Here is a 115,343-nt window from a genome sequence, read left to right as displayed (position 1 = left end):
AAAGATCCACCGTTCTGCCATCACGGTGAATCATTCCAAGCTGTGGGCGTTCAACACTGCCACTTACCACCATCTTGGCCTTATTACGAAACCCACTGATCAGGCTGCTGACTGGTGGCAGCCAGTACGTTGCTGACGTCTCCCGTAAAAGCTGCTGTAAATGTTGTTGTTTATCAGATAATTGTTGTGAATAGGACTTATTGAGCCACTGGCAGGAGTGACAATGCCCCGCGGTATACTGCGCACATTGCATTGTAAAAAACCATATCAAAGAATATTAGTGCAAGGTAAATGTCGATGTTTCCGTCGAAGCCAATGATTCCTCATCTTCTACTTCTACTTCCATCTCGCTTTCCATATCATTATTAATATAAAGGAAATTATTGCTGTGAATTTCAAAAATCACATTAGCAATCTGTTCCTCACTTTGCTGCAAGAAATGGGAAAACTGCGGGAAAGTCATACCAGCGGCGATAGGAAATGCCTGACAAACTATCAACTTCGGTAAGTTTTCGTCCTGAATATCAAGGAACGCTTTAGCAGTGAGGGAACTCGCATTAATCTGGCTCAAGTTTGCAACCAATGGAATTATCGCCGTTGGCCTGACTTCTGCCAGAGCAGAAAACAGCACTACGTCACCCAACAGATCAATCTTGGCATCAAACAGGCCATCAATGTTCTGCATATGAGGCAAATGCAAGACCGAATTTGAATCATTCTCAAAATAAGAAATTTTGAGGCGTTCAAGCCAGTTACGCAATGTTGCCAAATTTGGAACAACCATAGAATCCATCGAATCAACCTCATATGACCAAAAAGTTGTACATGCTACCTGAAGGAAACACCTTGCCAATAGCAGCACGATCAATAATTAACCTATTTTGTTTTTTCATCATCAGAACCAGTCTGATGATTTTTATTTACTTTCTTATGATCAATACCCAAAAAAGAAAGATTATAGACTGCACGCCAGATAATATGGATAGCTGCAGGTATCAAGCAACCTATACCCAATAAGATCATAGCAATGTGCGCTTCTGTCGTCATTAATAAAGGTGATAGAATTATGCTATCAGTTATCGACAAATACGCCAAAACCAACAAGCCGATTCCCAATACTTCTAATAAAATAACCAGCTTTGGCATATCTGACAACGAGCGCATCTCTTTTGTTGAGATTTTCTTCATGATTCTCTACCTTCTGAGCCTGACAAATTAGACTCTCCGCCTCTTATAGAGGGACTATCATACCTGAATCCCTTCTATCGGCAGGACAAATTAGAACAAAAGGCAATTCCTGCTTTTTTTTGCCGACGCTTACAGGCATAGTAACCTCAGATGACAATCTATGAAGTTCACGATTATTACCACTAAGGAGTTTGTATGTATACTGTCATTTTTGGTCGCCCAAGTTGCCCATATTGCGTTCGCGCCAAAGAATTGGCTGAAAAATTGAAAGCAGAGCGTGACGACTTTGATTACCGCTATATTGATATCTGGGCTGAAGGCATCACCAAAGACGACTTGTCAAAAACTGTGGGGAAACCCGTTGAAACCGTTCCTCAGATTTTCCTTGATGAGAAACATATCGGCGGCTTTACTGATTTTGAAGCTTACGCTAAAGAACATCTGAACCTGTACAAATAACCATAAAATTCACTATCCAGCCAGAAATGTCGATGCTTTCTTCTGGATAGTGGCAGGCTCATAATGTTGACTAAGATCCACATATCCACTGAATTGAAAAAAATCTGTAATTTTTTTCTCAACAATGAGAACTTTCATCCCATCACGCAGTCTGAATTAATGCCACTGCTTTTCTTTGATGTCCCCATATTGAGGAGCCCGATAGTTACCCACTTTGGTTAAAGACTATCGGGTTTTTTTATTTGTCATTGCGTTATCCACAGCACAGAGGGCATCGAAATCACCTTTTCTTGCTATCATCGGCATATTGTTTACTCACTTAACATCAACAATCGTTAAATAACATGGTGAATTAAAGCAAAAATCCTTTACTGAATCGCATTATAAAATTACTATTTTTAACAATGACTTGATAAAGCACGTTTATCATATTTGCGTCAATATCACGCTTGTGAGGCTTACTTTGCTAGAACAACTTAACCACAATGTGTTTACTTTTATCAATGCAACACCGGATTCATCACCAGCAATGATTTTACTGGCGATCTTTGTAGCAAAATATCTTGTGTTTATTTTCCCCATAACATTAGCTGTTTGCTGGCTTTGGGGAGAAGAAAAAGCCATCTCACATCAACGTATTGTTGTCAGTAAATCCTGTATTGCCTTTGCCTTTGCAATAGCCGGTTCAGATATCATCGGAACATTTGTTCCACACGCCCGGCCGTTTGTAGAAGGTTTTGGTTACAATTTTCTCTATCATGCCCCTACAGTCTCTTTTCCCAGTAACCACGGTACAGCAGTCTTTACCTTCGCGTTAGCATTTATCTTCTGGCATCATATCCGGTCAGGTTTATGCCTGATGGTCATCGCCTGCGCGATTGCATGGGCCAGAGTCTACGTAGGAGTTCATTGGCCAATAGATATGATTGGCGCATTTTTAGTCAGCCTGATGGGTTGTGCTTTTTCGCAAATATTCTGGTGCTTATATGGTGAATATTGGCACAGTAAACTCATTCGCCTTTACCAATTCTGCTGTGCATTTTTCATCCGGAAAGGATGGATGAAAAATTAACCCAACGGCAATATGCCGCTGAATATTTATGCTATAAATAAACTACTGTTGAATATTTGAGCTTTATTTTTGAAGCCTTAAATTCAGGTAAAATCTACCTTCAGCCTCATTATCACGGCTAGTTTAAGGCTTTATTTTACCTAAACTATTTATTAACATTTTATTTACAAAATACAGAGGAATTAATCGACAGCATAAAATGCTTCATTATATTTAACAATATATAGCGATAATATGATTACTGTTTCTTCATAAATCAAAATTTGACTGACAATTTTTTGCACTACGATTGTTTAAATCAAAAAATTTATTAATACATAATCAATAAAAGCAAAGATGTAAACACAGAGAGCAAATATTCACCATAAACTCAACGATTAAATATTTTCTTTTTATTTCAATAAGATAATATTAATCTGGGTTAATTTTATTATATTTAAAAATATCAAAATTTATATTTATAATACTATTTTAGACTAAAAAATATTTACACATTTAATATCATTAATATATGAATGCCAGTATGGTTTTGTGAATATAATACAAAAATTTAAAATTAAAATAATCAGGTTCACTTCCTTGACTTTTCTTTTTCATTTTATGTAATATTTAATTAACACTTTCATAAAACCTTATAACATATTAATTTTTAGATATAAACCTTGCAATTGCGAGAGTGATCACGGTACATTTCACTGAAAATAACTATATTTTCCCTATCAAAAGACTAGGACTAATTTTTTTGATTTCAATATCAAAAATAAAGTACAGCAGGATTTCAACTCTTCTGCTTTAGCTGACCACATTTTGGTCAGTTTATTAATGTAGTAACAAAAACGTTTAGATAGACGTCAGAACAATATCTAACAACTTATTATTCATATAAATAGAATCCAACTCGTGCATTTTATTAATGTGCGGGTTTAGCAATTTTTAAATTTTACTTTACTGCGTTATTTCGGAGATATTTATGGACACGTCTCAATCAGGTTCTATCGCAGCCTCTGCTGCTTCCGGCAAAAGCGATTATACTACCTGGCGTAAATCAGACACTGTATGGATGTTGGGGTTATATGGCACTGCCATTGGTGCTGGAGTTCTGTTTCTTCCCATAAACGCCGGTATTGGTGGTTTAATTCCACTCATCATCATGACACTACTTGCACTTCCGATGACATTTTTTGCTCACCGTGGAATGTGTCGTTTTGTCTTGTCTGGCAAAAAGAATGGCGAAGATATCACCGGCGTGGTAGAAGAGCATTTTGGTAAAGTCGCAGGTTTCCTGATCACGATCCTCTACTTCTTTGCAATTTATCCTATCTTACTGGTTTATAGTGTTGCACTGACCAACACCGTAGACAGCTTTATTACTCACCAGTTACATATGAACGCACCACCGCGCGCATTGCTGGCACTGGTACTGATCCTTGGTGTGATGAGCATTATTCGCTTCGGTGAGCACTTTATCGTCAAAGCAATGAGCGTACTGGTCTTCCCATTCGTCGCCGTTCTGATGCTGCTAGCGCTGTATTTGATCCCACACTGGAATACCACAATCTTCGATACCCTGTCACTGGAAAATGCCCTGTCTTCCACAAGCGGTCATGGTTTGCTGTTCACTCTGTGGCTGGCTATTCCTGTCATGGTTTTCTCTTTCAACCATTCTCCAATCATCTCTGCATTTGCCGTAGCAAAACGCGAAGAGTACGGTGAAAATGCGGAGAAAAAATGTTCGCGCATTCTGGGTTATGCTCACATCATGATGGTGATTACCGTCATGTTCTTTGTCTTCAGTTGCGTACTGAGTCTGTCACCGGCAAATCTGGCAGAAGCAAAAGCACAGAACATTACTATCCTGTCCTATCTGGCTAACCATTTTAATGCACCAACTATTGAATACATTGCTCCGCTCATTGCCTTCATTGCAATTACCAAATCGTTCCTCGGTCACTATCTGGGTGCTCGCGAAGGTTTCAACGGTATCGTAAACAAGGCTCTGAGCACACAAGGCAAAACTATTCAGCGTAAGTCGCTGAATCGTATCACTAGCCTCTTTATGTTAGTCAGCGCCTGGATCGTGGCTACTCTTAACCCGAGCATCCTAGACATCATCCAATCCCTAGGCGGGCCAATCATTGCCATGATTTTGTTCATCATGCCAATGTATGCTATTCACAAAGTGCCAGCCATGCGCAAATATGCTGGTAAACCAAGCAATGTCTTTGTGGTTGTGACAGGATTAATTGCTATTTCTGCGGCAGTTTACTCAGTGATGTAATCAAAGCTCAAGAGCTGCTTTCTGCAACAGCATCCCTATAAAAAATGCCGGCCGACTTCACGATTGACTGGCATTTTCCTATTTATCGGGAGCCTATACATCTTCAATATTTCCGGCTACGTCGTTTATCTCCCTACCCGAAAATTGAGTTAAACCAGCCGCTGACTGTCTTCACAATGAAATCCCAAATACGCCCAAAGAAACCACTTTCTTCTACAGCGTCTTTAACAACCAACGGACGTTGATCAATGACTTTATCATTCAGAGTAAAATTCACAGTACCCACAACTTGATTCTTCGCCAACGGCGCTTCAAGTGAAGTTTGGTTCAGCGTAAAACTGGCTTTCAAATTATTCGCTTGACCGCGCGGCACCGTCACTGCCGTATCTTTTTCTACACCTAACGCCACCTCTGAACGCGTACCGAACCATACTCTTTCCGTCACCAGCGTGTCACTGGTTTTAAGTGGAGTACTAATTTCATAAAAACGGAATCCCCATGACAGGATCTTTTCACTATCAGAGAAACGCATTCGATCACTAGGCGCTCCCAGTACAACTGAAATCAAACGCATTGGCCCTTCCGATGCAGAAGCAACAAGGTTATATCCTGCTCCGCTGGTGTGTCCGGTCTTTACACCATCCACATTCATATTCTGATTCCACAACAGGCGATTGCGGTTAGGTTGACGGATATTATTGAAAGTGAATTCTTTCTCTTTATTCAGCGCATATTCTTCTGGTACATCACGGATCATAGCCTGACTCAAGAGCGCCATATCACGAGCGGTGCTGTATTGCCCCACAGCATCCAAACCGTGAACAGTTTTGAAATGGGTATTTTCCAGCCCCAGCGTTTTTGAGTATTTATTCATCAAATCAACGAAAGCATCCTGGCTGCCTGCCACATAATCCGCAAGGGCAATACTGGCATCGTTGCCAGATTGGATCACAATGCCACGGTTCAAATCAATGACTTTGACCCGATCTCCCGGTTTCAAGAACATCAGAGATGACCCTTTAAGCGCCGGATTGCCGGTTGCCCAAGCATCTTTACCTACGGTTACCTGATCTTCTGTGGAAATCTTTCCCGACTTGATCGCCTGACCAACAACATAGCTGGTCATCACCTTTGTCAGACTCGCTGGATCGAGCCGCTCATCGGGATTATGGGATGCCAAAATTCTTCCACTGGCGTAATCCATCAATATATAGGCTTTCGCATCAATTTCAGGTGCTGCAGGTTCATCCATTGCGTATGCATTGACACCCGTCAGCCAAAAAACCCCCAAGCCAACAGTAAAAGCTTTGATTATCTGTACCTGCCGTCTTTTTTTCATCATAGCCCGCCCTTTTTGTCTACAACCAGAATATAAAAACTCTATTAATATAGGATGTTATGAGATAAGACTCCAATCCAATAACGTAAAGATTTTCTTGTTACCCAAATGAATTTATTGTCATATTATCGATGACTCAGAATAACCTGATATTAAGGAAAAAATAATGCTGACAATCTGGGGCCGTAAAAACTCATCAAACGTAAAAAAAGTCCTTTGGTGTCTGGAAGAATTAAATGTGCCATATCAACAAATTGATGTTGGTGGTAAGTTTGGCAAACTTAATACTCCAGAATACCTGCTCATGAATCCCAATGCCGTCATTCCCTGTTTGCAGGAAGATGATTTTATTTTATGGGAATCAAACGCGATTGTGCGCTATATTGCAGCAAAATTCGGCGAAAATAGTCTTTATCCTGCCAATCTTCAAGAAAGAGCCAGAATTGATCAATGGATGGATTGGGTCGGCTGCAATCTCTTCCCGCCAATCAAACAACTTATGATCAACATTGTCAGAATACCGGAAGATCAACGTGACCCGAAAGTGGTTGCCCAGACACTAAAAGAAATAGAAAAGCTGCTGAAAATTGTCGATGACGTACTAGATAAGCAAAAATACCTTTCCGGTGATCAGTTTGGCATGGCGGATATTGCCCTCGCTCCATTGGTCTATCCGTGGCTAAACGTCGAGGTAGAGCGTCCATCTCTGCCAAGCCTGGAACGCTGGTATCAATTACTGACTGAAAGACCAGCGTTTCAAAAAATCGTTATGATTGAAATAAGCTGATCATCAGCTCATTGGCATTCTGCCGGGATCTGGGAATTGATACTCAAACCCCAGTTCCCGACAGATACGGCTACCGTCAACAACTTTGCTCGCGGCTCCCTGAGCCTTTGACTGTAAAAACTCTGGCGGAGCCAAATCGAGCTGACGACTGGCCTGCGAATAAAATTCCTCTCTTTTCGGATGTTCTGGCGCACACAGATTATAGATATGCCCTCCTTTCTGCTGCTCAATAAGGAGCTTAATGGCAGAAATAACATCATCCTGATGAACTAAATTGACCACATTTTCCCCGCCCTCAACCGCTTTCCGCCCTGCGAGAAAACGCCCTGCATGGCGACCACTGCCGACCAAACCTGCCAAACGCACGATATCAACAGAAGTATGTGGCAGTCGATGTAACCAGTTTTCCAATTCAACTAACGCTTTGGCAGATCGCGTCTCAGGAAATAACGGAGCATCTTCATTCAGATGACCAACAGACGAGCCATAAACTGAGGTTGAGCTGGTGAAAATAATATAGGGAACCGAATGCGAAAGCGCAGTATCGACAACTAACTGCACCGCTTTGACATATCCTTCTCCACCCCCCACAACACCGCTAATCGGTAGCGTTAGCACCAGTACATCCACTGACATGAGCTGTTCAAGATCATCCGCTTCACAGATTATCTGGGGAGTCAGGTTTAATAAATGGCAATCTACACCACACATGCGTGCCGCTTCGACACCATCCGCTGTTGTTTTACTACCGACCACTTGCATACCATAGCCTTGCAAAATTTGCGCTAACGGCATTCCCAGCCAACCCAATCCGATGATGGAAACTTTTTTCACCATAACTCTCCCCAGGACCGATATGATTTTGATTCTTCAGGCTATCTGTATATTGCCTTAACGACAACACCAATTTTATTTTATAAAACAAATAATTATAACAATACAAACAGCTTCTTCGAAAAAAAAGTTGCTTTTCATACACAAAATCATATAGGTTAAACGGTAAGCAACCAATCCTTGTTCGCAAACATATATTGAAATATTGAAAAAAGTAGATAGAGAGCTCACATATTATGAACCGTATTCAATTTAACCATCACCACCACCATCATCCTGACTAGTCTTTCAGGCTGTTGTGTGCTGGAAGACATTTAGCAAGTCTTCCGGTGGCATGAGTACGATAAAAAACCCTCGGAAGATTTTCCGGGGGTTTTTTTATTGCCAATTTACACGATTTATATATTGAATATTGAGATAGGGTAAAACATAACATGCTAGATAAAACACGCTTACGGATAGCCATGCAGAAATCCGGCCGCCTCAGTGATGACTCCCGGGCATTACTGGCTCGCTGTGGCATCAAAATCAACTTGCAGCAACAACGCCTGATTGCATTTGCAGAAAATATGCCCATCGACATCCTGCGTGTCCGTGATGATGATATTCCAGGCCTTGTTATGGACGGTGTTGTCGATTTAGGCATTATCGGTGAAAACGTACTTGAGGAAGAATTATTAAACCGTCGGGCGCAAGGGGAAGATCCCCGTTATAACACATTGCGCCGCCTTGATTTTGGTGATTGCCGTCTTTCCCTTGCCGCTCCCTTTGACTACGACTATACCGGAGTGGAATGCCTGCAAAACTCCCGTATCGCCACGTCTTACCCACACTTACTGAAACGTTATTTGGATAAAAAAAGCGTCCGTTTCAAATCCTGCCTTCTCAACGGTTCAGTTGAAGTCGCTCCCCGTGCAGGATTAGCTGATGCTATCTGTGATTTGGTCTCAACGGGTGCCACACTGGAAGCCAACGGCCTGCGGGAAGTTGAAGTCATCTATCGCTCAAAAGCCTGCATGATCCAACGCGATGGTGAGATGCCAGAGGCTAAACAACAACTCATCGACAAGCTGATGATCCGCATCCAAGGCGTTATTCAGGCGCGTGAATCCAAATACATCATGCTACATGCTCCAAACGACAAACTGGAAGAGATTATCTCATTACTTCCGGGGGCTGAACGTCCTACCATTTTGCCACTGGCGGGGGCACAAAACCGCGTAGCCATGCATATGGTCAGCAGTGAAACCCTGTTCTGGGAAACGATGGAAAAGCTTAAGTTACTGGGCGCCAGTTCCATTTTGGTTTTACCGATTGAAAAAATGATGGAGTAATCTTAATGAGCACCCATTTTAAGACCATTATCCGCTGGCAGGAGTGCCCACCAGAACAGCAAAAAGCATTGCTGACACGCCCCGCTGTCGCCGCTTCAGAAGATATTTCTCGCACGGTAAAACAGATTCTGGAAACAGTCAAAACCAACGGCGATGAAGCATTGCGGGAATTCAGTCAGCGCTTCGACAAAACAACAATCGATGCTATCTCGCTTTCTACAAGTGAAATTAACGCAGCCGCCAGCCGCCTGACACCAGAACTCAAACAGGCTATGCAGCAGGCCATGAATAACATTCGCCTGTTCCATGAAGCCCAAAAACCTGCGGTGATTGAGGTTGAAACCCTGCCGGGTGTTCACTGCCAGCAAGTCACACGCCCAATCGATTCAGTGGGGTTATATATTCCCGGTGGTTCTGCGCCTTTGCCTTCCACTGTACTAATGCTGGGAATACCCGCTGGCATCGCAGAGTGCCGTAAGGTTATTCTGTGCTCCCCACCCCCCATTACCGATGAAATTCTCTATGCCGCACAGCTATGCGGGATTAACGAAATATTTCAGGTTGGCGGCGCACAAGCCATTGCAGCAATGGCATTTGGTACAGAATCCGTCCCTAAAGTGGACAAGATTTTTGGCCCGGGTAATGCATGGGTCACAGAGGCTAAACGGCAAGTGAGCCAGCGCTTCGACGGTGCAGCCATAGATATGCCAGCAGGTCCATCAGAAGTGCTGGTAATAGCAGACAGTGGAGCCAATCCCGCATTTACGGCAGCAGATCTGCTTTCACAAGCGGAACATGGCCCTGATTCTCAAGTCGTGCTGGTTACACCTGACGAAACTTTTGCCGAGCAAGTGATCCGTGAAATCGAAACACAGCTTATTGCCCTGCCACGCCAACAAATCGCGGTTCAGGCCCTGCAATCCAGCCGGATCATCGTCACTGACAATTTGGCCCAATGTGTAGCGATCAGCAATCAATACGGCCCTGAACACTTGATCATCCAAACTCGCCAGCCTGAGCAGCTTGTAGAGCAAATCACCAGCGCGGGTTCGATTTTCCTCGGAGACTGGTCGCCAGAATCCGCAGGAGACTACGCTTCGGGCACCAATCACGTCTTGCCGACCTATGGTTATACTTCAACCTATTCCAGCCTCGGTCTGGCAGATTTCCTGAAACGAATGACGGTTCAGCAACTGACACCGCAAGGATTGAGAAGCCTCGCCCCAACCATAGAAACACTGGCGCAGGCAGAACAACTCACCGCGCACAAAAATGCCGTCACATTACGCATAGCTGCCCTGAATCACTCAGATGTTGAATAACCAAGATAAGGAGCAATGATGAGTACTGTTTTTGATGTCAATTCACTGGCAAGAGAAAATGTCCGCCAGTTAGTTCCTTATATGTCTGCCCGCCGTCTGGGTGGCAATGGTAATATCTGGTTAAATGCCAATGAATATCCCATCGCCCCTGATTTTCAGTTCAGCGAAAAAACGCTCAACCGCTACCCCGAATGCCAGCCCGCCTCCGTAATCCAGCGCTATGCGGATTATGCTGGCCTGCAACCGGATCAAGTTCTTGTCAGCCGTGGCGCCGACGAATCCATTGAACTATTGATCCGCGTTTTCTGCGAGCCGGGAAAAGACGCCGTGCTGTTCTGCCCTCCCACTTACGGCATGTACAGCGTCAGTGCAGAAGCCTTTGGCGTAGAACAGAAAAAAATCCCCGCCCGTGTTGACTGGCAACCTGATATCCCAGCCATTGAGAATAATTTGGATCGCGTCAAACTACTCTATATTTGCAGCCCCAACAATCCCACTGGTAATCCAATTGCTCCTGCGGCGCTGCGCCAGATCCTTGAATTGGCCCGTAACCGTGCCATTGTTGCCATTGATGAAGCCTATATCGAATTCTGTCCGCAACATACTACCACCCGTTGGCTGCAAGACTACCCGCACTTGGTGATTTTGCGAACCCTCTCGAAAGCTTTTGCACTGGCAGGGCTACGCTGTGGATTTACGCTGGCTTCACCCGATATTATCGCGCTAATGTTAAAAGTGATTGCTCCTTATCCACTTGCCACGCCTGTAGCGGATATCGCTGCGCAGGCGCTGACAGAAGCAGGCATTAATATAATGAAAGATCGTGTAGAGGAAGTGGTTGAGAACCGAACTTATCTCCAGCAGGCATTGAATGAACTGGCATGGGTCGAAACAGTGTTTCCGAGCGAAACCAACTATATTTTAGTGAAATTTACCGATGCGGAAATCGTATTCAGGACATTATGGGAGCAAGGGATCATCTTGCGTGATCAGCGGAAACAAGCGGGATTGGATAATTGCCTGCGCATCACCATTGGTAGCCGAAATGAATGTGAACAGTTGGTCAGCGCTATCTCTACTCTTTGTAGCCAAGCTCAACCACTAAAGGAAACTGAAAATCCATGAGCCAGAAACTGCTTTTTATTGACCGCGATGGAACGTTGATCACCGAACCTCCGACCGATTACCAAGTCGATCGCCTTGATAAATTGGCCTTTGAAGCTGGCGTGATCCCTGCCCTGTTATCCCTGCAGAAAGCGGGTTACAAACTGGTCATGATCACCAATCAGGATGGATTGGGGACTGATAGCTTCCCCCAGACCGATTTTGAGCCACCACACGCACTGATGATGCAAGTTTTCACTTCGCAAGGCATTCAGTTTGAAGAAGTTCTGATCTGCCCGCACAAACTCGAAGATAATTGCAACTGCCGCAAACCCAAGCTCGGATTGGTGGAAAAATATCTAACAGAAGGCATGGTAGATACGAAAAACAGTTACGTTATCGGGGATCGGGAAACCGACTTACAATTGGCTGAAAACATGGGAATTAAAGGAATTCGCTATCAAGCTCAATCACTTGGTTGGTCAGCGATTTGTGAGCAACTGACCCGCAAAGATCGTCATGCCAACGTTGAACGTAAAACCAGAGAAACTGGCATCAATATCGATATCTGGCTGGATCGCGAAGGTAGAAGCGAAATCAATACTGGCGTGGGTTTCTTTGATCACATGCTGGATCAGATTGCCACTCACGGCGGTTTCCGCATGAATATACAGGTTAAGGGCGATCTCTGTATTGATGATCACCACACCGTTGAAGATACTGGATTGGCTTTAGGTGAAGCTCTGAAGCAGGCATTGGGCGATAAACGCGGCATTGCTCGTTTTGGCTTCACATTACCAATGGATGAATGTCTCGCCCGCTGTGCTCTGGATATTTCCGGTCGGCCACATCTCGAATACAAAGCAGAGTTTAAACATCAGCGTGTTGGCGATTTAAGTACTGAGATGATCGAACACTTTTTCCGTTCACTCTCTTATACGATGGGATGCACCTTACACCTGAAAACCAAAGGTAAGAATGATCACCATCGGGCAGAAAGCCTGTTCAAAGTCTTTGGTCGGACATTGCGGCAGGCCATTCGCGTAGAAGGCGATGTTCTGCCCAGTTCTAAGGGTGTGTTATAAGGGAATATTATGATGAAAGTTGTTATTTTGGATACAGGCTGTGCCAATCTTGCTTCTGTTACTTATGCCATCCGTCGATTGGGTTATGATCCCGTCGTCAGTCTGGATGCGGATATTGTGCGATCAGCCGATAAACTGTTTCTGCCGGGAGTAGGTACAGCAATGGCCGCAATGGATCAACTCCAGCAACGGAAACTGATCCCACTGATTAGTTCACTCACTCAACCCGTACTGGGTATTTGCCTCGGTATGCAGCTTCTGGCGACAATTAGTGAAGAAAGCAATAGTGAAAAAGACGATAACGTCTCCTTGCTGGCATTAATTGATACCCCCGTCAAAAAAATGGCAACCGCTGGCCTGCCATTACCCCACATGGGCTGGAATCAAGTAAAAGCACAGACCGGGCATCCCCTGTTTTGCCATATTGAAGACAATGCCCGTTTTTATTTTGTCCATAGTTACGCGCTGCCTGTTGGTGAATACACCATTGCCCAGACGGAGTATGGCAATTCCTTCAGCAGTGCCATTGCAAAAGACAATTTCTTTGGTGTGCAGTTTCACCCTGAACGCTCTGGCACAGCAGGCGCACAACTGCTGAAAAACTTTTTGGAGATGTAAGCGTATGATTATCGCCGCATTAGATTTAATTGATGGCAACGTGGTGCGTTTGCATCAGGGGGATTACGACCAGCAGCGGACTTATGGCAATTCACCTTTGTCCCACCTACAACAATATGAAAAAGAAGGCGCCAAGTTGCTGCATCTCGTGGATCTCAGCGGAGCGAAAGATCCTACCAAGCGCCAGATGATCTTGCTGCGTGAATTGCTGGCTGACGTTTCTGTTCCAGTGCAAGTGGGTGGTGGCATCCGTTCGGAAAACGATATCAAATCACTCCTTGAGGCCGGAGCTAGTCGGGTTGTAATTGGCTCAACCGCAATCACACAGCCGGAATTAGTCAAGCAATGGTTTCAGCGTTATGGTGCAGAGTCAATTGTACTGGCACTCGATATCCGCATCAGTACAGACGGAGCTAAACAAATCGCCATCAGTGGCTGGCAGGAAAACAGCAATGCCACTCTTGAACAGGTTATTGAGCAATATCTCCCCGTTGGGCTGAAACATGTTTTATGTACCGATATTTCCCGTGACGGCACACTAAATGGCTCTAATATCGCACTCTATCAGGAAATCAGTCAGCACTACCCACAGATTCAATTTCAGGCATCGGGCGGGATCGGCAACCTCGCTGATATTTCTCTCCTACCAACGACTGGCGTTGCGGGCGTTATCGTCGGACGGGCATTACTTGAAGGAAAATTCACACTAACGGAGGCTATCCAATGTTGGCAAAACGCATAATTCCTTGCCTTGATGTTCGTGATGGGCAAGTGGTCAAGGGAGTGCAATTCCGAAATCACGAAATCATCGGTGATATCGTTCCACTTGCACAGCGCTATGCCCAAGAGGGAGCTGATGAGCTCGTTTTTTACGACATCACCGCTTCTTCAGATGGCCGCGTGGTAGATAAAAGCTGGGTGGCGAAAGTCGCTGAAGTGATTGATATTCCATTCTGCGTCGCAGGCGGCATCAAAACTACCGAAGAAGCTGGCCAAATTTTATCATTCGGTGCCGATAAAATTTCAATTAACTCCCCTGCTCTGGCTGATCCTTCGTTAATCAGTCGTCTGGCCGATCGCTATGGCGTTCAATGTGTAGTAATCGGTATCGATACGTGGTTTGATGAAAATAGCAACAGCTATCGTGTCTATCAATTTACCGGTGATGAAAAACGCACAACTGCAACGCAATGGCAAACACTGGATTGGGTCAATGAAGTACAACAACGTGGCGCGGGTGAAATCGTCCTGAACATGATGAATCAGGATGGTGTCCGCAATGGCTATGATCTTACCCAACTGAAATTGGTTCGGGATATCTGCTCCGTACCTTTGGTGGCTTCCGGCGGTGCTGGTACGCCAGAACATTTTTTGGATGCATTTAAACTGGCTAACGTTGACGGTGCCTTGGCTGCCTCCGTCTTTCACAAACAGATCATCAATATTGGTGAACTCAAGCAATATCTTGCTACACAGGGTGTCGAGGTTAGAACATGTTAACAGCACAGCAAATCGAAAAACTGGATTGGAAAAAAGTGGATGATCTCATGCCCGTCATCGTCCAGCACGCTGTATCCGGTACGATGTTAATGATGGGTTACATGAATCAAGAGGCACTTAATGTCACACAGGAATCCGGTAAAATCACCTTTTTTTCCCGCACCAAACAGCGGTTATGGACAAAAGGCGAAAGTTCCGGCCACTTCCTGAATCTGGTTGATATCTACCCCGATTGTGACAACGATACCCTGCTCGCTCTCGTCAATCCGATTGGCCCAACCTGCCATACAGGAACCGAGAGCTGTTTTGCACCAGCGCAAACTGAATGGGGCTTCCTCTACCAACTCGAACAACTACTGGCAAGCCGGAAAAATGCCCCACCAGCTAGCTCTTATACTGCCCGTCTGTATGCCAGCGGCACAAAGCGGATTGCCCAAAAGGTCGGTGAGGAAGGCATAGAAACCGCACTGGCAGCCACAGTTAATGATCGAGAAGAACTGACCAGCGAAGCTGCTGATTTGATTTACCACCTGCTGGTTTTATTACAAGATCAAGATTTGGATCTTAGTTGTATTATCCGCCAATTGCAGAAAAGGCATACAGCCAAAGAATAAGTTGAACGCTGGGACGGCATAACCTCCCCGTTGTGCTTTTTTCAGCATTTTTCCGCTAGAGATTAGATGCATATAAATTCCTTAGATACCACCAATATCAAGCGGGGGTTGCGAGGGTTGCTTCTGCTGTTCATGCCACAGGCTGGTTAATCCCCGATGGCCGCATTCCAGCGCGATATCAAGAAACTGAACAGCATTTATGCCATCACGATCCAACATCATTTCGACTGCCAGTTGCATGTTAGTCCCCGTGATCACCTGCCATTGTGGGTACGTTAACGTTAATTGGGCGGCTTGGCGGAAAGGTGAACCGCCCAATAGATCGGTCAGAAAAACCAGACCCTCTCCCAGATCACAGTCTTTGCTAGCAGCTTCCAGTATTTGGTGCAATTCTTCTGTCGTCATTCCTTCAGGAAAATCAACAGCCATGCACTGAACTTGTTTGCCGATAATCTGTTCCACCGCTTGCAGCAGGCCGCTGGCAAATTTTCCGTGCCCTGTTATTACAATGCCTAACATGATGTCCTCTCCTTACAAAAATCCAACCCATTTACCGACAACGCCGAATACGACGGTAATACCGATTAGTTTCACGGGTGAGAAACCGCGTTTCATCAGCCAGTAAACCAGCAGCGTAAAGCAGAGAGGTAACAAGTTGGGCATCAACTTATCAAGTACGTCGGTTTGCAGTGCGACTTTTGCTTCACCGGCTTTCATGACCAAAGGTGTTGAGAGATGGACATAGGAAGCGACAAGCGCACCGATAACCGTCATCCCAACAATCGAAGCCGCATGGGAAATATTCTTTGTGTGCGTTTTGAGCAGGGTGATAGCTGTGATGCCTGCCAGGTAGCCGTAATGTGCCAGACCAAAACGGAGAGTAAAATGGACGAGGTTAAACATCAACAGAAACACAATCGGCCCGAAAATACTCCCTTGCAACGCCAGTGATGCTCCAATACCGGCACAGATAGGCAGTAAGGTCAGCCAGAACAGCGCATCGCCAATCCCACCCAGCGGCCCCATCAGGGCGACTTTGACCGCGCGGATGGTGGAGATTTTCTCCTTGCTGCGCTCCATTGCCAGCACCAGACCGGACAGGAAGGTCACATCGAACGGGTGAACGTTGATAAACTCCATGTGCATTTTCATGGAATTTGCCAGATCGCCGGGATTTTTATGGAGCTTGCGCAGCGCCGGGATTAGCGTATAAAGCCAGCCACCTGCCTGCATACGTTCATAGTTGAAAGAAGCCTGAAGCAACAGGGAACGCAGCGCCATGACATTAATATCGCGTGTTGTCAGATCCCCGCCCTGTGTCGTATCGACATAATCATCACTGTCAGCCGGGTTGGTGGCCAGTGCCTGTGCCATTGGCTTTTCGGTTTTTCCGGCCATTGTCTGATTAGATTCACTAAATGCCATCGTTCATCTCCTGTGTGTTTGACTGGGATGGTGGGCCTTGTGTATTGCCCTCATCGTTACGGGTACGGTTAAAGAAATCGATTAACGCAATAGCAAATGCGCCCAGGGCAACCGCGATAATCGGCATTTTAAGGAAAGTGACAGAAATAAAACCAAGGATGAAATAGGCAACATAGGTCTTTTTCATCATGATTTTCATCAACAGGGAGAAACCGATCGCAGGCATCATACCGCCCGCAACGGCAAGGCCATCAAGCAGCCATTGGGGGGCTTTCTTTACCATGAGACTGGCCGCATCCGCACCAAAATAGACAGGCAGAAAAGTCACTATAAAGTAGAAACAGAATAGGATGAGGATGCCGAAATAGTTGACCCATTCAACACCTCTCCAGTTAAGCTGTTTGACCATCTGATCGCACTTGTGCATCATCGGCGAGTAAATGGTAAACAGGAGTGTTATACAACCCTGTACAGCGATAGCGAAAGGAACGGCGATCCCAATCGCCACTTTGGGATCAGCCTGGGTGAGAATGGCAAAAGTCGTACCAATGATCCCACCGATAACGACATTGGGCGGTTGGGCACCCGCCAGTGGCACCATGCCCATCCAGATAAGCTCTAATGTGCCGCCCACCAGTAAACCTGTTTGAACATCGCCTAAGATCAGCCCCACCAAGGGGCCTACCACAACGGGGCGGTGGATATGTGTCAATCCATTGAACAGATCAACGCCGGCAATTCCGGCCAGCAGTGCGATCAAAAATGCATCAACAAGCATACTCATCTCCGTCAGTTCAGAAGATTAGCGATATTTTCACCTGCTTCATCCGGTACTCGGCAGACTTCACAGGAGATACCAAGTTTTTCCAGCGCACGGAATGCCTTGATATCGTTCTCATCAACGGAAACCGTTTTATGTACCTGTCTTTTTCCTTCTGAAAAATGCATATTGCCAACGTTCACAACGCGTATTGGTACACCGCCTTTCACTAAGGTCAGCACATCTTGCGGGGTTTTGCAGACAATAAATATTTTCTGTCGTTCGGCAGCCTGATGGATCACATCAATCGTTTTTTGCAGGGTGAAATAGCGTGTCTGAACACCATCAGAGACAACCATATCCATCAGTGACTGCTGAACAGGGTTATTTGCTGCTTCATCATTTGCCACAATAACGAGATTAGCGCCCAGAGAGTTGGCCCAAGTAATACCAACCTGCCCGTGGATCAACCGATTATCAATTCGAACCATTAAGATGTTTGGGGTAGACATTCTCGCTCCTGTTATTATTCACATTCAATGTAGGGGTAAATCTGAACGCCTTTCACGACGCGATTAACTTCGCCTGTCGGGCACGGGTTATCAGGAGGCAGGTTAAGTGACAGCGAGGTTTCAAAGCTCAGAATTTGGAAAAACAGTAAATAAGGAAAAAGAAGCCAAATATCAGGCAAGTTTGTATGGAGTTCTACCGAGCCAAGATGGGGCAGACTACTCAGGGCAATAATCTGTTTTGCCCGCCCATCGTGTTTGAGTTCATTGAGCAAATCGACATCATAGCGGCGGCAATAAACATCAGCAGAGAGCATAACAATCACTAAGGTATCATTGTCGATGATAAATTTCGGTCCATGACGCACCCCTAAGTTGGAATCATGACGTGTCACTACCCGGCCTGCCGTTAATTCCAGCATCTTCAATGCCCCCTCTTCAGCGATACCGGTAAAACAGGTTGATCCCAGCGCTATCATGCGCTTGAAGCCCTGTTTGATTGTTTGTCGGATCAATGATTGCCAGTCAGGTGCCTGTGTCTCACAGAGTGTCGCCATTATTTCCAGCGGCTGCTCTGCCGCATCAAAATTCCTATCGCCAAGCAGTAACAGAGTGGCCAGCGTCATGCAGCTAAAACTGGAGGTCATGGCAAAACTGCGGTCATGAGCCCCTTCTGGCATGATCAACGAACAAACGTGAGTTTTATTTTCTGCATAACGCGCCAGTGCCCCTTCTGGGTTACAGGTGAGTATCAAGTGATGGCAGTGTGTTAATTGCGAATCGGCCAGTTCGATGGCAGCGACACTCTCAGGACTGTTACCTGAACGGGCGTAGGAGACCAATAAAGTTGGCACATGCTTATCCAAGTATTTCCAGGGAGTCGGTACGATATCCGTTGAAGCCAATGCGCGCACATTTAGTCCGCCATGTTCGTGCAGCCAGGGTGCTACCGCTTTGCCAATAAACGCTGAAGATCCCGCGCCGCAAAGAATAATCTGCAAGTCCGGTTTTTCAAGCAGTTGTCGGAGAAACGGTTGCCAATAGGATTGGCGTAGCTTCAATTCTTGGTATAGCGTACGCCATAATCTGGGCTGATGCTGGATCTCTTCTGCCGTATAGCGCGCCTGATGCTCTTCCAGCCACGGGAACGAATAAGGGAAAAACGGGGTCATAACGCAGATCCTTCTGTCTTTGTTTCACAGGCAGCAGCATAGTGAATTAATACCGAACGGACTTTATCCATGACCCATTCTCTGGGGGTGTCAGAAGAAAGATGGCCTGCTTTGATGGCTTCAGCCTGTTCGGGCAAATACTGGTTTATCATGGAGAGTGGAACCGGCCGATGGTGCAGATTCGACAGTAATTTTTCAACACAGGTTTCTACTTCAGGATCTGCCCAGTAGTAGCGGATACGGTCACTCAGACTGTACTGGCGATCGATATATTGCTGATGTGCGCTGCCTTTGTAATAAGGGCTCCAGTACTGTGGCCGCTCATGCATCACCTGCTCAAGCGTTTCACTCAAATGGGCGGCTTCCAGCTCGCCATTCCATTCACGATCCAACCTATCGAGGGCAAACAATCCTTCTCGCAAGGCAAAAGTTAATGCAGGCCCCACTTTCAGGATGGCAAAATGATCACGGATCAGATTTTGATAGGTTTGCGGTGCCTGATAATCCATTGAGTGGGCTTCATAAACCATATAAGGTTGTGTTTCGATATACTGACTGAGCGCTTTGGCTTTTTCTGGCTGATAATGCTCAATCCGGTGATGATCGAACTCGACTCCCGGCTGTACGACCAATGCGATCACCCGTGACCAGACAGATTTCAACCGGGCATTTTCCCATTCTGCCTGATGGACCTTCAGCGTAGTTTCCGCCGCAACAGGGGAGGTGATCGGTACCTCTACCAGATCTTCTTTGGCACCCCCCGGTACGGGGACTTCAGTACCAATCACGTAGACAGGCGCTTCGCCGCCATTTTCCTGCCAGCTACGTTCAGCGACCGCACACAGTCGGGCTGCCCGTTTAGCTATTATTTCGTCAGTCAGCGGCGTGGGATCATCCGCACAAGACATGGAACAATCGAGATGGATTTTACGAAAACCGGCAGCCACGTAATCGTAGATAAGGGTTTCAGCAAGAACCATGGCTTCTTCAGCAGGGTGATCTTGCCAGACATTCGGTCCCAGATGATCACCCCCCAGCCATATTTTTTCTTTTGGAAAGCCCACAGAATCTGCGATTTTCCATACCTTTTTACGGAAATCGACAGGCTGCATCCCTGTATAGCCACCAAACTGATTGACTTGATTGGATGTAGCTTCAATCAATACGGCGGTTCCTCTCTCTTTGGCAAACCGGATGGCACTTTCCAATACCCAGGGGTGTGCCGAACAGACAGAGTAAACACCAACTGCCTCGCCGGATTTATGGCGATGGATAAGTTGTAATAGCGATTGCATAATGTCTCCAAGCTATTTGATACACCTTAAAAACATTGCGTCTTCAAGTTGCGGTAGGATAGGTGTTATTCATCGACAATAATGACATCGACACCAAACTCAGTCAGTGTCTTGCGATAAGATTCAGGAATACGGCTATCCGTAATAAGACGATGGATTTGCCGGGCTTCGCGGATCAGGCAAAAACTTTTACGGCCAAATTTACTGCCATCGGTGACAGCAATAATCTGATGTGCAACATCACACATCACGCGGTTGAGATGGGCTTCACCCTGATGAGGCGTCGTGATCCCGGCTTCCAGATCAAAACCATCAACGCCGAGAAACAGCGTATCAAACCGATAATGATAGAGTTGCTGCTCAGCGGCTTGACCGTACAATGAATAAGAGTTCTTGCGCACGTTGCCACCTAAAACCATCACGTCAACGTTATCGAAAGCAGCCAATTCGTAAGCAATGTTAAGTGCGTTAGTCATGACCACCAGATCTCGACGATCACGCAGTAAAGGCACTATTTCGGCAGTGGTAGAACCTGAATCAATAATGAGATAATCACCATCTTTCACAAATTCAGCCGCTTTTGCAGCAATATGCGTTTTAATATCCCTGTCCATCCGACCTTTCACCTGTAAAGGACGGTCAAAAGCGAACCGGTGATTCACCATCGCACCGCCATAGGAGCGCAGAACACAGCCTTTTTTTTCCAGGTAGCTAAGATCGTTGCGGATCGTCACAGGCGATACGCCAAAATGTTGGCTCAAAGCTTTAACCTTGACACTGCCTTCCTCGCACAACTGGTCAATAATCGCTTCACGCCGTTTTACTGTATCGGTACTCATCGTTTTCGATTCCTGCCACGACATGGAGTGTGTGGATAGTGATAAATGGAAAATTATTAGTATTGACAATAGGAGGACATTACAACAAAGGGGATTAATCGAAACTGTGATCCTGATTAAAGTTTATTTAATAATCAAAATATGACTAAAATACTTTTGTTTTGCTATCAAACGAAAGATTTTACCTTTCGTTTATTTTTTATCGAATGCTGACAAACCCGATGCTCAGGCATCTAGAAAATGAGCGAGTAGAATAAAAACGAAAGCAACTTTATTCAGGGAGAGCAGAGAGGCTATCAAACTGTTTGGTGAGAGAGATCACAAAATAGTAAAGATCGTTATGAAATTAATCGGTAAGGAAAATAAAAGAGAACTCTGTTGAGGGAGAGGTTAGTTATTTCAGGTATCCGGATTTTTGGGTTGAAACAGGATTTTGACTCTCAATGCTTCAAATGAGTACCGTCGGCCAACACGGTTGCCGTCAAGTGGTGACTATGCTGCGGTTTATAGCGGTACTCTACTGGTTGCCAGCTCTGCACAAATAGAAAAAGCGGATCTCGCTCTGTGTTTTAAAAAGTGACTTCTTTCTTGAATCTTGCCATTTTTATGACAAGATTCATCGAGTTACATTGCCGATTTGAAAATAGCCACAATCTCTTCGTGTGATGCCTGAATCGGGTTGGTAAAACCACAAGCATCTTTTAACGCATTGATTGCCAACGTTGGCAAGTCTTCAACTTTGACACTTAACTCGGACAACCCCGCCGGAATATTGACATCTTTTGCCAATTTGCCGATTTCTTGGATACAGATTTCTGCACCCTGCTGATCGTTCAAGTTGGCAATATCAGCCCCCATTGCCGCAGCAATCTCTTTCAGGCGAAATGCAGATACTTTTGCATTGAATTTCTGTACATGTGGCAGCAATACTGCATTGCAAACACCATGCGGTAAATCATAAAAACCACCTAACTGATGCGCCATGGCATGAACGTAACCCAAAGAGGCATTATTGAATGCCATACCTGCCAAAAACTGTGCATAAGCCATATTCTCACGCGCTTCCATATCATTGCCATTTGCAACGGCACGGCGCAAATAGTCGCTAATCATCGTCACTGCCTTCAACGCACAGGCATCAGTGATAGGATTGGCTGCCGTAGAAACGTAGGCTTCAATGGCATGAGTCAGCGCATCCATGCCGGTTGCAGCAGTGAGTCCTTTCGGCATACCGGCCATCAATGCCGAATCATTGACTGACAAAATAGGCGTCACATTTTTATCCACAATGGCCATTTTGATATGACGATCGACATCTGTAATGATACAGAAACGCGTCATTTCAGAGGCGGTACCCGCCGTAGTGTTAATGGCAATCAGTGGTAACTGAGGTTTAGCAGAACGATCAACACCTTCGTAGTCCCGGATATCTCCACCGTTAGCCGCCACCAGCGCGATCCCTTTTGCACAGTCATGCGGTGAACCACCTCCCAGAGAAATAACGCAATCACAATCATGCTGGCGCAGGATGGCTAGCCCTTCTTCAACATTAATAGTGGTCGGATTTGGATTCGTCCCATCATAAATCGCACTTTTTATCCCTACTTCAGCCAGTAAACTCTGAACTTCTCCAACAACACCAATCTCGTTTAACACGCGGTCAGTGACAATCAAAGCCTGCCTGTAGCCATAATTTTTCATTAATTCAACGGCTTCAGTCATGCATCCCATGCCGATTTTATTCACTGGCGGGATAAAGAAAGTTGATACTGCCATTTGGAACTCCTTAGATTTTACTTAAGCATTTCAAATCTCAATGCAAAAGAAGTGAGTTACAATGTGACACTTATCTACCTCAGCAATTTTGATCGATATCAACAATCGCCTTTGTAAAATTTAAAAATAGGTATAGCGATGCCTGAACTAACGACATTCATCAAAATTGAATAGCAAATAATATCGTCATTAATAAAATTAATAGTGTGCTATAATGTTAACAAGTTAATATGTCAATTATTATATGAATAACATTCCTAACTTGATAATAGTTGTATTTTTCATTATCAGCTTCGTGCTAATTGTTAACCTCGATTCAGAGGTAGCACACTTTATTGAAAAATTTGCTGAAAGGCTGATACGAAAAAGTTGATATGGCGCAGGAAGAAAATTTAGGGATTTTGTCAAAAGTACGCTTTGAATAATCGAATAATTTATCGCATGTTTTATTAAGGGTGCTGAACTTCCAGCACCCTATTTACTAACAGTCGATTTTTAATCTAACCATTCAGTATGGAACACACCTTCTTTATCAGTCCGCTTATAGGTATGCGCACCGAAATAATCACGTTGAGCCTGAATCAGGTTGGCAGGCAAAACCGCTGAACGATAGCTGTCGTAATAAGAAATGGCCGCAGAGAATGTTGGCGTTGGAATACCATTCTGGACACCATAAGAAACGACATCACGCAGGGCTTGCTGATACTCATCCGCGACTTGCTTGAAGTAAGGCGCTAACAGCAGGTTAGCGATAGCGGAGTTCTCATTGTACGCATCCGTGATTTTTTGCAGGAACTGCGCACGAATGATACAACCTGCACGGAAGATCTTGGCAATTTCGCCATAATTCAGATCCCAGTTGTATTCATCCGAAGATACTTTCAACTGCTGGAAGCCTTGAGCGTAAGAAACGATTTTACCCAAATACAGGGCACGGCGAACTTTCTCAATAAATTCTGCCTTGTCACCATTGAATGGCTGGGCTTCAGGGCCTGACAGAACTTTAGAGGCTGCAACACGCTGATCTTTCAGAGAGGAAATATAACGAGCAAATACGGATTCGGTAATTAGTGTTACTGGAACACCCAGATCCAGAGAACTCTGGCTGGTCCATTTACCCGTACCTTTATTGGCAGCTTCATCCAGAATGACATCAACCAGATATTGACCTTCTTCATCTTTCTTACGGAAGATATCAGCGGTAATTTCGATCAAATAGCTGCTCAGTTCACCTTGGTTCCAGTCACTGAACACATCCGCCAGTTCCTGATTACTCAGATTCAAGGAGTGTTTCAGCAAAGAATATGCTTCTGCAATCAGTTGCATGTCGCCATATTCAATACCATTGTGAACCATCTTCACATAATGACCTGCTCCGTCTGCACCGATATAAGTGACACAAGGCTCACCATCTACTTTGGCAGCGATCTCTTTCAGAATAGGCGCAACCAGCTCATAAGCTTCTTTCTGACCGCCAGGCATGATTGAAGGGCCTTTCAATGCGCCTTCTTCCCCACCGGAAACACCTGTACCAATAAAATTAAAACCCTGAGCAGACAGCTCACGGTTGCGGCGAATAGTATCCTGAAAATAGGTATTGCCACCATCGATCAGAATGTCACCTTTATCCAAATGCGGCGTCAGTGATGCAATGGTTTTATCCGTAGCTTCACCTGCCTTGACCATCAACAGAATACGACGTGGCTTTTCCAGTGAGCTAACAAACTCTTCAATGGAATAACTTGGAACTAATTTTTTCCCTGGATTTTCAGCAATAACTTCATCAGTTTTATCGCTGGAGCGGTTGAAAATGGATACAGAGTAACCACGGCTTTCAATATTCAACGCCAGATTGCGCCCCATAACCGCCATACCGACAACACCGATCTGTTGTTTGGACATGAATAACTCCCGTCTGATCATGACTGCTGCCCACCAAAATGCCTGACTCAACACTATGTCAATCAAATAATGTCATATACAACAAAATTACAGTGGGCAATTTGTTAATGAGATTACATGTTAACTCAGGAATAGGCTTCAGGGGTAGTTATTGATGCAACCGATATCGTCATACTGTTTTTTTGCTGAAAAAATTTCCAGCTGGGATAAATCACCTATTGATATTTCTGATACCAATCCGCATTATTCAAGTAATCGGCACAAGCCGTCACATTAAAAGGTAAAATAAACTGTATGGAATGGATCGCTGATCCTACGATATGGGCCGGTTTGGCCACACTTATCGTTTTAGAAATTGTTCTCGGAATTGACAACTTAATATTTATTGCCATTCTGGCAGACAAACTTCCTGAAAAGCAGAGAGACAAAGCTCGCCTGACAGGTCTGACCTGTGCTCTGGTCATGAGATTGCTCCTGTTATTCAGCCTTTCTTGGCTTATTTCCCTGACAACTCCATTACTAACTTTATGGAATCATCCTTTCAGCGCCCGCGATTTAATTATGCTGATAGGGGGAATATTCTTGCTGTTCAAGGCCACAATGGAGCTAAATGAGCGGTTGGAAGGTAAAATGCTACATAACAACCAACAGCGCAAAGGTGCAAACTTTTGGGCAGTTGTTGTGCAGATTATCGTCTTAGATGCCGTCTTCTCGCTGGATTCTGTCATTACTGCCGTGGGTATGGTCAATCACATTGGCACCATGATGGCTGCTGTCATCATTGCCATGATCCTGATGATATGGGCCAGCAAGCCACTGACGAAATTTGTTAATGCTCATCCGACCATTGTTATCCTGTGTCTCAGCTTTCTGCTGATGATCGGTTTCAGTTTGGTGGCTGAAGGCTTTGGCTATGTCATTCCGAAAGGCTATCTCTATGCCGCCATCGGCTTCTCGATCATGATCGAAGCGCTGAACCAGTTTGCCCAGTTCAATCGCCGTCGGTTCCTGAGTGCTTCCCGCTCCTTGCGCGAAAGAACCGCAGAGGCTGTACTTCACATTTTAAATGGCAAACGTGAAAACGCCGATCTGGACAATCACGCTTCCAATCTGATCGCAGACCATGAAGACCATAAAGCCGTCTTTGAACCGCAGGAACGTCATATGATCGCCCGTGTTCTCAGCATGGCGCAACGCACAGTCAGCAGTATCATGACCTCACGCCACGATGTGGTTTATCTCGATATCCATGCACCAACTGGAAAATTGACAACACTACTGGAAAAGCAACCGCATACACGAATTGTGGTAACGGATGAACAAGCCAGTGACGAGCCACTCGGTGTAGTGCATGTTATTGACATCCTCAATCAGCAACTGACTCATAAGTCATTTGACTTGCGGAAGTTGGTGCAACAGCCTCTGATCTTCCCTGAATCACTCTCCCTGCTTCAGGCGCTGGAGCAGTTCCGTCAGGCACAGACCCACTTCGCCTTTGTTGTTGATGAATTCGGTTCCGTTGAAGGTGTGGTCACAGTGACTGACGTGATGGAAACCATTACAGGCAACCTGCCTGCGGGGGGTGGAGAGATCGACGCCCGCCATGATATTCAGGTAACAGAAGAAGGATACTGGATCGCCAATGGATTTATGCCACTGGATGATCTTGTGCTCTATGTTCCATTGCCATTGGATGAAAAGCGCGAATACCAGACGCTGGCTGGCTTGTTGATGGAAGACCTGCAACGTGTTCCACAGCAAGGTGAGCAGTTACAGATCGGCGATTATCTGTTTGAACCGCTCGAAGTGACCAGCCACCGCATCAATAAAGTGAAAATCACGTCACTGAAAACGGAAGAAGAGATAGAAGCATAATCCTCTGCGTTAATTCCATCACCAACTGACAAAAACCGACATAATGTCGGTTTTTTCAGCTCTGACAAATTTTATTGTATCGTTTTAACCTTTATTTTTAGATAATTTGTCTGAACGGTTTTACAGGTGTAATTGAATGTCTCATTTGACATTGCCTGCAAGATGCCTCTACGAACACACATTCACCAAGTTAATGAGTTGATAACGCAGGCTGATTAAACCAGCGCCATAACTCAAACGGATATCACAAGGGGATGTGTGTCGTGGTAGGTAGTTTTGACACTGACCATTCTCCACGACAGGAAATTCACGCACAAGGTGTGCTATCCAGTGTTAATGAGCAGGTTTGATGATTTACTCATGGGCGGAGAAGTCACCACCGCCTTCATATTGCCCCAGGATCTTTTCAGCAAAATTTCCTGTGGCTGGGTTAGCAATACGTCTATTTATTGTTGATAAAATGAGGGTTTCATATGAGTACGAAATATTTTGCATTACTAACACATGCAGGCACTAGTAAACTGGAAAATGCTACGACATCGGGGACGAAACTTGAGATTACCCACATGGCCGTTGGTGATGGCGGTGGCAGCTTACCCGTCCCAAACGTCAATCAATCCAAACTGATTAATGAAAAACATCGCGCTGAAATTGATGTACTGACCATTGATCCCAAAAAACCCAACCATATTATCGCCGAGCAGGTACTTCCTGAGGGCCAAGGTGGCTGGTGGATCCGTGAAATCGGCCTGTTTGACAAAGATGGAACGCTGGTTGCCGTCGGGAACTGTGCAGATCTCTACAAACCTCAATTGCAGGAACAGACCGTTAGCATGGCGCTACCCGTCAGCAACTCAGATTGGCCGGGCTGGGTAAACGAGCTATTTTCTGGTCTGGCAACACGCAATTATGTGAGAGAGAAAATTAAAGATCATGCCGAAAGCCGCAATCACCCAGATGCAACATTGAAAGAGAAGGGTCTTGTCACTTTGAGTAACGCAGTAGATAGTGACAATGAAACTCATGCTGCAACATCAAAAGCGGTGAGAACAACCTATGCTCTGGCGACTAAAGCCTATGACTTGGCTAATGTAACCAAGCCTACCGACAAGTGGGTGCCTTTGACCCGTAAAGTTAATGGCAAAGAGCTATCATCGGATATCAATATTAATGCAGCTGATGTCGGTACCTATAACAAGGCTGAGATTGATACTCAAGTCAATAAAGCAGTAGAAACCGCTGGCAGCAAAGTCCCCTTGACCCGTAAAGTCAATGGCAAAGAGCTGTCATCGGATATCAATATTAATGCAGTTGATGTCGGTACCTATAATAAAGCTGAGATTGATACTCAAGTCAGCAAAGTGGTAGAAACGGCTGACAGCAAAGTTCCCTTGACCCGCAAAGTCAATGGCAAAGAGCTGAAAGAGGATATCGTACTCAGTGCGGCTGATCTCGAGACCTATAAGAAGGATGAGATTGACCAGAAAGTCGGCAAAGTTGAAGCTCTGGCTGAAACTGCCAATAAGAGTGCAACCTCCGCAATTCAAAGCGCTGACAGTAAAGTTCCATTAACCCGCAAGGTCAATGGCAAAGAGCTGTTAATAGACATTGAACTGACCGCGCTTGATGTAAATGCCTATAACAGACCGGAAACCGACGAGCTTATCGGCATAGTTAAGAAACTGGCTGATACTGCTAATCAGAATGCGACTGCGGCCCTCCAAAGTGCTGACAGCAAAGTGCCATTAATCCGTAAAGTCAATAACAAAGCACTGTTAACTGATATTGATCTGAACGCAGCGGATGTTGGTACCTATAACAAGTCGGAAATTGATGCTCATATCAACAAAGTTGAGCAATTGGCTGATACCGCCAATAAGAATGCGACTTCCGCTATTCAAAACGCTGACAGCAAAGTGCCATTAACCCGCAAGGTCAATGGCAAAGAACTGTTAACTGATATTGATCTGAACGCAGCGGATGTCGGTACCTATAACAAGTCGGAAATCAATGAGCATATTAGCAAAGTTGAGAAGCTGGCTGATACTGCTAACCAGAACGCCACCACCGCGATCCAAAGTGCCGACAGCAAAGTGCCGTTGACCCGTAAAGTCAATGACAAAGAGCTGTCAGCCGATATTCAACTGAGCGCGGCGGATGTCGGTGCCTATACCAAAGTAGAAACTGACACTCATATCAATAACGTCAAAACTCAGGTCGATAATGTCAATAAGCTGGCGGAAACCGCCAACCAGAACGCCACGACCGCGATCCAAAGTGCCGACAGCAAAGTGCCATTAACCCGTAAAGTCAATGACAAAGAGCTGTCAGCCGATATTAAACTGAGCGCGGCGGATATCGGTGCTTATAGCCAGAAAGAAACTGACGACCGTATTAGTGACGTTAAAACTCAGGTCGATAATGTCAATAAGCTGGCAGAAACTGCCAACCAGAACGCCACCACTGCGATTCAGAATGCCGACAGCAAAGTGCCATTGATCCGTAAAGTCAATGACAAAGAGCTGTCAGCCGATATTAAACTGGACGCGGCGGATGTCGGTGCCTATAACAAAGTAGAAACTGACACGCATATCAATATCGTCAAAACTCAGGTTGATAATGTCAATAAACTGGCTGAAACCGCCAACCAGAACGCCACCACCGCGATTCAGAATGCCGACAGCAAAGTGCCGTCAACCCGTAAAGTCAATGGCAAAGAACTGTCAGCCGATATTCAACTGAGCGCAGCGGATGTCGGTGCTTATACCAAAGTAGAAACTGACGATCATATCAATATCGTCAAAACTCAGGTTGATAATGTCAATAAACTGGCTGAAACCGCCAACCAGAACGCCACCACCGCGATCCAAAGTGCCGACAGCAAAGTGCCGTTAACCCGTAAAGTCAATGACAAAGAACTGTCAGCCGATATTAAACTGAATGCAGCGGATGTCGGTGCCTATACCAGAGGGGACACTGACGCTCATATCAAAGACGTCAAGGTTCTGGCTGAAACTGCCAACCAGAACGCCACCACCGCGATCCAAAGTGCCGACAGTAAAGTACCATTAACCCGCAAAGTTAATGACAAAGAGCTGTCAGCCGATATTAAACTGAGCGCGGCGGATATCGGTGCCTATAGCCAGAAAGAAACTGACGATCATATCAATAACGTCAAAACTCAGGTTGATAATGTCAATAAACTGGCGGAAACTGCCAACCTGAACGCTACCACCGCGATCCAAAGTGCCGACAGCAAAGTGCCGTTAACCCGTAAAGTCAATGACAAAGAGCTGTCAGCCGATATTAAACTGGGCGCGGCGGATATCGGTGCCTATACCACAGTAGAAACTGACGACCGTATCAATATCGTCAAAACTCAGGTTGATAATGTCAATAAGCTGGCGGAAACTGCCAACCAGAACGCCACCACTGCGATTCAAAATGCCGACAGCAAAGTGCCGTCAACCCGTAAAGTCAATGGCAAAGAACTGTCAGCCGATATTCAACTGAGCGCAGCGGATGTCGGTGCTTATAGCCAGAAAGAAACTGACGACCGTATTAGTGATGTCAAAACTCAGGTTGATAATGTCAATAAACTGGCTGAAACCGCTAACCTGAACGCCACGACCGCGATTCAGAATGCCGACAGCAAAGTGCCATTAACCCGTAAAGTCAATGACAAAGAACTGTCAGCCGATATTAAACTGAATGCAGCGGATGTCGGTGCCTATACCAGAGAGGACACTGACGCTCATATCAATAACGTCAAGGTTCTGGCTGAAACCGCCAACCAGAACGCCACCACCGCGATCCAAAGTGCCGACAGTAAAGTACCATTAACCCGCAAAGTTAATGACAAAGAGCTGTCAGCCGATATTAAACTGAGCGCGGCGGATATCGGTGCCTATAGCCAGAAAGAAACTGACGATCATATCAATAACGTCAAAACTCAGGTTGGTAATGTCAATAAGCTGGCGGAAGCCGCCAACCAGAACGCTACCACCGCGATTCAGAATGCCGACAACAAAGTGCCGTTAACCCGTAAAGTCAATGACAAAGAACTGTCAGTCGATATTAAACTGGATGCAGCAGATGTCGGTGCCTATAACAAAGTAGAAACTGACACACATATCAATATCGTCAAAACTCAGGTTGATAATGTCAATAAACTGGCTGAAACCGCCAACCAGAATGCCACGACCGCGATTCAGAATGCCGACAGTAAAGTGCCGTTAACCCGTAAAGTCAATGGCAAAGAACTGTCAGCCGATATTCAACTGAGCGCGGCGGATGTCGGTGCCTATAGCCAGAAAGAAACTGACGATCATATCAATATCGTCAAAACTCAGGTTGATAATGTCAATAAGCTGGCGGAAACCGCCAACCAGAACGCCACCACCGCGATTCAAAGTGCCGACAGCAAAGTGCCATTAACCCGTAAAGTCAATGACAAAGAACTGTCAGTAGACATTAAACTGGGCGCAGAGGATGTCGGTGCCTATACCAAAGTAGAAACTGACACGCATATCAATAACGTCAAAACTCTGGCTGAAACTGCCAACCAGAATGCCACTAGCGCGATTAAAAGTGCTGACAGCAAAGTGCCGTTAACCCGTAAAGTCAATGGCAAAGAACTGTTAACTGACATTGAGTTGAGCGCGGCTGATATCGGTACCTATAACAGAACCGAAATCGATGATCGTATCAACAAAGTTGACAAACTGGCTGATACCGCCAATCAAAATGCCACTTCTGCCATTCAAAGTGCCGGCAGCAAAGTGCCACTCATTCGCAAAGTTAATGGCAAGGAACTGTCAACAGACATTCAACTGATTGCGGATGATGTTGGTGCCTATAACAAGAAGGAAACCGATGATCGTATCAGCATAGTTGATAAACTCGCTGATACTGCCAATAAGAATGCTATTTCTGCCATTCAAAATGTTGACAGCAAAGTACCATTAACTCGCAAAGTGAACGGCAAAGAACTGTCAACAGATATTGAACTGACCGCGACTGATATCGATGTCTATAACAAAGCAGATATCCACATTCTTTTCGAGGACGTTAAAGAACTGGCAAATAATGCAAATAACAACGCGGATAACAAAGTACCATTAACTCGTACAGTAAATGGTAAAGCGTTGTTAACAGACATTAAACTGCAAGCATCTGACCTCAATGTCTATAGCAAAGGAGAGGTTGATAGTCGTATCGAAGATGTTAAGGATCTGGCAAATAGCGCAAATAATAATGCGGATAGCCGAGTGCCGTTAACTCGTACAGTGAATGGCAAGGCGCTGTTATCGGACATTAAACTTATAGCATCTGATGTGGGCGCTTATACTAAAGCGGAAACCGATCTCCGTATCAGCAAAGTTGAAGACTTGGCTAAGAGCGCCAATAATAACGCCAGCGGCCGACTGGAGAAAGGCCAAAACGGGGCGGATATCCCAGACAAGAAAGCGTTTGTAAAAAATCTTGGCCTGTCCGATCTCATTGGGTTAGGTATAGAATCCCGTCGAGTCGGAACAGATGTCACCATAATCAAGCTTGGTGATATCATCAAGATCAACGGGCTTGCAGTAGCTAGTGAACCGATTGGTGAAGTTAATTCATTCGTTATCGGTGGGGTTACATACTATACCCACTACTACAAAATACAGCTACCCATCAGCTTGCCAAACGGCATAATTTCATGTCATGCAAGTATTGTCGGGAATAATTTTGATAATCAACAACCGGGTTACCTTGCTGATGTAAAAACACAGCGGAATAATCCAAATGGCGTGGGAGTGTCGAAAGATACATTGACAATATCTGTCACAACGCCGCAGGTTGGCTGGGTTCCTCACTTCGATTATCAGGTTATAGGGTATTAACATACACTGGAAGTTTAGTCCTAACCCGTTATTTTGTAGTGAAGTCGTACCACTATAAAATTGGCATAAATCAGGTGATCGCCTCGGCGATCACCTGATTTATGCGGTAGTTTAGACCCAATCTGCCAGCCAAGCACATTTTCCTTTGCATCTCCCTACAAATAAATCAGCACCATAATCTCATTAGGTATGTTGAAAACTCATTTATTCAACAAATTCTCAAATTCCTTACGATCTTTAGCACGACTATTCTGTTCAATCCAATTTCTGATGGATTGTTTGGCTTTTTCCTGTAATTCATCACTCAGCAATGCTTCAACATTGAGCTTATATTGCAGGTTATCCCAATTACCATAAACCCTCAGGGGCACTTTTAATTTCTGTAGCTTACGCACAAATTCGTTTTGTTTTCCCCAGCCGCCTGTCAATTGCACCCACAACGACATATCGGTACTTTGTTTCAGCAAATTCGCCTTGCCCTGCCCTGTGATATTTAACATGCCCGATATCGCAGAAAGGTTATCAACCTTAAGCTCACCTTGATTCAGTTGCGCTCTGACAGACATATTTTTTGCTTCGGTAAAATCATCAGTATTCTCTGGCTGATTAACTTGGTCAGTCGCCCTCGAAAAAGACTGCTGAATAAGCTGAGGAATGTTCAATCCCTCCAGACGCGCATTTTCCAGGCCAATATTCAGATCACCCTGCCAGTAATGGGTAATAGCATATTCGTCATAGCCTTCCCCCAGAAGATCACCATCCAGCTCAAGTTGCCCACTGAATACCGGTGGCAGAGCCAGAGCCGTCAACAGTGGTTTCAGCTCTATATTTTGCAAGAGCGGTTTAGTATGTAATTTAGCTGGGTTAACCGTGGCATCAATCGTCGTGGGGAGCGCAAAATGCCCACCAAATACATCACCGCTTAATTTCAAGATTTCTGCCATTCCATCATTATTGACGGCTTTCAAGGCAAAATTATCAATATCCATGCCCTGATAAATAAATTTATCCGCTACAAACGAAAGATTGGCCTCAAATGCCTTCAGTAAACTCAGATCATAATTTGATAACGGTGAAACAGACGTCGCAATCACCGGTTTCAATAAACTGTTTTCAATTCGATAATCATGCCTTGCTTGCAAATCATTTTGCGGTAATGCATCCCACCCCAGAAGATTATCTAAATTCAGTTTTGGCGAACTCAGGTTGATGGTGTATTGCGGCTTATTTTGCAAATTAACAGCAATATTGCCGTTAAGTTCGCTTTCATTTACCGTCAACGCCAGTTTTTGCAGCGAAATGGATGAAGGAGATAATTGGTACGCCAAGCTAACGCTGCCTGTTCCTTTGATACCCTCAGACGGTAACCCGACTCCCTTCAGTTGATATTTGAGCGAACTGACATCAGCCGCCAAGCGCTGCGGATAATCAGAGATATCAACGGAAGTATTGAATTCAAATGCCAACTCCTGCTGGTTTTTATTGATCTTGCTGCTGAATTCAAGATTGACGTGATTCTGATCCCTACGCTCCATCAGGAAATTGATATCACGGATATTTAATTGGGAATCAGTATCGGTTTGCCAGACCAGTAAGCTATCCGCTACCTTGATTCTGGCAATATCCAGTTTCCAACCTTGACCCCCTGCCACCGGATATTGGATATCACTTTTCGGCGCAATCGGGGCTTCAGCCTGTTTCTGCGGCTGGCTGTCCGGCATAAATCGCAAAACTGCACCTTTCAGCATCACTTCTTTGACTACAAACTGGTGGGATAACAGCGGCAGCAATTCGACATCCAGACGCATGTTCTCTGCCACCACCGCAGGTATTTCGGCATCAGGTGCCGTCAGTGATATCTGGCCAGTCAAAATGCTCAGTTTTGGCCAGATATGCCAGCGCAAATCATCCTGTAACACGAGATGATAACCACTCTTCTTTTGTACCTGTTCGACTATGTAGCCACGAAAATCATTCGGATTAATCAGCACAACTAACGCAGCTAAACCAGCAACAATGACTACTAACAAAATAACGAGTGTCGTCAACAATCTTTTCATGACTTCCTCAGTCTCATGTCTACAAGATGAATACCTTCACCAGAAAAAATTAGTCCTCACTAATTCGGCTGCCTACAGCTCCCTGCTGATTTTTGTACTTGGCATCCTGACGTCGGTTGTAAGGGCGGTCAGCTGAACCCGAAAGGGGTTCAAAACTCAGTGCACCAATCACCATACCTGGGCGCAGCGCCAAAGGTAATTTACCTGAGTTATAAAACTCCAAAACAATTTGACCATGCCAGCCTGGATCAATCCGGTGGGCAGTGACATGTACCATCAGACCGAGGCGTGCTAGAGACGAACGCCCATCCAGCCAGCCAACCAGATTATCGGGCAATGTGACAGACTCCAGCGTTACCGCCAGTGCAAGTTCGCCGGGATGGAGGAAGAAAACTTCTCCCTCCGGCAAAATGATTTCATCGCTCATGACACGGTCAAGTGCTGCATTGACCTCAGCTTTGGGGCCACTCAAATCAATGTAGGCAGCAGTATGACCACGAAAAACGCGAAACTGATTCCCAAGGCGCACATCAGCAGTTGCCCCATTTATACGTTCGATAGGGGGACGAGGGGTAATTACCAGTTTACCTTCCTCAAGCCATTTAATAATGTCACGGTCACAGAGTCGCATTATTTCCTCTCAAATACGATGATGCTTATGAATGCCTGAATGGCAAATTATTCGTAAAATTGGCCAATCTTGGCTTTCAATATGTCGATAGCCACGCGGTTCTTCCCACCACGGGGAACAATAATATCGGCATATTGTTTTGATGGCTCGATAAATTGCAGGAACATTGGACGAACAGTTTTCTTATACTGTTCGATGACAGAATCCAATGTACGTCCACGCTCATTCACATCACGTTTAATGCGGCGCATCAGGCAGATATCCAATGGTGTATCTACAAAAATAGAGAAATCCATCTCCTGACGCAAACGCTTATCCGTTAATAGTAGGATACCTTCAAGGATGATGACGCGTTTCGGTTCAAAATGGATGGATTCGGTTTTGCGGGTATGAGCAACATAGTCATATTGAGGCAATTCAATGGATTTTCCGGCTTTCAATGCTTGGATATGTTCGAACAGTAAACTGTGATCCATTGAACTTGGATGATCGTAATTAACTTTATAACGTTCTTCCAGAGGGGTGTTTGTTTGGTCTTTATAATAGCAATCTTCTGGAATAACGCCGATATTGTGATCACCAACCTGAGCCCGTAATTCTCTATAAAGCGTACTGGCAATAAGACTTTTGCCTGAGGCAGAGGCACCTGCAATACCTACGATTGTACACTTATGTGCTTCATCAGCCATAATAGAAGTAACCTGGTTAAAAAAAGAAAAAATAAAGTGGGGACATAGCATTCAATAACGCTATGTTTGGCGGATTATAGGGAGTTAATGACTTCTATTCCAGAGTAAACAAGATAAGTCTCGTTTTTTTCTATACGCCCCGCATAAAAATTCCGCGATTTCGCCTTGAAAAATGAAAAAATGGCCCTGTATAAACAGAGCCATTGATCGGCGATGCTGATATAGGCTTCATGAACCGATCACCGGCCAGATAGCGACAATACCAACAAAGTCACACTAAAATACGGATGTAAATGCTTACACTGTATTCGTAGCGAGGGATTACAATGACTGTTGATAATCAACAACGTTCCGTCGCATATTGACACGAAATTGCTTAACTCAAACTGCGCGGAAAGAAATTTCTGTAGGAATTTTCTCTCCCTGCCAATACATCTGAGCAGAAATATTGGCGGCAATGTCACGGTAAATATCTGCAAATTCACTGCCAGGCTGACTGATAACGGTCGGTTCACCGCGATCAAGATCTTCACGCAGTGAGATATGCAACGGAATCTGCCCCAACAGTTGACAATGGTATTTTTCCGCCAGTCTTTCTGCCCCACCCGTACCAAAAATCGGCTCCTGATGGCCACAGTTACTGCATATATGGGTGCTCATGTTCTCAATAATACCCAATACGGGGACATTGACTTTCTGGAACATGACGATGCCTTTCATCGCATCGATCAGAGCAATATCCTGCGGCGTTGTAATAACCAGTGCACCAGTCACCGGAATATTCTGGGACAGTGTTAACTGAATATCCCCTGTTCCCGGCGGCATATCGATGACCAGATAATCCAGATCCGGCCACAGTGTATCCTGTAACATCTGCATCAGAGCCTTGCTTGCCATTGGCCCGCGCCAAACCATTGCATTGTCATCTGTGACAAGATAGCCGATAGAATTCGTCGCCATGCCGTGCACCATAATCGGCGCCATGTGCTGACCGTCAGGTGAGGTTGGGCGTTCTTGAGCTGTGCCAAGCATATTGGGCACGGACGGACCATAAATATCCGCATCCAGAATACCCACCTTTGCCCCTTCCTGCGCCAGCGCCAGCGCCAGATTCACCGCTGTGGTGGATTTCCCCACACCGCCTTTCCCTGAGCTGACCGCCAGAATATTGCGGACACCGTTGACGCCCAACAGATTATTGGCTCGGCGCAGTGTGCAGATATCATGGGTAAGCCGCCAGTCAACAGATTTTGCTCCCGTAGCCGTTTGCAAAGCTTGAGTCGTTTCTTCCTTCAGTTTTGCAAAAGCACGCTTCCAGACGAACGGCATCATTAATTCAATATGCAGTACCCCATCAAGCATGGCGCAATGATGCAATGCTTTCAGGGCTATCAAGTCTTGCTCTAAAGTCGGATGCTTGAACGTTGCCAGTATTTTCACAACGTGTTCTTTCAGCAGGTCAGGATTGGTCTGCTCGGGGGATTGTGAGTTCATCCCGGCTCCTTTTGATTTGTCTTTTTTTAACCGAAAACCGTTCGCCCATCATAGCAGAAGCGGGCGGTTTGGGATAAGACCAAAATTGAAATCGACGCCGAATAGCGCCTTAAATAAAAGTAACGAAGATCTTGCGTTACCCTAGCGACAACGTTCTTGATCAGGTAACATCAAAAGCCCTTTTCAATATTCGGAAGTCAGATCCTAACTATGTCTCAAGTCGCGAACAAATTATTGGTGACCTGTGCGTTGCCTTATGCTAACGGTCCAATTCATCTCGGTCATATTCTAGAACACATTCAGGCTGATATTTGGGTTCGTTATCATCGAATGCGCGGCAAAGAGGTTCACTTTATCTGCGCTGATGATGCCCACGGCACGCCAATTATGCTGAAAGCCCAGCAGAGTGGGATCTCGCCAGAAGAAATGATTGCCAAAGTGAGCCTAGAGCATCAGCAGGATTTTGCCGGCTTTGCCATCAGCTATGATAACTACCACTCTACGCACAGCGAAGAGAATAAAGAGCTTGCCACCAAAATTTATCTGGAACTGAAAAAGAACGGCCACATCAAGAGCCGGAAGATTTCTCAACTGTACGATCCAGAAAAAGGCATGTTCCTGCCAGACCGTTTCGTCAAAGGTGCCTGCCCGAAATGTAAAGCCGAAGATCAGTATGGCGATAACTGTGAAGTCTGCGGAACCACTTACAGCCCAACGGAATTGATTAATCCTCGTTCGGCCGTATCCGGTGCGACACCAGAAATGCGCGATACAGAGCACTTCTTCTTTGATCTGCCTGCTTTCAGCGACATGCTGCAAAAATGGACGCGTTCCGGCAGTTTGCAAGAGCAAGTCGCGAACAAAATGCAGGAATGGTTTGACGCAGGTCTGCAACAGTGGGATATCACCCGTGATGCACCTTATTTCGGTTTCGAAATCCCTGACGAACCGGGCAAATTTTTCTATGTCTGGCTGGACGCGCCAATTGGCTACATGGGGTCGTTCCAAAACCTGTGCAGCAAACGTGATGACCTGAATTTCGACGAATTCTGGTCGAAAGATTCCGAAGCCGATCTCTACCACTTCATCGGTAAAGATATCGTTTATTTCCATAGCCTGTTCTGGCCAGCCATGTTGGAAGGCAGCAACTATCGCAAGCCGACCAACCTGTTCGTCCACGGCTATATCACAGTTAACGGCACGAAGATGTCCAAGTCGCGCGGGACGTTTATCAAGGCTGAAACGTACCTGAAGCACCTTGATGCAGATTGCCTGCGTTATTACTATGCTGCGAAGCTCTCCTCCCGTATTGATGACATCGATCTCAATCTGGAAGATTTCGTTCAGCGCGTTAACAGCGATATCGTGAACAAAGTGGTTAACCTTGCTTCACGTAACGCAGGTTTCATCAATAAACGTTTTGCGGGCAAACTGGCCGATCAACTTGCTGATCCTGCGCTGTACCAGCAATTTGTTGATGCGGCTGAAGGTATTGCGGAAGACTTCACCCACCGTGAATTCAGTAAGGCCATCCGTGAAATCATGGCATTAGCCGATTTGGCAAACCGCTACGTTGACGAACAGGCACCGTGGGTTGTTGCCAAGCAAGAAGGTCGGGATGCCGATCTGCAAGCCATCTGCTCAATGGGTATCAACCTGTTCCGCGTTCTGATGACTTACCTGAAGCCCGTTCTTCCAAGCCTGACTGACCGTACAGAAGCGTTCTTGAATACCGAACTGACTTGGGATGGCATCCGGCAACCATTGCTTAACCATGAAGTTTCACCATTTAAAGCACTGTTTAACCGTATCGAGATGGCAAAAGTTGACGCTATGGTGGCTGACTCCAAAGAAAGCATCAAGCCACAAAAAACCCTGACAGGCCCACTGGCCGATGATCCCATTCAGGACACCATCGCATTTGATGATTTTGCCAAGGTTGACCTGCGTATCGCACTGATCAAGCAAGCTGATTTTGTCGAAAGTTCAGATAAGCTGCTGAAACTGACCCTTGATCTTGGTGGTGAAACGCGTCAAGTCTTCTCCGGTATCCGTTCAGCCTATCCAGATCCAAAAGCGCTGGAGAACCGTCTGACAGTGATGGTAGCCAACCTCGCACCACGTAAGATGCGTTTTGGCATTTCTGAAGGCATGGTAATGGCGGCTGGCCCTGGTGGAAAAGAGATTTTCCTGTTAAGTCCAGACAGCGGTGCACAGCCGGGAATGCAGGTTAAATAACCATCAGATGCCTTGTGAAATTAAGGTATAATGATAAACAACAAAGCGGGCTCAAAAAAGAGTCCGCTTTTTAATGTGACGTATGGCACATTTACAGAGTTAGTCGTATGATAAAACCCTCGTTATATTGAGGAATTATGTTTATGTCTTTCCGAAACATGCTGGTGATAGGCTGGCAATACCTGCGTGCATTCGTGCTGCTCTATTTGTGCCTCATCGCGGGGAATATCATTTCAGCACTACTTCCCTTCTCTCTCCCCGGTAGCATTATTGGCTTACTTCTTCTGTTTTGTTTACTTGCATTCCAGCTTATTCCTGCATATTGGGTGAAACCGGGCTGTAGCCTGTTGATGAAAAACATGACATTGCTGTTTTTGCCCATCGGGGTGGGTGTTATGGATTATTACCCGCAACTTAGCCAGCAAATGTTCCCGATTGTTCTCTCCTGTATCGTCAGTACAATTATTGTCATGATTGTCGTTGCTTACAGTTCCCATTATGTCCATCGCGAACGCATCATTATCGGCGCTCAACGAAAAGAACCCGATCTCAGCTCCCCGCCATCACAACAATCGGACAAAAGATAAAAATGTTAAGCCATATCTGGTGGTCACTACCATTAACACTGCTCGTATTTTATTGCGCCAAAAAATTATCACGGCAACTCAAACTTCCCATCTTTAATCCATTGTTGCTATCGATGGCCGTTATCATTCCTTTGTTACTGATGACTCACACCCCCTATGAGCACTATTTTTCCGGTAGCAGGATCTTAAACGACTTACTGCAACCCGCCGTTGTCGCATTGGCCTTCCCTCTTTATGAGCAGCTCCATCAAATCCGTGCTCAATGGAAATCCATTATTAGCATCTGTTTTATCGGTAGTATTGTCGCGATGGTGACAGGTACAGCTATCGCGTTATGGGCGGGAGCCAGCCCTGAGATCGCTGCCTCTGTGCTGCCCAAATCCGTCACAACACCAATTGCCATGGCCGTTGCGGATTCCGTTGGCGGAATTCCTGCTATCAGTGCAGCTTGCGTAATTACTGTCGGTATTTTGGGCGCGATCTTTGGTCATAACCTGTTCAATCTTCTAGAAATAAAAACGTCGGCTTCAAGAGGATTGGCCATGGGAACGGCATCCCACGCTGTGGGTACGGCACGCTGCGCCGAACTCGATCATATTGAAGGTGCATACAGTTCTTTGGCGCTGATGACCTGCGGCATTATCACCTCATTAATGGCACCTTTTTTATTTCCTGTACTGCTTCATCTATTTGGCTAGTGTCTGGCTAGTTAGCAACTCGTGATCAAACGGTGAAAAAATTCATAAAAATAGTAAAAATTTGATATAAGTTACTAAAATAATGTATCTATTACGCTCATTTCACTGAATATATGGTGTTTATCACATTACAAACCTGAGCAGACATCCTAGAATGACCTCCAATTAATTTGGAGATCATTCTATGCAAGCTCGTTTTCACGCTATTTGGTCAGAAATTACCCCTAAACTGCAAGAAGCCCTGTTACCCTATATCGGCAATGACGATTTTCCAGCGATGCTGACCGCAAAGCAGGTTGAGTCAATCAGGCAAATCTGCGGTTTTGATGATCATGCGCTGGCACTTGCTCTATTACCACTTGCAGCGGCCTGTGCCATTACACCTATCTCGCATTTTTACGTCGGGGCAATCGCACGGGGAGAAAGTGGCAACCTCTATTTTGGTGCCAATATGGAATTTGCTGGAGTCCCCTTGCAGCAAACCGTTCATGCCGAGCAATCAGCCATCACCCATGCTTGGCTGCGCGGTGAAAAAAAGCTGGTTTCTATCACCGTCAATTATTCGCCTTGTGGACATTGCCGCCAGTTCATGAATGAATTAAACAGTGGAACACAATTGGAAGTCTGTTTGCCCAACCGCCCACGATTGACACTGGCTGACTACCTGCCGGAAGCCTTCGGCCCACACGATTTGCTGGACGCACCATTACTGCTGGATACCGTCAATCACGGCTACCAATTGGATACCTGCGACGAATTAGTGCTGGCAGCACTAGATGCGGCGAACCAAAGCCATGCTCCTTACAGCCAATCCCATGCTGGTATCGCGCTGCTGGATGAACAAGATCAGGTTTATACCGGCCGCTATGCGGAAAATGCCGCATTTAACCCAAGCCTACCACCTTTACAGGCAGCCCTGATCTTAATGAATATGTCTGGTGGCAATTGTCAGTCCATCAAACGGGCAATATTAGTGGAAGGAAAAAATAGCCATCTATCCCAATCAAACGCAACCGAATCCACATTAACTTCCCTCGGTTGCACCAAAATAGAATGCCATAGATTTTGACTGCCCATCTCAAAAAAACGACAATTCAGCAAAAAATTCGGGCAAACATGAAATAAAGATAACTTAACAAAATGGCAAAATTCCCCTCTGGATCGCTCGGAGGGGGTAAAATCGAAAAAACTCATAACATTTAATTAGCTAATTCTGTAAGTTATCTCTCATTTTTGCTCATGACAAACATAATTAAGTAACATTTACTGTACTTATTTTTTTTATCTTCTTAGGATCTATAGCTGATTTTGTTATTGATTAGTCCAAAGAGTAAGTATCATGGAACTGGAACACGAAAGTAAACGTCCTCTTTATATTCCCTACGCTGGCCCTATCTTGTTGGAATTTCCTCTTCTGAATAAAGGCAGTGCCTTTACTGAAGAAGAACGCAGCAATTTCAACTTACATGGTTTATTACCTCAGATAGTTGAAACGATAGAAGAACAAGCCGAGCGTGCCTACCGTCAATTTTGCGATTTTAAAAGTGACGGTGACAAACACATTTATTTAAGAAATATTCAGGACACCAACGAAACCCTGTTCTATCGGCTTCTTGATGCCCATCTCAGCGAAATGATGCCTATCATCTATACCCCTACGGTGGGTGAAGCATGTGAACACTTCTCTGATATTTATCGCCGCGCCCGTGGGCTGTTTATTTCCTATCCAAACAAAGCGTCTATCGATGACATGCTGCAAAATGCCACCAAGCAGAATGTAAAAGTCATCGTTGTTACCGATGGTGAACGTATCCTTGGTCTGGGAGATCAGGGCATTGGCGGCATGGGTATACCTATCGGTAAACTTTCGCTGTATACCTCTTGTGGTGGGATCAGCCCGGCTTACACCCTGCCAGTTGTACTGGATGTTGGTACAAACAACCCGCAGCGCCTGAATGACCCACTGTATATGGGCTGGCGTCACCCACGCATTACGGGCAAAGAATATGATGAATTTGTCGATGAATTTATCCAGGCTGTGAAACGCCGCTGGCCAAACGTGCTGCTGCAATTTGAAGATTTTGCCCAAACCAACGCCATGCCGCTGTTGACACGCTATCGTCATGATCTTTGCTGTTTCAATGATGATATTCAAGGCACGGCAGCCGTTGCCCTCGGCAGCCTGATTGCCGCCAGCCGCGCCGCTGGCCGCCAGTTGAAAGATCAAACCGTGACCTTCCTCGGAGCAGGTTCTGCCGGTTGTGGTATTGCCGAACAGATCGTCGCTCAGATGAAATCTGAAGGATTGAGCGATGAACAGGCCCGCGCCCGCGTGTTCATGGTTGATCGCTTTGGGCTGCTGACTGATAAACAGCCAAACCTACTGGACTTCCAGAGTGTACTGGTACAGAAAAGCAGCGTCCTGCAATCATGGGATGTCAGCAATGACAGCCTTTCACTGATGGATGTGGTTCGCAATGCCAAACCTACCGTTTTGATTGGTGTTTCCGGCCAATCGGGTCTGTTCACGGAAGAGATTATCCGTGAAATGCACAAACATTGTGAGCGTCCAATCGTCATGCCACTGTCCAACCCGACATCACGTGTGGAAGCGCGCCCTGAAGACATCATTAACTGGACGGATGGCAAAGCGCTGGTCGCGACTGGCAGCCCATTTGCCCCTGTGAAATATGATGGGCAAGAATACCCAATCGCACAGTGCAACAACTCCTATATCTTCCCGGGCATCGGTTTGGGCGTCATTGCTTCCGGTGCCAGACGTGTTACGGATGATATGTTAATGGTAGCCAGCCGCGCATTGGCGGATTGTTCACCGTTGGCACAGACGGGTTCAGGTCCATTACTGCCACCGATTGATGATATTCAAGACGTTTCCCGCAAAATAGCTAAAGAAGTGGCGAAAAAAGCCCAGATTCAAGGCATGGCTACCGTCACGTCAGAAGATGCGCTGGAACAAGCCATTGAGCGTAATTTCTGGAAACCAGAGTATCGCATCTATAAACGCACTTCATTCTGATCTAAGACCTGTCAAGATCAGCTATAAGCCTGCCAGCACCGTTGGCAGGCTTTTATTACAGCACGAAAGCTTGCTTCAATATTTCAAGTAAAGTAGCCTTTAAAACATTGAATCATGAGTACGTACAAGGCAAAGAAAAATAATGTGGAAACGCCTGATTACCGGGTTGGTTTTCATCATGGCTGTCCTAATACTAACAGTCATTATGCTTGACCGCTGGATTAGCTGGAAAACCGCCCCCTATATTTATGATGACCTCAGACAACTTCCTGAACGAGAAGTCGGCATGGTACTCGGCACGTCCAAATATTACAAATCCGGCGCCTATAACCAGTACTATTTCTACCGTATTCAAGGGGCTGCTAACGCCTACAACAGCGGAAAGGTGAATTACCTGTTACTGAGCGGAGATAACGCCCAGCTCAGTTATAACGAACCCATTACAATGCAGAAAGATTTTATCAAAGCGGGAATTCCGGCTTCCAAAGTTATCATGGATTTTGCTGGTTTCAGAACATTGGATTCCATTGTCAGAACTCGTAAGGTCTTTAATGCCAACAACTTTACTATCATTACTCAGCGTTTCCACTGTGAACGCGCCCTGTTTATTGCCATGCATATGGGCATAGACGCACAATGTTATGCCGTCTCTTCCCCCAAAAATATGATGATCATACGTTTCAGGGAAGTATTTGCACGCCTCGGAGCCTTGGCTGACCTCTATATTTTGAAACGCGAACCTCGCTTTTTAGGCCCGTTAACACCGATTCCCAGCGAAACTGTTATCCCGACAGGTATTGAAGGCTATCCTGCCGTATCGCCAGAAGAGTTACAGGAATCGGGGAAAAAGCACCGCAGTTAATGCAAGTCGCAATAGAATAAGAGCCTATTGGATAGGCTCTAACCTTTTCACTTAAACCCTGCCAGACAGTTTCCCTGTTAAACCCCGCCAGAGCTTTTCAATCGGCCCTTGCTGATAACGTTTTAACCACCAGCAAGCAAACCAGATATTGAAAGCCCAAATAAACGGGATAAACACCAGCAATTCCAAACGGGTAAACCGATCAAACAATCCCCAACGATAAAAAATCGTGGTACAAATCAAAGTTTGCAGCAAGTAACTGGTCAATGCCATTCTACCAACTTGCCGTAACCAGAAATTCACTCGCCAATGGGAAATAACTGGCCAAAAACCATAAATCAACGCGATATAGGCCAATGCCAGCAAAGGCGTCGCCAGCTCGGAGATAGTATGACGAATAGTCCATGAGGCAAAATAGCTGAAGGGATATAAACACTGTATTGACAGAGCAATAACCTGAATAACCATACCCGACGGAAGTAGCCATAATGCCACTCTGCGGTAATGACTGAGACTAAACTCCCCTTTCAGCCAGCCATTGCGCAGCAGCATTGCCCCACAGAGCATCGTTCCAACCATTTGCCAGCCATATTGCACGATAACCACTATCATCATGCCACTTACCTGACGAAAACGATGCTCGATAGCCAATAACCCACCCTGGGTTTTCCAATGACTTTCATGAAAAATATCCTGCGGTGTTGGCTGCCAGAAGGCACTATTTTCTCCCACTGGAAACAACCCCAGAAGATAAAACATCATCAAACCAAACAGATAAAAAGTAATTCCTTTACCAAACAATCTATGGCGAGTATGGATAAAGTGCCATGCCAAAAGACCGGCAACGCCATATAACAGTAAGATATCACCATCCCACAGCAAGATACCGTGCAACAAGCCAATAACAGCCAGAATAATCAGTCTGGGAATATTCCATTCACGCCCCCGCTGCCACAGTAATTCAAGTGAAGCACCAAATAACAGGGTTAAAATGAATAAAAATTTTCCCTGAGTAAAAAGACTCAGGACAGACCATGTCATCACATCAGAAAATGAGATCGAATCTTTATAAAAAAGATTCATAGAAGCGGCATATGGCAAGGCAAAACTGAAAATATTCAAAATTAATATTCCCAGAATAGCGAAACCACGCACACTATCAAGTGCCTCAATCCGCTGACCCATTACTTCACTATTTTCCATGACAATAAAAGTTCATCATGATAAGTGCAGGTGACGCACGGCACGCAGAAATTCCTGTCGTGTATTCTGACTAGATTTAAACAAACCGCCGAGAGAAGTTGTCGTCGTCGTGCTGGTCGCATCGCGGATGCCACGGGCTTTCACGCAGTAATGAACAGCATCAATGGAAATGGCAACGTTATTTGTGCCGAGCAGCGTTTGCAGTGCAATCAGGATTTGCTGTGTCAGCCGCTCCTGTACCTGTGGACGCTGCGCAAAAAACTGCACGATCCGATTAATTTTTGACAAGCCAATCACCTTATCCTTAGGGATATAAGCAACCGTGGCTTTGCCATCGATAGTGACAAAATGGTGTTCACAGGTGCTGGTCAGCGTGATATCCCGCACCGTCACCATCTCATCCACTTTCATTTTATTTTCTATCAAGGTGATTTTCGGAAAGTTGTTGTAATCCAACCCTGAAAATATTTCATCGACATACATTTTTGCAATACGACTCGGCGTATCCGCCAGGCTGTCATCACTCAAGTCGAGATTTAACAGTTTCATAATTTCTGTCATGTGTTCCTGAATCAGTACCTTACGCACTTCTGGTTCCAGAGTTTGTTCACGCAATGGGGTTTCAAGGCCACGGGAGACCAGTGCTGAGTGCACCAGCGCAGCTTCTGTACTTAGGGATGACATCAGTTTCTCCAAGAATAATACTTTCCGTTACTTGACGGGGAATCGAGACGCATATTTTACGCAGATATCTGTGAATCTAACACCTTACATACAATACGGGTTCATACAATACGGATTCACAAAACACCTGCTGACATGGTATCCACTCGCGTGGTATGTGTTTACATTGTATCTGTGTACAACTCTATCTGCACGTTATCAATGCGCCACATTTGGATTACTCACTGTGGATCTGATTGCGCCTGAATACCAGTAATCCCGCAACGACCAGGCCAATAAATGCGATATACAAAGCAGGCTCCAGTTTGCCCGTCAACCACGTCGAAATAGCTGACAACATGGGCCCGACTAATTGCCCCAGCGCATAACCCGTGGTCAGCAGCCCCGCCATATAACGAGCCTGATTCGGCGCTAATTCACGCCCATACAACAAAGCCAGTTGCACGACACACATAAACCCACCACCCACCAGCAATGCCCCGATCACAAGGCCTCCAATGCCCGGCAGCACTTCTGCAATCAATATACCAATCGCCTGAAGCCACAAGGTAATCGCCAAGCGGATTTGAGCAATCGATACATGGCTCAACAAAATTCCCAGTACAATGCCGAGTACAGAAGCGCCACCAAATATCGGCCAGACGAATTGTGCAAACAGGCTGTCAGGAAAACGCTCTGTTGCCATTTGAGAAAGGAATGTGGCGGGCAGGATATAACCAAATCCAGCCAGGCTGTAGCTCCATATCAACCGTTTGATTTCCGGCGTTAGAATAAGTTTTTGGATTTTAGTCTGTGGTCGGTGCAGTTCACCACGACGCGGTAGATAATGGCTGACATAGATACTGCATAACAACGCCAACATGCCATAAATTACCCAAGCCTTGGCCGCGCCCATCTCCCAAGACTGGACACCAACAGCCAGCACACCACTGATCAAAATTCCCATTCCGGTTCCGGCAAAGACAGCGGCACTCAATCCCGGGCGATTCAGTTTTGCCAGTTCATCATTTGCCCAGGCAGCGACCAATACCAACGTCCAACCACTCGCCCAACCAATAAAGAAACGCGCAATACTATGCAATATTGGCCCATCCAGCAGTGCCGAAAGCAAAGTGATAATCACCGCCCCCCACAGCCCGCTCCACAGGCGGTACTCCACGAATCGCTGTGCTCGCATCGCATCATAAGAGCCCGCCAGATAACCCAGGTAATTAAATGCAGCAACAATTCCCGCTCCCGTCAGTGTAAATTGGGATTCAGCAATCATCAGCGGAACTTGTGGAGTAAAAGTGAAGCGCCCTATTCCCATTGCAACAACTAAAGCAAGAAAACCACTCAATGCAATTTGGAAAGCTTGATAATGACGACGGTCAGAAGTGATGATTTGATTTCTCATAGTGATTAAAAAATAATGGGATTAATTGTTTTAATTGACATTATTCAGTTATAACAAATCATAAATATAATACACATCTTTTCTTAACATTTCGTTCTTTCTCTGATGTGACAACAATTCCCCATCAAAGCGATCTTTGCCATAATGCGGCCAGCACAGGAATAAACGTTTATCCGCCATCGGCGGCATATTGGGAGCTCTCTATGGATCATTGTGATACCTCAGGCTTAATCTCGCTCGAACAAGCGCTGGAAAATCTATTGGCACAAGCCGTTGCCCTGACTCAAACAGAGGCTATCAGCCTGACGCAGTCCGCTGGCCGGATCACCGCTACAGATATTATTTCGCCAATCAACGTTCCCGCTTTCGATAACTCAGCAATGGATGGTTATGCTGTTCGTCTTGCCGATCTAAACGGAAATCAGGCTTTGCCAATAGCAGGCAAGGCATTCGCTGGTGCGCCGTTTCAGGGAGAATGGCCTGCCGGCAGTTGCATTCGTATCATGACTGGCGCTCCCATTCCCGCGGGTGCCGATGCGGTGATAATGCAGGAACAGGCTGAAGTTACGGAAGCCGGTATTCGATTCTCCTATCCCGCTCAACAAGGGCAGAATATCCGTACCATTGGAGAAGATATCGCTCAGAATGCGGTCGTATTGGCAAAAGGAACCAAACTATCCACAGCACAGTTGCCGATGATCGCCTCTCTGGGCATCGCAAAGGTTGAGGTTATTCGCAGATTGAAGGTTGCCATTTTTTCTACAGGTGACGAATTACAGGCGATTGGTGAACCATTACAGGCAGGTCAAATTTACGACACTAACCGTTTTGCTGTGCGCCTGATGCTGGAAAAACTCGACTGTGAGGTAATCGATCTCGGAGTGATCTCCGATGATCCTGACGCATTGCGCGATGCCTTTGCCGAAGCCGATAAACAGGCGGATTTAGTGATTAGCAGTGGCGGTGTTTCTGTCGGTGAAGCCGATTACACCAAACAGATTCTGGAAGAAGTTGGCAAAATCAATTTCTGGAAACTGGCGATTAAGCCCGGCAAACCTTTTGCGTTTGGCAAATTGAAAAACGCGTGGTTCTGTGGTTTACCGGGAAATCCTGTCTCAGCCGTGCTGACTTTTTATCAACTGGTACAACCGCTGATTGCCCGTCTGTCAGGTTTTACAGCATGGCAACCGCCAATGCGCCTCAATGCTAAGGCCATCACACCACTGAAAAAGTCCCCAGGCAGGTTGGATTTCCAACGCGGCACCGCATCCATTAATGAACATGGCGAATTAGAAGTACAAACCACCGGGCATCAGGGTTCCCACATTTTCAGCTCATATAGCCTCGGTAATTGCTTTATTGTGCTGGAACGAGAGCGTGGACACATTACGACTGGCGAAACAGTGCAAATCGAATTTTTCAACCACTTACTGAAAAACCAATAACTAACGGGAAAATAATGGCTATCGAGCTCACCGATGAAGAAATCCTGCGCTACAATCGGCAGATTGTCCTGCGTGGTTTCGATTTTGACGGACAGGAAAAATTAAAATCAGCCAAAGTGTTGATTGTCGGTGTGGGCGGTCTCGGCTGTGCCGCCTCCCAGTATCTTACTTCGGCTGGCGTTGGGACAATCACCCTGCTGGATTTTGATACCGTATCCCTCTCCAACCTGCAACGACAAATCCTTCATCGCGATGAGCGCATCGGAATGCCCAAAGTGCATTCAGCCGCCCAGACACTGCGGGAAATAAACCCGCACGTCACCCTACATCCCATTGAAGGATTATTGGATGATCCATCACTGGATGAATTGATTAGCCGACATGATCTTATTCTGGATTGTACGGATAACGTTGCCATTCGCGAACAACTCAACCGCCTGTGTTACGGGCGTAAAGTTCCCTTAGTTTCCGGTGCTGCTATTCGCATGGAAGGGCAACTGGCCGTGTTTACTTATCAACCGGATGAACCCTGTTATCGCTGCCTGAGCCGATTATTTGGTGAAAACAGCCTGACCTGTGTTGAAGCGGGCGTGATGGCGCCACTGGTGGGAATTATCGGCTCCCTGCAAGCAATGGAAGCGATTAAATTACTGACTCAATACGGGAAAGTCGGCCGTGGCAAAGTGTTATTGTTCGATGCCATAACCCTGCAATTTCGTGAGATCAGGCTGTCTAAAGATCCTCAGTGTGAGGTTTGCCAGAGCTAATTTTAACAACAAACCCTATTCTATACTCACTGCCTCTCCTACCTGAAAAAACGCCGATTAAGGAGAATAAAAATATTGATGATGATTTAATAACGTTGTCTGATGAAGAGCAAATTTCTTTACCCGTCTACTCATGTGATGACCACATACAGACATTACTCCCTTCTTTTATATTCCTTCCTTAGAATCGTATTCAAGCTATGGTGAGATTTCCCTGGTCTTGTATTATAAAATCTTAATAGATAACATAGTATTATAAATCACCATCAATGATAATATAATATCAACGAGATTATATAATGCAAGAACTGAATGGTAAAAAATCAACTGAAGCTGATGCCTTGTTATCCAACATCGCTAAAAATATTGATTTTTTGATGAAAAAGAACAACATAGACTCACAGACTCTGAGCAGATTAACAGGTCTCGGAATTGCGACTATCAACAGCCTCAGACGTGGAGTTGGAAACCCCACTATTGCTACTGTTTCATCAATTGCAGATGTATTTGGTGTCAATGTAGGTGAAATTACCGACGGGAAATTATCTGAATCAAATGGAAATGAAGAAATTATCTCATCAGTACCTCTGGTTAGGTATGATGAATTGGATGGTTACGTATCTGGCAAAATAATCACCAAAAATTTATATAAGCTCAGTATTCAGGATAATCATGAAGACTCTCTTTTTGCCGTAGAATTTGGAAATAACCTTTTATTTCCCTATTTTGACAGCAACACCATCGCAATAGTTTCTAAAACCGAGGCAGTTTGTGACAGCGATGTCGTTCTCGTAAAAATTAAAGATGCTCCCATTTGTTTTAGACAAGTTTTTGTCGGCGAAAGTGGAATTTACTTTTCAATATTAGGCATTGAGAACGAACGAAAAACGGTTTTAACGCAGAATTATACAATAATTGGAGTTGTGATTAGGTCGATTAGAAACTTAAAATAGGATTTAATTGTGGGTAAAATAATAAGTTTTCTCAAAAAAATATTCGAAACTCGTTATATATACAGTTTACAAAAATTCGAGCCCATAAAGGAAAACGGATTTTATATCTTGAAAGAGCTAGGCACCCATACATGCATAAAAGCAAAAGCAGAAGATATTTTTGACAGCGATTTATTATACAATATCAATCCTGAAGATATCATATTTATAGCAAGGTTCGAAGAATATGATATGAGAGAAAAACAAAAATTCAAAATCATAGAGGAGAGGAGAGATCTTTCATTCATCATACAGAATGCGTATTCTCGCAGACAAATTCATGGAAAAGAACTGCTTATAGAACAGAATATAGTAGAAAAAATAGATCCAACGAGCCTTGTGAGAATAGCCTATATGTCAGGATTAAAAGATGGAAGGAAAATTTCTGACGAGATCTCAAAAGCTGAAAAAATAAAACCCTCTAAATCTCCAAATTTAAAGGTAATAAAATGACTCAGAATTACCCCACTCATTCAAAGTTTAAGTATGATTCGTTGTTTATTTCTCTATCTGTAACAATAATGATAACTTGTGATGTTCTTGTATATAAAACACTAGACTTTTATGATTTTAAAATTACATTTAGTGGAATTTTGTTCTCGTTCTACTTTCTTATATCCACGATTCAGACGGAGGTTTATGGATACAGACAAGGCGTAAAAACAGTCTGGATCATGGTGTTATACCAATCAATCTTTGTCATGGTTATCTTTGTAGCGTCACATATGCAACCCGAAAACAATCAAATATCAATGAACTTTAAGTCATTATTCGGAGAATTTTGGCGTGTTATGGTAGGAACATGGACTTCTGTACCCATTTCTTACTTTATTAACGGGTTTGTTATATCCAGCCTGAAAAAAGTCTTTCTTGGCAGGTTCTTTTTCATCAGGTATCTCATTGCCTCAATGACGACTCAGGCAGCTCTTCTGTTATCAGCTTATCCTATAAGCCTCTCTTCAAAATATAATTTCAATGAATTAATAACAATAATCACAACAACATGGTCTTACAAAGTCGTAATGTCCATTATTCTTCTGCCTATAGGGATCATCTTAGCGGATAAGGTAAAAAAATTAGAGTCGGCTGATGTATATGATTGGGGCATATCATACAATCCATTTTTCCTCAGAGGTAATAAAAAATGAAAGTCGTTAATTTGACAGACATACACCTGACCAGAAACAGAGATAAAAAACTATTTGATGTAAATCCTTATGATAACTTTGATTTTGTTTGTGAGGAAATACGAAGAATACAGAATCTTACTGGAATAGAGTTAATTATCGTATCCGGTGATATTGCAAATGACGGTGATATTGACGCCTACAGATATTTTTTAAATAGAATGGAGTCACTAAAAACACCTTATATTTCTATACTTGGCAATCATGATATCAATAAAAATTTTGAAATAACACTGGCGGAAGAAAAACCAAAATACATTATTACCTCCCGTGAATATAATAATGATAATTGGTATATGACTTCCGTCAATACTGTCGTTGAAGGAGAAGATTATGGTTTTATAACTCAAGATAACCTTGCTGAATTAGAAAGAAAAATTATTAAAAACAGCAATTTTAATATCGCCATATTTATGCATCATCATGCTATGCCGGTTGGTACGCCAATTGTAGATAGCTGCATGCTGAACAATGCCAAAGCAGTACTGGAACTTTGTGAGAAACATAAGGTTAAATTTATTGGTAGCGGTCATGCGCACACACCACGCGTTTGGCATCATCATAATATGACAGCATGTGTTTCTCCTGCTGTTTCATTTCAATGGTTATCCGGCACCGATACAGTGAAAATATCAAAAGGCTTTGGCTTTAATGTTATAGATTTTGCGCCAGATTTATCTATAACGTCATGTATTTATTAATCGTCAATAATGGCAAATAAAAAAGCGCTTCATATGAGGCGCTTACTTATTGGTTGATACCTGATAGGGTACTTTATCGGGGAATTACATCCTTGTATTCACTTCAGCCATTCCGCCCTCAATCCTCAAACTGAAAAATAATATTCTCTTTTAAGATCATGCGGGCAGAAAAAAGGCTTTACTCAGCAATTCCCTGACCTCTCAGGTACTCATCATAAGTACCTCTGAAATCAACCACTTTGTCGGATTTAATTTCTAAAATACGGCTTGCCAGTGAACTAACAAATGCACGGTCATGGGAAACGAAAATCAACGTACCTTGGTAGAGTTCCAGCGCAAGGTTAAGGGATTCGATGGATTCCATATCCAGATGGTTGGTTGGCTCATCCATAATCAGAATATTCGGTTTGTGCATCATCAGCTTACCGAACAACATCCGTCCTTGTTCACCACCGGACAGTACCTTGACCTTCTTCTTGATGTCATCCTGGCCAAACAACAAGCGTCCCAGCGCACCACGCACGGCCTGCTCATCGTCTCCTTCGCGTTTCCACTGACTCATCCATTCAAATACCGTCAGATCGCAGTCAAAATCGCTAGCGTGATCCTGCGCATAATAGCCAATCGTATTATTTTCAGACCATTTGATCGTACCGCTGTTCGGCTCTGCTTCACCTACCAGCGTTTTCAGCAGCGTAGTTTTACCGATGCCGTTTTCACCAATAACCGCCATTTTTTCGCCAACTTCCATCAGCAGGTTCAGGTTCTTAAACAGTGGTTCGTTATCATAGCCCTTGGTTACACCTTCCAACTCTAGCGCATTACGGAACAGTTTTTTCTCCTGCTCAAAGCGGATATATGGGTTTTGACGGCTGGAAGCTTTCACTTCTTCTAACTGGATTTTGTCAATCTGGCGAGCACGGGACGTTGCCTGCTTAGACTTAGACGCATTGGCACTGAAACGACTAACAAATGACTGTAAATCGGCAATCTGTGCCTTTTTCTTGGCGTTGTCTGCCAACTGACGTTCACGAGCCTGCGTCGCCGCAGTCATGTATTCATCATAGTTCCCCGGGAACAGACGCAATGCGCCATAATCCAGATCTGCCATGTGGGTACAGACCATATTCAGGAAATGGCGGTCATGGGAAATAATAATCATGGTGCTGTTGCGTTCGTTGAGCACTTGTTCCAGCCAGCGGATAGTATTGATATCCAAGTTGTTGGTTGGCTCATCGAGCAGCAGAACATCAGGATTAGAAAACAGTGCCTGTGCCAGCAAGACACGCAATTTCCAACCCGGTGCCACCGCGTTCATCAAACCATAATGCTGATCCACAGGGATACCGACACCGAGCAGCAATTCTCCCGCACGTGCCTCTGCACTATAGCCATCCATTTCACCGTAGGCGACCTCCAGATCAGCCACACGATAGCCATCTTCTTCGCTCATTTCTGCCAAGGCATAAATGCGGTCACGTTCCTGTTTCACTTCCCACAGTTCCGCGTGCCCCATGATGACCGTATCCAGCACCGTGTAGGTTTCGAAAGCGAACTGATCCTGACGCAGCTTACCCAACCGCTCATTGGGATCAAGACTGACATTACCGGCGGTTGGCGTTAAATCTCCACCCAGGATTTTCATAAAAGTAGACTTACCCGCCCCATTCGCGCCAATCAGACCATAACGATTGCCGTTGCCGAATTTGGCAGAAATGTTTTCAAATAGTGGCTTACTGCCAAACTGCATGGTGATGTTGTTTGTACTTAACACAACTTTTGCTCTTAAAGTGGATAAAAGGGAATTTGGAAAAAATCGATAGTCGCGCATTATGCCACAACAAGAAAAAAGTATCGCCAGAATACCTCGACCTCTATCTCAAAAACCAAAACACAAACCCCGTTCACATAAAAAAGATAAATAAAATTTTCTTATAAAACGACCTAAGTTGTCCGCTAAGAAAGCATAGAATAAGGCCAATAATTATTATAGACTTTCGATGAATTTTGCGGCTCAACAATTTGATATACCGGAAAAAGAAAATGCAAAAGATCAGATGGGGTATTATTGGTTGTGGTGATGTAACAGAAGTAAAAAGTGGCCCTGCTTTTTATAAACTGGAAGGTTCAGAGTTAATTGCAGTTATGCGGCGCAACGCAGATTTAGCAAAAGAATTTGCCAAACGGCATAATGTCTCAAAGTGGTATTCTGATGCCGAATCGCTGATTAATGATCCTGAAATTGATGCGATATACATTGCGACACCGCCCTCGACACACAAAGAATATACTATATTGGCCGCACAAGCCGGAAAAATAGTGTATGTTGAAAAACCCATGGCGCTGACCTTTGAAGAATGTAATGAAATGATCGCTGCCTGCCAATCTCAGAATGTGCCACTGTTTGTCGCTTATTATCGAAGGGCACTACCAAGATTCCTAAAGATAAAAGAATTAATTGATTCTGGTGCCATTGGTACTCCGCGCATTGTAAATTGCCAACTCTTCAGAGAAATGGAATCTCGCTACCAAGATCCTGATAATTTACCCTGGTTCGTAAAACCAGAAATATCCGGTGGTGGGTTATTTGTTGATTTAGCCTGCCATACACTTGATATATTAGATTTTCTGTTGGGAAAAATCATTTCGGTCAAAGGGCATGCCAATTCACAGGCAAAAGCCTATCCGGCGGAAGATTGTGTCTCAATGTCATTTATGTTTGAAAACCATATCCAAGGCGTTGGTATATGGAATTTTGCCGCTGGCACCCGTGAAGATAAGGTAGAAATTATCGGCACGAAAGGCAAAATAGCGTTTGCGACATTCGGTGATGCAGCTATTTCATATTATGACGAAAATAATCAGCTGCACCAATTCCATTTTGAAAATCCCAAACATATTCAGATGCCATTTATTCAAACGGTTATACATCAATTACAGCGCAATAATATCAGTTCATCCAATGGGGAAGCCGCCGCAAGAACCAGTTGGGTTATTGATGAAGTCCTAAAAGAGTATCGAACTTCCCTATACATAGAAAACAAAGAACAATAACCCGTCAGGCCAGCATTGGCTGGCCAAGTCGCGGTATCCGTAAGCCATCCGCTTAGTGACTTTTATCCGGTTGTTCATGCCCTCTATTGTCCGACTGCGAACTACCCATTTCCCTTGGCATAAGGGCATCATGCTCTTCACTGCTAATATGGTGTCTGTTGGAATTAAAACAGGACAGACAAAGCACTGCTGTTGCTAGGATTAGGCAATAAGCGATAATCGGCCAGGCAGTAGCGCTGGATAAAAGTGTAATGGCAAGCGTTCCGCTCCCCCCTAACAGTAGCCCCCCCAAGCAGAAGTAAACTGCTGTAGCCGTCCCGGCCATATGATCGAAACCTCGAAGCGCACCATTAGGTGCCACAGAAACCGCAGTAGCGATACCCACACCGACAAGCCACATTGGGACGATAAAGCCAAATACCGATTTAGGTATAAGTGTCTCTCCAACAGCCAGCAACAGTGCTCCTGCCATCAGGCAGCACATTCCCGCCCGTAACATGTTCAGGCTTCCCCACCGGACAACCAGACTTCCCACGATCCGCGAAGTCACCATCATAGCGATAGCCACTGTTGCAAATAACAAGCTGAAGGTAAGCTGCGATAACCCTTGTCGGCCCATCATTAACCAGGGGGCAGTCGAAAGAAAGACGAAGAAGCTACCCATTCCTGCGCTGTAGCAGAGCGTGTAGAGCCAGAAATTCAGGCGTTTTACAGGAAGAAGTAACTGTGACCACTGCAAGTCTGACTTCCGTTGCCATCGGGTCTCTGGCCAGAGTTGCCAGGCGGCAATAACAGCTACTGTCATTGCGCCTCCTAGCAAACCAAAGATTGCGCGCCACCCCAGCCAGGTGTCAACCAACACTCCTAGCAGTGGGCCTACTGCCGGAACCATAGCAAGCATAGAGCTGAGCAAGCCATAGATGATGTTGCTTTCCTCACGGCCCGAATAGATGTCGCGTATAGTCGCGAAAGTGGCTACGAGACATGCCGAAGCACCGCAGGCTTGAATAACCCGGAAGCTCAGAAAAACTTCTGGTGATGAAGCGACGGTGAGACCGAATGAAGCCACAATGTAAGCAATCCCACCACTAAGTAAAACAGGACGGCGACCAAGCCGATCTGACAGCGGGCCGAATAGAAGCTGACCGGCTCCTAACAGAACCAGGTATGCCGTCAACGTTAGCTGGATCGTCCCTGCTCCGGCACCAAGTACATCGGCTATGAAAGGCACTACGGGCAGATACATATCCATGCCCAGTGATGCCAGTAAATCGAATGGTGATAACAGTAATATTGTGGCGGTAAGAGAATATCGCCAAGAAAAATCTTTTGAGTGCACGAGACCATCTCCTCAAGTGAAGGATTTGGCGGTACTCTCGTAGAACGATGTGGTTCTTGAGAACACCGCAACAACCGAAAAACTATGGCTGCCGCGGCTTATTTCTCTGCTTTCTCGGTAGTGCTCATATGCGGGTTATCTCATGAATGAATCCATATCGTAACAATCTTCACGCTAATATGCGAAGAACCTTAACAATATCATCCCTGTATTAATGACACGATTATGTTATGAGTAGATCACATAATGGTGAAATTTATCCTATGATGCCATCTGATTCTGGAATAAAAATATTTTTTTAGCAAGTGCTTGAAAAACATTAATGTTAAAAATGACAACAGTAGAAATAAAAACATATCAACTATCAGAATATTATTCTGATAGTAAAATAGACTATTGATTTATTACAGAGTAATTACCATCAATTTATTGATTTCGTTATATCCTTCTCTTTCATAAAAACGAATGGCTTCAACATTTTGCGACAAAACTGTCAATTCCAGATGCGAATAATTATTTTCCTGTGCCCATTTTTTCATTCCAGCCAACAGTCGCTGGCCAATTCCTTGGCTTCTGGCATCCTGACTGACGATCAAATCAAAAATATAACCATAAGTTCGTGGTATCAAACAATTAAACAGCGGCGTATTTTGCTCCTGCGCAATGGAAAATCCTTTAATATCACCATTATCATCTTCCGCAACCAATAAATGAAATTTATTATTATCTATATAAGAAATAATTAAATCTCTATCCTGCTCCGAGCCTTTTAGCCTATCTGGCTGCAATTCAGCCATTTCGCTAAATAAAACGTTATAGAGTGATAAAATAGCGTCAATATCCTGTACGAAAGCCGCTCTTATTATCATACTTAGCTCCTTAATACTGAAATTACTGAGTGTAGCTTCTTACTAAAGGCGCAATATAACATTCAAAACGATCACGGATATTGCTCAATAAGTGCCATATTGCGGTATCTTTCCTGCAAAAAATGCTCATCAGCCATTTTATCAATCATAAAAATCAGTGGATCATAAAAATGATTAATATTGAGAGTACCACACGGTTTATTGTTCAAGCCAATCATGCTCCAAGTAAAGACCTCACTGAACTCCTCCAGCGTGCCAAAACCGCCGGGTAGTGCCACAAAATCCTCTGCCAGTTCCAATAATTACTTTTTGATTATACGTTACACAACTGATAATACAGTTGAGTTGCACCTGTTTCGCTGCGAAGATGGCAGCCCTAAATAACATGTTGTAACCGAGGTTTTCTGTAAATGTCTTTTTCCAAACATCGGGCGGCTTCTTTTCCACTGCTTCCTGTCGTTTTATTATTACTTTCAATGACATCAATTCAAGCGGGTGCTTCACTGGCCAAAACAGTGTTTCATGTCATTGGTGCACCTGGTGTCACCGCCCTGAGACTGGCGTTGGGGACGATTATTTTATTTCTGATTTTTAAACCTTGGCGTCTGAAATTCCAGCGAGAGTCTCTTATTCCTCTTTTTGCCTATGGCATTTCATTGGGCGCAATGAATTATCTGTTTTACATGGCATTGTCCCGTATTCCTTTGGGTGTTGCTGTTGCACTTGAATTTACGGGGCCTTTAGCTGTTGCTATGTTCTCTTCCCGACGCCCGCTAGATTTCCTTTGGATCGCCTTGGTCATTGCAGGATTAGGTTTTCTGTTACCAGTCGGGGATGGCGTCAGCACACTTGATCCTATCGGAATCTTATATGCATTGGGAGCCGGTGTTTTCTGGGCACTCTACATTATTTTCGGGCAACGTGCTGGTGCTGGCTACGGTGCTGCAACGGTTTCCATTGGGTCATTGATTGCCGCCATGATTTTCTTCCCTGTGGGATTGATACAAACTGGCCCTGAGTTACTGTTCGATCCCTCGTTGCTGCCTATTGCACTAGGGATCGCCATTTTATCTACCGCATTTCCCTATACACTGGAAATGATTGCCCTCACCCGATTACCTGCCAAAACGTTTGGGACATTGATGAGCCTTGAGCCTGCCTTGGGAGCATTATCGGGAATTATCTTCCTGAATGAGCATTTGACGATGACTCAGTGGATCGCCCTGTTCTGTATTATTTTCGCTTCAATAGGCTCTACCTCAACCATTAAACGGAAGACTAAAATAGAAAAAGTAGAATAATCAATTAGTCAGAAACAAGCTGAAGTTATCCATAAAAACCGGAGAGTTTCGAAACTCTCCAGTTTTTCTATTATTGAAATATGAAGGGTATATCAACTATCAATGTAATAGAGACAAGCAATATGACTCCCGAAGAGTTATCAACTAATCTTATTTCATCCAATGAGATAACTCATTATTCGGCATGAAGGGAACATCATTATGAGTACAGCAAAATTAATCAGCCCCAACACTTCCCACCTGATTTATACCCGCAACAACGTTAATGAAGATGTAAAGCAGAGATCGATTACTGCCCTGAATCATATGGTGATCCACTTTATCGACCTCTCCATGATGACTAAACAAGCCCATTGGAACATGCGTGGCAGAAACTTTATTGCCATCCATGAGATGCTTGATGGTTTCCGTACTACGCTCACTGATCACCTTGATACATTCGCAGAACGTGCGGTTCAATTGGGTGGCACCGCGCTAGGAACGGTTCAGGAGGTTCACAGCCGAACCCTGCTGGCAAATTACCCAACGAGCATTCATGATGTACAGGATCACTTAAAAGCACTGGCAGACCGCTACGCCATTGTTGCGAATGATATCCGTCAGGCGATTGTTGATGCAGAGGATGAAGATACGGCAGACATGTTTACCGCAGCTTCCCGTGATCTCGACAAATTTTTATGGTTTATCGAAGCAAATATTGAGCAATAAAATAAAAATATTATTTTTCATCATCTTATGGCCGCATCTGCGGCCTTTTCTACATCACGGATAATCTCCAGTAAGAAAAAACATCGAAAAATAGCCGCTACAATGTCAAAAATTAGACTAACCTTTAAAAAAATCATTTTTCTCTCTATAATCTCTTTTTGATTTAAAAATCAACATGAGGACGCTATACGATGGATACCGAAGTCAAAGATTCTAACGGTGCACTATTAAATGATGGTGACACCGTTCAAGTTATCAAAGATCTGAAAGTCAAAGGTACTTCTAAGACGCTGAAACGCGGCACATTAATCAAAAACATTCGTCTGACTCACCGTGAAGATGAAGTTGAATGTAATTCGGATAAAATCAAAGGGTTAGTGCTTAAAACCTGTTTCTTGAAGAAAATTGGGTAAATAGCAGTTACAAACCGATTTTTGCTTAAAGGATAAATAATATTAATTTTTATATTATTTATCTTTTTTTATAAAAAGTTTGGAATAAAATGGAATATTTTCCCAATTTTCAATGAATATCAGAAAAATAATTCTTACAATTCATAATATAACCCCGCTTTAGAATACCTTCTCAATAAGTATCAAGTATCCTTTATCATCATACAAATGTACTATCAGCCTTCTTTTTTAATACATTAATTCACTAACGATTATTTATATTTTCTGAAGCAAGTTAAATAATGAAAATTCACTACAATCATTGATAATTACATCACGTATAACCAGACTGTGTTTCTTTGTTTACTTCGAATCAATTACACACTTAATAACGAGAAACATTCAAGTTATTATAAACTTTAATTTTAGTTAAAAAACAAAATTATGTTTGAGATTACAATAAATTATATGGAAAAATCCTACTAATATTTTACAATGATTCACTATAATCATTATAATTGAAACCTATCTTATCGATAGCTCACCGCTATATTAAACAAAACCTAAACAACATTTAGTATATAAAAAAACCCATTGACATAGAAGAAGCAAAGAATAGAATTACCATTGTTAGCAAGCATGCTAATATAAATTAAGTCTGATATTTTATTTAATATCAAATAGGAGTAAAAAATGGAAATTGAATTTATTGAAGAATCTGAATCATCTGTAGAAGTTCTTTGCAATAGTCTTGGATGTCCATAATAAAATATATTACCCCCCTTTATTACAGGGGGGTAAATTAGGTGTTCATCATGAATATAAAAGAAATAAACATTTATTTATCTAAATTGATATCAAATCCTAAATATTCCATAAAAATGTATGAAAACCCTAATAAGTTCATGGATATATATCACATATCTCAGTCTAGCCGAGATATTTTAATAGATTTTTTTAGGAAAAATGGTAGTAAGTTTGTTAACTCTTCAATCTTACAAAAAACAAAAAGAATGGATGGATTAATAATGTCACTACCAAATTTATATAACTATTTGAATAAAGATAATTTTGAATTAGAATTTGAAAAATACCTTATAAATATTGACTTCAATAATGAAGTAAAAAAGAACCCTATTATTGAATCTACTTTCTTTTGTGAACATATAATTCAAAAGACTGGAGATGACCTTTTGAGAACTATTGCCTTATATGAAAAAGAAAAAAATAATCTATTAATAGATTTACAAGAAAAAATATTCAATATAGAAGTGGAATTATCAAAGGATATTAAATATGATGCTATAGAAAAAATATTTATTGTTTCTAATCCAACTATAAGAATTAAAGAGTTTAATACAAATATTAAATCACTATTATCATTAATAGAAAAAGAAAACTTCAGAGAAGAATTAAATAAAAAAATGGAAAAAGTGAAAACAAACATTGTATTTTACAGAAGAGATAGAACTAGAAAAATAACTTCATTATCCATAGGGAACATAATAAATTACATTATATTAACATGCAAAACACCTATTTCAGCATGTAAATTATTTGAAAAAATAAATAAACAATATATTTTGGATAGAGAATCATTTAGTACAACTCTAAAAACTCTTAGTTCGAAAAATTTAATCTCACTTAGTAATCAAAGGTGATAACATATGAGTAAATATGGAAAATTCGGTATTGGCGTTAATTATAAATCATCATTTTCTAAAGAAATTTATAATAATCTTCAATATATTGATATTCTTGAAGTTCATTCCGAGAATTTTTTTTTAGATGAAGAGGATAATTATCTAGAAAAATGTTGCGAAGAGATTCCAATTATATTTCATGGTCTTGATATGTCATTAGGAACTGATGATAACTTAGATACTGAATACATAGAAAATTTAAAAAATGTCATAATCAACAAAAAACCAATATGGTATAGTGATCATTTATCCGCTACACGACATGGAAATATTGAGGTAGGACATCTTATGCCAATTCAATTTTCTATTGAAAATTCGTATAACATAATAAATAAAATAAAAAAAATAAAAAAAATAAAATCAGAAGTAAATGAAAATTTTATTATTGAAAATATAACATATTATTATAATATGCCAGGTTCTGATATGGCTGAGATAGATTTTATCAATAGTATAGTTAAAAATAGTGACTGTGGAATATTACTAGGCATTAATAACTTATATATTAATGCAATGAATCATAATTACGATCCTGAAGAATTTCTTCTTAAATTACCATTAGATCATATCGTTGAAATACATCTAGCAGGCGGTTCGTATAAGTTTGATATGATTGTGGATACTCATGCAAATAAAATATGGGATGATGTATGGAAGTTATATGAATATTCTCTTTCTAAAACCGATGTTTGTGGCGTGATTATTGAAAGAGATTCTAATATAGAGAATTATACTACCGTTATCGATGAAGTTACTATTGCTCGTGAGATTTATAAAAAAATATATAGGAAACACCCATGAATACATTAACTAATAATGAAAACTTAAAAATAGCATCATTAGCAAGCATCCCAAAAAGAAAAAACAATCTATACTACACTGTTAAATCAATTTTTTCACAAATTGACGAATTAAATGTATACTTAAACGGATACAAATCCATTCCTGATTTCTTAATAAAAGATAAAATAAATATATATATGAGTTCCAAGTCAGGCGATTTCGGAGATGCATCTAAATTTTACCCTTTGAAAGACAAAATAGGATATTTATTCACATTAGATGATGATTTAATTTATCCTAAAGATTATATAAAGAAACTTGTATCTAAAATAGATATGTATAACAGAAAAAATTTCATTTGCGTACATGGAAATATCATAGATAGAACCTCATTATCATCGTATTATGATAATAAAAAAGGAATACATTTTAGAAAATCACTTGATAACGATATTTTTGTAAACATTCCAGGAACTGGTACTTTAGCTTATCATTCATCTCTTCATTCTTTTTCTATGGAATCATTTCCAATAAAAAACATGTCTGATATATGGGTTGCAGTTATCGCCAAAAGAAATAATATAAAAATAGTTGCTATTGATAGGAAAAAATATTGGATTCGCACATCAATAAAAAATAAAGACCCTTACTCCATATATAGCAATAAGAATAAACTAGATCAAATAATATGCCAAATAATAAAAAGAGAGGAATTATATAACATATGAACAATGAATATAAAATTACCCTGAACAAAAATGGGTATATTCTGATAAAAAATTTTCTATGTGATGAAGAAAAAAAATCTCTAAATATTGATATTGAATTTCTTTATAATAAAAAAGATACCCCAGGAAAGATCATGAAATATTACGAAGAAAGTGTTATTGATAGTAAAAAAATACTCAACAGAATAGAAAATTTCATTGATTATAAAGAAATAGATCATATAAATAAAATAGAAAAAAAAGCATCTAAATTACTATCAATAATAACAGAAAAAAAACATATTCTCTTTAAGGATAAAATTAATTTTAAATTGAGTGGTGGTGGTGGATTTCTTCCACATCAAGATCATCCAGCGTTTACTAGATTTATTAAAGAAGAAATATTTAACATTATGATCCCAGTTGATGATATGAATATAGCAAATGGTTGCCTATATATTTCAAAAATTCCATTTAAAAAGAAATCGATCCCTCATAATAGTGGACAAGCATTAAAAAGCTCATATAAAAATTATCGCTGGATTCCTATTCAAGCTAAGTGTGGAGATTTATTGATATTTAGTTCATTCCTATTACATATGTCAAAAAATAATTTGAGCAATAAAAATAGGAGGTGTATTTTTTTCACATATAATTCTATTTCAGAAGGAGAACTTAGAAATAAATATTTCGAATTTAAAAGAAAAATATTTCCACCTATTGTAGAACGTAATAATCTTGACGATCACTCCAATTGGAAGAAAAATTTAGCCAAAAAAATAATTTAGAATCAACAAATAGTTTTTCATTAAAAAAATAAAAAGAGAAATTCATGAAAATCATTAAAGAAACTTTTTTTTATAGAAGTGAACTATATCATGAAATTCCTGAGCTTAAAGTTTACAAAACAAAAGAAAATTTAAGTTTAATGGAATTACCATATCAAACAAATTTAGATTTTGAAAAAACATCAGATAAAATTAAGCATGCTAATATAAATAGGTACCCAAGTTTAGATACCAACCTAATAAAGGAAAAATTATGTGAATCAGATGGTATTATCTATGATGACAATATTCTCCTTGGCAATGGTCTTTTAGAAATAATTCAAACTATTTTATTATCATTTTCTACTGACAAAACTACAATAATCATTCCAGACCCATCATTTTTCATGTTTACTAGATTATCAAAAATATGTAGAGTAAATATATGTAAAATCCCTTTAATCAAAAAATTCGACATTGATGTTTTTGGATTTATTCAAGCATCTAAAAAATATCAAAATCCAATAATTATTATTGACAACCCAAATAATCCAACAGGATCTTTATTCAAAAAACAGGATTTAAAATTAATAGCAGAAAATTGTAATTGCCCTATCATTATAGATGAAGCATATATAGCCTATTCAAAAGACAATTCAAGTGCATTGAGTTTCATTATGAACTATGACAATGTTATTGTATTACGAAGTTTTTCAAAAATAGGCTTTGCTGGACTACGTTTTGGCTATTTAATTTCAAATAGTGATATGGTTTCTTACATTAAAAAATTTTCCCTACAATATTCATTGACTGATATAAAAATAAATGTATTGTTAGATATATTAAATAACAATAAAATTAATTTAGATCATATCAATTCAATAAAAAAACAAAGGGACATCATTATATCAAAAATATCTCATATGGAAAAAGTCTTTGTATCAAAAAGCCAAGCTAATTTTATTTTCTTTAGAATTAAAAAATATTATATATATAACTTCCTCAATGACTTAATAAACCATGGAATAAAAATAAATCATTTTCCTTATGGCTATTCTAAAATCACAAATAACAGCTTAAGATTTTCTCTTGGTAATGATATTACAAATAATATAGTAATTAGTTTAATGTTAAAAAACTTTAAATAGGACCAATAAAATGTATTACACTCTTGGATATCAATCAATTATTGAATCAATAAATAAGGCTATTACCCCATATTATAATTATAATAACTTCATAAAAAAACACTCTATTTTTACTCATATTCCGAAACAAAAAAATCCTCTTATAACTACTTATGAAGGAGCATTGCCATTTTGCTATTATCATCTTATATCATTAGAAAAACACTTTACTAAAAATCCAGAAAAAATAAATAAAATGATCAATTCAAACATATTTTACGAATGGCTAAATAGATTAGAAATAAACAATGAAATTCATAACCTAGTAAATAGGATAATAAAAATAGTCATAGTAAATGAATTATATTCATATACAAATGGAACAACCGAAAATACAATAGGGCTTTCTTCTATAGACTTCAAAGATAACTTTAATCATCAAGACTTCTTAGAGTTAATATTTCACCAATTAACTCATATGATTTTATTTATTGATGACATTTCACATACTCATATGAAAAAAAATGATAAATTAATAACTGTAGATGTTGAGGGAGTTAAATCTATTTTTGATGATAAAAAATTCCCTATATATACGTTATTTCACAGCTATATAGTAGGGGTGGAAATTCTTATATTTAGAAAAGAATTTTTTGGAGAAGAATCGTCCTCAATATATCATGGAAAAACAGATAGAATAATAAAAATATGCCAAAAAATGTCCATATCTATTGAAAATAATATCTCTTATTTTTCGAATAGATCAATATATATTTTTGAAAAATCAAAAGAATTGATAAATAAATTTACTGATAAAGAGATAATAAAATGACATATGAGAATTTCGTTTTATTTAATGATATTAAAGAAATAATTAACTCCAAAGAATACAATTCAGATATAACATGCAATAATAACATTACTAACTATATACATAAAAACAAAATCACTAAAAATATCAAAGATGAAATATATTATAAAGTATCTTTGAATGGTGATATATATATAATTGAATTTAATGAAGAAGATACTATAGATGAAACTGTCATTTTACTTGAAGGTATTTTTGGTTATCCTCTTACTTATAAGAATAGAAACAATAAAAAATATGAGGTCATAAAAAACAGTAAAAATCCAAAATGGTTTTTTGAATCAAATTATTCACAACCAGTACATACAGATGAAGGTCATGAAAAAAAACAACCAAGTATACTTGCACTCTATTGTAAAACAATATCAAAAACCGGAGGAAATAGTATATTGGTTGATACAAAATCCATTTATAATTTTCTATTAAATAAATATGGTTATAAAGTAGAAATATTATTCAATAATAAATGTATTAACTTAATTAACAAAAATGAAAACTTAACCAAAAGCATACTCTCAACAATAAAAGAAAATATTGGAATATCATTTTCTCCATTGATCAATAATTTTAAATGCACTCAAGAAGTTTATGCTATGCTGAAAGATATAAATAAATTCATACATGATAAGGAAAATCAGTATCGATTTAAGTTAAAAAAAAATCAGTGTGTTATTTTCAGTAATTATCTCTACTTGCATTCCAGGACTGCGTTTCCAAAAGACTCAAATAGAACATTATATAGGATTTGGTTTTAGGAGATTCAGAATGAACTTACTTATAGCCGATGCATTAGAATATAAAGGAAAAATAAAATCCTTTGCCTCTGGAAATAAAAATTTAATTATATTTCTTTGTTTTTTATTTATTCCAGCGAAAGCAAGTGGCATTATTTACGGGTTAATTTATTTTTCACAATTTGCATTAACACCTAATACACCTATTCAATCACTCTATATTTCGTTAATACTTTTGTTGATCTATGTTATTTTTTATTCACTACAACGACCATTATTTCCGGTCAAATATTCCAATAGTATGATTTCATCTTTAATAGATAAAAAATCCTTTTTCTTATTCAGAATAATATTTTTAGCTTACAGTGCTATTCCACTATCTATGTTCTTTTTTCTTGGATTATTATCTAACGATAAAAGTAGCATAGACCATATTACATCAGTGTTATTTTTAGTTACTTCATTTTCTTGCATCGGTTTTTTCTTGTATGAATTAAGATTATTCTCTTTTCTTAGTCTATCTGTTATTTTTATTTTATTTTTTATCTTCAAGCATGGGCCATTATACAATATTTCTTATACTGCCATTATCTTATTGGTGGCTTTGAATTTGTTTATCAAGACTAACGATAATATAAGCCACCGAATAACAGAAAGATCCTTTTTGCCTTCATTTCTTTTATCCCCTTATTTTATAAATTTATTATACTTTATAAAAAATAAAAAAATATTCACCATAAATTTAATTATCTCAGTGATACTCTCCTATCTGGTTTGCTATATTGCTTATCAGCAAACACCCGATAGAACAATCTATATAACAATAATATATCTCAGTTTTACACTCTATATATTCACTCTATTTTTCTACAATATCATTCACATAGAAAACAAACATCTATCTTATCTTGTTAATTTTTCATCAAAAAGAAAATTTATTTTTATTAATTACAGCCTGTGTTTTTTATTATATATAATATGCGGCCTGCATTATATTATAATAACCCAATCAACTCCGCTATTAATTTTTTATTATTCAGGAATTTACTCATTAGTAGCACTAATAAATTTATTAAGATCGCAATATACAAAATTAATAACCCTATGTGTTATTGTTTTATTTTCTTGTTTAGGAGGATATATTTATGCTTAATATTGTCGGATTAGATATTTCAGTTGGCCATAAAAGAATACTTTCTGATATTAATTGTCAGTTTGATATTGGGCTAAATCGTATTGTAGGTGTTAATGGTTCTGGAAAAACCACGTTTCTTTCCTGTGTTTCTGGTATTAACAAAATTGATAAAGGGAAAATAAATCTTATTAAGGGTAATAAAAATCATCCATTCAAACTACAAAAGCAGGGTTTTTATCTTTCTGATCATACTGATTTTTATCATTTTCTTACCGGACTGGATATCATAAAACTCATTAAACGTTATAAAAAAATAAATTGTTATCATCAGTTAGATGATTATTTAACAGGATTTGGCATATCCGGTTATCTGAATACTAAATTTGGTGATATGTCACTAGGAACCAAAAAGAAATTATTACTGACATCAGCATTAATGACTGATGTCGATGTTTATATTTTAGATGAACCCACCAATGGCCTTGATGTGGCATCAATGGGGTTTCTAAAGGAAAAATTCAGTTTTCTTGCTGACAAGAAAATTATCATTTTCAGTTCACATGACGAAAGTTTCTTAAAAGATCTCAACATACATGATTACAAAATACATGAAAACCGTATTTCCAAAACGGGAAGTTAGCATAACTTATCGTGGTCAATAACGCTTCATCGCGTTATTGACCTTTTTTCATTTGCAGTAATTCATCTTCTGACGGCACAGCCGGTTGCTCAATAGGAAATACCGGTAAAGCATTCAACAGACGGGAACCATAACTTTTGCTCAGTAGGCGCCGGTCATAAATCACCACCTCACCATAACACTCATGACTGCGGATCAATCTTCCCACTTGCTGAATAAGGTTGAAAGACGCACTCGGCAAACTTTGTACTTCAAAAGGGTATCGCTTTAAGGATTTCAGCCATTCACTTTCCGTAATGATGACCGGATTGGTCACAGGAGGAAAAGCTATTTTATGGATATGTACTTGTGAAAGATAATCACCTTTCAAGTCCAGCCCTTCCGCGAATGACTGCAATCCAATTAGCACGCTGGGCTGCCCTTCATCAATACGTCTGCAATGAGTTTCCACCAATCGATAGCGCGGCTGATCACCTTGCACCAATAACATAAGCCGCAATTCTTTCACGAAAGTGAGAAAACCTTCCATTGCACGCTGGCTGCTAAATAACACCAGCATTCCCCGATAGGCTCCCATCAGTACCTGCGAACGAAAATAACGCGCCATTTCTTCAAGATGCTGCATTTCATTTTGAATAGTGGGTTCCTGCGTCATCTGGGGAATAATAATACGTCCCTGGCGTACATGTTCGAAAGGAGATGACAAGGTGATAAAGCGATCATCATAATTTTCATGCAGCCCAGTCAGCTCCTGAATACGAGAGAAGCTATTTAGAGAACGTAATGTCGCTGATGTCACCACAACATGGGGAATATTACGCCATAACAACTGCGTTAATTGCTCGCTGACTCGAATGCCTGCACAGTGAAAATAAAGATGCGATTGGTTTTTCTCACAACGGCGAGTGAGCCATTTCGATATTGGTGCATGGGAAGATTCTTCCTGTGATGCTAAACGCCACAGTTTCACCATATTCTCAAAGTAACCCAATGTTCGGCTGGTTTGCAGAATAGCATGATGCAACCTGACAATATCCTGTTTGGCTGTTTGATCGGTAAGATCATTTAAAATCGCTTCAGACAGGCCACGCAACCCATCAGTAAGTTTGAATAATTGCTGGCAGCATAACAGCAAATTTTCAGGTAATTTTCCCAGTTCAAATAAATATTCTACTGCTTCACGGCGTTCGGGCAATAATACCTGTGTGATATCCGCTAGTTCCTTAAAACATTCACGAATTTTTTCACAATGTGCCTGCAAACGGGTGATGTTTGCCAAAGCTGGCGGTTTTGGCGGGCGAAATTGAAGCAAGTATTGCTCTACATGACGAATAAAGGTATCCAACTGCCCATTAAGTTGAAATAACGTGATTTCGCCTTCAACTTCCAGTGAATCCCTTGCAACATCGGGAATATGATGCCCTTCATCCAAAATCAGCAGCAGGTTTTTCGCTTCCGGTAAAACGGATTCACTTTCCAGTGCAGCCATAACCAGAGAATGATTGGCAACGACAACATCCGCATTTTCAATTTCTCGACGGGCAAGGAAAAATGGGCAGCGATGGTAAAACTGGCAGTTTCTCGCCAAACAATTCATTTTATCGGTGCTGACCTTTGCCCACAGCGAATCCGATAACGCCAGTTGATGATGGTCACGCAGGCCATCCCATGCAAAAGTGCTGTAATCACTGCGCAGCCTACGGCACAGTTCCCGTTCTTCACTATTAGCGATTTCGGTTTTGTCTTCGACCAAAAGCATCAGATCAATCTGCTCCCCCTCCGTAGCACAGATAGCTTCCAGATTGCGTGGGCAAACATACCGCGCACGGCCAAAAGCCCCGGTGAATTTCAGGTCAGGGATGAGCTTGCGTAACAACGGCAAATCTTTGCTGTAAATCTGATCTTGCAAAGCAACATTGGCGGTACTGACCACTAGCGGCTTTTTTTCCGCCCGACTGACGGCAATACCCGGGATCAGGTAAGACAGCGTTTTACCGACCCCGGTCGGGGCCTCTATCACCAAATGCCGTCCCTCTTCATCTGCCAGTGTCTTTGCAACCTCTGCAATCATCTGACGCTGAGGCTCACGTGGAATGAAGCCATCAATATGGATGGATAATGCCTTATACCATTGGCTAATCTGATTTTTTATTGAACTGGAAAGTGCCATGAGTTTTGCTACGTAAAAATTGGAGGGCTATTCTCCCATAGAGCGACCATCAGATCAGCTTTATATCGCTATTATTGGGAACACGTTTCCAGCTTTTTCATTGAAGAAGCAAGAAAATCGGTTATTACTTGTTTGGAATACAGAAGCCGATATACTTTTGGCTTTCCGTGTCGGCTATAAACCATGACTAGAAGCTATCACTGAGAACCACGACTTAAAATATAGCTTTTAAAAACATAGCGGCTAAAAATTCTGATTAAAAATCTTATTGAGAACTAAAGATGAAAAAAATCCTGCTTATTATCATCGTGTTATTTTCCCTCGGCTCTATTGGCGGTGTCTTTTTGGCAGGGCTGAATATGTACACTCGCTCAACAACTCCGGTAGAAGAGCCACAGCAGTCACAGCAGGAAAACGCCCCGATAGGGCAACAATAACCGTCAATATATCCGCTTTTATTACAATATCCGGCATTGCAACATCATGTGAGAAAGCTCATGAAAAATGAATATTTTGTTAGTCCGCAATGGTTAAACGACCATCTCCATGATGAGAATGTCGTCATTGTTGACGCCAGCGCCCCCATGCCTACCCAAACTATCGATTATCACCAGTTATGGCTGGATAACCATATTCCGGGTGCCCAGTTTTTTAACCTGGATAAAATCGCCAATCTCCAGACTAACCTGCCACATATGCTGCCAGAACCGGAGATTTTCCGTCAGGCCGTTGGCGCGATGGGGATCAGTGAAAACCATCTGGTGATACTTTACGATCAGGGGAATATGTTCTCTGCCCCACGAGCATGGTGGACTTTCAAGATCTTTGGCAGTCGCAATATCCGTATTCTTGAAGGGGGTTTGCAGGGCTGGCAGCAAGTGGGTTATCCAACGGAATCAGGTGAAGTTACCCGTCAGCCCCAAATTTTCAATATCCAATTCGCCCCTGAAAAAGTCTGTTCTCAGGAACAGATTCTTGATGCTCTCCATAATAAAGCGCCAATACAGTTTATTGATGCCAGAGCCGAAGACCGTTTTCAGGCCAAAGTACCAGAACCTCGCCCCGGTTTGAGAATGGGGCATATCCCCGGCTCAAAAAATGTCCCGTGGACAGCATTGATTGATAATGGAAGTTATAAGTCACCAGACGAGATTGCAGCTATATTCAAAAAGCAAGGCATTGATTTAAAACAGCCAATGATGACTAGCTGTGGTTCTGGAATGACAGCCGCAGTTTTAGTATTAGGGCTGGATATGATTGGTCACAAAGAAGTGGGATTATACGATGGCTCTTGGGCGGAATGGGGTGCCGATGATTCTCTTCCGTTAGAAAAATAGATAAAACAGCAAAGGGCATCAAAATATCATGCCCTTTTTCCTATCAAACATATGAGTCCTACTGAGTTTATAAGACGATTAATTAGAAATTTTATGGTATACAAATAGGACAATTATCGCACCCACGACTGCAATGGCAAAACTCCCCAGATTAAACCCATCAACTTTTCCCATGCCGAAGAATGTACTGATATATCCACCAACGACTGCACCAATAATGCCTAAAATCACCGTCAGGATGATACCGCTGCTGTTATCCCCCGGCATAACCCACTTCGCAATAATTCCAGCAATTAAGCCAAAGATAACCCATGACAGGATACCCATATACAACCTCCAGAATTGATTAGATGATTTGCTTAAGAACCTTAGTATAGGCTCTAATAGGGTTTTACTGTATATTTCTCTTCTATGCCCTAATTTAAGACACTAAATAAAAGAATTGCAAATAGTAAAAGAAAAGATATTTATAAGTCATTAGCCATATTTATATAAAAATTAACATTAAAAATCAGAATCCATTAATGAAATTTAAAAGTTAATTTTTCCAAATGAATAATTATCACAGGTCAGTTTTAGCAAAACATTTTTTCAGTATAATGGGAAATATTCGGACAATATAATAAAGATGAAAGGGATATAGCAGATAATTTAATAGCGGCTGGGTGAGTCCCAGCCGCAACGTTCTTTCAATTTATAACAATAATCATACTTCTGCGGCTGAAGAGATAATATTTGAGATAGCAGCAGATGTTTTCAATGCTCTGATCTGCATAAATAACTCATCGGCTTCATCATACTCTTTACGTAGATAGCCAAGCCACTGCTTGATGCGGGCAACGTGATACATGCCTGTATCGCCCTGCTTTTCCAGATAAGTATATTTTTGCAATAGCTGAAGCACACCATTCCACGGCATTCTTGGTTCGTTGTATTTAATAACACGACTCAAGTTTGGTACATTCAGTGCGCCACGGCCTATCATCACCGCATCACATCCCGTCACCTTCATGCACTCCTGAGCACTGTGCCAATCCCAGATTTCACCGTTGGCAATCACTGGAATGGCGAGGCGACGTCGGATCTCGCCAATCGCCTGCCAGTCTATGCGTTCTGCTTTATAGCCATCTTCTTTAGTACGCCCATGCACCACCAATTCGGTCGCGCCCGCCTGCTGAACAGCATCCGCAATTTCAAACTGACGATCACCGGAATCCCATCCCAGACGCACTTTTACCGTAACCGGTAATTCTTCAGGTACAGCGTCCCGCATCGCTTTGGCACCACGGTAGATGAGTTCAGGGTCTTTCAACAATGTAGCTCCCCCACCGCTGCCATTCACGGTTTTGGAAGGGCAGCCGCAGTTTAAATCAACGCCCCATGACCCCAATTCAACTGCCCTGACAGCATTTTCGGCCAGCCATTCTGGGTATTGCCCCAGAAGCTGTACCCTGACGGGGGTTCCTGATGGTGTCCGGCTCTGATGATCCAGTTCAGGACACAACCGGTAAAAAGATTTCACCGGCAGCAAACTGTCCACCACACGCAGGAATTCCGTGATACAAAGGTCATAATCGTTGACCTCACTCAGCAGTTCCCTGACCAGAGAATCCAAAACACCTTCCATCGGGGCCAGTAAAACGCGCATGGATTATTTTCCTGATACGGCTAGTTTGCTTTGGATGAAGTACGCGGCCAGCCCTGTCGCGATGGTGCACCTTTACTGCGCGGACGATCACTGTTTTGCTTGGTACTGCTTTGGTTAGAACGACTCTGGTTGGAGCGGTTCGGCTTGGTACTACCCTGATTGGAAGGGCTTTGTCTGCCGTTGCCACGCTGACTGCCACGGGAATTACTTCCATTCAGAATGGGCTCAGCTTTAATGGAAGGATCAGGGTCATAACCCGAAATCGCAATACGTGGAATTTCACGCTTCAGCAATCGTTCAATATCGTGCAGGAGTTTGTGCTCATCGACACAAACCAGCGATATTGCCTGTCCTGTCGCTTCCGCACGGCCTGTACGGCCAATACGATGCACGTAATCTTCCGCAACATTAGGCAATTCAAAGTTAACGACGTGGGGTAGCTGATCGATATCCAATCCACGGGCAGCAATATCTGTCGCCACCAGCGCACGTATCCGGCCTGACTTGAAATCGGCCAGCGCACGGGTTCTGGCTCCCTGGCTTTTATTACCGTGAATCGCAGCAGCAGTGACACCATCTTGACTGAGCTGTTCCGCCAGACGGTTTGCACCATGTTTGGTGCGGGTAAAGACCAATACCTGCTGCCAGTTCTGGTTGCCTATCATATAAGAGAGCAATTCTCCCTTACGTTTTTTATCCACAAAATGAACAGCTTGATCGATTTGTTCAGAAGCCGAGTTACGACGGGCAACTTCTACGCTCACCGGATCACGCAGCAATTTATTAGCAAGGCTCTTGATATCATCAGAAAAGGTCGCCGAAAACAGTAAATTCTGGCGTTTTGCGGGCAGTTTGCTCAATACCCGACGAATGTCATGAATAAAGCCCATGTCCAACATGCGGTCAGCTTCATCCAAAATAAGGATTTCAACATGGGATAAGTCCACCGCATTCTGGTGTTCTAAATCCAACAGACGCCCCGGCGTTGCCACGAGAATATCGACACCACCACGTAATTTCATCATTTGTGGATTAATGCTGACTCCACCAAATACAACCAGTGAACGCAATCTGAGATATTTACTGTAATTGCATACATTTTCACCCACTTGAGCCGCCAGCTCACGGGTCGGTGTCAAAATCAGCGCCCTGACCGGACGACGACCTTTTGCCTGAGCCGAAGATTCACTCAGTAATTGCAAAATTGGCAAAGTAAACCCTGCCGTTTTCCCCGTTCCCGTCTGGGCACTAGCCAAAAGATCTTTACCGGACAACACAACAGGTATGGCTTGCTGCTGAATAGGGGTGGGTTCCACGTAACCTTGTTCTTCAACGGCACGTAAAATATCAGCCTTCAAGCCGAGTGACTCAAAATTCATAAATAAGAAATGCTCCAGACTTCACCATTCCTGAAACCCGTTCAGGAGCAGTTTTATGGGAAGAAAACAGACGCGATAAATCGCAAAGAAATTACACAAACTGCAATGCATCATAAGCGCGGCATTATAACAGATATGTTTTTCTAAACAGCATAGAAGAAAAGAATAATTGACTTTTATATGCTAATAAATGTGCCTATTGGCAGAAAACGTTTGCAGGAAATGACAAAAAATAGGCATATTATTTTTTTTTGGTGGCGATTTAACGTAAATTTATGCCAGCTTTACATCAGGTTACTTTAGTTTTAAAGTTAATCATATGATTGATATATTGATGGCATTTTCGAAAATTCTTTGTAACAGGATACCGCATAACATGGCAGCTAAAACGACTCAAACATCGCGAGGCGAACAGGCCAAACAGCAACTTATTGAATCAGCGATAGAAATTTTCGGGAAGTCCGGTCTGGAAGGTGCGACCACCCGTAATATTGCCCAGCACGCAAAACAGAATATCGCCGCTATTTCTTATTATTTCGGCTCTAAAGAAGGGCTATACCTTGCTGTCGCACAATTTATTGCCGATAAGCTAAAATCGGAATTTTCCCCACTCGTTGAAGCGATTGACCGTTTTTTTGTCGAAACTTCTCAGCCTTATCCACCAGCGCAGATACTGGCATTTATCCATGAAGGAATGACGAGGTATAACTGTCTGATTTTCGAAACAAGCAGTATCAATCTCAGCCGAATCATGTCACATGAGCAGTTGACGCCCACAGCGGCTTACAGCGTTATCCATGAACAGGGGCTTGCCCCGGTTTATTCCCGTCTGAATAAACTCATCGCCAATTATATCGGCGCGGATGAACGCCAGATTTCAACACAGATCCACACACATGCCCTGTTAGGGGAAATTCTTTCTTTCCGTCTGGCACGAGAAGCGTTACTACGCCAAACGGGTTGGGACAATCTTGGCACCAAAGAATACGAATTAATCAATCAAGTGTTATCTCAACACATCACTTTATTGCTTAACGGGTTACGGCAGAAGTAACTCACCCAATGCCATACAGGCTGAAAATTAAAAATTGAATAACGCATAAGGGATGGTATGAACAGTAAAAAGTTTGCTCTTTTCCTATTAGCGATCATCGTTGTTATCGGAGCTATTGTCGGCATTAATTATTATCAGGAACAAAATGACAAGGAATTAATTCTGTATGGCAATGTTGATGTCAGAACCGTCAATCTTGGCTTTCGAGTCGCAGGTAAGCTGGCAGCCCTGCAAGTAGATGAAGGCGATGCAATCACTGCGGGTCAGGCACTCGGCCGACTCGACGATGCCCCCTTCATCAATGCCCTGAACCAGGCGAAAGCAACCCGTGATGCCGCCAAAGCAAATCTTGCCAAAACCGAAGCCGGTTATCGCACTGAAGAAATTGCTCAAGTACGTGCCGAGACCACGCAAAAAGAATCCGCATTCCGCTTCGCTGATAGCTTCCTGAAACGTCAACAGGGGTTATGGCAACGTAAAATGATTTCCGATAACGATCTGGATAATGCCAAAACCGGCCAACATCAGGCGCTGGCGGCTTATCAAGCGGCAAAAGATAAGTTACGTCAGTTTGAGGCTGGTTATCGTAAAGAGGAAATTGCCGCCGCCAAAGCGCAACTGGCACAAGCAGAAGCGGCCGTGGCACAAGCAGAGCTTAATTCACAGGATACGCAACTGACTTCACCGTCAGCGGGTGTCATTCTTACCCGAGCCATCGAACCCGGCACGATGCTGGCAGCCGGAAACACCGTCTTTACACTCTCGCTGACCAAACCTGTCTGGATCAGAGCGTATATTGATGAACCCAATCTGAATCAAGCGATAGCAGGGCGCGAAATCCAAATTTATACCGATGGGCGGAAAAATCAGCCCTATCACGGCAAAATCGGCTTTGTTTCTCCAACGGCTGAATTCACGCCCAAAAATGTTGAAACACCCGACTTAAGAACCGATTTGGTCTATCGGCTGCGCATTATTGTCAACGATCCCGATGAAGGGCTAAAACAGGGAATGCCTGTCACTCTGCGTTTCACTGATTCTAATAAGTAAGGCGCGAATATGACCAGTTCGGCTTACACGATAATACTGAACGGCGTAGAGAAAACATTTCCGGGGTTGGACGTTCCTGCCGTATCGCACTTGAATGCAGAAATTCAAGGGGGATCAGTCACCGGTCTTGTCGGGCCGGACGGTGCCGGAAAAACCACGCTGATTCGGATGCTGGCAGGGCTATTGAAGCCCGATAACGGCAATATTAAAATCATGGGGCTTGATCCCATCAAAGACAGCGTTGAAGTGCGTTCTGAACTGGGCTATATGCCGCAGAAGTTCGGTCTGTATGAAGATTTAACCGTGCTGGAAAATCTCAATTTATACGCAGAGCTGCGGGGTGTGATTCGCGAAGAGCGCAAGGCCACTTTTCAAAAACTACTGACTTTCACAGATTTAACCCATTTCACTGGGCGGCTGGCGGGAAAATTGTCCGGGGGCATGAAACAGAAACTGGGGCTTGCCTGTACGCTATTGGGAAGCCCGAAAGTTTTGCTGCTTGATGAGCCGGGAGTGGGTGTTGATCCCATTGCCCGTCAGGAATTATGGCAGATGGTGCACGAACTCGCTTCCGACGGAATGTTGATTCTGTGGAGCACGTCTTATTTAGATGAAGCAGAACTGTGCCGTGATGTTTTACTGCTGAACCGTGGTGAATTGCTCTATCGCGGTCAGCCGCAGAAATTGACCCAGAATATTGTCGGACGATCTTTTCTACTCGATGTCAAACAAGGTTCCCGCCGTAAAATCCTGCAACATGCGCTCACGCTGCCACAAGTGACTGATGGGGTGATTCAGGGAAGATCTGTGCGTCTGATCTTAAAAGCTGGTGTAGACCAAAGCGGTCTACTCCAGCAAATAGGGCTGCCTGATGCCAAGCTATTTGACGCCGAACCTCGCTTCGAAGATGCCTTTATCGATCTACTGGGTGGCGGTCCCTCCCATCGCTCTGCACTGGCAGAAATCATGCCGCAGATACCGCCCAATCCGACGGAAACCGTTATAGAAGCCCGTAGCCTGACCAAAAAATTTGGTGATTTTGCAGCCACTGATCATGTGGATTTTCAGGTGAAGCGCGGGGAAATTTTTGGCTTGCTCGGGCCTAATGGTGCTGGAAAATCGACGACCTTCAAGATGATGTGTGGGCTGATCATCCCCACTTCGGGCAATGCGCTGGTTCTGGATATGGATTTAAAAACCAGTTCAGGCAAAGCCCGCCAGCGTCTCGGTTATATGGCACAGAAATTTTCCCTCTATGGCAATCTGACCGTTGCACAGAATCTTAAGTTCTTCTCCGGTGTTTACGGGCTGAAAGGCCGCCATCAGCGGGAAAAAATGACTGATATGGTCAATGCCTTTAATCTCGAACCGATCTTGCATCAAACCACCGACAGCCTTCCGCTCGGCTTTAAACAGCGTCTTGCCCTTGCCTGCGCCTTGATGCACGAACCCGATATTCTGTTTTTGGATGAGCCAACGTCGGGCGTTGATCCACTGACTCGCCGCGAGTTTTGGCTACATATCAACGGAATGGTAGATAAAGGTGTTACCGTGATGGTGACCACCCACTTTATGGATGAAGCAGAGTATTGTGATCGTATCGGGCTGGTATTTCGGGGAAAATTGATCGCCGCTGGGACACCTGATGAGCTGAAACAGTTGGTTACTACTCCTGAACGTCCCAATCCTTCAATGGAAGAGACCTTTATCGATCTTGTGGTGAATTATGATAAGGAGCCGCAATGAGTCATCCTGAACACACTCGCCCTGAATATCAGGGATCCCATAAAGCTGTCAGTTTTTCATGGCGTCGGTTAAAAGCACTGTGCATTAAGGAGAGCAAACAAATTGTCCGCGATCCCAGCAGTGCCTTGATTGCGGTAGTTATCCCGTTGATGCTGCTGTTTATCTTTGGTTATGGCATTAACCTTGATTCCGGCAAACTGCGCCTCGGCATTCTGATGGAACAACAAAGTGAAGATGCCCGTGAACTCGTTCATGCATTTACAGGCTCGCCCTATATCGATGCCACTGTCAGCGACAATCGCCAACTCTTGATCAATAAAATGCAGATGGGTGGGGTTCGCGGCATCATCGTGATACCGGTAAATTTTGATGTCCAGCTCGCCCGCGTTGGTGGCCATGCCCCCATTCAAGTGATCACCGATGGCAGTGAACCCAATACCGCCAATTTTGTTCAAGGCTATGCGAAAGGCGTCTGGCAAATCTGGTTACAGCAACGGGGGCAAAATCGCGCGGTTTCAACGGCTCCACTCATTGACATCCAAATCCGCTACTGGTTTAACCCTGCAGCCATCAGCCAGCATTTTCTCATCCCCGGTGCTATTTCAATTATTATGACGGTGGTAGGAGCGATCCTCACTTCTCTTGTGGTCGCCCGCGAATGGGAACGGGGAACCATGGAAGCACTGCTGTCAACCCAAGTCACCCGAACTGAATTACTGCTCGCCAAATTATTACCCTATCAAGTGCTGGGTTCTTTCGTCATGGTGCTTTGCATGGTATTCACCGTGTTTGTACTGGGCATTCCCTATCGCGGCTCACTCTGGCTATTGGCACTGATTTCCAGCCTCTATCTCGCTACCGCCTTGGGTATGGGCTTGCTGATTTCTACTGTGACACGCAATCAATTCAATGCAGCAATGATTGCCCTGAATGCCGCTTTTTTGCCTGCCATTATGTTATCCGGCTTTGTTTTTGAAATAGACAGTATGCCCGCTTTTATTCAGGCAACGACTTATATCATCCCTGCCCGCTATTTTGTCAGCAGCTTACAAACGCTATTTCTGGCGGGTAACATCGGCACTGTGCTGATCACGAATTTGCTTCTGCTGATTGCCAGCGCCATCGTTTTTATTGGCTTGACCGCATGGAAAACCCGTCGGCATCTGGATTAAGAAGGAAAGAGCATGTTTTACAGCCTGTATACGCTAGTCATAAAAGAGTTGCAGTCTCTCCTGAGAAATCCCCAGACACGAGCCACTCTGATTGTGCCGGTTCTCTTTCAGATGACCCTGTTTCCCTGGGCGGCCACGCTGGAGGTCAAGAATGCCACGATTGCTATTTATAATGAGGACAAAGGTCAGGCTTCCATTGAATTAACCCAGCGGCTGGCAAAATCGAAAGCATTTCCTGATATTATTCTGCTGACCAGTTCACAGGAAATCCGCCCGACGTTAGATAACCGCAAAGCCCTGCTATTGGTGCGCTTTCCACAAAATTTCAGTGCCAATATTGCCAGCCAGACACCAACGTCAATTCAGGTCTTACTGGATGGACGTAACTCAAATAGCGCACAAATTTCCGCTAATTATATCCAGCAGATTGTGATGAATTATCAGAAGGAATTATCAGGCAATTCGGCCAGTCTCAACAATAGCGACTTGATCATTCGTAATTGGTATAACGCCAATCTGGATTATAAATGGTTTGTGGTGCCATCACTGGTTGCCATGATTACGACAATTGGCGTTTTGATCGTGACCGCACTTTCCGTTGCCCGTGAAAGGGAACAGGGAACACTGGATCAATTGCTGGTTGCTCCGTTGGCGACATGGCAGATTTTCCTCGGCAAGGCGATCCCCGCATTGGTTGTGGCAACCACTCAGGCCAGTATTGTTTTACTTATCGGGACATTGTTTTACCAAATCCATTTTGCCGGCTCCCTGCTGCTATTTTATGGCTGCACTCTGGTTTATGGACTATCGCTTGTTGGTTTTGGCTTGCTTATCTCCGCTGTCTGTTCAACGCAGCAGCAGGCTTTCATCGGCGTGTTTGTGTTTATGATGCCAGCTATTCTGCTGTCTGGTTATATTTCTCCCGTCGAAAATATGCCCGTTTGGTTACAGGATATTACGTGGGTTAATCCTATTCGGCATTTTACTGATATCACTAAGCAAATTTATTTGAAAGGTGCGGATTTTTCGGTGATTTGGCACAGCTTATGGCCGTTATTAGTCATTACCGTGACAACTGGCGGGATCGCTTATCGGTTATTCCGTAGTAAAATTGCTTGATGAATTATGAAAAATTATTTTCTCCCGAACTTTTGGCTGATTTTTCCAGTAATGTATTCCACAGGGGCAACTCTTGACCGGAGGTGCAAAAAGAGAAAAACATAATCTATCATCATTCTATTTTTACATTTTCTTTAAAAATAATTAACAAAAAAATAATGGGAAATAATATATCAACAATTAATCAGAAAAAGATCTTCTTACTTTCTTTTATTTCTAATATAAAAAAACCTGCTGGTGCAGGTTTTTTCCAAAATATTCAGTGGTGATTAACGACGATCACCGAGAATACGTAATAACATCAGGAACAGGTTGATGAAGTCCAGATACAGAGTCAATGCGCCAGTAATGGAGTATCTGCGCAGGTTTTCTTTATCGTTAACATCCAGCTCCGCACCCATTTCTTTCAGTTTCTGGGTGTCATAAGCAGTCAGACCCGCGAAGACTAAAACACCAATATAGGTGATTGCCCACATCAGTGCCGGGCTTTTCAGCCAGATGTTTATCAGAGAAGCCAGAACGATACCAATCAGCCCCATAAACAGGAAGCTACCTAAGCCACTCAGGCTGCGCTTAGTGGTGTAACCATAGACACTCAGTGCACCAAACATCGCCGCTGAAATAACAAAAGTGCTGGCAATTGAACCACTCGTGTAAATCACAAAAATACTGGAAAGCGTCAGTCCCGTCAGCATGGAATACAGCATAAACAGCCCTGTCGCCAGCGCACCGCTCATTTTATGAACCAAGCCAGACAGCACAAATACCAGTGCAAGCTGAGCAATGATCAAGCCATAAAATACGATGGAGCTACTAAAGATTGCGTTTAAGATTTCAGGGCTATTCGCTACATATCCTGCAACAAACGCAGTTAACAGCAGACCACAAGTCATCCAGCCGTAGACTTGTGCCATATAAGTTTGTACACCAGAGCCAGCTTTCTGGACAATCGAACCACTAGAACGTTGATATCGGTCCATGACGATTACCTTTTAATAACAAGTTAAGGGATTGAGACTGCTTAAAAATAAACAATCTATTCAAATGTTATACATTAGCATAGAACATTAACAAAACCATCCGCCAATTAATGGCAATTTCAGTGACATATTATTTAACTATCCAGTTTTAGAGATAGGCCGCAAAATTATCAGCCAAAAGATTTTACCGTTATTTACCAGCGTCCAGCCGCTTCCTGATCACTCTCTCGCGTTGCTACCCAGCGCTCTCCTTCCGCCAGAGACTCTTTTTTCCAGAATGGTGCTCTGGTTTTCAGATAATCCATAATAAATTCAGCCGCAGCAAAAGCCATGCTGCGGTGAGCGCTGGTGACACCAACGAACACAATCTCCTCGCCCGGATACAATGCACCGATGCGATGAATGACACTAATTCGTTGCAGCGGCCAGCGCTGACGGGCTTCGTCAATGATAGCCTGCAACATTTTTTCCGTCATACCCGGATAATGCTCCAGTGTCAGTGCCTTGACGCTATCCCCCAGATTATGATTACGCACTTTGCCCGTAAAGGTAACGACTGCGCCATCATCATCGCACTGCGAGAGCCATTGGTATTCATCACCGACGTTGAATGTCTCTCTTTGGACACACACTCGTGTGTTTTCCATGATCATCCCCCCGTAACTGGCGGGAAAAAAGCCACTTCATCACCATCCTGCAAAGGGTGTTCAGCATGTACAAAAGATTGGTTCACTGCGGCAAGCAATTTGCCCTCCTCCAGTGCCAGCGCCCATCGTTCTCCTTTCTCAATCAGAGAGTGACGAAGATCCGCAACCGTTGGGTATTCATGAGGCAGTTCAAGTGAATCAACCCCTACCAGTTCACGAACCTGTGCAAAAAATAGGACTTTTATCATGATCCCACCTTAAAGTTTCCTGATTTGCCGCCGCTTTTTTCCAGTAAACGTACCGGCCCAATCACCATATCTTTTTGCACTGCCTTACACATGTCGTAAATCGTCAAAGCCGCCACGGAAGCAGCGGTCAAGGCTTCCATTTCTACGCCGGTTTTCCCCGTCAGGCGGCAGCAGGATTCGATTCTGACACGATGATGTTCGGTTTGTGCTTCTAGTTGCACTTCGACTTTACTCAGTAGCAGCGGATGGCACAGTGGGATCAATTCCCAAGTTCGCTTCGCTGCCTGAATTCCCGCAATACGGGCAGTCGCAAAAACATCGCCTTTATGGTGATCACCCGCGACAATCATGGCCAGCGTTTCAGCCTGCATTTCAACAAAGGCTTCTGCCCGTGCCTCTCGCACGGTTTCCGTTTTGGCAGAAATATCCACCATATGGGCTTCACCCGCAGTATTGATATGGGTCAGTTGGGACATTCTCCGCTCCTGAAAAATGAATTGAGCCGTTAAATTAACCGCCAATGAAAGAAAGATTAGGGGTAATGCCACTATCCCCCTGATGTAAAAAGTGAGTCTCACGCTTATGGCGCAACCCACCTTGAATGCGCAATTTTAGATCATCAAGTAACGTGTCATCGGACAATAAATCACGCAATGGAATTCCCTGTTCACCAAACAGGCACAGGTGAAGATTGCCAATCGCAGAAACCCGCAGGCGGTTGCAGCTTTGGCAGAAGTTTTTTTCATACGGCATGATAAGGCCAATTTCGCCCTGATAATCGGGATGACTAAAGACCTGCGCCGGCCCGTCACTGCGGGTGCGTTGCTGTTGCTGCCAGCCCTCTTGCAGCAGATGGCGACGGATCACTTCACCGGAAAGATGGCGACGGCGGAACAATTCACTGCCTTCCCCCGTTTCCATCAATTCAATAAAACGCAATTGGATCGAACGATGTTTAATCCACTCCAGGAAAACGGGCAGGCTAGTATCATTGACGTTTTTCATCAATACGGCGTTGACTTTCACTGCACTGAACCCTGCGTCAAAAGCCGCGTCAATGCCACGCATAATCTGGAAAAATTTATCCTGTCCGGTAATGGCGTGGAACTGGCGGGGATCAAGGCTATCCACACTGACGTTGATCGCCGTCAGCCCCGCCTCTTTCCAGCGGGCAACATCGCGCTCCATTCGGTAGCCATTGGTCGTTATAGCGATTTTTTTGATCTGGGGGTTTTCATGCACTGTCGCGATGATATCGCAGAAATCACGACGCATAGTGGGTTCTCCGCCCGTCAGGCGAATTTTTTCCGTCCCAAGTTCAGCAAATGCACGGCTGACGCGGCGAATTTCTGGCAGGGACAGGAACGATTGGTGCCCATGAGGGTGATAGCCATCAGGCAGGCAATATGTGCAGCGAAAATTACACACATCTGTAATCGATAATCTCAAGTAATAAAATTTGCGGGCAAATGCATCTACGAGTTGTTCCACAATAACACCTTCCAAATACGGGAGATGCAGGCATTTCTACCTTGCACCCTGGTGACTCAGGAGCCACGGCCAAAGCATCATATCAATGTGGTATCCGTGTGATAGAACAACGACTTAGACACAGAGGCTAGGAGTTAATACCAATTTCAATCATTATGTGAATAATTGTGTGAGTAACGAGATTCTCGTTGCTGATTCTAACGTTTAAGATAATAAAAAGCTAACACCAACCTTCGATATATATCTTATTACACAACGAGTTAATGAAACGTTGTCACATCGACTTCCGAAGATGCATCACTCTGTTATCCATCAAAATATTCGGCAAAAGATCGGATAAAATCACGGCAATTTCTCAAAGCATCATATTTTATGATAAATTACACCCGATTTATTAAGGCTATATAAGTTTAGTCAATATCAGTAACAGGAAACCTATGCGAAACCGCACATTAGATGATTTAGATCGTGTGGTCGCCCTCGGTGGCGGTCACGGACTTGGGCGCGTCATGTCTTCCCTTTCATCTCTCGGTGCCCGTCTGACCGGTATTGTCACAACGACTGACAATGGGGGATCAACCGGAAGAATACGGCGTGCTGAAGGTGGGATCGCCTGGGGTGATACCCGCAATTGTTTGAATCAACTGATCACTGAACCGACGGTCGCTTCCGCCATGTTTGAATATCGATTCAGTGGTAATGGCGAACTGGCCGGCCATAATCTGGGCAATTTGATGTTAAAGGCGCTGGATCACCTGAGTGTCCGCCCCCTTGAGGCCATTAACCTGCTCCGCAGTCTGCTAAAAGTCAATGCACATCTTATCCCGATGTCCGAACACCCTGTCGATTTAATGGCTGTCGATGATCAAGGCAATATGGTGTATGGGGAGGTCAATGTTGATCAACTCAGTTGTGTACCACAGGAGTTAATGCTCTATCCCCATGTCAGCACGACCAAGGAAGCGCTGGAAGCCATCGAGCGGGCAGACTTGATTTTGATCGGGCCTGGTAGTTTTTTCACCAGCCTGATGCCGTTGTTGTTACTGGAGGATTTAACTCAATCTCTGCGCCGTAGCAATGCCAGTATGATTTATATTGGCAATCTGGGGAAAGAACTCAGCCATGCCGCCGCAGGGCTGTCGTTGAGCGATAAGCTTGAGATGATGGAAAGTAAGATTGGCCGCAAGATGATTGATGCGATTATTGTTGGTCCCTGTACTGATATCGGCTCTTTAAGTGGCCGGGTTGTGGCTCAACAAATTTTAGAGGCTCAGGATATTCCCTATCGCCATGATCGTGAATTATTACGACAGGCTATCGAAAATACCCTGCAAAAATTGGGCTGACTATTTTGCAAGTGGAGAGTGATGCTATTCACTCCCCACATTCCATTCTATTTCCATTACGAGTTAGCAATAAACTGTGCCCGCAATGCCTGTACCTGATCACGAATATTCGCCGCCTGTTCAAATTCCAGATCCCGCGCATACTGGTACATTTTTTCTTCCAGTTCACAAATTTTGTTTTCCAGCTCTTTTGCCGACAATTTACGGTAATCGTCAGTGTCAGGAGAAGCTTTACCTCTTCCTTTGGCTTTTCCTTTACCATTCGCTGGTTGACCAATTTTCAGGAGATCACCGATTTTTTTATTCAGCCCTTTCGGTACGATGCCGTGTTCCTCGTTAAATGCCTGCTGTTTGGCACGACGGCGCTCGGTTTCATCAATAGCTTTTGCCATAGAGTCGGTGATTCTGTCACCGTACAGAATAGCCTTGCCGTGCAAGTTACGCGCCGCTCGACCAATAGTCTGGATCAGGGAACGCTCTGAGCGCAGGAAACCTTCTTTATCCGCATCCAAAATTGCCACCAGAGAAACCTCCGGCATGTCCAAGCCCTCGCGCAGTAAGTTAATGCCCACCAGCACATCAAACTCGCCCAGGCGAAGATCACGGATAATTTCCACCCGTTCAACGGTATCGATATCAGAATGGAGATAACGCACTCGCTCGCCGTGCTCTTCCAGATATTCAGTCAAATCTTCTGCCATCCGTTTTGTCAGCGTCGTCACCAGTACTCTCTCGTTTTTCTCGGCACGGATACGAATTTCAGATAGCAGATCATCAACTTGCGTGGCGACAGGACGAACTTCAATTTCAGGATCAATAAGACCCGTTGGACGCACCACCTGCTCAATCAGATCGTTACCTGATTTTTCCAATTCATAACGACCAGGGGTTGCGGAAACATAAATCGTCTGGGGCGCCAGTGCTTCAAACTCCTCAAACCGCAATGGGCGGTTATCCAATGCTGATGGCAGGCGAAAACCATAATCCACCAGCGTTTCCTTTCGGGAACGATCGCCACGGTACATACCGCCAATCTGCGGGATAGTGACGTGAGATTCATCTACCACCAGTAAACCATCCGCTGCAAGGTAATCAAACAACGTTGGCGGCGGCTCACCTTCGGCACGGCCAGAAAGATAACGGGAGTAGTTTTCAATGCCAGAGCAGTAACCCAGTTCGTTCATCATTTCGAGATCAAATTGTGTTCTCTGGGTAATGCGCTGTTCTTCCAGCAGTTTATCCGTCGCCAGAAGCATTTTGCGTCGCTGTTCCAATTCAACTTTAATGTCTTCCATCGCCTGAGTAATACGCTCACGCGGTGTGACATAGTGAGTCTTGGGATAGACGGTATAACGCGGCACGTTGTACTGGATCTGACCGGTCAGTGGATCAAACAGGGAAAGCCGCTCTACTTCATCATCAAACAGTTCAACACGCAGCGCATGTTCATTAGATTCTGCGGGGAAGATATCAATCACTTCGCCACGCACCCGGAAAGTTCCGCGCTGGAATGCCTGATCATTGCGGGTATATTGCAGCTCTGCCAGACGATGCAAGATGGCGCGCTGATCAATAAGCATGCCATCGGTCAGATGAAGCATCATTTTCAGGTAGCTATCGGGGTCACCCAGACCATAAATCGCAGAAACCGAGGCAACCACCACCACATCCCGACGTTCGAGCAGAGCTTTCGTTGCCGACAAACGCATTTGTTCGATATGCTCGTTCACAGAAGCGTCTTTTTCGATAAAGGTATCTGAGCTGGGTACATAGGCTTCTGGTTGGTAGTAGTCATAATAGGAAACAAAGTATTCCACCGAGTTTTCAGGGAAGAATTCTTTCATTTCGCTATAAAGTTGAGCCGCCAGCGTTTTATTGGGAGCAAGGATCATCGTTGGCCGATTCAGATTTGCAATAACATTAGCTATCGTGAAAGTTTTGCCTGATCCTGTCACCCCCAAAAGCGTCTGGTGGGCAAGACCATCTTCCAGCCCTTCCTGTAATTTCCGGATAGCGTCTGGCTGATCCCCTCCCGGTTCGAAATCAGAATGTAACTTGAATACTTTGCTCGTTTCTTTGCTCATGCTCTACTTCCACCTGATATCATTTACAACAAAAAACCCCTGCACATCCAAATGCCGACCCAAACTCTCTTATAATACTGGATAAAAAACCAGCTTCAAGTGAGTTAATAAAATAATATTGTTTTTATTGCAAAGGAAGTATGTGGAGGTTTGGCAAAAGAAACCAAAATAACTTTATCGTGATATTAACTTTTAATTAACACCTGACGTGACTATTTTTATCCCCAGATATTCGTCTTGATTTTTCCCATTTTTGTATTAGCGACTGAAATGATAAAGCACTGGATCGCAAAGGGGCGCTGAAAGGGATTGATTTTATATAATCAACTGATTCTGATAAAAAAAATATCAGAGGAGAGAATAACAGCAAATCTTGCGCAAGCCGCGTATTATCTTGTGTCAGAGTACTTTTATAAAACTAATGCACAAGGTTATCCACAGGAATAGTGGATAACTCAGCAAACCCTATTAGGCATGGGAGGTTACGGAGTTATCCCCTTTTATAAATTTCTTCAGTAGCGGAATATTTTCATGCTGTTTTAGCATTGATTCGCACTATTTGTTGCTCAAAAATGGCTCAATCGTTGTTGAAATAAAGGACTTTCTATGCCTGAATACCCACTTTCCCAACGGCCTAGTTATCAATTTTAACTGACGCCAAGTAAACAATTAGTTAACCAATAAATCAATATTTATATATTCGCCGATATTATTGTTATCACTCAATTCGCTCAAGTGAGGGATAACCCCTAGTAAAGGTGCGGGAATCATCCGTTCCAACGTCTCCAAATACGCTGTCTGACGTTTACCGGCGGGTTCAATTTCATTGGCAATCCAGCCGGCTAACCTCAATCCAGAATGTTGAATCGCTTTTGCCGTCAATACCGCATGGTTAATACAGCCCAGTTTGACTCCCACCGTCAAAATCACAGGCAGTTCTTCCTGAATCACCCAATCAGCAAAAGTAGTAGTTTCCGACAAAGGTGTATACCAACCGCCTGCACCTTCAACCAAAACCCAATCAGATTTTGCCGTCAATCTTTCCAAACCCTGTGATACCACCTCAAACTCTATCGGCTGGTTAAGTTCGGCACTCACAATATGGGGAGATGTCGGTTCAACAAATACCAATGGATTAACTTCTTGATAAGTCAAGGATACGGAACTGTTGCGCTGTAAGGCCAGTGCATCTCCATTGCGTATTCCTTCTGAGGTGATCTCACTGCCCGATGCCACGGGTTTGTAACCTGCGGTTTGATATCCTTGCTTATTTGCCGCTTGCAGCAACGCGCAACTGACGACAGTTTTACCGACTTCAGTGTCGGTTCCGGTAAGAAAATATTTATTTGTCACAGTAAATAACTCCAAAAGCAATCTGATAGCTTAATGGGTAATCCTCATTATTCCGTGGATACGCTTCAGCCAGAGTGTTCAGGCGTTTTCGGGTCATGAGTCCATGCTGGCGACCATGATGAAGGTGCGTAGCCCCTATTCCTTTCAGCGAGTTCAGCAAAGGCAGCAGTTGCGGGTAATATTGGCAATATTGTCGGCTTATTATCTTGTGTCGATAGGTCTGGCACGCGTCAATGATAGCTTGTAAAGGCAGAAATTGGTTGATATGCCGATAAGTGTCAACCTGTCTCCACGCCGATTCCAGCTCATACAGCGACCCTTGCGCAAGTGTGGAGAATAAAATGAGGCCACCGGGACGAGTAACTCGATGGAATTCCTGCAATGCACATGGCAGTTCATTACACCACTGCACAGCCAAGTTGCTGAAACAGATATCTACGCTATTATCCGCCAGCCCCAAGTGCTCAATATCCCCTTGCAGGTAGTAATCGGCAACCTGCTGCTCCTGCGCATGATTTAACATACCAGAAGCCAGATCCAGTGCGATGACCTGCTTGCCCTGCTGCTTCCAGTGCGCACTGAAAAAACCTGTTCCACAGCCTGCATCCAATACCCGGACACCGAGATTTTCTGCCTGCGCCAGTTCCATCAGGTATTCACCTGTTTGCTGTTGCAATTTAGCAGCCGTATCGTAACGAGAAGCGGCGCGCCCAAAAGCGCCTGCAATCGCCTGCTTGTCAACGGCTTTAACAGCCAGATCCATGCAACGCCTCCAGTAATATCTCAATATCCTGTTGTGTATGGCTCGCTGTCAGTGTGATACGCAGGCGAGCACTTTCCAGTGGAACCGTTGGCGGGAGAATCGATTTTACCCACACTTTCTGCTGTCTGAGCGCATGGGATAGGGCAATGCAGCGTTCATTATCACCAATGATCAAAGGCTGAATGGCCGTCTCTGAATCCATCAGGGTAAAAGGCAAATGATGAGCTTCGCGGCGAAAATATCTGATGTTGTTTTGCAATCGCTGACGCAATTCATCTCCTTCCTTGATTTGCCGTACCGCTTCAGACAGTGCTACCGCCTGCGCGGGTGGCATGGAGGTGCTGTAAATTAAGTGTCTGGCATACTGGATCAGGTATTCTGCGGTTTGTTCATCACACAGTACCGCCGCCCCACTCAATCCGAACGCCTTACCAAAGGTGACAATCAAAATTTCCGGTTTGACATTCTGCGCCCAGCAACTGCCCCGCCCTTGCTCACCGTAAATCCCGATACCGTGGGCATCATCTACCATCAACCAACTGCCCGTGGATTTTGTCTGCTGTGCAAGGGATGCAAGCGGCGCACAATCCCCATCCATACTAAAAATACCTTCCGTCACTACCAGCGTTTTGCCCGCACAATCTTTTGCCAGATGCTGCTTCAGGGAATTTGGATCGTTATGCAAAAAACGGCGAAGCTGTGCGGGAGAGTGCATGGCGGCTTCCATCAGCGAGGCATGGCTCAGGCGATCAGCAATAATCCGATCGTCTTTTTCCATCAAAGCCGCTATCACACCTTGATTGGCCGCATAGCCAGAAATGAATAGTAAGGCACGGGAATAACCCAGCCATTCCGCTAATTGCTGTTCCAATGTGTGGTGAACTGCGGTGTAACCTGTCACGTGCCCCGAGCCACCACTGCCTACGCCGTACTGTTCAGCTCCCTGCTGCCAGGCAGCAATAATCTGGGGATGCTGACTCAGCCCAAGATAGTCGTTGCTGGAAAAATTCAGGTATTGACCGTCTGAAGTGTGTAATAAACGCCCATCTGAACCCAGATGGACTTGTCTACTACGCCATAGAGAGGTTCCCCGACGTTCGGTCAATCGTCGGGAAATCGTGTCTGACCAGTTCATTATACTGCCGCATTATAGAATTGTTCGTAATCAACATTATTGATGATGGCTTCAGTCAGATTCTGCTGTTGTTGATTGTCACCAAATGCTGTCTGAGTCTGTTGAGGATTGATGCCCAGCCTGCGGAACAGTTGCAGATCTTTGTCTTCATTCGGGTTCGGCGTGGTCAGTAATTTGCAGCCGTAAAAAATGGAGTTAGCACCCGCCATAAAGCACATCGCTTGCGTCTGCTCATTCATCTGCTCACGTCCCGCGGATAAACGAACATGGGATGCTGGCATCATGATCCGAGCCACAGCAATGGTGCGGATAAAGTCGAAAGGATCAACATCATCGTTGTTTTCCAACGGGGTTCCCTTCACTTTCACCAGCATATTAATGGGCACGCTTTCCGGCGGCTTCGGCAAATTCGCCAGTTGCACCAGCAGTGCCGCACGGTCACGGATTTGTTCTCCCAGACCGACGATGCCACCAGAACAGACTTTGATGCCCGCATCCCTGACATTTCCCAACGTATTCAACCGATCCTGATAGCTGCGGGTAGTGATGATATTGCCGTAAAATTCCGGGGAGGTGTCCAAGTTATGGTTATAGTAGTCTAAACCAGCCTCTGCCAGACGCTGTGCCTGAGTTTGATTCAACATCCCCAGAGTCATACAGGTTTCCATACCTAACTCTTTAACTTCCTTGACCATGGTCTCCAGATACGGCATATCACGCTCGTGGGGATTCTTCCATGCTGCTCCCATACAGAAACGGGTTGAACCAGCATTTTTGGCCTTGCGCGCAGATTCGATGACTTGCTTAACTTCCATCAAACGCTCTTTTTCCAAACCTGTTTTGTAACGGGAGCTTTGCGGACAATATTTGCAGTCTTCTGGACAGGCGCCGGTTTTTATTGAAAGAAGCGTACTGACCTGTACTTGCTGCGGATCAAAATGTTCACGGTGTACCTGCTGTGCCTGAAATAACAATTCGAAAAAAGGTTGATCAAACAAAGCCTGAGCCTGTTTGATAGTCCATTGCTGACGCTCATTCACAATAACATCCTCCAGTGTGAAAAAATGTTGTCAGTTTAAATAACGCCGCTATCATGTCAACCAAAATGAATCAAGAAAGGTTTACAACAAACTTATTATGCATCCTTCAGATCTTGAATTTGACCTACGCCATATCTGGCACCCGTATACATCAATGGCTCATCCACTCCCCACTTATCCTGTAATTTCAGCCGCAGGGGTTGAGCTGGAACTGTCAGATGGCCGCAGACTGATCGATGGTATGTCTTCATGGTGGGCGGCGATCCACGGTTATAATCATCCTGTGCTCAATGAAGCAGCAAAGTCGCAGATTGACAGGATGTCTCATGTGATGTTTGGCGGTATCACCCATCCTCCCGCCATTGAATTATGTCAGCAATTAGTCGCAATGACGCCCGCCGCACTGGAGTGTGTTTTTCTAGCGGATTCAGGATCTGTCGCTGTAGAGGTTGCCTTGAAAATGGCGCTGCAATACTGGCAAGCCAAAGGAGAAAAACGCCAAAGATTCCTGACCCTACGTCATGGTTATCATGGCGATACTTTCGGTGCCATGTCTGTCTGTGATCCCGATAATTCGATGCATAACCTGTATAAAGGCTATCTCCCTAACCATCTGTTTGCTGATGCACCACAATCTCGGTTTGAGGGTGAATGGCAACCTGAGGATATCACTTCGTTCCGACAGTTATTGCTCCAACACCACAATGAAATCGCTGCCGTCGTTCTGGAACCGATTGTACAGGGCGCAGGTGGGATGCGTATTTATCATCCTGAATATCTACGTCAGGTTCGTAAGCTGTGTGATGAATACCAAATCTTGCTGATTGCCGATGAAATCGCCACGGGATTTGGGCGAACTGGCAAACTATTCGCCTGCGAGCATGCACAGATCGAGCCGGATATTTTGTGTCTGGGCAAGGCCTTGACGGGCGGTTATATGACATTATCGGCCACATTAACCACTCGTCATGTGGCTGAAACTATCAGTCAAGGTGAAGCTGGCTGTTTTATGCACGGCCCGACGTTTATGGGAAATCCTCTGGCTTGTGCCGTTGCCAGCGCCAATCTGAAATTACTCTCTGATAGTCAGTGGCAGCCGCGCATTCAATCTATTGAGTCCCAGTTAAAAGTAGAATTGCTCCCGTTGAAATCACACACTACCGTCGAAGATGTTCGAGTATTGGGTGCTATTGGTGTCGTAGAGATGAAACAGCCCGTTGATATGGCTTCGCTACAGCGCCGCTTTGTACAGCATGGTGTTTGGATCAGGCCATTTGGCCGGTTAATTTATTTAATGCCACCTTACATTACTCGGTCTGAGCAATTATCTAAACTGACAAATGCAATTAATGATGTAATAATTTAAAAAATAAAGCCAGCATTAATAACGTGCTGGCTTTATTTATTATTTTCGATATTTTAATTGTTACATTATTAATAAACAAAATTGAAAATAATGAAGACATTATCAAAAGACACTCACTGACAAATATTATTTACCGTCGACAAGTATATTCTATGACTTACAGGTGAATTTCCTGATATATTCCAATCAACCATCATGTTAATTCAAATAAAAGAGGAATATATTATGAGCGACGAAAAATTAATTATGCCTTCTAACGAAGAAATGCAAACTACATTTTCACTCTCCAAAGAGATGCATGAAAATGAAATATCACACCATTCAACTGTTGCAAGGGAAATACCTGAGTTAGCCCATTTGTTTGTAAAAAACCCCAACGTAATTTCATCAACGGGTTATGGTGCTGGTCTGATAGAATATATTAGTGGAAGTTTTAATCTTACTACATTCCAACAATATGGAAGTTATCCTTTTATCCAAATATCATCCCATTCGGCTATAATTGGGTATGCGCCCAATGTTGGCCAGCGGGTTAAATTTAATGGGTATGTTAATGCTGGGCATACTATTCCAATTATTAATTGGAATAATTTTTATTTTGCAGGCACAGCACATAATATTAGAAGCATTATAAACGCACAACTGACTATTCAGCTTTACATTAACCAACAGAATATTTTCATCCGTCTTTTTGATGGAAATATTTATTTAGGCGATTTGGTTTCTGTATATAGACCTAATGTTATTATTCCTGTCCCTATAGTAATATCAGGTGTTGGTTCGTTTAGTTTAATCTAGAATTAGATTAATTGATTATTTTATAATTCAATTTTTATATCTAATAAATTTCAAGTTACAGCCAAAAAAACGGCAACTTGAAAGATGACGGGAGAACATTGCCGCGCTAAAAATAGCGCGGCTCAAGTTTACAATGCCAGCACAGTAACCCACATCGGGCCTTTACCCACGGGATAACGCGCCAATTGTGTTAATTTTCCAGAATATTTATCAATACGTGATACTGAAATATGATCTGATTTCTGCCCTGAGGCAATCAGGAAGCTGCCGCTGTAATCAATCGCAAAACCACGAGGCTGACTTTCTGTCGGATAATTGCCGACTAATGTCAGATGGTAGCCATCTTCTGAAACGCGGAAATGGCTGATCAGGCTCTCTGAGCGCTCACAGGTATAAAGGTGGCGACCATCCGGTGTGATATGGATATCCGCAGACCAGCGGATACTGGAAAAATCAGCCGTCAATGAATCAACAGATTGCACAATGCGGTATTTGTTCCATTTACGCAGAACATCTACCGTCGCATCCAGCTCATTGATGCAATAAATCGCCGATTTTTCAGGATGAAAAGCCATATGACGTGGGCCTGCTCCTGCTACCGTACTGATTTCATCCGCCTGATTTTCTGTCAGATAACCCTGCTCATCCAGATTAAAAATGCGGATGTGATCTTCTTTCAGGCATGGAACCAGTAACTGGCGATTTTCCCGATCAATATTGGCAGAGTGTGGTGCTTGCAGGCCTTCCACTATCTGGACAGGCGCTTTGGCAATGCCGTTTTCATCAATAGGATGAACACTGAGTTTGTTGAAACCATAGGAAGCAGAATACAAAAAACGTCCCGCTCTATCCGTAGAAATATGCGTAGGGCTACCCGGCAACGGCGCAATGGCCTGCTGTTCTAGCCGTCCATCTGACCCGATTGCGTAAGTGACGATACTGAACTGAGGGCGAATTCCCACATATAAGTGTTTGCCATCAGGATTAACCACCATTGGCTGTACTTCGCCCGGCACATTCACTGTCTGGAGAAGTGAGAGCTCCCCCGCAATATTCAGCGACCATACGTGAATCTGACTACTATTGGGGCTAGCTGTATAAACCACCTGTTTCATTTTCTCTCCTTAATGCTTCATCACCATTTCATTGATCTGTAACGATTCGTGAAAAGTTGTGTTTGTTAAACTGATCGCATGACGGTTTAACTATATTTTGTTACCGTATAATATTTGCTTATATCATCGACAATTTAGAGGCCTACTCATGTCATATCGCGTTATCGCGCTGGATCTCGACGGCACAGTGCTTGATCCACAAAAACGTATTTTGCCAGAATCACTAGCTGCCCTGAATGAAGCTCGTCAAGCTGGTGTTAAGGTTTTGATTGTCACTGGCCGCCATCATGTCGCTATCCATCCGTTCTATCAAGCACTACAACTCGATACTCCGGCTATTTGCTGCAATGGGACTTATTCATATGATTACCCTGCAAAGAAAGTTCTGGATTCCAATCCCCTTTCCACCCAAGAAGCCGTTCAGGTGCTTTCTTATTTGCAAGGAACGGAAATTCAGCATCTGATGTATGTCGATGATGCTATTTTATATCAATTTCATGACACTATATCACGCACGCTTGCATGGTCTGATTCTCTGCCTGAACATCAACGCCCCAATCTCCAGCAGATCAATAGCTTTCAAGACGCCATCTATGATGTGAATTTCATTTGGAAATTTGCCACCAGCTCCCCAAATGTGGTGAAACTGCGTGAAATCAGTGAGCAGATTGAGGAAAAAGTCGGTCTTGAGTGCGAATGGTCGTGGGTTGATCAAGTGGATATTACCAAAAAAGGCAATAGCAAGGGGATGCGCTTGAAGCAATGGGTTGAGTCACAAGGCATATCCATGAAAGAAGTGATTGCTTTCGGTGATAATTTTAATGATATCAGCATGCTGGAAACGGCTGGTTTGGGCGTTGCCATGGAAAATGCGGCCGATGCTGTCAAAGAGCGAGCCGATCTTGTTACACGGGATAATACCCAGCCCGGCATCGCTGAAGTGATTCGAAAATACGTGCTTTAGCTCGGTTAATCAAATTAAATGGGAGCGCCAAGCAACCGCGCTCCCTCAATTTATTGCAGTATGTGTTACAAAGGTTGATTCAGCGAAACGCTCTTTATTTGCGCATACAGCCATTGACCTGACCGCAGGTTAAGTTCTTCCCGCGCCCAAGAGGTAATTCTCGCCCATAGGAAATGTTCACACAGTGCTAGCTTGACATCAACCTGACCATCATCTTCGAAAAATTCAATGACTTTAACCTGCAAGGTATTACGAATACTGCTGGCTTTCGGTGGTTCCAAAACGAGAGAAACGTCCGATGCATCAATCCGAATACGCAGATCTGTACCCGGAGCCACATCAATTTTGGGCAACCAGAGAGCTTTATCTCCTACCGCCACCGCTGTCATATGATAACGCTGATGATGCTCCATGACAGAGATGGTCAGTATGCTGCTAAGGCTCTCTTTTTGCAGCCACGGGCGTAATATGCTGTTTGACCAGACTTCTTCCAATGTGCCTGTCGCTCTGATTTTCCCCTTGTCCATTACGATTACGTTATCCGCCAATCGCAGAATTTCATCCAAATTGTGGCTGACATACAGGATCGGGATTTTGACATCGGCGGACAGTTTTTCGAGATATGGCAGTAATTCACGCTTGCGGGGTAAATCCAGCGAAGCCAGCGGCTCATCCATCAGCAAGATTTCAGGCGCAGTCAGCAATGCCCGTCCAATCGCTACCCGCTGCTTTTCCCCGCCGGATAAGGTCATGGGAAAACGTGACAGTAAGTGTTCAATGCCCAGTAAGCCAATGATGTTGTCAAACTGTGATTTCATGTCTGGCGACATGCCGTATTGCAGGTTGCCCTTAACGCGATAATGGGGAAAAAGGCGAGCATCCTGAAAAACATAACCCATTCGGCGTTTTTCTGGCGGCAGGAAAATTTTCTGCTCTATATCCACCAAAGTGCGGCCATTCAGGACAATCCGGCCTCTCTGTGGCCTGCTCAACCCGGCAATAACATTGATCAGAGACGTTTTGCCTGCGCCGGAAAGCCCAAATATAGCCGTAATGCTTTCTGTTGGCAGAGTGGTATCAACCTGCATGTGCAGGTTACCCAGACGTTGCTCAAAATCCAGCTCTAGCATGCTGCCCCCAGACGTTTTCTGCCCCAACGGGTCAGCCACTCAGAAAGCATCAATGAAACCAATGCCAGAACGATAGCAATCACACATAAACGCGCCGCTGCCGTTTCTGCACCGGGCGTTTCAATCAATGTGTACATGGCAAGAGGAATGGTGCGGGTTTCTCCCGGAATATTCGATACAAACGTAATTGTTGCACCAAACTCCCCCAGAGAACGGGCAAAAGCCAGAACAGCACCGACAATCACACCCGGTAATGAAAGTGGCAGAGTAATGGTGAAAAAGACCTTAAGCGAACTAGCTCCCAATGTACGCGCTGCCTGTTCCAGACGACGATCAATGCCTTCCAGCGCCAGCCGGATCGCTCTGACCATCAAGGGAAAAGCCACGACTGCCGAAGCCAACGCCGCTCCCGTCCAACTAAACGCGAAACTGACGCCAAACCAATCATAAAGAAATTCGCCGATAACACCACGGCGCCCCATGCTGAGGAGCAGCAGATATCCTACAACCACTGGCGGTAATACCAGCGGCAGATGGATAATGCTATCCAGCAGGGATTTCCCGAAAAACTGGCAGCGAGCCAGAACCCATGCCATCAATATCCCTAATGGCAAACTGAATAACACCGAGATACCCGAGATTTTTAAGCTCAGTAAAATCGCCTGCCATTCATATTCACTTAACATCTCCAAAAGATTCAGTTCCTACAGTGGACTGAAACCATAGCGTTTGAAAATGACTGCGGCTTCAGGGGTTTTGAGATAATCATAAAAATCACGGACGGCCTGATTTTCATGACCTTTAATAATTGCAATGGGATATTCCACTGGTTTATGACTCTCTGATGGGAATATACCGACAACTTTCACTTTTTTGCTGGCAACTGCATCAGAACCATAAACAATTCCCAGCGGTACTTCCGCTCGCTCTACCAGCGCCATACCACTACGTACATTGTTAGTGCGTGCCATCAGTGGATTGACCGCCTCCCACGCTCCCAGAGATTGCAGCGACTCTTTGGCATAAATGCCGACAGGAACATGATCGGGATCACCCACCGCCAGACGCCCATCTGCCAGCAGAGATTGCCATTTTGTTTCTCGATCGATGTCGATTTTATCCAGCTTGCTCTCTTTGGGTGCAATCAAGACAAGTTGATTACCTAATAAAGTATGACGCGTATTTTCAGCAATCAGTTTTTTGCCTGCGGCATAGTCCATCCACTGCTGATCAGCAGAAACAAAGATATCAGCGGGGGCACCCTGCTCAATCTGACGTGCCAGTGTTGACGATGAAGCATAAGAGGCAACAATGTCTCCCTGTTGTTCTTTTTTGTACTGAGCGGCAATATCGTTAAGTGCATTGGTCAATGACGCGGCCGCAAAGACGGTCACTTTTTCTGCACTCCAGCTATTCCCAACCAGCGCAAAAGAAACCACAGCCCCTGTCAGCAATTGATACATGCTCTTTTTCAGGTTCTTTTTCATTTCGTATTCCACCTATGATAACCAATATGGTGCGCTGTATATAACAAGATACAACGTTAAATGAAAATACTATTCTGGGATTAATCGGCAACTTGTGAGCCACTTTTAGCTTTTATGTTAATCCAGGCCGAAATTGCAGTTCAGGAAGCAAACAAAAGTTTGCCAGTAAGCGGGAATTCAGTCAGATGGGCAGGTAATGAGAGAGAAAAGAAATTACCCGGCAAAACCGGGTAACAGAAACACTAACGGTAAAATCAGATCAAGGCTGCCGTTCGGTATTTCCTGTTTTGGAAATAACGTTGAACACTTCGCCAAGCCCGTAAATCAGCCCCAAAATCAGTGCCATCACAACAGGAACCATGATCAACGCAAACGCCATACTTCCAATCAACTCAAACATGCAAACCTCATATCATGAGTGACCATAATTTAGCCAAAAAATTAACTGTGCAACACTCGGCGTTATTTTTCCTTAATGGAAAAACGGTGCTTCATGACACAGGCGATGATCTCGCTATTCTAGACAATAAAAAAGTAACAGTAACCGACGAAACGTGCGATTCTTACGGTTATCCTGTAAAAAACTCTCAAATATTTGCCTGAAATGAATCACTATGCAAGCCGAAATATTGTTAACACTCAAATTACAGCAACGCCTTTTCGCTGATCCTCGGCGAATCGAATTGCTCAAGCAGATTAAAATAACAGGTTCTATCAGTCAGGGAGCAAAACAGGCCGGGATCAGCTATAAAAGCGCTTGGGATGCCATCAATGAAATGAATCATCTCGCAGATGAGGTATTGGTAGAACGTGCCACTGGCGGCAAAGGTGGCGGGGGTGCGCAACTTACGCACTATGGTGAACGCCTGTTACAACTTTATGATCTGCTGGAAAGAATTCAACAAAAGGCATTCGATGTGCTGAAAGAGGATTCTCTGCCTTTGAATAGCCTGCTCGCGGCTATTTCCCGTTTTTCGTTGCAATCCAGCGCCCGGAACCAATTTTTCGGTACGATAGTCGAACGTGATCATGAAAATATCCAGCAACATGTCCATATCTTACTGGCTGATGGCAGAACATCGATCTCTGTCGCGCTGACTGAGCGAAGCGCAAACCGGCTGAAGCTGGTAAAAGGGAAAGAAGTGCTGGTGTTAATTAAGGCACCGTGGATAACCTTAAGCAAGGAGCCTGTAACAACGACGCCATTCGATAATGCCTTACCCGGCCAAGTCAGTCTGATTGAAACAGGAACAGAACACAGTGAAGTTATCCTGACGCTTGATAGTGGTGAGTCACTCTGCGTTACGCTAGCCAATCAGGAAATGGAGCGTTCGGGTCTTCAGCCTAATGATTTCGTCACCGCACTCTTTAATGCCGATAAAGTGATTATTGCAACCCTGTGTTAATGGTACATCCCTCTGATAAACCTAAGTGTCAGAGGGGAATGGCAACTTACCTGTTTCATTCTGTAGTCACCTTCCAAAAATAACCCACCTTCAATGAATAACAGACAGCTACGCATTGACATTGAACATTATTCCGCTTATTTCTGGTGATCCTCTAGTTGATGTTGCTTAAAAAGGAATAGAAATGTCTGAGTTGCAAATAACACAAGGTAGTTTCCGTTTAAGTGACACCCGTACCCTGCGGCTACCGTCACTGAAAATTATTTCTGGCGAAAGTTGGGCGTTTGTCGGCGCAAATGGCAGTGGGAAGTCTTCTCTGGCTCGTGCTCTGTCGGATGAATTAATTCAACTTGCAGGTGAACGTCATTGTTCATTTAATACACCTGTACGTCTCTCTTTCGAACAACTTCAACAACTGATTGATGAAGAGTGGCAACGCAATAATACCGATTTACTCAGTGAAGATGAGGAAGATACTGGGCGTACCGCCGCAGAGATGATTCAACTCCACCATAAAGATAATGAATTATGCCTTGAACTGGCAGCGTATTTTGGTATCAAGGATTTGCTCTCACGCCGGTTCAAATATCTCTCGACGGGAGAAGTTCGCAAGGTGTTACTTTGTCAGGCATTAATGGCTAATCCCGACCTGCTCATCCTTGATCAGCCTTTTGACGGGCTGGATACTTATGCTCAGAATCAATTGTCCCAATTATTCGGATCGCTGGCAGCAAAAGGCATCACGTTGGTTTTAATACTGACCCGATTCCATGAAATTCCTGATTTTGTCGAACAGATCGGTGTACTGGCTGATTGCCACCTGGCACTGGCAGGAAAGAAGGAGAGTATTCTGTCAGAATCTCTCGTGGCACAGTTAGCCCACAGCGAAGCACTGAAAGACATTCGCCTTCCTGAAACAGACGAATACCGTGCAGATGAACAATTCCCCGAAGATCAACCACTAGTGTCGATGTGCAATGTTGTTGTTCAGTACAATGACAAACCGATACTGCATGGTCTGAGCTGGAAAATAAATCCAGACGAACACTGGCAAATCATCGGTGAAAATGGTGCAGGAAAATCCACCCTCCTCAACCTGATTACGGGCGATCATCCCCAAGGTTACAACAATGAGCTGATCTTATTCGGCCGACAGAGAGGCAGTGGCGAAACTATCTGGGATATTAAACGCCACATTGGTTATGTCAGTAACAGCATTCACCTTGAGTATCGTGTCAGTACCTGCGTTCGAAATGTCATTCTCTCTGGGTTCTTCGATTCCATTGGGTTATATCAGGCCGTTTCAGATCGGCAGCAGCAATTAGCTGATGAGTGGCTAGCCTTATTGGGATTCTCTGAAGCAATCTCAAACAGCCCATTTCACAGCCTATCATGGGGACAACAAAGGCTCGTTCTGGTTGCCCGTGCCTTGGTGAAACATCCCGCTTTATTGATTCTGGATGAACCATTGCAGGGGCTTGATCCTCTCAACCGTCAGTTAGTCCTGCGTTTCATTGATATCATGATTGCCAATGGTGATACACAACTTCTGTTTGTTTCCCATCATCAGGAAGATGCGCCAGAATGCATGACTCACCGCCTGAAATTTATTCCTGATGGCAATATTTACCTGTATGAAACCGAAGATATCTCCCAACAGTCTTTGTAATGCCATCCTGTCAGTGCAAGCCCTCTCCCGATTTAACGTCGAAAGAGGGCTTTCACTCGAATCTTTTTACTAAAGAAATAGCAACTGCCAGAAAATCCCACTCCACAATGAAAAAATGACTACTTTTTAAAAATTTTTTATAATGACATCAGGTTATTTTAACCTAGTACAATTTATTTAAAGTCTATTTTTTAGACTATTTGTCTAATTCACCAAAAATAACAGGGAATTATATGTCTTGGGCGTTACTTGCCGTTTCATTGGCGCTTTTGGATACTCGTCGCATTATTGCATTTTCCATCGCATTTCTAGCTTTAATCATTGGGATCAGCACTAACGTGCTCACCTTTCCCGCAGTTGCTGCGCTTATTGTGATTGCTGGTTTAGGTACAGCACACGTTTACCTCAAAAAACATCCTACATTCAGAATTATCACTGAGGTATTACTGCTCATCTCTGTGGTTTTACTGTTCATGCATTACATTCCGGGATTTAATAACTTGAAATACCTAGATAAGGTGCAAGTTGGCCCGCTTAGTGCACCTTTTTCAATGTATTTCAACTTTGACAAGGCACTGATTCCATTCATTCTATTATTCTGCATGCCAAGCCTGTTCACTCGAAAGCCCGTGGCAAATGCCTTCCCGCATGTATGGGCAGCATTGATAGTCGCGATACCTGCGCTATTGGGCCTTGCCACAGAGTTAGGGGGATTAGCCGTTGAGCTGCATTTACCTAGTTGGTTCCCTGCTTTCGTCGTTGCCAATATTTTCTTTGTCTCATTGGCAGAAGAAGCCCTGTTCCGTGGCTACCTCCAGCAAAAGCTAAGTCAGTGGATGAATCCCTATTTGGCACTCATTATCACTTCGCTGATTTTTGGCGCCGCACATTTTGCCGGTGGCAGTTTGTTGATGATTTTCGCAACACTGGCAGGATTAATTTATGGTCTGGCATGGATGTGGAGTGGTCGTTTATGGGTTGCGGTCGCTTTCCACGTTTCACTCAATCTGGGCCATCTCCTGTTTTTCACCTATCCGGTAAAATCATTACTCATACAGTGACTATTACCAAACATGATTTAGAACAGAGGGTTCAAGACTATTGTTTGCCGTTTCGGTCTATCGCGCCATATAATGCCCGCAGCGACCATTTCATTTTGTATTAAAAAGTACTGATAGGAGTTTAAGCTATGGCTGTAACTAAACTGGTTCTTGTAAGGCACGGAGAGAGCGAGTGGAACAAAGAGAACCGTTTTACTGGCTGGACTGATGTTGAATTGTCTGACAAAGGCCGTACAGAAGCACAACAGGCGGGTCAATTACTGAAACAAGAAGGTTTCGCTTTTGATTTTGCCTACACTTCTGTTTTAAAACGTGCTATTCACACTTTGTGGAACATTCTGGACCAAGTCGATCAGCAATGGCTGCCGGTTGAGAAAAACTGGAAACTGAATGAACGCCACTACGGTGCACTGCAAGGTCTGGACAAAGCTGAAACTGCCGCTAAGTACGGGGATGATCAAGTTAAATTGTGGCGCCGTGGCTTCGCGATCACACCTCCAGATTTGACTAAAGATGATGAACGTTACCCTGGCCATGATCCTCGTTACGCGAACTTGAAACCAGAAGAACTTCCTGCCACAGAAAGCCTTGCAGCCACGATTGAGCGTGTTGTTCCTTATTGGGAAGACGTTATCAAACCTCGTGTTGCAAACGGTGAAAAAATTATCATCGCCGCTCATGGCAACTCTCTGCGTGCTTTGGTGAAATATTTGGATGGCATGAGTGAAGAAGAAATTCTTGAGCTGAATATCCCAACTGCTGTGCCACTGGTTTATGAGTTTGATGAAAACATGCAACCTATCAAGCACTATTATCTGGGTAATGCTGACGAGATTGCAGCAAAAGCAGCCGCTGTAGCAAACCAAGGTAAAGCAAAATAATCTTGTATCCAAGATTTAGGAAACGTAATACTAAAAAGCCGGAAATCACTCCGGCTTTTTTATGCTGCTTTATCCCCTCCGGGCTTTGACAGACTGAGATAACTGACGCAGTAACGTTTCTGTGTCATCCCAGCCAATGCAGGCATCTGTCACACTTTGTCCATAAACTAAAGGCTTATCACTATCGAGATTTTGGCTTCCCTCAACGAGATGGCTTTCAACCATGACGCCAATAATCGCGTTTTCTCCCCTTGCAATCTGATCACAAACATCATCATTAACGTCCATTTGCCTTTTGAACTGCTTCGAACTGTTTGCATGGCTGAAATCAATCATCACATGAGGAGCTAAACCAGCTTTCATCAATTCCTCTTTAACGACACTGACATGCTCCGCACTGTAATTTGGCTCTTTGCCACCACGCAGAATAATATGGCAATCCTGATTACCCGTGGTGCTGACAATCGCAGAGTGTCCCCATTTAGTCACAGAAAGAAAACAGTGAGGTGAGCTGGCCGCGTTGATAGCATCAATGGCAACTTTTATTGTGCCGTCAGTTCCATTTTTAAAGCCAACCGGACAAGAAAGCCCTGATGCCAGTTCACGGTGAACCTGAGATTCCGTTGTACGCGCCCCTATCGCGCCCCAGCTCATGAGATCAGCAAGATACTGAGGAGTTATCATATCAAGGAACTCACCCGCAGCAGGCAGCCCCATGTCGTTAATATCGATCAGAAGCTTACGGGCAGTACGTAACCCATCATTAATATCAAAGCTACAATCCATGTTCGGGTCATTAATTAACCCTTTCCAACCTATCGTGGTACGGGGTTTTTCAAAATAAACCCGCATCACAATTTCCAAATCAGCTTTCAATTCTTCACGTAACTTATTCAGGCGTTCTGCATATTCCAATGCTGCCTTTGGGTCATGAATTGAACACGGACCAATCACTACCAATAGACGATCATCTTCACCAGTTAAAACGTTATGAATAGCTTCACGGGCTTCACGAACGGTAGTAGCAGTATTTTTTGTCGCAGGAAATTTTTCGAGTAATGCAACTGGTGGCAATAATTCCGTTATTTTTCTTATCCTTATATCGTCATTCTGGTAATTCATTGTCCTTTCACCTAATGTGTTTACAGTTATTTAAGATAATTTTGTGATCTTAATCTAACTGTTAGGCGTTATGCTGTAAATAATCTTTGTGAGTAAAAAAGAGAGGATTTCTTTATAGAAGAGGTCTTTTTGAGTAAAAATGATGTTGATTCAGATGATTGAACGGGTGGAATTTGAATACATTGAAGCAAAACACTCAATAACAGGCCGTAGATAGATTGGCTACCTATGACCTGCGGATAGATTTTAATTCATATTTCCGGTCGATTATGAGCCATTGGGTTTAGCAGCCTTGATCCACAGGCGGGCACCGTTCAGTGCAATACCCGTCAATATAATGTATTGCAAAGACATTGCCAGAACACCCTGGTGGAAATAAATCACCACGCTGATCACATTGATAATCACCCATACCAGCCAGTTTTCCACGTGTTTACGAGTCATCAGTACCATTGCCACTATCGATAATACTGTCATCACCGAATCCCAGAATGGAAATGCATCTGGCTCTAAGGCTGGCATCGTAATATTGAAGCCCATTCCCTGTAAGACAAGAACCGCAATTTTTGCCATATAGCCAAAGATTTGGTCGATATTAAACATCATTGTCAAGATTGCAAATATGGAAACAGCAGCGACGGTAATTGTTTGTTTGGGATTGAGCCAGCGGATTTTAAGTTCCATCTGTTTCTGTTCATTAACACGACTCCAGGCATACCAGCCGTAGATATTGGCCGCGAAGAAAAAGATTTGCAGGAGAAGACTGGCGTAGAGTTGAATTTGAAAGAAGATAACGGCAAAGAGAGAGACATTAATCAATCCAAACAGGTAATTAATGATTTTCTCCTGACTGGCAAGCCAGATACATAATAAACCAGCTATCGTACCAACAGCTTCAATATACGAGAGATTATAACCGTCTGCACCCAATGGAATACGTACTAATATGTTACTAATACTGAAAAAATCCATCCTTTCCTATCCTTATCATAAGTAGTGTTTAGTATATCAATACAAAAACGTGTGATTACGATACAAATTGACTATTTTTTCTATCCATGTTTTATATACTAAACAAGATAGCGAATTTATAAATAAAAGTCTTTGATTATTTTAACGTTTTTAAAATGATAATGGATAATAAATGACTCATCTTCTGAGTCAATACTTACGAGTTAGGCTGTGCTGATCTACCGACGGAGCTAAAAATTCATCTAAGGAGTATTTGAACTGAAATTTAAGATGGTGGGTCGTGCAGGATTCGAACCTGCGACCAATTGATTAAAAGTCAACTGCTCTACCGACTGAGCTAACGACCCATCTAAGGTGTACTTGAATTGAGATTTAAAATGGTGGGTCGTGCAGGATTCGAACCTGCGACCAATTGATTAAAAGTCAACTGCTCTACCGACTGAGCTAACGACCCATCTAAATCTGCTTGACAGTATTCCCTGCCAACGGCGGCATATATTACTGATTTCTCAGCAGGGCGCAACGTTTATTTTATTAAATCTCGTTTAAACGCCTACTAATCATCCAATCACCCCCGAAAAGACCGATATATGACCCTTCGGGGATAATTATTACATCCCCGCAATCTTTTTCTCGGCCATTTTAGCCGAATTAGTGCCAGGATATTGTTTAACAACCTGCTGATAAACTGCTTTCGCTTTAACCTTCTGTCCCTTTTCTTGCATGATTAATCCCACTTTGTACAGAGAATCACTGCTTTTCTGTGATTTGGGATAATCTTTCACGACAGTAGCGAAATAATAAGCCGCGTCGTCTTTCTTGCCTTTGTTGTAATTCAACTGCCCTAACCAATAGTTGGTATTCGATAAATATTTCGACTTAGGATAGGCTTTAACGAACGTTTGAAACGCAGAGATTGCTTTATCATATTCTTTGGTATTGATCGCCAAAGCAACCGCAGCATCGTAATCACCTTTTTCACTCCCCGTACTCGCCGGAGCAGCAGGTGGATTACCATCGGTTTTTGCCGATGGCGTGGCTGTATTATCGCCTTCTGTACCTGATGATGGATTAGTGATTTTATCCAACTGTTGGTAAATATCTTTCTGGCGCTCAATGACTTGATTTAATTGATACTGATTTTCCTGGATCTGACCACGGAGTGTATCAATATCACGTTGAGAATCAGCAAGTTGTTGTTGAAGTTGAGTTAACAATTGACTATGAGCATCGGAAACACGCTCTAATTGGGAGAGGCGCTCATCGGTGGAGCCTGAGCCGACATTACTGATTGGCGCTTGGGCGGTAGCGGCCCAAGGAGCCGCTACGCCAACCAATAACGACAGACCCAACACATAACGTCTGAAGTTACTGTTCATGCATTACTCTTAGTATACGATTACAGCACGACGGTTTTTAGCGTATGCTGCTTCGTCATGGCCAAGTACAGCTGGTTTTTCTTTACCGTAAGAAACGATAGCCAGTTGATCAGCAGAAACACCTTTGCCTTGCAGGTACATTTTCACTGCGTTAGCACGACGCTCACCCAGAGCGATGTTGTACTCAGGCGTACCGCGTTCGTCTGCATGGCCTTCAATGGTCACTTTGATAGATGGGTTGCTGCGCAGGAATGCCGCGTGTGCATCCAGCATCTGAGCGAAATCGCTGTTGATGTCATACTTATCGAAACCGAAGTATACGATATTGTTGTTTTGCAGCTCTTGCATCTGCTGACGTGCTAATTCTTCAGCAGACAGACCTGCTTTAGCAGAATTATCAACAGTGCCTACACCAGACTGATCATTGTTGCCATTTTTGTTAGTACTACACGCTGCTACGGCCATGATTGGTAAAGCTAACATCAGCCCTTTTAGCACTTTGTTCAGTTGCATTTCTTTGATCCTTTTATAGTTTGCCATACATATTATTTATTATGCATCACAGATACGGCGACCAGGCAGGGAATTTAACCTGTCCATCGGTAGCCGGAAGACGCGCTTTGAAACGCCCGTCGGTCGAAACTAGCTGCAATACAGTCCCCAACCCTTGAGTGGAGCTATAAATCACCATAGTGCCGTTAGGTGCGATACTCGGCGTTTCATCTAGAAACGTATCTGTCAAAATTTGGACAGACCCCGTTGCCAGATCTTGTTTGGCGATATGCTGACTGCCACTTGCTGAGCTAACCATCACGATAAAACTACCGTCAGAACTAACATCAGCATCTTGGTTCTGAGAACCTTCCCAAGTCAGGCGCTGTGGAGCACCGCCATTAATATCAATTTTGTACAACTGCGGACGGCCACCTTGATCTGAGGTATAGACCAATGTCTGGTTATCCGGCATCCAGCTTGGCTCAGTATTGTTACTGCGGCCATCAGTTACCTGACGGATCTGACCAGAAGCCAAATCCATCATGTAAAGATTCAAACTACCTGTTTTAGATAGTGCAAATGCAAGTTTAGTCCCATCTGGAGAAAATGCAGGCGCTCCGTTATGACGAGGGAACGAGGCTACCTGACGCACTGCTGTCGTTGCCAGTGTTTGAATAACTAGCGCAGAGCGGCCACTTTCAAACGTAACATAAGCAAGTTGAGAACCATCTGGCAACCATGCTGGCGACATTAATGGTTCAGGTGAGCGGTGTACGGTAAATTGGTTATAACCATCATAATCGGAAACACGCAGTTCATATGGGTATTTACCCACGCTCGCCTTCTTGACGACATAAGCCAAACGGGTACGGAATGCCCCTTTAATACCCGTCAGTTTTTCAAATACTTGATCACTGGCAGTATGGGCGGCATGGCGTAGCCATTTTTTCTCAATTTTAAATTGATCCTGAGCCATCACCGTTCCTGGTGCACCAGCAGTATCCACTAGCTGATATGAAACCAGATAATTGCCATCTGCAGCGGGCTGGATTTGCCCAACAATCACAGAGTCAATCCCGAGGGCAGACCATGCAGCAGGTGTTACCTCTGATGCAGTTGTGGGTTGTTGTGGCATACGGTTTGGATCAATGGGATTGAACTTCCCACTGTTTCTCAAATCCGCAGCAATAATTGAACCAATTTCTTCTGGAGCATTAGCTGCACCTGTCCATTTAAATGGAACGACTCCAATAGGACGTGCAGAATCAACACCCTGTGTAATTTCAATGCGAACTTCCGCATGAGCAAGCGCTGCCCACATCATCAAAAAGCCTAATACTATTTTAAACGACTGTTTAAAAGTTTGCTTCATCATGTCTCCCTTATCGCGATCGTTTATATGCCCGCAATAATCCGCCGGATTCTAACAAAGGCCAACAAACAAAACTAGATACCTAAATAAAATCTAATAATTTTGTTTGTATATATAAATTATTCGTATTTTTAACTACCAAATAACGCTTTTCTACCAAATAATTACCTTACTGGGGCTTGAAATCCAGTGAAGAATTCTTGAAATGCTCATAAATCTCTTTACTCGGTGGTCGTGGAATTTTAGTCTGACGAGCCGCTGCAACCGCTGCCCTGCATAACGCAGGGTCACCCGCACCAGCCTTAATATCAATCAGCAGGCCATCCGGTGCCAATTTTATCCGTAACTCACAAGTACGTCCGAGATACAAACTCGGGTCATGGAAATTCTGCTGGATTGCAGTCTGAATTTGCCCCTTGTAATTATTGATATCCGACTGTGAAGGGCCGCTTTTCTTGCCGCCACCTTGACCAGCCGCAGATGCCCCGCCCTGCTTAGGTGCACTGGACGTTAACCCACCCAGCAGGTCATCAACTTCCTGAGCCTGTTTTGTCGCTTCTGCCTTGGCCTTGGCTTTGGCCTTAGCTTCTGTTTTCGCTTTGGTTTCTGCCTCGGCTTCTGCTTTTGCCTTAGATTCGGCTTCCGCTTTAGCTTTGGCCTCTGCTTCCGCTTTAGCTTTGGCCTCTGCTTCGGCTTTAGCCTTCGCCTCAGATGCGGCTTTGCGTTTCGCAGTCTCTTCCGCTTCTTTCTTGGCCTGAACCTCTGCCTTCTGCCGAGCCTCTGCCTGTTCCTTTAGAATTATTTCTTTTTCTGCTTTCGCCTTAGCAGCAGCTTCTTCCGCAAGTTTTTGTTCCTCACGGGCTTTCGAAACGGCGGCATCCGCCTGTTTTTTCTGTTCTTCAGACGCCTGTTGTGCTTTTATTCGCTCTTCTTCTGCCGATTTCAGGCGTTCCTGCTCCTCAGCCTGTTTTACCCGCAATTCCGCCGCCTGCTGTTCAGCTTTTTTCTTCCGCTGCTGCTCAGCCGATTTTGCATTAGCCTGCTGTTGCTGTTGCTGATTGTATTGCTGAACGACGGCATTCGGATCGACCATAACAGCATCAATGACAGTACCACCAGCTCCGCCGCCTCCCATTTCTGTTTTTTGCATCAGCGAACCCCAAATCAGAAACCCGATCAGGATAATGTGAAGTATAACCGAAATGATAATGGCGCGATTCAGCCTATTATTTTGCTCGTTTGTCTTTCCCACGCTCGACATCCAGAAACTTTAAGTAACAGCAACCATCAGGCCCCAATGGGCTGAGTCATTAAACCAACCGATTTTACACCCGCCTGACGAAGCATATTCAGCGCCTTGATGATTTCGTCATAAGGAACTTCCTTAGAACCACCAATCAGGAAAACTGTTTTAGGATTGGCTTTCATCAAAGCTTGAGCTTCAGCAATGATTTGCTGTTCAGGTAACAATTCCAGACGTTCCTGATTAACGATCATATTGTATTGCCCAATACCAGAAACTTCCATAATGACCGGCGGATTATCAGAGCTGGAAACTGCCTTAGAATCCACCGCATCAGGTAAGTCAACTTCTACGCTTTGCGTGATAATCGGTGCCGTTGCCATAAAGATAAGCAGCAACACCAGCAACACGTCCAGCAAGGGGACGATATTGATCTCGGATTTTAGCTCACGTCTGCGACTACGAGTGCGCGCCATTCGCTTATTTCCCCTAACGATTTATTACGACTTATTGGTATTAGGAGTAAAAGCCTGACGATGCAAAATCGCCAGAAATTCTTCCATAAAATTATCGTAGATTTGTTCTAGTTTATTGACGCGCTGGCTCAGACGGTTGTAGGCCATCACCGCAGGAATGGCGGCAAACAGACCAATTGCTGTTGCAATTAAGGCTTCAGCAATACCGGGAGCAACCATTTGCAAAGTTGCCTGCTTCACTGCACCCAAGGCGATAAAGGCGTGCATAATCCCCCAAACCGTCCCAAACAGGCCAATATAAGGGCTGATGGAACCCACAGTTCCCAAAAATGGAATGTGATTTTCCACTGTTTCCAGTTCACGGTTCATTGAAATGCGCATGGCACGGGAAGCCCCAGTGATAACAGCTTCTGGTACATGGCTATTCACTTGATGCAAACGAGCAAATTCTTTAAAACCAGAATGGAAAATCTGTTCAGTACCGTTTAACGAATCACGGCGTGACTGACTTTCTTTATAAAGACGGGACAATTCGATTCCCGACCAAAACTTATCCTCAAATGCTTCCGCTTCTCGGGTGGCAGCATTAAGAATTCTCGTTCGTTGAATAATGATTGCCCAAGAAACAATAGAGAAGCCGATCAAGATTAACATGATCAACTGCACTAAAAAGCCCGCCTTCAGAAATAAATCAAGGATATTCATGTCAGTCACTGCTTAAACTCCGCGACAATAGACTTTGGAAGCGCAATAGGCTTCATTTGAGATGAATTCACGCAGACAACCAGAGATTCTGCGCTGCTGATAGCTACACCATTGCAATCAACAATTCGTTGAGTAAATGTCAGAGAAGCGCCACGAATATTCGTAATTTCGCTTTCAACAACCAGCAAATCGTCCAATCTAGCTGGTTTCCGGTAGTCAACAGTCATGCGACTAACAACAAAGCCAATCTGCTCATCCAGCATATACTTTTGATGGAAGCCTTTTTCACGCAACATTTCAGTACGAGCTCTTTCAAAAAAGGCTAAATATTGCGCGTGATAGACCACACCACTAGCATCTGTGTCTTCGTAATAAACACGGATAGGCCAACGGAACAACATATTACTCACATATAATCCTAATCAGGCGAATTGACGCTGCCACTATACTCAAGACAATCGCGCTTTGGAATGACTTGTCAGTAAAGAAATCAAAAAAATTTATAGACCATCGGTCTATAAATTTATAAATAGTTTACTTAAAAAAATGATATAAGCCAAAGAGAAGAATGAAAAATGCAGGTAATGGATGAAAGAAAAGCCGCCAGATAAGATGTTTAGGATGAAATCCGACACCAAAGGTAACACCAGAACAAACAGCCCAAATCAGTAAAACACCCTGCCACACATGAAGTGAACTGGTGTTAGCAGCAAAACGTGCCGGATCCCAGAATACACATGAGGCAAGCGCCAGAGCTATGATGAGGATAAGGGCCCTCAGAGGCCCCTTATCCATGAGTTGGTAGCATTTATTAGCCAACATTATTTTTCGCCACTCTCAGTTGCTTTTTTTGATTCGCTCTGCTCAAGTGCCAAGGCTGCAATGATAGCGAAACTACAAGCTAAAAGCGTTCCGAGAATCCAAGCAAAATACCACATGCGCTATGCTCCTTAGTACAGTGAATTTTTGTTGTTTTCAATATAATTCTTATCCAAACGTCCAAAAGTTTTATAGTAACACCAGGTGGTGTACGACAAGATAAGAGGAACGAAGATAAGTGCAACAACAAACATAACTTGCAATGTCCACTGACTGGATGTCGCATCCCACATAGTCAGGCTGATATTCGGATCAATGCTTGATGGCATCACAAATGGGAACATCGCAATTCCCGAAGTCAGAATGATGCAGGCAACGGTCAATGATGAAAACAGGAATGCCCACCCCCCTTTATCCATTCGTGTCGCCAGCATAGTCAACAGAGGAAGAATGACACCCAATGCCGGTACTGCCCACAGCGCCGGATATTTATTAAAGTTAATCAGCCATGCTCCCGCCTGATGCGCGACTTCTTTATGCAGTGGGTTAGATGGGCCATTAACATCCAACCCTCCTGTCACAACATAACCATCAATACCATAAATCAACCATACGCCTGCCAACAGGAAGGCGACTGCTGTTACCAATGCACAAACATGCGTGGCAGTGCGTGAACGCAGATGCAACTCACCGGTTGTACGCATTTGCAGGTAAGTAGCACCTTGTGTCACGATCATCATCAGGCTGATGATACCCGCCAACAAGCCATAAGGATTCAACAACCCGAAGAATGACCCTTCATAGGACAATCGCATATAGGAATCTATCGCCAGCGGTACACCCTGCAGCAGATTACCAAATGCAACCCCAATAACCAGCGGCGGTACAAAGCTACCAATAACAATTCCCCAGTCCCACATACTGCGCCATTGACTATTTTCCAGTTTTGAACGGTAATCAAAACCGACAGGACGGAAAAACAGCGCAGCCAATACCAGGATCATCGCAACATAAAAACCAGAGAAAGCGGCAGCGTATACCATCGGCCATGCAGCAAACAGTGCGCCACCGGCTGTAATTAACCAAACCTGATTACCATCCCAGTGAGGGGCAATCGAGTTAATCATGATGCGGCGTTCAGTATCGTTTTTACCGATGATCCGCAGCAGAACACCAACTCCCATATCGAAACCATCAGTCACTGCGAAACCGATCAGCAACACACCAATCAGCAGCCACCATATAAATCGTAATACATCATAATCAAGCATAAGTGGACTCCTGCTTACTCAATATTGTTGGCTGAAGAAGCGGTTTTCTGTTCAAAATGGTAACGTCCGGTTTTGAG

The 115,343-nt window shown here is 43.6% G+C and carries 112 protein-coding genes, 2 tRNA genes, 1 pseudogene, 1 riboswitch and 1 other annotated feature (2 of these 117 cut by a window edge); of the genes and pseudogenes, 55 read left to right on the top strand and 60 right to left on the bottom strand.

The window, feature by feature from the left end:
* The 3 genes from rlmC to PSI22_RS02940 form a co-directional block, all read right to left on the bottom strand.
* Window positions 1-253, bottom strand: the start of a protein-coding gene (rlmC, locus tag PSI22_RS02950; RefSeq protein WP_273578490.1) for a 23S rRNA (uracil(747)-C(5))-methyltransferase RlmC. Its footprint begins 881 nt before the window's first position; 253 of the gene's 1,134 nt are visible here — the first part of the coding sequence; it begins with the start codon at window positions 251-253; the stop codon falls past the left edge of the window.
* A gap of 24 nt (window positions 254-277) precedes the next feature.
* Window positions 278-793, bottom strand: a complete 516-nt coding sequence (locus PSI22_RS02945) for a type III secretion system chaperone family protein (RefSeq protein ID WP_038201044.1) — start codon at window positions 791-793, stop codon at window positions 278-280.
* 83 nt (window positions 794-876) lie between these two features.
* Entirely contained in the window at window positions 877-1,188 is a 312-nt protein-coding gene (locus PSI22_RS02940; protein ID WP_273578489.1) for a YbjC family protein, read from the bottom strand.
* Between the two features lie 195 nt (window positions 1,189-1,383).
* Between PSI22_RS02940 and PSI22_RS02935 the strand changes: the two genes are divergently transcribed.
* From PSI22_RS02935 to PSI22_RS02925, 3 genes are all read left to right on the top strand, one after another.
* Window positions 1,384-1,647 carry a GrxA family glutaredoxin gene (locus tag PSI22_RS02935; RefSeq protein ID WP_012987472.1) on the top strand — a complete coding sequence of 88 codons (264 nt, stop codon included), beginning with the start codon at window positions 1,384-1,386 and terminating at the stop codon, window positions 1,645-1,647.
* 463 nt (window positions 1,648-2,110) lie between these two features.
* A complete protein-coding gene (ybjG, locus tag PSI22_RS02930; RefSeq protein WP_273578488.1) occupies window positions 2,111-2,719 on the top strand; it encodes an undecaprenyl-diphosphate phosphatase in 609 nt (202 codons plus the stop codon).
* 970 nt (window positions 2,720-3,689) lie between these two features.
* On the top strand, window positions 3,690-4,997 hold the full coding sequence (locus PSI22_RS02925) for an HAAAP family serine/threonine permease (protein WP_273578487.1): 1,308 nt from the start codon (window positions 3,690-3,692) through the stop codon (window positions 4,995-4,997).
* A gap of 133 nt (window positions 4,998-5,130) precedes the next feature.
* Here the strand turns inward: PSI22_RS02925 and PSI22_RS02920 are convergent, their stop codons facing one another.
* Window positions 5,131-6,339, bottom strand: a complete 1,209-nt coding sequence (locus PSI22_RS02920; RefSeq protein ID WP_273578486.1) for a serine hydrolase — start codon at window positions 6,337-6,339, stop codon at window positions 5,131-5,133.
* A 163-nt stretch (window positions 6,340-6,502) separates the two neighbouring features.
* On the opposite strand from PSI22_RS02920, the gene PSI22_RS02915 reads away from it, so the two are divergent.
* The gene (locus PSI22_RS02915) at window positions 6,503-7,123 is read left to right on the top strand and encodes a glutathione S-transferase family protein (protein ID WP_273578485.1); all 621 of its coding nucleotides are present in this window, start codon (window positions 6,503-6,505) and stop codon (window positions 7,121-7,123) included.
* Between the two features lie 3 nt (window positions 7,124-7,126).
* Here the strand turns inward: PSI22_RS02915 and PSI22_RS02910 are convergent, their stop codons facing one another.
* A complete protein-coding gene (locus PSI22_RS02910; protein WP_273578542.1) occupies window positions 7,127-7,957 on the bottom strand; it encodes an SDR family oxidoreductase in 831 nt (276 codons plus the stop codon).
* A 236-nt stretch (window positions 7,958-8,193) separates the two neighbouring features.
* On the opposite strand from PSI22_RS02910, the gene hisL reads away from it, so the two are divergent.
* From hisL to hisIE, 9 genes are all read left to right on the top strand, one after another.
* Window positions 8,194-8,241, top strand: a complete 48-nt coding sequence (gene hisL, locus PSI22_RS02905) for a his operon leader peptide (RefSeq protein WP_113967449.1) — start codon at window positions 8,194-8,196, stop codon at window positions 8,239-8,241.
* Window positions 8,217-8,339, top strand: a sequence feature (His leader region). It overlaps the preceding gene by 25 nt.
* Before the next feature lie 52 nt (window positions 8,340-8,391).
* Complete coding sequence (gene hisG / locus PSI22_RS02900; RefSeq protein ID WP_273578484.1) at window positions 8,392-9,291, top strand: ATP phosphoribosyltransferase; 900 nt, start codon at window positions 8,392-8,394, stop codon at window positions 9,289-9,291.
* A 5-nt stretch (window positions 9,292-9,296) separates the two neighbouring features.
* Window positions 9,297-10,613, top strand: a complete 1,317-nt coding sequence (gene hisD / locus PSI22_RS02895) for a histidinol dehydrogenase (protein WP_273578483.1) — start codon at window positions 9,297-9,299, stop codon at window positions 10,611-10,613.
* Between the two features lie 18 nt (window positions 10,614-10,631).
* Window positions 10,632-11,738 (top strand): histidinol-phosphate transaminase, encoded by a 1,107-nt coding sequence (gene hisC / locus PSI22_RS02890; protein WP_273578482.1) that lies wholly within the window; start codon window positions 10,632-10,634, stop codon window positions 11,736-11,738.
* Window positions 11,735-12,802 (top strand): bifunctional histidinol-phosphatase/imidazoleglycerol-phosphate dehydratase HisB, encoded by a 1,068-nt coding sequence (hisB, locus tag PSI22_RS02885; protein WP_273578481.1) that lies wholly within the window; start codon window positions 11,735-11,737, stop codon window positions 12,800-12,802. The genes hisC and hisB overlap by 4 nt, the downstream gene beginning before the upstream one ends.
* A gap of 12 nt (window positions 12,803-12,814) precedes the next feature.
* Entirely contained in the window at window positions 12,815-13,420 is a 606-nt protein-coding gene (gene hisH / locus PSI22_RS02880; protein WP_273578541.1) for an imidazole glycerol phosphate synthase subunit HisH, read from the top strand.
* A gap of 4 nt (window positions 13,421-13,424) precedes the next feature.
* On the top strand, window positions 13,425-14,162 hold the full coding sequence (gene hisA, locus PSI22_RS02875; protein ID WP_273578480.1) for a 1-(5-phosphoribosyl)-5-[(5-phosphoribosylamino)methylideneamino]imidazole-4-carboxamide isomerase: 738 nt from the start codon (window positions 13,425-13,427) through the stop codon (window positions 14,160-14,162).
* Window positions 14,144-14,920 (top strand): imidazole glycerol phosphate synthase subunit HisF, encoded by a 777-nt coding sequence (gene hisF / locus PSI22_RS02870; protein WP_273578479.1) that lies wholly within the window; start codon window positions 14,144-14,146, stop codon window positions 14,918-14,920. The genes hisA and hisF overlap by 19 nt, the downstream gene beginning before the upstream one ends.
* A complete protein-coding gene (gene hisIE, locus PSI22_RS02865; RefSeq protein WP_273578478.1) occupies window positions 14,914-15,534 on the top strand; it encodes a bifunctional phosphoribosyl-AMP cyclohydrolase/phosphoribosyl-ATP diphosphatase HisIE in 621 nt (206 codons plus the stop codon). The genes hisF and hisIE overlap by 7 nt, the downstream gene beginning before the upstream one ends.
* 81 nt (window positions 15,535-15,615) lie before the next feature.
* Here the strand turns inward: hisIE and agaF are convergent, their stop codons facing one another.
* From agaF to agaR, 7 genes are all read right to left on the bottom strand, one after another.
* Window positions 15,616-16,053, bottom strand: a complete 438-nt coding sequence (gene agaF, locus PSI22_RS02860) for a PTS galactosamine/N-acetylgalactosamine transporter subunit IIA (RefSeq protein WP_273578477.1) — start codon at window positions 16,051-16,053, stop codon at window positions 15,616-15,618.
* A gap of 12 nt (window positions 16,054-16,065) precedes the next feature.
* On the bottom strand, window positions 16,066-16,959 hold the full coding sequence (locus tag PSI22_RS02855; RefSeq protein ID WP_273578476.1) for a PTS system mannose/fructose/sorbose family transporter subunit IID: 894 nt from the start codon (window positions 16,957-16,959) through the stop codon (window positions 16,066-16,068).
* The gene (gene agaW / locus PSI22_RS02850) at window positions 16,949-17,737 is read right to left on the bottom strand and encodes a PTS N-acetylgalactosamine transporter subunit IIC (protein ID WP_273578475.1); all 789 of its coding nucleotides are present in this window, start codon (window positions 17,735-17,737) and stop codon (window positions 16,949-16,951) included. The genes PSI22_RS02855 and agaW overlap by 11 nt, the downstream gene beginning before the upstream one ends.
* Before the next feature lie 11 nt (window positions 17,738-17,748).
* A complete protein-coding gene (gene agaV, locus PSI22_RS02845; protein WP_273578474.1) occupies window positions 17,749-18,231 on the bottom strand; it encodes a PTS N-acetylgalactosamine transporter subunit IIB in 483 nt (160 codons plus the stop codon).
* Between the two features lie 14 nt (window positions 18,232-18,245).
* Window positions 18,246-19,400: an SIS domain-containing protein gene (locus tag PSI22_RS02840; RefSeq protein ID WP_273578473.1), complete on the bottom strand. Its 1,155-nt coding sequence runs from the start codon at window positions 19,398-19,400 to the stop codon at window positions 18,246-18,248.
* On the bottom strand, window positions 19,397-20,695 hold the full coding sequence (locus PSI22_RS02835; RefSeq protein WP_273578472.1) for a D-tagatose-bisphosphate aldolase, class II, non-catalytic subunit: 1,299 nt from the start codon (window positions 20,693-20,695) through the stop codon (window positions 19,397-19,399). Before PSI22_RS02835 ends, PSI22_RS02840 begins: the two co-directional genes overlap by 4 nt.
* A gap of 65 nt (window positions 20,696-20,760) precedes the next feature.
* Window positions 20,761-21,534 (bottom strand): transcriptional repressor AgaR, encoded by a 774-nt coding sequence (gene agaR / locus PSI22_RS02830; protein ID WP_273578471.1) that lies wholly within the window; start codon window positions 21,532-21,534, stop codon window positions 20,761-20,763.
* Between the two features lie 433 nt (window positions 21,535-21,967).
* On the opposite strand from agaR, the gene PSI22_RS02825 reads away from it, so the two are divergent.
* Window positions 21,968-22,114: a hypothetical protein gene (locus tag PSI22_RS02825; RefSeq protein ID WP_273578470.1), complete on the top strand. Its 147-nt coding sequence runs from the start codon at window positions 21,968-21,970 to the stop codon at window positions 22,112-22,114.
* Window positions 22,115-22,158: 44 nt separating this feature from the next.
* Here the strand turns inward: PSI22_RS02825 and yiaY are convergent, their stop codons facing one another.
* Both yiaY and gnd read right to left on the bottom strand, forming a co-directional pair.
* On the bottom strand, window positions 22,159-23,310 hold the full coding sequence (gene yiaY / locus PSI22_RS02820) for an L-threonine dehydrogenase (RefSeq protein WP_273578469.1): 1,152 nt from the start codon (window positions 23,308-23,310) through the stop codon (window positions 22,159-22,161).
* Window positions 23,311-23,805: 495 nt separating this feature from the next.
* Window positions 23,806-25,212 (bottom strand): NADP-dependent phosphogluconate dehydrogenase, encoded by a 1,407-nt coding sequence (gene gnd, locus PSI22_RS02815; RefSeq protein WP_273578468.1) that lies wholly within the window; start codon window positions 25,210-25,212, stop codon window positions 23,806-23,808.
* A 294-nt stretch (window positions 25,213-25,506) separates the two neighbouring features.
* Here gnd and PSI22_RS02810 point away from each other — a divergent pair, with 294 nt between their 5' ends.
* Together PSI22_RS02810 and PSI22_RS02805 are read left to right on the top strand one after the other, a co-directional pair.
* Window positions 25,507-27,087, top strand: a complete 1,581-nt coding sequence (locus PSI22_RS02810; RefSeq protein WP_273578467.1) for a TerC family protein — start codon at window positions 25,507-25,509, stop codon at window positions 27,085-27,087.
* Window positions 27,088-27,560: 473 nt separating this feature from the next.
* Entirely contained in the window at window positions 27,561-32,972 is a 5,412-nt protein-coding gene (locus PSI22_RS02805) for a phage tail protein (protein ID WP_273578466.1), read from the top strand.
* Window positions 32,973-33,172: 200 nt separating this feature from the next.
* Here the strand turns inward: PSI22_RS02805 and asmA are convergent, their stop codons facing one another.
* The 4 genes from asmA to apbC all read right to left on the bottom strand — a co-directional run bounded on the left by asmA (window position 33,173) and on the right by apbC (window position 37,846).
* Window positions 33,173-35,032 carry an outer membrane assembly protein AsmA gene (gene asmA, locus PSI22_RS02800; RefSeq protein WP_273578465.1) on the bottom strand — a complete coding sequence of 620 codons (1,860 nt, stop codon included), beginning with the start codon at window positions 35,030-35,032 and terminating at the stop codon, window positions 33,173-33,175.
* A gap of 49 nt (window positions 35,033-35,081) precedes the next feature.
* A complete protein-coding gene (gene dcd / locus PSI22_RS02795; protein WP_273578464.1) occupies window positions 35,082-35,663 on the bottom strand; it encodes a dCTP deaminase in 582 nt (193 codons plus the stop codon).
* A 47-nt stretch (window positions 35,664-35,710) separates the two neighbouring features.
* A complete protein-coding gene (udk, locus tag PSI22_RS02790; protein ID WP_012987496.1) occupies window positions 35,711-36,352 on the bottom strand; it encodes a uridine kinase in 642 nt (213 codons plus the stop codon).
* Between the two features lie 381 nt (window positions 36,353-36,733).
* Window positions 36,734-37,846, bottom strand: a complete 1,113-nt coding sequence (apbC, locus tag PSI22_RS02785) for an iron-sulfur cluster carrier protein ApbC (protein ID WP_273578463.1) — start codon at window positions 37,844-37,846, stop codon at window positions 36,734-36,736.
* A 210-nt stretch (window positions 37,847-38,056) separates the two neighbouring features.
* Here apbC and metG point away from each other — a divergent pair, with 210 nt between their 5' ends.
* The 6 genes from metG to sanA all read left to right on the top strand — a co-directional run bounded on the left by metG (window position 38,057) and on the right by sanA (window position 45,268).
* Window positions 38,057-40,084: a methionine--tRNA ligase gene (metG, locus tag PSI22_RS02780; RefSeq protein ID WP_273578462.1), complete on the top strand. Its 2,028-nt coding sequence runs from the start codon at window positions 38,057-38,059 to the stop codon at window positions 40,082-40,084.
* A gap of 143 nt (window positions 40,085-40,227) precedes the next feature.
* Window positions 40,228-40,671 (top strand): CidA/LrgA family protein, encoded by a 444-nt coding sequence (locus tag PSI22_RS02775; protein ID WP_273578461.1) that lies wholly within the window; start codon window positions 40,228-40,230, stop codon window positions 40,669-40,671.
* Between the two features lie 2 nt (window positions 40,672-40,673).
* Window positions 40,674-41,369, top strand: coding sequence for a CidB/LrgB family autolysis modulator (locus PSI22_RS02770; RefSeq protein WP_273578460.1), 696 nt, complete (start codon window positions 40,674-40,676; stop codon window positions 41,367-41,369).
* Between the two features lie 184 nt (window positions 41,370-41,553).
* Window positions 41,554-42,438, top strand: coding sequence for a cytidine deaminase (cdd, locus tag PSI22_RS02765; protein ID WP_273578459.1), 885 nt, complete (start codon window positions 41,554-41,556; stop codon window positions 42,436-42,438).
* Between the two features lie 270 nt (window positions 42,439-42,708).
* Window positions 42,709-44,406, top strand: coding sequence for an NAD-dependent malic enzyme (locus PSI22_RS02760; RefSeq protein WP_273578458.1), 1,698 nt, complete (start codon window positions 42,709-42,711; stop codon window positions 44,404-44,406).
* 142 nt (window positions 44,407-44,548) lie between these two features.
* Complete coding sequence (sanA, locus tag PSI22_RS02755; protein ID WP_273578457.1) at window positions 44,549-45,268, top strand: outer membrane permeability protein SanA; 720 nt, start codon at window positions 44,549-44,551, stop codon at window positions 45,266-45,268.
* 51 nt (window positions 45,269-45,319) lie between these two features.
* On the opposite strand, the gene yeiB is transcribed toward sanA, so the two are convergent.
* The 3 genes from yeiB to PSI22_RS02740 all read right to left on the bottom strand — a co-directional run bounded on the left by yeiB (window position 45,320) and on the right by PSI22_RS02740 (window position 48,551).
* Window positions 45,320-46,471 (bottom strand): DUF418 domain-containing protein YeiB, encoded by a 1,152-nt coding sequence (gene yeiB, locus PSI22_RS02750; RefSeq protein ID WP_273578456.1) that lies wholly within the window; start codon window positions 46,469-46,471, stop codon window positions 45,320-45,322.
* 15 nt (window positions 46,472-46,486) lie between these two features.
* On the bottom strand, window positions 46,487-47,155 hold the full coding sequence (gene folE / locus PSI22_RS02745) for a GTP cyclohydrolase I FolE (RefSeq protein ID WP_038203921.1): 669 nt from the start codon (window positions 47,153-47,155) through the stop codon (window positions 46,487-46,489).
* 217 nt (window positions 47,156-47,372) lie between these two features.
* A complete protein-coding gene (locus PSI22_RS02740) occupies window positions 47,373-48,551 on the bottom strand; it encodes a YbfB/YjiJ family MFS transporter (RefSeq protein WP_273578455.1) in 1,179 nt (392 codons plus the stop codon).
* 203 nt (window positions 48,552-48,754) lie between these two features.
* On the opposite strand from PSI22_RS02740, the gene moeA reads away from it, so the two are divergent.
* From moeA to PSI22_RS02710, 6 genes are all read left to right on the top strand, one after another.
* Entirely contained in the window at window positions 48,755-49,996 is a 1,242-nt protein-coding gene (gene moeA / locus PSI22_RS02735) for a molybdopterin molybdotransferase MoeA (RefSeq protein WP_273578454.1), read from the top strand.
* A gap of 14 nt (window positions 49,997-50,010) precedes the next feature.
* Window positions 50,011-50,763, top strand: coding sequence for a molybdopterin-synthase adenylyltransferase MoeB (moeB, locus tag PSI22_RS02730; RefSeq protein ID WP_273578453.1), 753 nt, complete (start codon window positions 50,011-50,013; stop codon window positions 50,761-50,763).
* A 299-nt stretch (window positions 50,764-51,062) separates the two neighbouring features.
* Window positions 51,063-51,716 carry a helix-turn-helix domain-containing protein gene (locus tag PSI22_RS02725; protein ID WP_230580739.1) on the top strand — a complete coding sequence of 218 codons (654 nt, stop codon included), beginning with the start codon at window positions 51,063-51,065 and terminating at the stop codon, window positions 51,714-51,716.
* Window positions 51,717-51,725: 9 nt separating this feature from the next.
* A complete protein-coding gene (locus PSI22_RS02720; RefSeq protein WP_273578452.1) occupies window positions 51,726-52,208 on the top strand; it encodes a hypothetical protein in 483 nt (160 codons plus the stop codon).
* Entirely contained in the window at window positions 52,205-52,903 is a 699-nt protein-coding gene (locus PSI22_RS02715) for a VUT family protein (RefSeq protein ID WP_273578451.1), read from the top strand. The genes PSI22_RS02720 and PSI22_RS02715 overlap by 4 nt, the downstream gene beginning before the upstream one ends.
* Window positions 52,900-53,643 carry a metallophosphoesterase family protein gene (locus PSI22_RS02710; RefSeq protein WP_273578450.1) on the top strand — a complete coding sequence of 248 codons (744 nt, stop codon included), beginning with the start codon at window positions 52,900-52,902 and terminating at the stop codon, window positions 53,641-53,643. Before PSI22_RS02715 ends, PSI22_RS02710 begins: the two co-directional genes overlap by 4 nt.
* Window positions 53,644-53,821: 178 nt before the next feature.
* Here PSI22_RS02710 and PSI22_RS02705 read toward each other — a convergent pair whose 3' ends face one another.
* Window positions 53,822-55,417 (bottom strand): ABC-F family ATPase, encoded by a 1,596-nt coding sequence (locus PSI22_RS02705; RefSeq protein ID WP_038188133.1) that lies wholly within the window; start codon window positions 55,415-55,417, stop codon window positions 53,822-53,824.
* Between the two features lie 269 nt (window positions 55,418-55,686).
* Between PSI22_RS02705 and PSI22_RS02700 the strand changes: the two genes are divergently transcribed.
* On the top strand, window positions 55,687-56,697 hold the full coding sequence (locus PSI22_RS02700) for a Gfo/Idh/MocA family protein (protein ID WP_273578449.1): 1,011 nt from the start codon (window positions 55,687-55,689) through the stop codon (window positions 56,695-56,697).
* On the opposite strand, the gene PSI22_RS21440 is transcribed toward PSI22_RS02700, so the two are convergent.
* The 4 genes and pseudogenes from PSI22_RS21440 to PSI22_RS02685 form a co-directional block, all read right to left on the bottom strand.
* Window positions 56,671-56,775, bottom strand: a complete 105-nt coding sequence (locus PSI22_RS21440) for a hypothetical protein (RefSeq protein WP_370688985.1) — start codon at window positions 56,773-56,775, stop codon at window positions 56,671-56,673. The two genes, PSI22_RS02700 and PSI22_RS21440, sit on opposite strands and share 27 nt — an antisense overlap.
* Entirely contained in the window at window positions 56,750-58,036 is a 1,287-nt protein-coding gene (gene cml / locus PSI22_RS02695; RefSeq protein ID WP_273578448.1) for a CmlA/FloR family chloramphenicol efflux MFS transporter, read from the bottom strand. The genes PSI22_RS21440 and cml overlap by 26 nt, the downstream gene beginning before the upstream one ends.
* A 404-nt stretch (window positions 58,037-58,440) precedes the next feature.
* Window positions 58,441-58,905 carry a GNAT family N-acetyltransferase gene (locus tag PSI22_RS02690; protein WP_273578447.1) on the bottom strand — a complete coding sequence of 155 codons (465 nt, stop codon included), beginning with the start codon at window positions 58,903-58,905 and terminating at the stop codon, window positions 58,441-58,443.
* Between the two features lie 22 nt (window positions 58,906-58,927).
* A pseudogene (locus tag PSI22_RS02685) lies at window positions 58,928-59,207 on the bottom strand (LOG family protein); the annotation flags it as partial.
* A gap of 108 nt (window positions 59,208-59,315) precedes the next feature.
* Between PSI22_RS02685 and rhtA the strand changes: the two are divergent.
* The 11 genes from rhtA (at window position 59,316) to PSI22_RS02630 (ending at window position 69,773) form a co-directional block, all read left to right on the top strand.
* Complete coding sequence (gene rhtA / locus PSI22_RS02680) at window positions 59,316-60,206, top strand: threonine/homoserine exporter RhtA (protein ID WP_273578446.1); 891 nt, start codon at window positions 59,316-59,318, stop codon at window positions 60,204-60,206.
* A 201-nt stretch (window positions 60,207-60,407) separates the two neighbouring features.
* A complete protein-coding gene (gene dps, locus PSI22_RS02675; RefSeq protein ID WP_273578445.1) occupies window positions 60,408-60,914 on the top strand; it encodes a DNA starvation/stationary phase protection protein Dps in 507 nt (168 codons plus the stop codon).
* 191 nt (window positions 60,915-61,105) lie between these two features.
* Complete coding sequence (locus PSI22_RS02670) at window positions 61,106-61,327, top strand: alkylphosphonate utilization protein (protein ID WP_012987524.1); 222 nt, start codon at window positions 61,106-61,108, stop codon at window positions 61,325-61,327.
* 794 nt (window positions 61,328-62,121) lie between these two features.
* Window positions 62,122-62,967, top strand: a complete 846-nt coding sequence (locus PSI22_RS02665) for a hypothetical protein (RefSeq protein WP_273578444.1) — start codon at window positions 62,122-62,124, stop codon at window positions 62,965-62,967.
* A gap of 6 nt (window positions 62,968-62,973) precedes the next feature.
* Window positions 62,974-63,810 carry an MbnB/TglH/ChrH family RiPP precursor modification enzyme gene (locus PSI22_RS02660; RefSeq protein WP_273578443.1) on the top strand — a complete coding sequence of 279 codons (837 nt, stop codon included), beginning with the start codon at window positions 62,974-62,976 and terminating at the stop codon, window positions 63,808-63,810.
* Window positions 63,807-64,520, top strand: a complete 714-nt coding sequence (locus tag PSI22_RS02655) for a hypothetical protein (protein WP_273578442.1) — start codon at window positions 63,807-63,809, stop codon at window positions 64,518-64,520. The genes PSI22_RS02660 and PSI22_RS02655 overlap by 4 nt, the downstream gene beginning before the upstream one ends.
* Window positions 64,517-65,287, top strand: a complete 771-nt coding sequence (locus PSI22_RS02650) for a phytanoyl-CoA dioxygenase family protein (protein ID WP_273578441.1) — start codon at window positions 64,517-64,519, stop codon at window positions 65,285-65,287. Before PSI22_RS02655 ends, PSI22_RS02650 begins: the two co-directional genes overlap by 4 nt.
* A gap of 44 nt (window positions 65,288-65,331) precedes the next feature.
* Window positions 65,332-66,414, top strand: coding sequence for a pyridoxal phosphate-dependent aminotransferase (locus tag PSI22_RS02645; protein WP_273578440.1), 1,083 nt, complete (start codon window positions 65,332-65,334; stop codon window positions 66,412-66,414).
* A gap of 10 nt (window positions 66,415-66,424) precedes the next feature.
* Window positions 66,425-67,225, top strand: a complete 801-nt coding sequence (locus PSI22_RS02640; protein WP_273578439.1) for a hypothetical protein — start codon at window positions 66,425-66,427, stop codon at window positions 67,223-67,225.
* A complete protein-coding gene (locus tag PSI22_RS02635) occupies window positions 67,222-68,019 on the top strand; it encodes a TauD/TfdA family dioxygenase (RefSeq protein WP_273578438.1) in 798 nt (265 codons plus the stop codon). Before PSI22_RS02640 ends, PSI22_RS02635 begins: the two co-directional genes overlap by 4 nt.
* Window positions 68,020-69,143: 1,124 nt before the next feature.
* The gene (locus PSI22_RS02630) at window positions 69,144-69,773 is read left to right on the top strand and encodes an ATP-binding cassette domain-containing protein (protein WP_273578437.1); all 630 of its coding nucleotides are present in this window, start codon (window positions 69,144-69,146) and stop codon (window positions 69,771-69,773) included.
* Between the two features lie 34 nt (window positions 69,774-69,807).
* Here PSI22_RS02630 and dinG read toward each other — a convergent pair whose 3' ends face one another.
* Complete coding sequence (gene dinG, locus PSI22_RS02625) at window positions 69,808-71,943, bottom strand: ATP-dependent DNA helicase DinG (RefSeq protein ID WP_273578436.1); 2,136 nt, start codon at window positions 71,941-71,943, stop codon at window positions 69,808-69,810.
* Between the two features lie 281 nt (window positions 71,944-72,224).
* Between dinG and PSI22_RS02620 the strand changes: the two genes are divergently transcribed.
* Together PSI22_RS02620 and sseA are read left to right on the top strand one after the other, a co-directional pair.
* Entirely contained in the window at window positions 72,225-72,380 is a 156-nt protein-coding gene (locus PSI22_RS02620) for a lipase chaperone (protein ID WP_012987526.1), read from the top strand.
* 60 nt (window positions 72,381-72,440) lie between these two features.
* Window positions 72,441-73,280, top strand: coding sequence for a 3-mercaptopyruvate sulfurtransferase (sseA, locus tag PSI22_RS02615; protein WP_273578435.1), 840 nt, complete (start codon window positions 72,441-72,443; stop codon window positions 73,278-73,280).
* Between the two features lie 78 nt (window positions 73,281-73,358).
* Here sseA and PSI22_RS02610 read toward each other — a convergent pair whose 3' ends face one another.
* The 3 genes from PSI22_RS02610 to rhlE form a co-directional block, all read right to left on the bottom strand.
* The gene (locus PSI22_RS02610; RefSeq protein ID WP_273578434.1) at window positions 73,359-73,607 is read right to left on the bottom strand and encodes a GlsB/YeaQ/YmgE family stress response membrane protein; all 249 of its coding nucleotides are present in this window, start codon (window positions 73,605-73,607) and stop codon (window positions 73,359-73,361) included.
* Between the two features lie 379 nt (window positions 73,608-73,986).
* Window positions 73,987-74,928: a tRNA dihydrouridine(16) synthase DusC gene (dusC, locus tag PSI22_RS02605; RefSeq protein WP_273578433.1), complete on the bottom strand. Its 942-nt coding sequence runs from the start codon at window positions 74,926-74,928 to the stop codon at window positions 73,987-73,989.
* A 20-nt stretch (window positions 74,929-74,948) separates the two neighbouring features.
* Complete coding sequence (rhlE, locus tag PSI22_RS02600; RefSeq protein ID WP_273578432.1) at window positions 74,949-76,307, bottom strand: ATP-dependent RNA helicase RhlE; 1,359 nt, start codon at window positions 76,305-76,307, stop codon at window positions 74,949-74,951.
* Window positions 76,308-76,683: 376 nt separating this feature from the next.
* Here rhlE and PSI22_RS02595 point away from each other — a divergent pair, with 376 nt between their 5' ends.
* From PSI22_RS02595 to PSI22_RS02575, 5 genes are read left to right on the top strand one after another with little or no spacing between them, the layout of a single operon-like run.
* Entirely contained in the window at window positions 76,684-77,361 is a 678-nt protein-coding gene (locus tag PSI22_RS02595) for a transcriptional regulator (RefSeq protein WP_273578431.1), read from the top strand.
* Between the two features lie 57 nt (window positions 77,362-77,418).
* Window positions 77,419-78,411: a secretion protein HlyD gene (hlyD, locus tag PSI22_RS02590; RefSeq protein ID WP_273578430.1), complete on the top strand. Its 993-nt coding sequence runs from the start codon at window positions 77,419-77,421 to the stop codon at window positions 78,409-78,411.
* A gap of 9 nt (window positions 78,412-78,420) precedes the next feature.
* On the top strand, window positions 78,421-80,157 hold the full coding sequence (locus PSI22_RS02585) for an ATP-binding cassette domain-containing protein (protein WP_273578429.1): 1,737 nt from the start codon (window positions 78,421-78,423) through the stop codon (window positions 80,155-80,157).
* Window positions 80,154-81,329, top strand: a complete 1,176-nt coding sequence (locus tag PSI22_RS02580) for an ABC transporter permease (RefSeq protein ID WP_273578428.1) — start codon at window positions 80,154-80,156, stop codon at window positions 81,327-81,329. Before PSI22_RS02585 ends, PSI22_RS02580 begins: the two co-directional genes overlap by 4 nt.
* A gap of 12 nt (window positions 81,330-81,341) precedes the next feature.
* Entirely contained in the window at window positions 81,342-82,448 is a 1,107-nt protein-coding gene (locus PSI22_RS02575; protein WP_273578427.1) for an ABC transporter permease, read from the top strand.
* Window positions 82,449-82,717: 269 nt separating this feature from the next.
* Here the strand turns inward: PSI22_RS02575 and PSI22_RS02570 are convergent, their stop codons facing one another.
* The 5 genes from PSI22_RS02570 to moaA all read right to left on the bottom strand — a co-directional run bounded on the left by PSI22_RS02570 (window position 82,718) and on the right by moaA (window position 85,817).
* Complete coding sequence (locus PSI22_RS02570) at window positions 82,718-83,428, bottom strand: Bax inhibitor-1/YccA family protein (protein ID WP_038249971.1); 711 nt, start codon at window positions 83,426-83,428, stop codon at window positions 82,718-82,720.
* A 194-nt stretch (window positions 83,429-83,622) separates the two neighbouring features.
* A complete protein-coding gene (gene moaE / locus PSI22_RS02565; protein ID WP_273578426.1) occupies window positions 83,623-84,075 on the bottom strand; it encodes a molybdopterin synthase catalytic subunit MoaE in 453 nt (150 codons plus the stop codon).
* Window positions 84,076-84,077: 2 nt separating this feature from the next.
* On the bottom strand, window positions 84,078-84,323 hold the full coding sequence (moaD, locus tag PSI22_RS02560; protein WP_273578425.1) for a molybdopterin synthase sulfur carrier subunit: 246 nt from the start codon (window positions 84,321-84,323) through the stop codon (window positions 84,078-84,080).
* Window positions 84,320-84,799, bottom strand: coding sequence for a cyclic pyranopterin monophosphate synthase MoaC (gene moaC, locus PSI22_RS02555; RefSeq protein ID WP_273578423.1), 480 nt, complete (start codon window positions 84,797-84,799; stop codon window positions 84,320-84,322). The genes moaD and moaC overlap by 4 nt, the downstream gene beginning before the upstream one ends.
* A 34-nt stretch (window positions 84,800-84,833) precedes the next feature.
* Window positions 84,834-85,817 (bottom strand): GTP 3',8-cyclase MoaA, encoded by a 984-nt coding sequence (gene moaA, locus PSI22_RS02550; protein ID WP_273578540.1) that lies wholly within the window; start codon window positions 85,815-85,817, stop codon window positions 84,834-84,836.
* Window positions 85,804-85,960: riboswitch (molybdenum cofactor riboswitch) on the bottom strand. It overlaps the preceding gene by 14 nt.
* Window positions 85,961-86,251: 291 nt before the next feature.
* On the opposite strand from moaA, the gene yvcK reads away from it, so the two are divergent.
* A complete protein-coding gene (gene yvcK / locus PSI22_RS02545) occupies window positions 86,252-87,160 on the top strand; it encodes a uridine diphosphate-N-acetylglucosamine-binding protein YvcK (protein ID WP_273578421.1) in 909 nt (302 codons plus the stop codon).
* Window positions 87,161-87,216: 56 nt separating this feature from the next.
* Here the strand turns inward: yvcK and uvrB are convergent, their stop codons facing one another.
* The 5 genes from uvrB to bioB form a co-directional block, all read right to left on the bottom strand.
* Window positions 87,217-89,244, bottom strand: coding sequence for an excinuclease ABC subunit UvrB (gene uvrB / locus PSI22_RS02540; RefSeq protein ID WP_273578419.1), 2,028 nt, complete (start codon window positions 89,242-89,244; stop codon window positions 87,217-87,219).
* Window positions 89,245-89,913: 669 nt separating this feature from the next.
* Window positions 89,914-90,597, bottom strand: coding sequence for a dethiobiotin synthase (gene bioD / locus PSI22_RS02535; protein ID WP_273578417.1), 684 nt, complete (start codon window positions 90,595-90,597; stop codon window positions 89,914-89,916).
* Complete coding sequence (bioC, locus tag PSI22_RS02530; RefSeq protein ID WP_273578415.1) at window positions 90,587-91,360, bottom strand: malonyl-ACP O-methyltransferase BioC; 774 nt, start codon at window positions 91,358-91,360, stop codon at window positions 90,587-90,589. The genes bioD and bioC overlap by 11 nt, the downstream gene beginning before the upstream one ends.
* Window positions 91,344-92,495 (bottom strand): 8-amino-7-oxononanoate synthase, encoded by a 1,152-nt coding sequence (gene bioF, locus PSI22_RS02525; protein ID WP_273578413.1) that lies wholly within the window; start codon window positions 92,493-92,495, stop codon window positions 91,344-91,346. The genes bioC and bioF overlap by 17 nt, the downstream gene beginning before the upstream one ends.
* Window positions 92,495-93,535, bottom strand: coding sequence for a biotin synthase BioB (gene bioB, locus PSI22_RS02520; RefSeq protein ID WP_273578411.1), 1,041 nt, complete (start codon window positions 93,533-93,535; stop codon window positions 92,495-92,497). Before bioB ends, bioF begins: the two co-directional genes overlap by 1 nt.
* A 97-nt stretch (window positions 93,536-93,632) precedes the next feature.
* On the opposite strand from bioB, the gene bioA reads away from it, so the two are divergent.
* Together bioA and PSI22_RS02510 are read left to right on the top strand one after the other, a co-directional pair.
* On the top strand, window positions 93,633-94,901 hold the full coding sequence (gene bioA / locus PSI22_RS02515; protein WP_273578409.1) for an adenosylmethionine--8-amino-7-oxononanoate transaminase: 1,269 nt from the start codon (window positions 93,633-93,635) through the stop codon (window positions 94,899-94,901).
* A gap of 225 nt (window positions 94,902-95,126) precedes the next feature.
* On the top strand, window positions 95,127-95,699 hold the full coding sequence (locus PSI22_RS02510; protein ID WP_273578407.1) for a hypothetical protein: 573 nt from the start codon (window positions 95,127-95,129) through the stop codon (window positions 95,697-95,699).
* 128 nt (window positions 95,700-95,827) lie between these two features.
* On the opposite strand, the gene pgl is transcribed toward PSI22_RS02510, so the two are convergent.
* Window positions 95,828-96,814: a 6-phosphogluconolactonase gene (gene pgl, locus PSI22_RS02505; protein ID WP_273578404.1), complete on the bottom strand. Its 987-nt coding sequence runs from the start codon at window positions 96,812-96,814 to the stop codon at window positions 95,828-95,830.
* A gap of 148 nt (window positions 96,815-96,962) precedes the next feature.
* On the opposite strand from pgl, the gene PSI22_RS02500 reads away from it, so the two are divergent.
* Window positions 96,963-97,778, top strand: a complete 816-nt coding sequence (locus PSI22_RS02500) for a pyridoxal phosphatase (RefSeq protein ID WP_273578402.1) — start codon at window positions 96,963-96,965, stop codon at window positions 97,776-97,778.
* A gap of 65 nt (window positions 97,779-97,843) precedes the next feature.
* On the opposite strand, the gene modC is transcribed toward PSI22_RS02500, so the two are convergent.
* The 4 genes from modC to PSI22_RS02480 all read right to left on the bottom strand — a co-directional run bounded on the left by modC (window position 97,844) and on the right by PSI22_RS02480 (window position 100,795).
* On the bottom strand, window positions 97,844-98,908 hold the full coding sequence (gene modC, locus PSI22_RS02495; RefSeq protein WP_273578400.1) for a molybdenum ABC transporter ATP-binding protein ModC: 1,065 nt from the start codon (window positions 98,906-98,908) through the stop codon (window positions 97,844-97,846).
* Window positions 98,902-99,594 (bottom strand): molybdate ABC transporter permease subunit, encoded by a 693-nt coding sequence (modB, locus tag PSI22_RS02490; RefSeq protein WP_273578398.1) that lies wholly within the window; start codon window positions 99,592-99,594, stop codon window positions 98,902-98,904. The genes modC and modB overlap by 7 nt, the downstream gene beginning before the upstream one ends.
* An 18-nt stretch (window positions 99,595-99,612) precedes the next feature.
* The gene (modA, locus tag PSI22_RS02485; protein WP_370688984.1) at window positions 99,613-100,395 is read right to left on the bottom strand and encodes a molybdate ABC transporter substrate-binding protein; all 783 of its coding nucleotides are present in this window, start codon (window positions 100,393-100,395) and stop codon (window positions 99,613-99,615) included.
* A gap of 259 nt (window positions 100,396-100,654) precedes the next feature.
* Window positions 100,655-100,795 (bottom strand): AcrZ family multidrug efflux pump-associated protein, encoded by a 141-nt coding sequence (locus PSI22_RS02480; protein ID WP_071824404.1) that lies wholly within the window; start codon window positions 100,793-100,795, stop codon window positions 100,655-100,657.
* Between the two features lie 214 nt (window positions 100,796-101,009).
* On the opposite strand from PSI22_RS02480, the gene modE reads away from it, so the two are divergent.
* The 4 genes from modE (at window position 101,010) to gpmA (ending at window position 105,412) form a co-directional block, all read left to right on the top strand.
* A complete protein-coding gene (gene modE / locus PSI22_RS02475) occupies window positions 101,010-101,801 on the top strand; it encodes a molybdenum-dependent transcriptional regulator (RefSeq protein WP_273578394.1) in 792 nt (263 codons plus the stop codon).
* A 184-nt stretch (window positions 101,802-101,985) separates the two neighbouring features.
* Complete coding sequence (gene modF, locus PSI22_RS02470; protein ID WP_273578392.1) at window positions 101,986-103,470, top strand: molybdate ABC transporter ATP-binding protein ModF; 1,485 nt, start codon at window positions 101,986-101,988, stop codon at window positions 103,468-103,470.
* Window positions 103,471-103,703: 233 nt separating this feature from the next.
* Window positions 103,704-104,531 (top strand): CPBP family intramembrane glutamic endopeptidase, encoded by an 828-nt coding sequence (locus PSI22_RS02465; protein WP_273578390.1) that lies wholly within the window; start codon window positions 103,704-103,706, stop codon window positions 104,529-104,531.
* Between the two features lie 128 nt (window positions 104,532-104,659).
* Window positions 104,660-105,412, top strand: a complete 753-nt coding sequence (gene gpmA / locus PSI22_RS02460; RefSeq protein WP_038206425.1) for a 2,3-diphosphoglycerate-dependent phosphoglycerate mutase — start codon at window positions 104,660-104,662, stop codon at window positions 105,410-105,412.
* Window positions 105,413-105,481: 69 nt separating this feature from the next.
* On the opposite strand, the gene aroG is transcribed toward gpmA, so the two are convergent.
* The 15 genes from aroG to cydA form a co-directional block, all read right to left on the bottom strand.
* Window positions 105,482-106,534: a 3-deoxy-7-phosphoheptulonate synthase AroG gene (aroG, locus tag PSI22_RS02455; RefSeq protein WP_273578388.1), complete on the bottom strand. Its 1,053-nt coding sequence runs from the start codon at window positions 106,532-106,534 to the stop codon at window positions 105,482-105,484.
* 267 nt (window positions 106,535-106,801) lie between these two features.
* Entirely contained in the window at window positions 106,802-107,506 is a 705-nt protein-coding gene (gene pnuC / locus PSI22_RS02450; protein ID WP_273578385.1) for a nicotinamide riboside transporter PnuC, read from the bottom strand.
* A 271-nt stretch (window positions 107,507-107,777) separates the two neighbouring features.
* A tRNA-Lys gene (locus PSI22_RS02445) sits at window positions 107,778-107,853 on the bottom strand.
* A gap of 31 nt (window positions 107,854-107,884) precedes the next feature.
* Window positions 107,885-107,960: transfer RNA gene (locus PSI22_RS02440), tRNA-Lys, on the bottom strand.
* A 157-nt stretch (window positions 107,961-108,117) separates the two neighbouring features.
* A complete protein-coding gene (cpoB, locus tag PSI22_RS02435) occupies window positions 108,118-108,885 on the bottom strand; it encodes a cell division protein CpoB (protein ID WP_038189158.1) in 768 nt (255 codons plus the stop codon).
* A 9-nt stretch (window positions 108,886-108,894) separates the two neighbouring features.
* A complete protein-coding gene (gene pal, locus PSI22_RS02430) occupies window positions 108,895-109,398 on the bottom strand; it encodes a peptidoglycan-associated lipoprotein Pal (RefSeq protein ID WP_038189160.1) in 504 nt (167 codons plus the stop codon).
* Window positions 109,399-109,444: 46 nt separating this feature from the next.
* The gene (gene tolB, locus PSI22_RS02425; protein WP_038246162.1) at window positions 109,445-110,752 is read right to left on the bottom strand and encodes a Tol-Pal system beta propeller repeat protein TolB; all 1,308 of its coding nucleotides are present in this window, start codon (window positions 110,750-110,752) and stop codon (window positions 109,445-109,447) included.
* 169 nt (window positions 110,753-110,921) lie between these two features.
* Window positions 110,922-112,004 (bottom strand): cell envelope integrity protein TolA, encoded by a 1,083-nt coding sequence (gene tolA / locus PSI22_RS02420; RefSeq protein ID WP_273578380.1) that lies wholly within the window; start codon window positions 112,002-112,004, stop codon window positions 110,922-110,924.
* Window positions 112,005-112,039: 35 nt separating this feature from the next.
* On the bottom strand, window positions 112,040-112,471 hold the full coding sequence (tolR, locus tag PSI22_RS02415) for a colicin uptake protein TolR (protein WP_273578378.1): 432 nt from the start codon (window positions 112,469-112,471) through the stop codon (window positions 112,040-112,042).
* A gap of 24 nt (window positions 112,472-112,495) precedes the next feature.
* Window positions 112,496-113,185, bottom strand: coding sequence for a Tol-Pal system protein TolQ (gene tolQ, locus PSI22_RS02410; RefSeq protein WP_038193160.1), 690 nt, complete (start codon window positions 113,183-113,185; stop codon window positions 112,496-112,498).
* Window positions 113,182-113,586, bottom strand: coding sequence for a tol-pal system-associated acyl-CoA thioesterase (ybgC, locus tag PSI22_RS02405; protein ID WP_273578374.1), 405 nt, complete (start codon window positions 113,584-113,586; stop codon window positions 113,182-113,184). Before ybgC ends, tolQ begins: the two co-directional genes overlap by 4 nt.
* A 124-nt stretch (window positions 113,587-113,710) precedes the next feature.
* A complete protein-coding gene (ybgE, locus tag PSI22_RS02400; protein WP_273578372.1) occupies window positions 113,711-113,998 on the bottom strand; it encodes a cyd operon protein YbgE in 288 nt (95 codons plus the stop codon).
* Window positions 113,998-114,114 carry a cytochrome bd-I oxidase subunit CydX gene (gene cydX / locus PSI22_RS02395; RefSeq protein WP_012987608.1) on the bottom strand — a complete coding sequence of 39 codons (117 nt, stop codon included), beginning with the start codon at window positions 114,112-114,114 and terminating at the stop codon, window positions 113,998-114,000. Before cydX ends, ybgE begins: the two co-directional genes overlap by 1 nt.
* A 12-nt stretch (window positions 114,115-114,126) precedes the next feature.
* Window positions 114,127-115,266, bottom strand: coding sequence for a cytochrome d ubiquinol oxidase subunit II (gene cydB / locus PSI22_RS02390; RefSeq protein ID WP_038246165.1), 1,140 nt, complete (start codon window positions 115,264-115,266; stop codon window positions 114,127-114,129).
* Between the two features lie 14 nt (window positions 115,267-115,280).
* Window positions 115,281-115,343 carry the 3' portion of a cytochrome ubiquinol oxidase subunit I gene (cydA, locus tag PSI22_RS02385; RefSeq protein ID WP_038206409.1) on the bottom strand. 1,509 nt of this gene lie beyond the right edge of the window, so 63 of the gene's 1,572 nt are visible here — the last part of the coding sequence; its start codon lies off the right edge, out of view; its stop codon occupies window positions 115,281-115,283.

It is taken from the genome of Xenorhabdus aichiensis, from assembly GCF_028598775.1.
Taxonomy (GTDB): Bacteria; Pseudomonadota; Gammaproteobacteria; order Enterobacterales; family Enterobacteriaceae; genus Xenorhabdus; species Xenorhabdus bovienii.
Note: the sequence above shows the minus strand (reverse complement) of the source record. Positions and strands in the feature narration are given on the sequence as shown.

Excerpts from the sequence above, each read along its gene's own strand:
- bioC (WP_273578415.1), bottom strand. The coding sequence starts at position 91,360 with ATGGATCTGGCTGTTAAAGCCGTTGACAAGCAGGCGATTGCAGGCGCT.
- agaF (WP_273578477.1), bottom strand. The coding sequence starts at position 16,053 with ATGTTAGGCATTGTAATAACAGGGCACGGAAAATTTGCCAGCGGCCTG.
- PSI22_RS02855 (WP_273578476.1), bottom strand. The coding sequence starts at position 16,959 with ATGGCATTTAGTGAATCTAATCAGACAATGGCCGGAAAAACCGAAAAG.
- udk (WP_012987496.1), bottom strand. The coding sequence starts at position 36,352 with ATGGCTGATGAAGCACATAAGTGTACAATCGTAGGTATTGCAGGTGCC.
- sanA (WP_273578457.1), top strand. The coding sequence starts at position 44,549 with ATGTGGAAACGCCTGATTACCGGGTTGGTTTTCATCATGGCTGTCCTA.
- moeA (WP_273578454.1), top strand. The coding sequence starts at position 48,755 with ATGGATCATTGTGATACCTCAGGCTTAATCTCGCTCGAACAAGCGCTG.
- PSI22_RS02480 (WP_071824404.1), bottom strand. The coding sequence starts at position 100,795 with ATGTTTGAGTTGATTGGAAGTATGGCGTTTGCGTTGATCATGGTTCCT.
- hisA (WP_273578480.1), top strand. The coding sequence starts at position 13,425 with ATGATTATCGCCGCATTAGATTTAATTGATGGCAACGTGGTGCGTTTG.
- hisD (WP_273578483.1), top strand. The coding sequence starts at position 9,297 with ATGAGCACCCATTTTAAGACCATTATCCGCTGGCAGGAGTGCCCACCA.
- modF (WP_273578392.1), top strand. The coding sequence starts at position 101,986 with ATGTCTGAGTTGCAAATAACACAAGGTAGTTTCCGTTTAAGTGACACC.
- PSI22_RS02645 (WP_273578440.1), top strand. The coding sequence starts at position 65,332 with ATGAAAATCATTAAAGAAACTTTTTTTTATAGAAGTGAACTATATCAT.
- PSI22_RS02835 (WP_273578472.1), bottom strand. The coding sequence starts at position 20,695 with ATGCAATCGCTATTACAACTTATCCATCGCCATAAATCCGGCGAGGCA.
- rhtA (WP_273578446.1), top strand. The coding sequence starts at position 59,316 with ATGTCTTTTTCCAAACATCGGGCGGCTTCTTTTCCACTGCTTCCTGTC.
- yvcK (WP_273578421.1), top strand. The coding sequence starts at position 86,252 with ATGCGAAACCGCACATTAGATGATTTAGATCGTGTGGTCGCCCTCGGT.
- PSI22_RS21440 (WP_370688985.1), bottom strand. The coding sequence starts at position 56,775 with ATGAACAACCGGATAAAAGTCACTAAGCGGATGGCTTACGGATACCGC.
- PSI22_RS02935 (WP_012987472.1), top strand. The coding sequence starts at position 1,384 with ATGTATACTGTCATTTTTGGTCGCCCAAGTTGCCCATATTGCGTTCGC.
- PSI22_RS02580 (WP_273578428.1), top strand. The coding sequence starts at position 80,154 with ATGAGTCATCCTGAACACACTCGCCCTGAATATCAGGGATCCCATAAA.
- PSI22_RS02635 (WP_273578438.1), top strand. The coding sequence starts at position 67,222 with ATGACATATGAGAATTTCGTTTTATTTAATGATATTAAAGAAATAATT.
- tolB (WP_038246162.1), bottom strand. The coding sequence starts at position 110,752 with ATGAAGCAAACTTTTAAACAGTCGTTTAAAATAGTATTAGGCTTTTTG.
- PSI22_RS02620 (WP_012987526.1), top strand. The coding sequence starts at position 72,225 with ATGAAAAAAATCCTGCTTATTATCATCGTGTTATTTTCCCTCGGCTCT.
- agaV (WP_273578474.1), bottom strand. The coding sequence starts at position 18,231 with ATGTCTACCCCAAACATCTTAATGGTTCGAATTGATAATCGGTTGATC.
- dcd (WP_273578464.1), bottom strand. The coding sequence starts at position 35,663 with ATGCGACTCTGTGACCGTGACATTATTAAATGGCTTGAGGAAGGTAAA.
- agaW (WP_273578475.1), bottom strand. The coding sequence starts at position 17,737 with ATGCTTGTTGATGCATTTTTGATCGCACTGCTGGCCGGAATTGCCGGC.
- bioF (WP_273578413.1), bottom strand. The coding sequence starts at position 92,495 with ATGAACTGGTCAGACACGATTTCCCGACGATTGACCGAACGTCGGGGA.
- PSI22_RS02805 (WP_273578466.1), top strand. The coding sequence starts at position 27,561 with ATGAGTACGAAATATTTTGCATTACTAACACATGCAGGCACTAGTAAA.
- PSI22_RS02945 (WP_038201044.1), bottom strand. The coding sequence starts at position 793 with ATGGATTCTATGGTTGTTCCAAATTTGGCAACATTGCGTAACTGGCTT.
- PSI22_RS02500 (WP_273578402.1), top strand. The coding sequence starts at position 96,963 with ATGTCATATCGCGTTATCGCGCTGGATCTCGACGGCACAGTGCTTGAT.
- modB (WP_273578398.1), bottom strand. The coding sequence starts at position 99,594 with ATGTTAAGTGAATATGAATGGCAGGCGATTTTACTGAGCTTAAAAATC.
- PSI22_RS02690 (WP_273578447.1), bottom strand. The coding sequence starts at position 58,905 with ATGATAATAAGAGCGGCTTTCGTACAGGATATTGACGCTATTTTATCA.
- PSI22_RS02665 (WP_273578444.1), top strand. The coding sequence starts at position 62,122 with ATGAATATAAAAGAAATAAACATTTATTTATCTAAATTGATATCAAAT.
- PSI22_RS02585 (WP_273578429.1), top strand. The coding sequence starts at position 78,421 with ATGACCAGTTCGGCTTACACGATAATACTGAACGGCGTAGAGAAAACA.
- hisF (WP_273578479.1), top strand. The coding sequence starts at position 14,144 with ATGTTGGCAAAACGCATAATTCCTTGCCTTGATGTTCGTGATGGGCAA.
- hisB (WP_273578481.1), top strand. The coding sequence starts at position 11,735 with ATGAGCCAGAAACTGCTTTTTATTGACCGCGATGGAACGTTGATCACC.
- moaE (WP_273578426.1), bottom strand. The coding sequence starts at position 84,075 with ATGGAAAACACACGAGTGTGTGTCCAAAGAGAGACATTCAACGTCGGT.
- PSI22_RS02510 (WP_273578407.1), top strand. The coding sequence starts at position 95,127 with ATGAGCGACGAAAAATTAATTATGCCTTCTAACGAAGAAATGCAAACT.
- ybgE (WP_273578372.1), bottom strand. The coding sequence starts at position 113,998 with ATGTTGGCTAATAAATGCTACCAACTCATGGATAAGGGGCCTCTGAGG.
- rhlE (WP_273578432.1), bottom strand. The coding sequence starts at position 76,307 with ATGAATTTTGAGTCACTCGGCTTGAAGGCTGATATTTTACGTGCCGTT.
- PSI22_RS02715 (WP_273578451.1), top strand. The coding sequence starts at position 52,205 with ATGACTCAGAATTACCCCACTCATTCAAAGTTTAAGTATGATTCGTTG.
- PSI22_RS02925 (WP_273578487.1), top strand. The coding sequence starts at position 3,690 with ATGGACACGTCTCAATCAGGTTCTATCGCAGCCTCTGCTGCTTCCGGC.
- bioA (WP_273578409.1), top strand. The coding sequence starts at position 93,633 with ATGCATCCTTCAGATCTTGAATTTGACCTACGCCATATCTGGCACCCG.
- moaD (WP_273578425.1), bottom strand. The coding sequence starts at position 84,323 with ATGATAAAAGTCCTATTTTTTGCACAGGTTCGTGAACTGGTAGGGGTT.
- PSI22_RS02840 (WP_273578473.1), bottom strand. The coding sequence starts at position 19,400 with ATGACCCCGTTTTTCCCTTATTCGTTCCCGTGGCTGGAAGAGCATCAG.
- dps (WP_273578445.1), top strand. The coding sequence starts at position 60,408 with ATGAGTACAGCAAAATTAATCAGCCCCAACACTTCCCACCTGATTTAT.
- yeiB (WP_273578456.1), bottom strand. The coding sequence starts at position 46,471 with ATGGAAAATAGTGAAGTAATGGGTCAGCGGATTGAGGCACTTGATAGT.
- PSI22_RS02940 (WP_273578489.1), bottom strand. The coding sequence starts at position 1,188 with ATGAAGAAAATCTCAACAAAAGAGATGCGCTCGTTGTCAGATATGCCA.
- PSI22_RS02630 (WP_273578437.1), top strand. The coding sequence starts at position 69,144 with ATGCTTAATATTGTCGGATTAGATATTTCAGTTGGCCATAAAAGAATA.
- yiaY (WP_273578469.1), bottom strand. The coding sequence starts at position 23,310 with ATGGCAGTATCAACTTTCTTTATCCCGCCAGTGAATAAAATCGGCATG.
- pnuC (WP_273578385.1), bottom strand. The coding sequence starts at position 107,506 with ATGGATTTTTTCAGTATTAGTAACATATTAGTACGTATTCCATTGGGT.
- PSI22_RS02775 (WP_273578461.1), top strand. The coding sequence starts at position 40,228 with ATGTCTTTCCGAAACATGCTGGTGATAGGCTGGCAATACCTGCGTGCA.
- moaC (WP_273578423.1), bottom strand. The coding sequence starts at position 84,799 with ATGTCCCAACTGACCCATATCAATACTGCGGGTGAAGCCCATATGGTG.
- dinG (WP_273578436.1), bottom strand. The coding sequence starts at position 71,943 with ATGGCACTTTCCAGTTCAATAAAAAATCAGATTAGCCAATGGTATAAG.
- cpoB (WP_038189158.1), bottom strand. The coding sequence starts at position 108,885 with ATGAACAGTAACTTCAGACGTTATGTGTTGGGTCTGTCGTTATTGGTT.
- sseA (WP_273578435.1), top strand. The coding sequence starts at position 72,441 with ATGAAAAATGAATATTTTGTTAGTCCGCAATGGTTAAACGACCATCTC.
- PSI22_RS02655 (WP_273578442.1), top strand. The coding sequence starts at position 63,807 with ATGAATACATTAACTAATAATGAAAACTTAAAAATAGCATCATTAGCA.
- uvrB (WP_273578419.1), bottom strand. The coding sequence starts at position 89,244 with ATGAGCAAAGAAACGAGCAAAGTATTCAAGTTACATTCTGATTTCGAA.
- PSI22_RS02670 (WP_012987524.1), top strand. The coding sequence starts at position 61,106 with ATGGATACCGAAGTCAAAGATTCTAACGGTGCACTATTAAATGATGGT.
- PSI22_RS02570 (WP_038249971.1), bottom strand. The coding sequence starts at position 83,428 with ATGGACCGATATCAACGTTCTAGTGGTTCGATTGTCCAGAAAGCTGGC.
- PSI22_RS02760 (WP_273578458.1), top strand. The coding sequence starts at position 42,709 with ATGGAACTGGAACACGAAAGTAAACGTCCTCTTTATATTCCCTACGCT.
- PSI22_RS02595 (WP_273578431.1), top strand. The coding sequence starts at position 76,684 with ATGGCAGCTAAAACGACTCAAACATCGCGAGGCGAACAGGCCAAACAG.
- PSI22_RS02640 (WP_273578439.1), top strand. The coding sequence starts at position 66,425 with ATGTATTACACTCTTGGATATCAATCAATTATTGAATCAATAAATAAG.
- modC (WP_273578400.1), bottom strand. The coding sequence starts at position 98,908 with ATGCTAGAGCTGGATTTTGAGCAACGTCTGGGTAACCTGCACATGCAG.
- cydB (WP_038246165.1), bottom strand. The coding sequence starts at position 115,266 with ATGCTTGATTATGATGTATTACGATTTATATGGTGGCTGCTGATTGGT.
- hisG (WP_273578484.1), top strand. The coding sequence starts at position 8,392 with ATGCTAGATAAAACACGCTTACGGATAGCCATGCAGAAATCCGGCCGC.
- PSI22_RS02920 (WP_273578486.1), bottom strand. The coding sequence starts at position 6,339 with ATGATGAAAAAAAGACGGCAGGTACAGATAATCAAAGCTTTTACTGTT.
- PSI22_RS02810 (WP_273578467.1), top strand. The coding sequence starts at position 25,507 with ATGGAATGGATCGCTGATCCTACGATATGGGCCGGTTTGGCCACACTT.
- moeB (WP_273578453.1), top strand. The coding sequence starts at position 50,011 with ATGGCTATCGAGCTCACCGATGAAGAAATCCTGCGCTACAATCGGCAG.
- PSI22_RS02740 (WP_273578455.1), bottom strand. The coding sequence starts at position 48,551 with ATGAGAAATCAAATCATCACTTCTGACCGTCGTCATTATCAAGCTTTC.
- PSI22_RS02770 (WP_273578460.1), top strand. The coding sequence starts at position 40,674 with ATGTTAAGCCATATCTGGTGGTCACTACCATTAACACTGCTCGTATTT.
- PSI22_RS02660 (WP_273578443.1), top strand. The coding sequence starts at position 62,974 with ATGAGTAAATATGGAAAATTCGGTATTGGCGTTAATTATAAATCATCA.
- PSI22_RS02700 (WP_273578449.1), top strand. The coding sequence starts at position 55,687 with ATGCAAAAGATCAGATGGGGTATTATTGGTTGTGGTGATGTAACAGAA.
- PSI22_RS02650 (WP_273578441.1), top strand. The coding sequence starts at position 64,517 with ATGAACAATGAATATAAAATTACCCTGAACAAAAATGGGTATATTCTG.
- PSI22_RS02710 (WP_273578450.1), top strand. The coding sequence starts at position 52,900 with ATGAAAGTCGTTAATTTGACAGACATACACCTGACCAGAAACAGAGAT.
- PSI22_RS02575 (WP_273578427.1), top strand. The coding sequence starts at position 81,342 with ATGTTTTACAGCCTGTATACGCTAGTCATAAAAGAGTTGCAGTCTCTC.
- asmA (WP_273578465.1), bottom strand. The coding sequence starts at position 35,032 with ATGAAAAGATTGTTGACGACACTCGTTATTTTGTTAGTAGTCATTGTT.
- folE (WP_038203921.1), bottom strand. The coding sequence starts at position 47,155 with ATGTCATCCCTAAGTACAGAAGCTGCGCTGGTGCACTCAGCACTGGTC.
- PSI22_RS02465 (WP_273578390.1), top strand. The coding sequence starts at position 103,704 with ATGTCTTGGGCGTTACTTGCCGTTTCATTGGCGCTTTTGGATACTCGT.
- cydX (WP_012987608.1), bottom strand. The coding sequence starts at position 114,114 with ATGTGGTATTTTGCTTGGATTCTCGGAACGCTTTTAGCTTGTAGTTTC.
- metG (WP_273578462.1), top strand. The coding sequence starts at position 38,057 with ATGTCTCAAGTCGCGAACAAATTATTGGTGACCTGTGCGTTGCCTTAT.
- modA (WP_370688984.1), bottom strand. The coding sequence starts at position 100,395 with ATGAAAAAGAACCTGAAAAAGAGCATGTATCAATTGCTGACAGGGGCT.
- PSI22_RS02725 (WP_230580739.1), top strand. The coding sequence starts at position 51,063 with ATGCAAGAACTGAATGGTAAAAAATCAACTGAAGCTGATGCCTTGTTA.
- gpmA (WP_038206425.1), top strand. The coding sequence starts at position 104,660 with ATGGCTGTAACTAAACTGGTTCTTGTAAGGCACGGAGAGAGCGAGTGG.
- aroG (WP_273578388.1), bottom strand. The coding sequence starts at position 106,534 with ATGAATTACCAGAATGACGATATAAGGATAAGAAAAATAACGGAATTA.
- hisC (WP_273578482.1), top strand. The coding sequence starts at position 10,632 with ATGAGTACTGTTTTTGATGTCAATTCACTGGCAAGAGAAAATGTCCGC.
- tolR (WP_273578378.1), bottom strand. The coding sequence starts at position 112,471 with ATGGCGCGCACTCGTAGTCGCAGACGTGAGCTAAAATCCGAGATCAAT.
- pal (WP_038189160.1), bottom strand. The coding sequence starts at position 109,398 with ATGCAACTGAACAAAGTGCTAAAAGGGCTGATGTTAGCTTTACCAATC.
- cdd (WP_273578459.1), top strand. The coding sequence starts at position 41,554 with ATGCAAGCTCGTTTTCACGCTATTTGGTCAGAAATTACCCCTAAACTG.
- PSI22_RS02915 (WP_273578485.1), top strand. The coding sequence starts at position 6,503 with ATGCTGACAATCTGGGGCCGTAAAAACTCATCAAACGTAAAAAAAGTC.
- hlyD (WP_273578430.1), top strand. The coding sequence starts at position 77,419 with ATGAACAGTAAAAAGTTTGCTCTTTTCCTATTAGCGATCATCGTTGTT.
- modE (WP_273578394.1), top strand. The coding sequence starts at position 101,010 with ATGCAAGCCGAAATATTGTTAACACTCAAATTACAGCAACGCCTTTTC.
- hisH (WP_273578541.1), top strand. The coding sequence starts at position 12,815 with ATGAAAGTTGTTATTTTGGATACAGGCTGTGCCAATCTTGCTTCTGTT.
- apbC (WP_273578463.1), bottom strand. The coding sequence starts at position 37,846 with ATGAACTCACAATCCCCCGAGCAGACCAATCCTGACCTGCTGAAAGAA.
- gnd (WP_273578468.1), bottom strand. The coding sequence starts at position 25,212 with ATGTCCAAACAACAGATCGGTGTTGTCGGTATGGCGGTTATGGGGCGC.
- dusC (WP_273578433.1), bottom strand. The coding sequence starts at position 74,928 with ATGCGCGTTTTACTGGCCCCGATGGAAGGTGTTTTGGATTCTCTGGTC.
- hisIE (WP_273578478.1), top strand. The coding sequence starts at position 14,914 with ATGTTAACAGCACAGCAAATCGAAAAACTGGATTGGAAAAAAGTGGAT.
- pgl (WP_273578404.1), bottom strand. The coding sequence starts at position 96,814 with ATGAAACAGGTGGTTTATACAGCTAGCCCCAATAGTAGTCAGATTCAC.
- agaR (WP_273578471.1), bottom strand. The coding sequence starts at position 21,534 with ATGAGTACCGATACAGTAAAACGGCGTGAAGCGATTATTGACCAGTTG.
- PSI22_RS02610 (WP_273578434.1), bottom strand. The coding sequence starts at position 73,607 with ATGGGTATCCTGTCATGGGTTATCTTTGGCTTAATTGCTGGAATTATT.